Annotated in this window: 99 protein-coding genes, 2 tRNA genes and 1 riboswitch (2 of these 102 running past the window's edge); of the genes, 62 read left to right on the top strand and 39 right to left on the bottom strand. The window is 72.4% G+C overall.

From position 1 onward, the window contains the following. A protein-coding gene (locus ACZ53K_RS17345; protein ID WP_468836838.1) for a sodium:solute symporter family protein crosses the window boundary here: on the bottom strand, positions 1–1377 show its 5' portion. Its footprint begins 294 nt before the window's first position; only the first 1377 of its 1671 coding nucleotides appear in the window; it begins with the start codon at positions 1375–1377; its stop codon lies off the left edge, out of view. 235 nt (positions 1378–1612) lie between these two features. On the opposite strand from ACZ53K_RS17345, the gene galT reads away from it, so the two are divergent. The 4 genes from galT (at position 1613) to ACZ53K_RS17325 (ending at position 6070) form a co-directional block, all read left to right on the top strand. Then, positions 1613–2659, top strand: coding sequence for a galactose-1-phosphate uridylyltransferase (galT, locus tag ACZ53K_RS17340; RefSeq protein WP_468836836.1), 1047 nt, complete (start codon positions 1613–1615; stop codon positions 2657–2659). After that, on the top strand, positions 2656–3627 hold the full coding sequence (gene galE / locus ACZ53K_RS17335) for a UDP-glucose 4-epimerase GalE (RefSeq protein ID WP_468836834.1): 972 nt from the start codon (positions 2656–2658) through the stop codon (positions 3625–3627). The genes galT and galE overlap by 4 nt, the downstream gene beginning before the upstream one ends. Beyond that, complete coding sequence (galK, locus tag ACZ53K_RS17330; protein ID WP_468836832.1) at positions 3624–4904, top strand: galactokinase; 1281 nt, start codon at positions 3624–3626, stop codon at positions 4902–4904. The genes galE and galK overlap by 4 nt, the downstream gene beginning before the upstream one ends. Before the next feature lie 386 nt (positions 4905–5290). Continuing rightward, positions 5291–6070: a LuxR C-terminal-related transcriptional regulator gene (locus ACZ53K_RS17325; protein WP_468836830.1), complete on the top strand. Its 780-nt coding sequence runs from the start codon at positions 5291–5293 to the stop codon at positions 6068–6070. 51 nt (positions 6071–6121) lie between these two features. Here the strand turns inward: ACZ53K_RS17325 and ACZ53K_RS17320 are convergent, their stop codons facing one another. The 3 genes from ACZ53K_RS17320 to ACZ53K_RS17310 form a co-directional block, all read right to left on the bottom strand. Further along, positions 6122–8242 (bottom strand): beta-galactosidase, encoded by a 2121-nt coding sequence (locus ACZ53K_RS17320; RefSeq protein WP_468836828.1) that lies wholly within the window; start codon positions 8240–8242, stop codon positions 6122–6124. A gap of 163 nt (positions 8243–8405) precedes the next feature. After that, positions 8406–9311 carry an SDR family NAD(P)-dependent oxidoreductase gene (locus tag ACZ53K_RS17315; RefSeq protein WP_468836826.1) on the bottom strand — a complete coding sequence of 302 codons (906 nt, stop codon included), beginning with the start codon at positions 9309–9311 and terminating at the stop codon, positions 8406–8408. Between the two features lie 81 nt (positions 9312–9392). Further along, positions 9393–9890 carry a MarR family winged helix-turn-helix transcriptional regulator gene (locus tag ACZ53K_RS17310; protein ID WP_003984378.1) on the bottom strand — a complete coding sequence of 166 codons (498 nt, stop codon included), beginning with the start codon at positions 9888–9890 and terminating at the stop codon, positions 9393–9395. 159 nt (positions 9891–10049) lie between these two features. Between ACZ53K_RS17310 and ACZ53K_RS17305 the strand changes: the two genes are divergently transcribed. Both ACZ53K_RS17305 and ACZ53K_RS17300 read left to right on the top strand, forming a co-directional pair. Further along, positions 10050–10868: a trans-aconitate 2-methyltransferase gene (locus ACZ53K_RS17305; RefSeq protein WP_468836824.1), complete on the top strand. Its 819-nt coding sequence runs from the start codon at positions 10050–10052 to the stop codon at positions 10866–10868. A 19-nt stretch (positions 10869–10887) separates the two neighbouring features. Then, on the top strand, positions 10888–11244 hold the full coding sequence (locus ACZ53K_RS17300) for a VOC family protein (protein WP_468836822.1): 357 nt from the start codon (positions 10888–10890) through the stop codon (positions 11242–11244). Positions 11245–11253: 9 nt separating this feature from the next. Here ACZ53K_RS17300 and ACZ53K_RS17295 read toward each other — a convergent pair whose 3' ends face one another. From ACZ53K_RS17295 to ACZ53K_RS17270, 6 genes are all read right to left on the bottom strand, one after another. After that, positions 11254–11886 carry a hypothetical protein gene (locus tag ACZ53K_RS17295; RefSeq protein ID WP_468836820.1) on the bottom strand — a complete coding sequence of 211 codons (633 nt, stop codon included), beginning with the start codon at positions 11884–11886 and terminating at the stop codon, positions 11254–11256. A 63-nt stretch (positions 11887–11949) separates the two neighbouring features. Next, positions 11950–13062: a hypothetical protein gene (locus ACZ53K_RS17290; protein WP_468836818.1), complete on the bottom strand. Its 1113-nt coding sequence runs from the start codon at positions 13060–13062 to the stop codon at positions 11950–11952. Positions 13063–13107: 45 nt separating this feature from the next. Continuing rightward, positions 13108–14358 carry a WXG100 family type VII secretion target gene (locus ACZ53K_RS17285; protein WP_468836816.1) on the bottom strand — a complete coding sequence of 417 codons (1251 nt, stop codon included), beginning with the start codon at positions 14356–14358 and terminating at the stop codon, positions 13108–13110. 50 nt (positions 14359–14408) lie between these two features. Next, on the bottom strand, positions 14409–14702 hold the full coding sequence (locus ACZ53K_RS17280) for a WXG100 family type VII secretion target (protein ID WP_468836814.1): 294 nt from the start codon (positions 14700–14702) through the stop codon (positions 14409–14411). Between the two features lie 401 nt (positions 14703–15103). Then, positions 15104–15790 carry a TetR/AcrR family transcriptional regulator gene (locus tag ACZ53K_RS17275; protein WP_468836812.1) on the bottom strand — a complete coding sequence of 229 codons (687 nt, stop codon included), beginning with the start codon at positions 15788–15790 and terminating at the stop codon, positions 15104–15106. A 25-nt stretch (positions 15791–15815) separates the two neighbouring features. Further along, a complete protein-coding gene (locus tag ACZ53K_RS17270; protein ID WP_468836810.1) occupies positions 15816–16805 on the bottom strand; it encodes an acyl-CoA desaturase in 990 nt (329 codons plus the stop codon). A 384-nt stretch (positions 16806–17189) separates the two neighbouring features. On the opposite strand from ACZ53K_RS17270, the gene ppc reads away from it, so the two are divergent. Together ppc and ACZ53K_RS17260 are read left to right on the top strand one after the other, a co-directional pair. Further along, positions 17190–19982 carry a phosphoenolpyruvate carboxylase gene (gene ppc / locus ACZ53K_RS17265; protein ID WP_468836808.1) on the top strand — a complete coding sequence of 931 codons (2793 nt, stop codon included), beginning with the start codon at positions 17190–17192 and terminating at the stop codon, positions 19980–19982. Positions 19983–20040: 58 nt separating this feature from the next. After that, positions 20041–20637, top strand: a complete 597-nt coding sequence (locus ACZ53K_RS17260) for a hypothetical protein (RefSeq protein WP_468836806.1) — start codon at positions 20041–20043, stop codon at positions 20635–20637. A 44-nt stretch (positions 20638–20681) separates the two neighbouring features. On the opposite strand, the gene ACZ53K_RS17255 is transcribed toward ACZ53K_RS17260, so the two are convergent. From ACZ53K_RS17255 to ACZ53K_RS17225, 7 genes are all read right to left on the bottom strand, one after another. Beyond that, entirely contained in the window at positions 20682–21215 is a 534-nt protein-coding gene (locus ACZ53K_RS17255; RefSeq protein WP_468836804.1) for a hypothetical protein, read from the bottom strand. A gap of 55 nt (positions 21216–21270) precedes the next feature. Then, positions 21271–21864, bottom strand: a complete 594-nt coding sequence (gene pth, locus ACZ53K_RS17250) for an aminoacyl-tRNA hydrolase (RefSeq protein WP_468836802.1) — start codon at positions 21862–21864, stop codon at positions 21271–21273. A 100-nt stretch (positions 21865–21964) separates the two neighbouring features. Continuing rightward, positions 21965–22546 carry a 50S ribosomal protein L25/general stress protein Ctc gene (locus ACZ53K_RS17245; RefSeq protein WP_468836800.1) on the bottom strand — a complete coding sequence of 194 codons (582 nt, stop codon included), beginning with the start codon at positions 22544–22546 and terminating at the stop codon, positions 21965–21967. A gap of 221 nt (positions 22547–22767) precedes the next feature. After that, entirely contained in the window at positions 22768–23742 is a 975-nt protein-coding gene (locus ACZ53K_RS17240; RefSeq protein WP_468836798.1) for a ribose-phosphate diphosphokinase, read from the bottom strand. Between the two features lie 70 nt (positions 23743–23812). Further along, a complete protein-coding gene (gene glmU / locus ACZ53K_RS17235) occupies positions 23813–25270 on the bottom strand; it encodes a bifunctional UDP-N-acetylglucosamine diphosphorylase/glucosamine-1-phosphate N-acetyltransferase GlmU (protein WP_468836796.1) in 1458 nt (485 codons plus the stop codon). A gap of 112 nt (positions 25271–25382) precedes the next feature. Beyond that, positions 25383–25454, bottom strand: a tRNA-Gln gene (locus ACZ53K_RS17230). Between the two features lie 27 nt (positions 25455–25481). Next, entirely contained in the window at positions 25482–26327 is an 846-nt protein-coding gene (locus ACZ53K_RS17225) for a hypothetical protein (RefSeq protein WP_468836794.1), read from the bottom strand. A gap of 156 nt (positions 26328–26483) precedes the next feature. Here ACZ53K_RS17225 and ACZ53K_RS17220 point away from each other — a divergent pair, with 156 nt between their 5' ends. Next, on the top strand, positions 26484–27950 hold the full coding sequence (locus ACZ53K_RS17220) for a histidine kinase (RefSeq protein ID WP_468836792.1): 1467 nt from the start codon (positions 26484–26486) through the stop codon (positions 27948–27950). A 49-nt stretch (positions 27951–27999) separates the two neighbouring features. Here ACZ53K_RS17220 and ACZ53K_RS17215 read toward each other — a convergent pair whose 3' ends face one another. Both ACZ53K_RS17215 and ACZ53K_RS17210 read right to left on the bottom strand, forming a co-directional pair. Then, positions 28000–28578 carry an SUKH-3 domain-containing protein gene (locus ACZ53K_RS17215; RefSeq protein ID WP_468836790.1) on the bottom strand — a complete coding sequence of 193 codons (579 nt, stop codon included), beginning with the start codon at positions 28576–28578 and terminating at the stop codon, positions 28000–28002. A gap of 8 nt (positions 28579–28586) precedes the next feature. Further along, complete coding sequence (locus ACZ53K_RS17210; protein ID WP_468836788.1) at positions 28587–29099, bottom strand: YwqJ-related putative deaminase; 513 nt, start codon at positions 29097–29099, stop codon at positions 28587–28589. Between the two features lie 319 nt (positions 29100–29418). Between ACZ53K_RS17210 and ACZ53K_RS17205 the strand changes: the two genes are divergently transcribed. From ACZ53K_RS17205 to ACZ53K_RS17190, 4 genes are all read left to right on the top strand, one after another. Beyond that, positions 29419–30426, top strand: a complete 1008-nt coding sequence (locus ACZ53K_RS17205; RefSeq protein ID WP_468836786.1) for an SMI1/KNR4 family protein — start codon at positions 29419–29421, stop codon at positions 30424–30426. 6 nt (positions 30427–30432) lie between these two features. Then, complete coding sequence (locus ACZ53K_RS17200; RefSeq protein ID WP_468836784.1) at positions 30433–33213, top strand: SUKH-4 family immunity protein; 2781 nt, start codon at positions 30433–30435, stop codon at positions 33211–33213. 92 nt (positions 33214–33305) lie between these two features. Continuing rightward, positions 33306–34376 carry an LCP family protein gene (locus ACZ53K_RS17195; protein WP_468836782.1) on the top strand — a complete coding sequence of 357 codons (1071 nt, stop codon included), beginning with the start codon at positions 33306–33308 and terminating at the stop codon, positions 34374–34376. Between the two features lie 109 nt (positions 34377–34485). Beyond that, positions 34486–35760, top strand: coding sequence for a cellulose-binding protein (locus ACZ53K_RS17190; protein ID WP_468836780.1), 1275 nt, complete (start codon positions 34486–34488; stop codon positions 35758–35760). A 109-nt stretch (positions 35761–35869) separates the two neighbouring features. Here ACZ53K_RS17190 and ACZ53K_RS17185 read toward each other — a convergent pair whose 3' ends face one another. Beyond that, positions 35870–37468 carry an MFS transporter gene (locus ACZ53K_RS17185; RefSeq protein WP_468837053.1) on the bottom strand — a complete coding sequence of 533 codons (1599 nt, stop codon included), beginning with the start codon at positions 37466–37468 and terminating at the stop codon, positions 35870–35872. A 347-nt stretch (positions 37469–37815) separates the two neighbouring features. Here ACZ53K_RS17185 and mfd point away from each other — a divergent pair, with 347 nt between their 5' ends. Both mfd and ACZ53K_RS17175 read left to right on the top strand, forming a co-directional pair. Continuing rightward, on the top strand, positions 37816–41355 hold the full coding sequence (gene mfd, locus ACZ53K_RS17180; RefSeq protein WP_468836778.1) for a transcription-repair coupling factor: 3540 nt from the start codon (positions 37816–37818) through the stop codon (positions 41353–41355). 142 nt (positions 41356–41497) lie between these two features. Next, positions 41498–42010, top strand: a complete 513-nt coding sequence (locus ACZ53K_RS17175; protein WP_468836776.1) for a hypothetical protein — start codon at positions 41498–41500, stop codon at positions 42008–42010. Positions 42011–42037: 27 nt separating this feature from the next. Here the strand turns inward: ACZ53K_RS17175 and cpt are convergent, their stop codons facing one another. After that, positions 42038–42607, bottom strand: coding sequence for a chloramphenicol phosphotransferase CPT (cpt, locus tag ACZ53K_RS17170; RefSeq protein ID WP_468836774.1), 570 nt, complete (start codon positions 42605–42607; stop codon positions 42038–42040). Positions 42608–42624: 17 nt separating this feature from the next. Continuing rightward, positions 42625–44088, bottom strand: coding sequence for a DUF2079 domain-containing protein (locus ACZ53K_RS17165; protein WP_468836772.1), 1464 nt, complete (start codon positions 44086–44088; stop codon positions 42625–42627). An 80-nt stretch (positions 44089–44168) separates the two neighbouring features. Between ACZ53K_RS17165 and ACZ53K_RS17160 the strand changes: the two genes are divergently transcribed. After that, the gene (locus ACZ53K_RS17160) at positions 44169–44963 is read left to right on the top strand and encodes an HNH endonuclease family protein (protein WP_468836770.1); all 795 of its coding nucleotides are present in this window, start codon (positions 44169–44171) and stop codon (positions 44961–44963) included. A gap of 143 nt (positions 44964–45106) precedes the next feature. On the opposite strand, the gene ACZ53K_RS17155 is transcribed toward ACZ53K_RS17160, so the two are convergent. Further along, positions 45107–45877, bottom strand: a complete 771-nt coding sequence (locus tag ACZ53K_RS17155; protein ID WP_468836768.1) for a DUF4190 domain-containing protein — start codon at positions 45875–45877, stop codon at positions 45107–45109. 254 nt (positions 45878–46131) lie between these two features. Here ACZ53K_RS17155 and ACZ53K_RS17150 point away from each other — a divergent pair, with 254 nt between their 5' ends. The 5 genes from ACZ53K_RS17150 to ACZ53K_RS17130 all read left to right on the top strand — a co-directional run bounded on the left by ACZ53K_RS17150 (position 46132) and on the right by ACZ53K_RS17130 (position 52819). Continuing rightward, entirely contained in the window at positions 46132–48243 is a 2112-nt protein-coding gene (locus ACZ53K_RS17150; RefSeq protein WP_468836766.1) for an N-6 DNA methylase, read from the top strand. A gap of 120 nt (positions 48244–48363) precedes the next feature. Then, positions 48364–49215 (top strand): hypothetical protein, encoded by an 852-nt coding sequence (locus ACZ53K_RS17145; RefSeq protein ID WP_468836764.1) that lies wholly within the window; start codon positions 48364–48366, stop codon positions 49213–49215. Next, positions 49212–50885, top strand: a complete 1674-nt coding sequence (locus tag ACZ53K_RS17140) for a protein kinase domain-containing protein (RefSeq protein ID WP_468836762.1) — start codon at positions 49212–49214, stop codon at positions 50883–50885. The genes ACZ53K_RS17145 and ACZ53K_RS17140 overlap by 4 nt, the downstream gene beginning before the upstream one ends. A 181-nt stretch (positions 50886–51066) precedes the next feature. Further along, complete coding sequence (locus ACZ53K_RS17135; RefSeq protein WP_468836760.1) at positions 51067–51708, top strand: SurA N-terminal domain-containing protein; 642 nt, start codon at positions 51067–51069, stop codon at positions 51706–51708. A 100-nt stretch (positions 51709–51808) separates the two neighbouring features. After that, positions 51809–52819, top strand: coding sequence for a nucleoside triphosphate pyrophosphohydrolase (locus tag ACZ53K_RS17130; protein ID WP_468836758.1), 1011 nt, complete (start codon positions 51809–51811; stop codon positions 52817–52819). Here the strand turns inward: ACZ53K_RS17130 and ACZ53K_RS17125 are convergent. Then, positions 52765–54024 (bottom strand): MFS transporter, encoded by a 1260-nt coding sequence (locus ACZ53K_RS17125; protein WP_468836756.1) that lies wholly within the window; start codon positions 54022–54024, stop codon positions 52765–52767. The two genes, ACZ53K_RS17130 and ACZ53K_RS17125, sit on opposite strands and share 55 nt — an antisense overlap. A 154-nt stretch (positions 54025–54178) precedes the next feature. On the opposite strand from ACZ53K_RS17125, the gene ACZ53K_RS17120 reads away from it, so the two are divergent. The 11 genes from ACZ53K_RS17120 (at position 54179) to ACZ53K_RS17070 (ending at position 66493) form a co-directional block, all read left to right on the top strand. Continuing rightward, entirely contained in the window at positions 54179–55087 is a 909-nt protein-coding gene (locus ACZ53K_RS17120) for a LysR family transcriptional regulator (protein ID WP_468836754.1), read from the top strand. A gap of 107 nt (positions 55088–55194) precedes the next feature. After that, positions 55195–55593: a DUF6479 family protein gene (locus tag ACZ53K_RS17115; protein ID WP_468836752.1), complete on the top strand. Its 399-nt coding sequence runs from the start codon at positions 55195–55197 to the stop codon at positions 55591–55593. 81 nt (positions 55594–55674) lie between these two features. Further along, positions 55675–56946 (top strand): cytochrome P450 family protein, encoded by a 1272-nt coding sequence (locus ACZ53K_RS17110; RefSeq protein WP_468837051.1) that lies wholly within the window; start codon positions 55675–55677, stop codon positions 56944–56946. 180 nt (positions 56947–57126) lie between these two features. Beyond that, positions 57127–58140: a transglycosylase family protein gene (locus tag ACZ53K_RS17105; RefSeq protein ID WP_468836750.1), complete on the top strand. Its 1014-nt coding sequence runs from the start codon at positions 57127–57129 to the stop codon at positions 58138–58140. A gap of 260 nt (positions 58141–58400) precedes the next feature. Continuing rightward, a riboswitch (cyclic di-AMP (ydaO/yuaA leader) is annotated at positions 58401–58571 on the top strand. 1 nt (position 58572) lies between these two features. Further along, entirely contained in the window at positions 58573–59274 is a 702-nt protein-coding gene (locus ACZ53K_RS17100; RefSeq protein ID WP_468836748.1) for a transglycosylase family protein, read from the top strand. A 375-nt stretch (positions 59275–59649) separates the two neighbouring features. Beyond that, entirely contained in the window at positions 59650–60936 is a 1287-nt protein-coding gene (eno, locus tag ACZ53K_RS17095) for a phosphopyruvate hydratase (RefSeq protein WP_468836746.1), read from the top strand. Positions 60937–61089: 153 nt separating this feature from the next. Further along, positions 61090–61539: an FtsB family cell division protein gene (locus ACZ53K_RS17090; RefSeq protein ID WP_468836744.1), complete on the top strand. Its 450-nt coding sequence runs from the start codon at positions 61090–61092 to the stop codon at positions 61537–61539. 103 nt (positions 61540–61642) lie between these two features. Then, positions 61643–62215 (top strand): DUF501 domain-containing protein, encoded by a 573-nt coding sequence (locus tag ACZ53K_RS17085; protein ID WP_468836742.1) that lies wholly within the window; start codon positions 61643–61645, stop codon positions 62213–62215. Then, entirely contained in the window at positions 62212–63153 is a 942-nt protein-coding gene (locus tag ACZ53K_RS17080) for a Ppx/GppA phosphatase family protein (RefSeq protein ID WP_468836740.1), read from the top strand. Before ACZ53K_RS17085 ends, ACZ53K_RS17080 begins: the two co-directional genes overlap by 4 nt. A gap of 398 nt (positions 63154–63551) precedes the next feature. Further along, positions 63552–64958 carry an NAD(P)/FAD-dependent oxidoreductase gene (locus ACZ53K_RS17075; protein ID WP_468836738.1) on the top strand — a complete coding sequence of 469 codons (1407 nt, stop codon included), beginning with the start codon at positions 63552–63554 and terminating at the stop codon, positions 64956–64958. 224 nt (positions 64959–65182) lie between these two features. Then, positions 65183–66493 (top strand): class I SAM-dependent methyltransferase, encoded by a 1311-nt coding sequence (locus ACZ53K_RS17070; protein WP_468836736.1) that lies wholly within the window; start codon positions 65183–65185, stop codon positions 66491–66493. 74 nt (positions 66494–66567) lie between these two features. On the opposite strand, the gene ACZ53K_RS17065 is transcribed toward ACZ53K_RS17070, so the two are convergent. Continuing rightward, on the bottom strand, positions 66568–69108 hold the full coding sequence (locus ACZ53K_RS17065; protein WP_468836734.1) for an ABC transporter permease: 2541 nt from the start codon (positions 69106–69108) through the stop codon (positions 66568–66570). Positions 69109–69154: 46 nt separating this feature from the next. Beyond that, positions 69155–69934 carry an ABC transporter ATP-binding protein gene (locus tag ACZ53K_RS17060; protein WP_468836732.1) on the bottom strand — a complete coding sequence of 260 codons (780 nt, stop codon included), beginning with the start codon at positions 69932–69934 and terminating at the stop codon, positions 69155–69157. Between the two features lie 427 nt (positions 69935–70361). Here ACZ53K_RS17060 and ACZ53K_RS17055 point away from each other — a divergent pair. Continuing rightward, positions 70362–70443 (top strand) — tRNA-Leu (locus ACZ53K_RS17055). Between the two features lie 108 nt (positions 70444–70551). On the opposite strand, the gene ACZ53K_RS17050 is transcribed toward ACZ53K_RS17055, so the two are convergent. Continuing rightward, on the bottom strand, positions 70552–71088 hold the full coding sequence (locus tag ACZ53K_RS17050) for an STAS domain-containing protein (protein ID WP_468836730.1): 537 nt from the start codon (positions 71086–71088) through the stop codon (positions 70552–70554). A 363-nt stretch (positions 71089–71451) separates the two neighbouring features. On the opposite strand from ACZ53K_RS17050, the gene ACZ53K_RS17045 reads away from it, so the two are divergent. The 7 genes from ACZ53K_RS17045 (at position 71452) to ACZ53K_RS17015 (ending at position 76087) form a co-directional block, all read left to right on the top strand. Continuing rightward, complete coding sequence (locus tag ACZ53K_RS17045; protein WP_468836728.1) at positions 71452–71742, top strand: hypothetical protein; 291 nt, start codon at positions 71452–71454, stop codon at positions 71740–71742. Positions 71743–72091: 349 nt separating this feature from the next. Continuing rightward, positions 72092–72493 carry a rodlin gene (locus ACZ53K_RS17040; RefSeq protein WP_468836726.1) on the top strand — a complete coding sequence of 134 codons (402 nt, stop codon included), beginning with the start codon at positions 72092–72094 and terminating at the stop codon, positions 72491–72493. A gap of 285 nt (positions 72494–72778) precedes the next feature. Next, positions 72779–73012, top strand: coding sequence for a chaplin (locus ACZ53K_RS17035; RefSeq protein WP_468836724.1), 234 nt, complete (start codon positions 72779–72781; stop codon positions 73010–73012). A gap of 236 nt (positions 73013–73248) precedes the next feature. Then, positions 73249–73557 carry a hypothetical protein gene (locus ACZ53K_RS17030; protein ID WP_468836722.1) on the top strand — a complete coding sequence of 103 codons (309 nt, stop codon included), beginning with the start codon at positions 73249–73251 and terminating at the stop codon, positions 73555–73557. A 223-nt stretch (positions 73558–73780) separates the two neighbouring features. After that, the gene (locus ACZ53K_RS17025; RefSeq protein WP_468836720.1) at positions 73781–74182 is read left to right on the top strand and encodes a rodlin; all 402 of its coding nucleotides are present in this window, start codon (positions 73781–73783) and stop codon (positions 74180–74182) included. A 389-nt stretch (positions 74183–74571) separates the two neighbouring features. Then, entirely contained in the window at positions 74572–74970 is a 399-nt protein-coding gene (locus ACZ53K_RS17020) for a rodlin (RefSeq protein WP_468836718.1), read from the top strand. Positions 74971–75226: 256 nt separating this feature from the next. Then, entirely contained in the window at positions 75227–76087 is an 861-nt protein-coding gene (locus ACZ53K_RS17015) for a Bax inhibitor-1/YccA family protein (protein ID WP_468836715.1), read from the top strand. Between the two features lie 105 nt (positions 76088–76192). Here the strand turns inward: ACZ53K_RS17015 and ACZ53K_RS17010 are convergent, their stop codons facing one another. Then, complete coding sequence (locus ACZ53K_RS17010) at positions 76193–76420, bottom strand: DUF4287 domain-containing protein (RefSeq protein WP_003984087.1); 228 nt, start codon at positions 76418–76420, stop codon at positions 76193–76195. 98 nt (positions 76421–76518) lie between these two features. Here ACZ53K_RS17010 and ACZ53K_RS17005 point away from each other — a divergent pair, with 98 nt between their 5' ends. Continuing rightward, positions 76519–76833: a hypothetical protein gene (locus ACZ53K_RS17005; protein WP_468836711.1), complete on the top strand. Its 315-nt coding sequence runs from the start codon at positions 76519–76521 to the stop codon at positions 76831–76833. 127 nt (positions 76834–76960) lie between these two features. On the opposite strand, the gene ACZ53K_RS17000 is transcribed toward ACZ53K_RS17005, so the two are convergent. The 3 genes from ACZ53K_RS17000 to ACZ53K_RS16990 all read right to left on the bottom strand — a co-directional run bounded on the left by ACZ53K_RS17000 (position 76961) and on the right by ACZ53K_RS16990 (position 80760). Beyond that, positions 76961–77893: a hypothetical protein gene (locus tag ACZ53K_RS17000; protein WP_468836708.1), complete on the bottom strand. Its 933-nt coding sequence runs from the start codon at positions 77891–77893 to the stop codon at positions 76961–76963. A 377-nt stretch (positions 77894–78270) separates the two neighbouring features. Continuing rightward, entirely contained in the window at positions 78271–79491 is a 1221-nt protein-coding gene (locus ACZ53K_RS16995) for an acetyl-CoA C-acetyltransferase (protein ID WP_468836705.1), read from the bottom strand. A 255-nt stretch (positions 79492–79746) separates the two neighbouring features. Next, on the bottom strand, positions 79747–80760 hold the full coding sequence (locus ACZ53K_RS16990; RefSeq protein ID WP_468836703.1) for an SGNH/GDSL hydrolase family protein: 1014 nt from the start codon (positions 80758–80760) through the stop codon (positions 79747–79749). Positions 80761–81039: 279 nt separating this feature from the next. On the opposite strand from ACZ53K_RS16990, the gene ACZ53K_RS16985 reads away from it, so the two are divergent. Continuing rightward, positions 81040–82431 (top strand): cystathionine beta-synthase, encoded by a 1392-nt coding sequence (locus tag ACZ53K_RS16985; RefSeq protein WP_468836700.1) that lies wholly within the window; start codon positions 81040–81042, stop codon positions 82429–82431. A gap of 408 nt (positions 82432–82839) precedes the next feature. Here the strand turns inward: ACZ53K_RS16985 and ACZ53K_RS16980 are convergent, their stop codons facing one another. The 4 genes from ACZ53K_RS16980 to ACZ53K_RS16965 form a co-directional block, all read right to left on the bottom strand. Next, on the bottom strand, positions 82840–83256 hold the full coding sequence (locus ACZ53K_RS16980) for a hypothetical protein (RefSeq protein ID WP_468836698.1): 417 nt from the start codon (positions 83254–83256) through the stop codon (positions 82840–82842). A gap of 10 nt (positions 83257–83266) precedes the next feature. After that, complete coding sequence (locus tag ACZ53K_RS16975) at positions 83267–84709, bottom strand: purine-cytosine permease family protein (RefSeq protein ID WP_468836696.1); 1443 nt, start codon at positions 84707–84709, stop codon at positions 83267–83269. Between the two features lie 65 nt (positions 84710–84774). Continuing rightward, on the bottom strand, positions 84775–85392 hold the full coding sequence (locus tag ACZ53K_RS16970) for a cysteine dioxygenase (protein WP_468836693.1): 618 nt from the start codon (positions 85390–85392) through the stop codon (positions 84775–84777). After that, positions 85389–86324, bottom strand: coding sequence for an amidohydrolase family protein (locus tag ACZ53K_RS16965; protein WP_468836691.1), 936 nt, complete (start codon positions 86322–86324; stop codon positions 85389–85391). The genes ACZ53K_RS16970 and ACZ53K_RS16965 overlap by 4 nt, the downstream gene beginning before the upstream one ends. Before the next feature lie 168 nt (positions 86325–86492). Between ACZ53K_RS16965 and ACZ53K_RS16960 the strand changes: the two genes are divergently transcribed. Continuing rightward, complete coding sequence (locus ACZ53K_RS16960; protein WP_468836688.1) at positions 86493–87512, top strand: LacI family DNA-binding transcriptional regulator; 1020 nt, start codon at positions 86493–86495, stop codon at positions 87510–87512. A gap of 3 nt (positions 87513–87515) precedes the next feature. Here ACZ53K_RS16960 and ACZ53K_RS16955 read toward each other — a convergent pair whose 3' ends face one another. After that, complete coding sequence (locus ACZ53K_RS16955; protein ID WP_468836687.1) at positions 87516–89054, bottom strand: alpha/beta hydrolase; 1539 nt, start codon at positions 89052–89054, stop codon at positions 87516–87518. A 192-nt stretch (positions 89055–89246) separates the two neighbouring features. On the opposite strand from ACZ53K_RS16955, the gene ACZ53K_RS16950 reads away from it, so the two are divergent. The 3 genes from ACZ53K_RS16950 to ACZ53K_RS16940 all read left to right on the top strand — a co-directional run bounded on the left by ACZ53K_RS16950 (position 89247) and on the right by ACZ53K_RS16940 (position 92575). Continuing rightward, entirely contained in the window at positions 89247–90815 is a 1569-nt protein-coding gene (locus ACZ53K_RS16950; protein WP_468836685.1) for an aromatic amino acid ammonia-lyase, read from the top strand. Positions 90816–90957: 142 nt separating this feature from the next. Then, positions 90958–91866 (top strand): MurR/RpiR family transcriptional regulator, encoded by a 909-nt coding sequence (locus ACZ53K_RS16945; protein WP_468836683.1) that lies wholly within the window; start codon positions 90958–90960, stop codon positions 91864–91866. Positions 91867–91984: 118 nt separating this feature from the next. After that, the gene (locus ACZ53K_RS16940; protein ID WP_468836680.1) at positions 91985–92575 is read left to right on the top strand and encodes a hypothetical protein; all 591 of its coding nucleotides are present in this window, start codon (positions 91985–91987) and stop codon (positions 92573–92575) included. A gap of 31 nt (positions 92576–92606) precedes the next feature. Here the strand turns inward: ACZ53K_RS16940 and ACZ53K_RS16935 are convergent, their stop codons facing one another. Both ACZ53K_RS16935 and ACZ53K_RS16930 read right to left on the bottom strand, forming a co-directional pair. Continuing rightward, positions 92607–93959, bottom strand: a complete 1353-nt coding sequence (locus tag ACZ53K_RS16935; RefSeq protein WP_468836677.1) for an APC family permease — start codon at positions 93957–93959, stop codon at positions 92607–92609. A gap of 29 nt (positions 93960–93988) precedes the next feature. Then, on the bottom strand, positions 93989–95386 hold the full coding sequence (locus tag ACZ53K_RS16930) for a type III PLP-dependent enzyme domain-containing protein (RefSeq protein ID WP_468836676.1): 1398 nt from the start codon (positions 95384–95386) through the stop codon (positions 93989–93991). Positions 95387–95522: 136 nt separating this feature from the next. Between ACZ53K_RS16930 and ACZ53K_RS16925 the strand changes: the two genes are divergently transcribed. From ACZ53K_RS16925 to ACZ53K_RS16880, 10 genes are all read left to right on the top strand, one after another. Then, complete coding sequence (locus ACZ53K_RS16925) at positions 95523–96785, top strand: NAD(P)/FAD-dependent oxidoreductase (protein ID WP_468836674.1); 1263 nt, start codon at positions 95523–95525, stop codon at positions 96783–96785. Further along, positions 96773–98575 (top strand): FAD-dependent oxidoreductase, encoded by a 1803-nt coding sequence (locus ACZ53K_RS16920; protein ID WP_468836672.1) that lies wholly within the window; start codon positions 96773–96775, stop codon positions 98573–98575. Before ACZ53K_RS16925 ends, ACZ53K_RS16920 begins: the two co-directional genes overlap by 13 nt. Beyond that, positions 98572–99570, top strand: a complete 999-nt coding sequence (locus ACZ53K_RS16915; RefSeq protein WP_468836670.1) for a dihydrodipicolinate synthase family protein — start codon at positions 98572–98574, stop codon at positions 99568–99570. The genes ACZ53K_RS16920 and ACZ53K_RS16915 overlap by 4 nt, the downstream gene beginning before the upstream one ends. Beyond that, positions 99570–100604, top strand: coding sequence for a proline racemase family protein (locus tag ACZ53K_RS16910; RefSeq protein WP_468836669.1), 1035 nt, complete (start codon positions 99570–99572; stop codon positions 100602–100604). The genes ACZ53K_RS16915 and ACZ53K_RS16910 overlap by 1 nt, the downstream gene beginning before the upstream one ends. A gap of 90 nt (positions 100605–100694) precedes the next feature. Then, on the top strand, positions 100695–101282 hold the full coding sequence (locus tag ACZ53K_RS16905) for a hypothetical protein (RefSeq protein ID WP_468836666.1): 588 nt from the start codon (positions 100695–100697) through the stop codon (positions 101280–101282). A 162-nt stretch (positions 101283–101444) separates the two neighbouring features. Beyond that, positions 101445–103103: a urocanate hydratase gene (gene hutU, locus ACZ53K_RS16900; protein WP_468836664.1), complete on the top strand. Its 1659-nt coding sequence runs from the start codon at positions 101445–101447 to the stop codon at positions 103101–103103. Between the two features lie 242 nt (positions 103104–103345). After that, positions 103346–104581 carry an allantoate amidohydrolase gene (locus tag ACZ53K_RS16895; RefSeq protein ID WP_468837050.1) on the top strand — a complete coding sequence of 412 codons (1236 nt, stop codon included), beginning with the start codon at positions 103346–103348 and terminating at the stop codon, positions 104579–104581. Continuing rightward, positions 104572–105978, top strand: a complete 1407-nt coding sequence (locus ACZ53K_RS16890; protein ID WP_468836661.1) for a formimidoylglutamate deiminase — start codon at positions 104572–104574, stop codon at positions 105976–105978. Before ACZ53K_RS16895 ends, ACZ53K_RS16890 begins: the two co-directional genes overlap by 10 nt. Positions 105979–106007: 29 nt before the next feature. Continuing rightward, positions 106008–107213, top strand: a complete 1206-nt coding sequence (gene hutI, locus ACZ53K_RS16885) for an imidazolonepropionase (RefSeq protein WP_468836658.1) — start codon at positions 106008–106010, stop codon at positions 107211–107213. Between the two features lie 171 nt (positions 107214–107384). Further along, the gene (locus ACZ53K_RS16880; RefSeq protein WP_468836655.1) at positions 107385–107819 is read left to right on the top strand and encodes a hypothetical protein; all 435 of its coding nucleotides are present in this window, start codon (positions 107385–107387) and stop codon (positions 107817–107819) included. Positions 107820–107978: 159 nt separating this feature from the next. Here the strand turns inward: ACZ53K_RS16880 and ACZ53K_RS16875 are convergent, their stop codons facing one another. Then, positions 107979–108998, bottom strand: coding sequence for an RNA polymerase sigma factor SigF (locus ACZ53K_RS16875; RefSeq protein ID WP_468836653.1), 1020 nt, complete (start codon positions 108996–108998; stop codon positions 107979–107981). Positions 108999–109247: 249 nt separating this feature from the next. Here ACZ53K_RS16875 and ACZ53K_RS16870 point away from each other — a divergent pair, with 249 nt between their 5' ends. The 6 genes from ACZ53K_RS16870 to ACZ53K_RS16845 all read left to right on the top strand — a co-directional run. After that, positions 109248–109616 (top strand): STAS domain-containing protein, encoded by a 369-nt coding sequence (locus ACZ53K_RS16870; RefSeq protein WP_031009365.1) that lies wholly within the window; start codon positions 109248–109250, stop codon positions 109614–109616. Between the two features lie 181 nt (positions 109617–109797). Then, positions 109798–110295, top strand: a complete 498-nt coding sequence (locus ACZ53K_RS16865) for an ATP-binding protein (protein WP_365843991.1) — start codon at positions 109798–109800, stop codon at positions 110293–110295. A gap of 420 nt (positions 110296–110715) precedes the next feature. Continuing rightward, complete coding sequence (locus ACZ53K_RS16860; protein ID WP_468836649.1) at positions 110716–111531, top strand: LPXTG cell wall anchor domain-containing protein; 816 nt, start codon at positions 110716–110718, stop codon at positions 111529–111531. A 99-nt stretch (positions 111532–111630) separates the two neighbouring features. Continuing rightward, positions 111631–112578, top strand: coding sequence for a COG1470 family protein (locus tag ACZ53K_RS16855; protein ID WP_468836647.1), 948 nt, complete (start codon positions 111631–111633; stop codon positions 112576–112578). A gap of 17 nt (positions 112579–112595) precedes the next feature. Continuing rightward, positions 112596–113735 carry a hypothetical protein gene (locus ACZ53K_RS16850; protein ID WP_468836645.1) on the top strand — a complete coding sequence of 380 codons (1140 nt, stop codon included), beginning with the start codon at positions 112596–112598 and terminating at the stop codon, positions 113733–113735. After that, positions 113735–115011, top strand: the 5' portion of a protein-coding gene (locus tag ACZ53K_RS16845; RefSeq protein WP_468836643.1) for a hypothetical protein. It continues 133 nt past the right edge of the window; only the first 1277 of its 1410 coding nucleotides appear in the window; the start codon lies at positions 113735–113737; the stop codon falls past the right edge of the window. Before ACZ53K_RS16850 ends, ACZ53K_RS16845 begins: the two co-directional genes overlap by 1 nt.

Here is a 115011-nt window from a genome sequence, read left to right as displayed (position 1 = left end):
GACCATCGCGGCGGTGGTGCCCGCGACCAGCCCCCACACACCGGACTTCATGGACGCCCGCTTCCAGAACATGCCGATGATGAACACCACGAACATCGGCACGTTGAAGAACGAGAACAGCGTCTGGAGGTAGCCCATGATGTTGTTGAAGCTGGCGGCCAGGAAGGCCGTACCGATGCTGCACAGCACGCCGACGGCGGTCACCAGGCGGCCGAACCGCAGGTAGTAGCGGTCCTCGCGGCCGGGCCGCACGTACTTCGCCCAGATGTCGGAGGTGAAGACGGTGTTGAACGAGGAGACGTTGGCGGCCATGCCCGCCATGAACGCGGCCAGCAGGCCGGTGACCGCGATGCCCAGGACGCCGTTCGGCAGCAGGTCCCGCATCAGCAGCGGAATCGCGTCGTTGTAGGTCAGGCCGGAGCCCTCCTGGCCGATGCCGGGGATGGCGACCGCGGCGACCAGGCCGGGGATCATCACCAGGAACGCGATGAACATCTTCGGGTACGCGGCGATCAGCGGGGTGCGCTGCGCGGCGGAGAGGTTCTTGGCGGACAGGGCGCGCTGCACCTCGGCGAAGTTGGTGGTCCAGTAGCCGAAGGAGAGCACGAAGCCCAGACCGAGGATGATCGTCAGCCAGTTGGCGCCGAGCGCGTTGGGCTCGCCGATGCCGGTGCCGTCCCAGGCCGTCAGGAAGCTGTGCCCGTGGCTCTTCTCCAGCGACGAGGACAGCCCGTCCCAGCCGCCGACCCGCTTGAGGCCGATGACGCAGATCGGGATGAGCGCGGCCAGGATGACGAAGAACTGCAGGACCTCGTTGTAGATCGCCGAGGACAGGCCGCCCACGGTGATGTACGCGAGGACGAACACGCCGGCGACGACGATGGCGACCCACTGCGGCCAGCCCAGCAGCGCCTCGACGACGATCGACAGGGCGTAGAGGTTGACGCCCGCGATGAGGATCGCGGCGAAGGCGAACAGCACCGAGCTGAGCAGGTGCGCCGACTTGTCGAAGCGCTGGAGCAGGTACTCCGGTACGGAACGGACCCGCGAGCCGTAGTAGAAGGGCATCATCACCAGGCCGAGGAACACCATGGCGGGGATGGCGCCGATCCAGTACCAGTGCACGACGGCCACGCCGTACTGCGCGCCGGTGGCGGCCATGCCGAGGATCTCGGTGGCGCCGAGGTTGGCGGCGACGAAGGCGAGGCCGGTGACCCAGGCGGGCAGCGACCGCCCGGACAGGAAGAAGTCCAGGCTGGTCTTCACGCTGCGCCGGGCGGCGAAGCCGATGCCGAGGACGACGGCGAAGTAGATGGCCAGAATCGCGTAATCGAGTCCGTTGGTGGGCAGCCGTAGCCCTGCGGCCAAGGTGATCATGGGGGCACTCACTTCTCTGTGCGTGATGAACGCACAGGAAACTACGCGCGGTCCTTCAGAAACTGAAGACTTTTGTTCGTTCTCGTGGTGCGATCGTGATTGAAGTGGGCGCTTTGCGCGGGAATCTCCGGGTGTCGGTCCCGCCGTGCCCCGGCGTTGACGGGGTTGTTTAGTTGTGCTTCATTGTGTGTGTTTGTGTTTGGTGGGTGTGACGGTGTGCCCGAGGAGTGCTCCAGTGAAGAAGACGATGACCCGGCTCGCCGACGGCCGGGAGCTCATCTACTACGACCTGCGCGACGACGTGGTGCGCGACGACACCGACCGCCGCCCCCTGGACCCGGTCTCCACCGCCTCCGAGATCCGCCACGACCGGCTGCTCGGCGACGCGGTCACCGTCGCCTCGCACCGCCAGGGCCGTACGTACCACCCGCCGGCCGACGCCTGCCCGCTGTGCCCCTCCCGCGACGGCCACGGCACCGAGATCCCCGCCGCGGATTACGACGTCGCCGTCTTCGAGAACCGTTTCCCCTCGCTGGCCGGCGACAACGGGCGCTGCGAGGTGGTCTGCTTCACCTCCGACCACGACGCCTCCTTCGCCGACCTCACCGAGGAACAGGCCGCGCTCGTCCTGGAGGCGTGGACCGACCGCACCGCCGAACTCTCCCAGCACCCCGGCGTCCGCCAGGTCTTCTGCTTCGAGAACCGCGGCGCGGAGATCGGCGTGACCCTCGGCCACCCGCACGGCCAGATCTACGCCTACCCCTTCACCACCCCGCGCACCGAGCGGATGCTCGACCGGCTCGCCGCCCACCGCGAGGCGACCGGCGGCCGCAACCTCTTCGACGACGTCCTCGCCGACGAACGCGCCGACGGCCGCCGCATCGTCCTGGACGCCGAGCACTGGACCGCCTTCGTCCCGTACGCCGCCCACTGGCCGTACGAGGTCCACCTCTACCCCAAGCGCCGCGTCCCCGACCTGCTCGCCCTCGGCGACGACGCGCGCACAGAGTTCCCACAGGTCTACCTGGAAGTCTTGCGGCGCTTCGACCGGATCTTCGGCCCCGGTGAGCCGCCGACCCCGTACATCTCCGCCTGGCACCAGGCGCCGCTGTACGCGGCCGACCGCGGGGACTTCGCCCTCCATCTGGAGCTTTTCACCGTCCGACGCACTTCCGGCAAGCTGAAGTTCCTCGCGGGTTCCGAATCCGGCATGAACGTGTTCATCAACGACGTGCCGCCGGAGGCTGCGGCCGAGCGACTGCGAGAGGTAGCGAGCGAGTGAGCAACAAGTACCTGGTCACCGGCGGTGCGGGATACGTGGGCAGCGTCGTGGCGGCCCACCTGGTCGAGGCCGGGCACACCGTCACGGTCCTCGACGACCTGTCCACCGGACACCGCGAAGGCGTCCCGGCCGGCCCCCGCTTCATCGAGGGCCGCGTCCAGGACGCCGCCCGCCACCTGGACGCCTCCTACGACGCGGTGCTGCACTTCGCCGCCTTCTCCCAGGTCGGCGAGTCCGTCACGGACCCCGAGAAGTACTGGCGCAACAACGTCGGCGGCACCATGGACCTGCTCGCCGCGATGCGCGGCGCCGGCGTGCGCACCCTGGTCTTCTCCTCCACCGCCGCGACGTACGGCGAGCCCGAGACCACCCCGATCACCGAGTCCGCGCCCACCGCGCCCACCAGCCCGTACGGCGCCTCCAAGCTCGCCGTCGACCACATGATCGCGGGCGAGTGTGCCGCGCACGGCCTGGCCGCCGTCTCGCTGCGCTACTTCAACGTCGCGGGCGCATACGGGGACTGCGGCGAGCGCCACGACCCCGAATCGCACCTGATCCCGCTCGTCCTCCAGGTCGCCCAGGGCAAGCGGGAGGCCATCTCCGTCTACGGAGACGACTATCCGACGCCCGACGGCACCTGCGTACGCGACTACATCCACGTCGCCGACCTGGCGGAGGCCCACCTGCTGGCACTGGACGCCGCGGCCCCCGGCGAACACCTCATCTGCAACCTCGGCAACGGCAACGGCTTCTCCGTCCGCGAGGTCATCGAAACCGTCCGCAAGGTCACCGGCCACCCCGTCCCCGAGATCACCGCGGACCGCCGCGGCGGCGACCCCGCCGTCCTGGTCGCCTCCGCACGGACCGCCATCGACCGGCTCGGCTGGCGCCCCAGCCGTACGGACCTGGCCGGCATCGTCGCCGACGCCTGGGAGTTCACCCGGCGCAGGGAGGCCGGCACCCCATGACGGACACCAGCTGGCTGACGGCGGACCAGGAAGAACGCGCCCAGCAGACCGCCGCGCGCTTCCACGAGGTGTACGGCGCCGCCCCCACCGGAGTGTGGGCGGCACCCGGCCGCGTCAACCTGATCGGCGAACACACCGACTACAACGACGGCTTCGTGATGCCGCTGGCCCTGCCGCACACCACTCTCGCCGCCGCCGCACCCCGCACCGACGGCGTCCTGCGGGTGCATTCCGGCGACAGCAGCGGCAACGGCCAGATCGCCGAACTCCGTCTGGACGCCCTGCGCCCGGCCTCCGACGGCGGCTGGGCGGGCTACCCGGCGGGCATCGTCTGGGCCATGCGCGAGGCGGGACTGCCCGTCGGCGGCGCCGACCTGCACTACGACAGCACCGTCCCGGTCGGCGCCGGACTCTCCTCGTCGGCCGCCCTGGAGGTCGTCACCGCGCTCGCCCTCGACGACCTGTACGGGCTCGGGCTCGCCCGGCAGCGCCTGGCGCGGCTCGCGCAGCGCGCCGAGAACGCCTTCGTGGGCGTGCCCTGCGGCATCATGGACCAGACTGCGGCGGCCTGTTGCACGGACGGCCATGCGCTGTTCCTGGACACCCGCGACCTCTCCCAGCGGCAAATTCCGTTCGATTTGGCGGCCGAGGGGCTGCGGCTCCTGGTGGTCGACACCCGGGTGAAACACGAGCTGGGGGACGGCGCGTACGCACAGCGGCGCGCCATGTGCGAGCGCGGTGCGCGGGCGCTCGGCGTACACACGCTGCGCGATGTGCGGTACGCGCAACTGCCCGAGGCACTGGACAGACTGGCGGCGGAGGACGGCGAACCGGTCGACGGGACGGGTGTCGGACCGGCGGGCGGGACGGCGGACGGGGCAGGGCGCGGACCGGGCGACGGCGGTCCCGGCGTCCGGGCCGTCGTACGGCACGTCGTCACCGAGAACCGGCGGGTCGAGGAGGTCATCGCCCGCCTGGACGCCGGGGAGACCCGCGCCATAGCCCCGCTGCTGACCGCCGGACACGCCTCGCTGCGCGACGACTTCAGGGTCTCCTGCGCCGAACTGGACCTCGCCGTCGAGGCGGCGGGCGCCGCGGGTGCGCTCGGGGCGCGGATGACGGGCGGCGGGTTCGGCGGTTCGGCCGTCGTCCTCGTCGAGGAGGCGGCCGCGGACGCCGTCGCCGCGCGGGTCAGCGAGGCGTTCGCGGCGGCCGGACACGCGGCGCCACGGATCTTTCCGGCCGTTCCGAGTGCGGGGGCGCGGCGGCTGGTGTGAGGCGCGGCGCCGGGGCGGGCCGGGGGAGGAGCCCTGGGCGGACCCGGGAAGGGCCCGCCGGGCCGCGGTTCCGGATCTGCGCGGGCCCGCCCGCCGGCCGATCGTATTCGGACGAACCTTGTCGACTTGTGTCCCTCGACGGCTGCTGGGCCCCACCCTGAACACTCGGGCCGGGCAGTTTTGCGATTAGCCTTCCGTTGCCGCACCCCGTCCGTACTCTGAGTCCCAGCACCGGTGGGGGCCGGTGCTGATCAGGGGGCGAGACAGTCGGGTACGACGCCCGGGGTGGGGTGGCCAAGGCGGCACGGCGGCGGCCGTGCGGCTGCGTCGGCCGTTGTCCCGGGCGCCGTGCCCACTTGGTCCGTTCCCCGAGACAGGGGGTCTCAGTGCAACGCATCCGGGTTCTGGTGGTCGACGACCACCGCATCTTTGCCGAGTCCCTGGCGGCCGCACTCGCGGCCGAACAGGACGTGGACGTGGCCGCGGCCGGCAGCGGGCCGGCGGCTCTGCGCAGCCTGGAGCGGGCGGCCACCGACGGCCGGCGCTTCGACGTGATGCTCATCGACGCCGACCTCGGCACCGTCGCAGCGCCGCTGGCAGCCGTACCGTCCCAGCCCGTGCAGGGCCGCGACGGCGCCTCGGACGGCGGGCCGCTGGACGGCATCTCGCTGGTCGCGGGCGTCCGTACGGCGTACCCGTACGTCCGTACCGTCGTGCTTGCCGAGAAGGACGACCCGCGCCGGGCCGCCTTCGCCCTGCAGGCGGGGGCCGGCGGCTGGGTCGCCAAGGACTGCTCGCTCTCCCGCCTGCTCGCCGTCATCCGCGGCGTGCTGCGCGACGAGACGCATCTGCCGCCCGCGCTGCTGACCGGCGTCCTGCGGGAGCTGACGGCGGCACGCAAGCACCGTACGGAAAGCGAGCGGCTGGTGGAGTCGCTGACGCCGCGCGAGCGCGAGGTACTGCGCTGCATGGTGGCGGGGCTCGGGCGCAAGGCGGTCGCCGAGCGGCTGTTCCTGTCCCCGCACACGGTCCGTACGCACATGCAGAACGTGCTCGGCAAGCTGGGCGTCCACTCGACGCTCGCCGCCGTGGCACTGGCGCGGCGGGCCGGTGTCGGCCCGGTGGAGCTCGAACCGGCCACGGCCGCGGCCTCCGCGCTGACCTGAGGCGCGGCGCGGGGCCCGCCCGCGCCGCTCCCGGCACCGGCCGGTCCCCGGTCAGCTCTCCCTGGGCACCGCTTTGTGCAGGTCCTTGAGCACGGCCACACCGCGGGCCGGCAGCGCTATCCGGTACGTATGGTCCGCCCGCTCCCCGCGCGTCCCGGCGAGCGCGTCGGCCATCGGGCAGGGCAGCGCGATGTCGGCTGCCCGTACCCCGTGGTTGAGCAGGAACAGGAAGCGCCCGCCGGCGCCCTCCCGGACGGTGGCCTGTACGCCCTCGGGCAGCCCGGCCAGCACCGGCCGTACGCCCGCCGCCGCCCGCACGCCGTCCATCAGCGCGCGCATCAGCGCCGGTTCGAGCCGGGTGCCGAGGTAGGTCACCGTGCCCGCGCCGTAACCGTGCCGGGTGACCGCCGGACCGCCCGCCAGGTCGCCGTCCGCGAACTCCGCGACGGGCTCGGCGCCTTCGAGGCGGATGGCCTCCGACCACAGGTCCGCCGTACCGGCGGGCAGCTCCCAGGCGCCCGGCGCCGCTCCCGGGCGCGCCCGACCGCTGCCGGAACCGCTCCTGCCCCGCCCCCGGACGCCCGCGGTGCCCGGTCCGCCCGCGAAGCCCCGTACGCCCACCGTCGCGCCCTCGTCCAGCGGCCAGAACTCCTCCACCCGCAGGCCCAGCAGCGACCGCAGCGGCCCCGGACAGCCGCCGGGGTGCACCCGGTCGCAGCCGTCCACGACCCCCGAGAAGAACGACACCAGCAGCTGTCCGCCGCCCCGCACATAGGAAGCCAGCCGATGCGCGCCGTCCTCGCTCAGCAGATACAGGTTCGGCACGACGACCAGCCGGTAGCCGGACAGGTCGCGGTCCGGCGGCACGACGTCACACGCGACGCCCGCCTCGAACAGCGGCCGGTAGTGCCCCAGCGCCAGGTCCGGCAGGCGCAGTGCCGTGGACGGGTGCGAGTCCAGCTCCAGCGCCCGCCAGCTGTCCCAGTCCGTCACCAGCGCCGCCGTCGGCCGCACCGCCCGCGTCCCCGCGATCTCCGGTACGGACGCCAGCTCCCGCCCCAGGTCGCACACTTCGCGGAAGATCCGGGTGTCCGTACCGGCGTGCGGCACCATCGCCGAGTGGAACTTCTCCGCACCGCCGCGCGACTGCCGCCACTGGAAATACAGCACGGCGTCCGCGCCCTGCGCGATGGCCTGCCAGCTCCACAGACGCATCGCGCCCGGCGGCTTGGGGCCGTTGCGGGCCCGCCAGTTGACCGCGCCGGGGGCCTGCTCCAGCAGCAGCCAGGGCTGCCCGCCGCGCGCCGAACGCATCAGGTCGAAGGTGTACGCGGCCTTCAGATGCGTCTCCGGGTCGAAAGGGTCCTGGTAGAAATCCAGCGCCATCGCGTCCATGTCCCGCGACCACGCGAAGGCGTCCACCGGCTTGTGGAACGGCATCAGATTCGTGGTCACCGGCACCCCGGGGCTCGTACGCTCCAGCACCTCCTTCTCCGCGAGGTAGCAGCGGCGCAGCGCGTCGTCGCTGAACCGCAGATAGTCCAGCTGCTGGGCGGGGTTGGGAAAGGTGGGCGCGGTACGCGGCGGCAGCACCTCGTCGAAATCCGTGTACGCCTGCGACCAGAAGGCCGTGGACCAGGCGTCGTTGAGGTGCGCCACGCTCCCGTACCGTTCGCGCAGCCAGCGCCGGAAGTCCGCTGCGGACACGTCGCAGAAGCACTGGCGGGTGTGGCAGCCGTACTCGTTGCCGATGTGCCACATGGCCAGCGCCGGATGCCCGGCATAGCGGGCGGCCAGCCGCTCGACGAGGCGGACCGCGTGCTCGCGGTAGACCGGGCTGGACGGGCAGTAGTGCTGCCGTCCGCCGGGCCAGCGGCGCCGGCCGTCCGGGTCCTGCGGCAGGACCTCCGGATGTGCGCGGGTCAGCCAGGGCGGCGGGGAGGCGGTCATGGTGGCCAGGCACACGCGGACGCCCGCGCCGCCGAGGCCGTCCATGACCTGGTCGAACCAGTCGAAGTCGTACGCGCCGGGCCGGGGCTCGGCCTTCGCCCACGAGAAGATCCCGGCGGTCACCATGGTGACGTGGGCCCGCTTCATCAGGCTCAGGTCCTCTTCCCACACCTCCTCGGGCCACTGCTCGGGGTTGTAGTCCGCACCGAAATGGATGCCCATCGGGCCCCCTTGGTCGCGAGGTGTACCGGCACGAGCCGCGGGCGGCGCGGCCGACGGGTGCGGGGCGGCCGCCCGTACCCCCCATGATTCCCGCGGACGGCCGCCACACCGCGCACATCCGGCCTTCGGCCGGTGCGCCGTGCCCCGCCCTTTCGTCCTCCGGTCAGGACGACGTCTTCCGTACGCTCCAGCCGCCGTCCACGACCAGGTCCGTCCCCGTCACGAACGACGCGTCGTCGGAGAGCAGGAAAGCGACGGCCGCCGCCACCTCCTCCGGGCGCCCCAGCCGCCCCGCCGCGGTCGCCTCGGCACTGGCGCGCCGGTCCGCCTCGCCGACGGCCTCCCAGGCGTCCGTCAGCACCGGCCCCGGCAGCACACTGTTCACCCGTACCTCCGGCCCGTACTCGACGGCCAGCTGGCGCGCCAGCCCGGTCAGCCCCGCCTTGGACGCGGCGTACGCGGGACGGCCCGGCAGCCCGAAGTACGCCTGCACCGACGAGGTCAGCACCACCGCGCCGCACCGCTCCCGCAGATCCGCCAGTACGGCCCGCACGCCCAGGAAGGCCCCGGTCAGGTTCACCGTGAGCTGCCGCTCCCAGTCCGCCCGCGCGGCCACGTCGGCGGGCGCGTGCGGCCCTTGCAGGGCGGCGTTGCTGACCAGCGCGTCCACCGGCCCGTACCGCTGCCGGGCGGCGTGCGCGGCACGCTGCCAGTGGTCCTCGCGCGCCACGTCGCAGTGCTCGTATGAGGCCCGGCCGCCCAGAGCGCGGATACGGCGGGCGGTGCGCTCGCCGCGCTCGTCGTCGATGTCCAGGAGCAGTACCTGCGCGCCCTCGGCCGCCAGCCGGTCGGCGGTCGCGGCGCCGATCCCGGCGGCGGCGCCGGACACCAGGACCGTACGGCCCGTGAACCGCGAGCCGTCCGGCGCTCCCGAAGGCCGCCGGTGCCCGGACCGCTCGTACGCACCCTGCTGCCGGGGGCGGCCCTGCTGCCCGTACCGGCCGTACCGGTCCCCGTAGCCCTGCTCGCCTTCATGCCCCTGCTGACCCCGCGGGCCGTGCTGGCTCATGGTCGCGATCCAAGCCCAACGGGCGGGGGCACGGCAAGGGGACGCGGCGGGCGGTGCCACGCCGCGGTCCGCGTACGGCCGTCAGCCCGGCGTGTTGTCGAAAGGTGCCGTCAACTGGCGCAGCAGCCGGGCCAGTTCGCCGCGCTGCTGGTGGGACAGCTCGGCCAGGATCGCGCGCTCCTGCGTGAGCAGCCCGGCCAGCGACTCGTCGGCCGCCTCGCGCCCCTCCGGGGTCAGCCGGACCAGTACGCCACGCCGGTCGCTGGGGTCGGGCAGCCGTTCGACCAGGCCTTTCTTCGCCAGCCGGTCGATGCGGTTGGTCATCGTGCCGGAGGTGACCAGGGTCTGCGTCAGCAGCGCGCCCGGGGAAAGTTGGTACGGGGCCCCCGCGCGGCGCAGCGCGGTCAGCACGTCGAACTCCCAGGGCTCCAGACCGACCTCGGAGAAGGCGAGGCGGCGCGCGCGGTCGAGGTGTCTGGCCAGCCTGCTGATGCGGCTGAGGACCTCAAGCGGTTCCACGTCGAGGTCCGGGCGCTCCCGGCGCCATGCTGCGACCAGTCGGTCGACCTCGTCCTCCATGCCGATCAGTGTAGTTGGTCTGTCGACATGAAGTCTCTTGATGCCAAGTCTCTTGACGCCAAGATATATTTCCGTGGACTATTGGGCATCGTCGGCGATGGGCTCACGCTGCGCTCGCGTGGCCTGTACCAACCCTGTATCAGCCGAAGGGGTTCGAACATGCACGTCGCACCAACCTGGGATCCGCAGCAGTACCTGCGCCACGCCGGACACCGTACGCGCCCGTTCCACGACCTGCTCGCCCGCATACCCGAGCTGCCCCACCGCAACCGCCCCGCCCGCATCGCCGACCTCGGCTGCGGCCCCGGCAACGTCACCGTCCAGCTCGCCGACCGCTGGCCCGACGCGCACATCACCGGCCTGGACAGCTCCCCGGACATGCTCAAGGAAGCCGACCTGTACGCCGGACCCACCCCCGGCGGCGGCTACCTCGACTTCGGCCCCGCCGACGCCACGGACTGGCGCCCCGCGGAACCGTTCGACCTGATCGTCTCCAACGCGGCGCTCCAGTGGGTCCCGAACCACCCCGAATCCCTCCCGGCCTGGATCGACGGCCTCACCCCCGGCGGCACCCTCGCCTTCCAGGTCCCCGGAAACTTCACCTCGCCCAGCCACGCACTGCTCGGCGAGCTCTGCGACGAACCCCAATGGCGCGACCGCCTCGCCGGCCACGGCCGCGGCTTCGTCCACATCCTCCACCCCACCGCCTACCTGGAACGCCTCACCGCGCTCGGCTGCGCGGTGGACGCCTGGGAGACGACCTACGTCCAGCTCCTCCAAGGCGAGGACCCGGTCCTCGACTGGGTCAAGGGCACGGCCCTGCGCCCCGTACTGACCGCCCTCGAACACGACCCGGCGGCCCGCGACGAATTCCTCTCCCAGTACCGCGACCTGCTGCGCAAGTCCTACCCACCCGGCCCGCACGGCACGGTCTTCCCGTTCCGCCGCATCTTCGTGGTGGCCCGCAAAGAACACTGACCCCCGATGAGGTGAACCCATGATCACCGGCCTCGACCACGTCCAGCTCGCCGCACCACCCGGCAGCGAAACCACCCTGCGCGCGTTCTACGGGGACGTCCTCGGACTTCGGGAGATTCCCAAGCCGGCTGCGCCGGCCGCGCGCGGGGGGTGTTGGTTCGAGGCCGGCCCGACCAGCCAGCTCCACCTGGGCATCGCGCCCGACTTCCACCCGGCCCGCAAGGCCCACCCGGCCTTCCGCGTCACCGACATTCGTGCTTACGCGGCCCGTCTCACCGGCCACGGCGTCCCGGTCGGCTGGGACGACAATCTTCCGGGGCACGACCGCTTCCATGCGTACGATCCGGCCGGCAACGGGCTGGAATTCCTGGAATGAGGCGCAGTGCTACGGAATCGGATCCTTGTGGCCGAGCGTCCCCGGGAAATGCCTGATGAAATCCCCCGCGTCGGAGACGAACAGCGTTCCCCAGGACCCGTCGGAGAATCCGAACTGGATCTCATTCTTCGGCTCGTGACGCCGAGTCCACACCAGAGCGTCGTGGGGGAAGGAAGCCCCCAGCTCGACAGCCTCGCCCAGACCGCCCCGGACACGCCGGTACTGTACGTAGACGAAGCGCATACAGACATCGGTGACGGCCACGATGGCGGCCGCCCCGGTCTTGGACCGCGGCTGTCCGGCGATCAGGAATCGCCCGGCCAAACTGTCCCAGCCGCCGAAGAACGACTCCTTGTGCTTCCGGCGTTTGCCTCGCAGCGAAGGCTCCTCGATGGAGGTGCCGCGCTGCTGGGCCGGCACATCGGTGGTGAACATACGAAAGACCCGGGAAAGGAAACGAGCCCAGCCGTCCCCGTCCTTCTCCTGCCCCACCAGCACCTTGGGCCGCCGCGAGTCCGGAGCGCTGCTGCTCCCGCCCTGACTCCGGCTGGACGCCAGCGAACGCGAGACCGCGAAGCCCGCCAGGAGCTTCTCGCCCGGCGGCAGGGCGGAAAGAACCTTCTGTTCAAGCTCGGGTGTCACGACGGGGAACTCCTTGGTCGGTCGGGAAACGCGACGGCGATCGGCGGGGGCGAGACTGCTTCATCAGCCGAATACCGAATCCGCTGCGGTCGCGGTGCGCTCGCACGGCGAGGTGACTTCGGCGGAGAACACGCCGGCCGTGGCGTCCACGGAGACAGTGAACCCGAAGCCCGCGGACCGCGCCACCGCCTCCCCCGCCTGTGCCCGCACGCCCTCACCGCTGTCCGGCGGTGCCAGCTGCCAGCCTTGGGAAGAGAAGGCGGATACGACACGGGAGAGCGCGGCCGTGAGGTCGGCAGCCGGCGCGCCTTCGAGGCGCCAGCCGTGCTTCGCCGAACAGGCGGAACGCAGCCCCTTGCTCCAGCACGCCGCACAGGTGACCGAGTCGGCCCGGTCGCCGCCGGTCATGCGGGCACGCAGTGCGGCGGCGTCCAGCAGCCGGCTGGAGTGCCAGAACAATTCCTGCTGAACCGCCGCGTCCGGCTCGGCCGCCGCCACCGGCGCGCTCTGCCGCATGGCCCGGTAGTCCTCGATCTCCTGGTCGGATCCCCAGTCGACGGTTTTGAGGATCTCGGCGAAGAGCTCGGAATGCAGGTCCCAGGCCTCCGGGGACGGGCAGTCGAGGGTGAAGATGAGCATGTCCTGAGTGCCGGGCAGGGGGATGTACACCTGAATCTGCGACTGCCGTACCGGCAGAGGCCGGCCGGTGGGCGACCACTCGGCGGCGAGGTGGAAGACGGCGGAGCCGATACGGGTCAGAGCGGGCCCGCACGGCAGCTCCACGGTCCGGTACTCGTCGTCCGGGTTCTTGCGCTCCAGCAGCTCCCGAGTGACACGCAGCAGTTCCTCGTCGTCGGCACTGTCGTGCTCGACCTGGCTGACCATGATGGTGGAGGCCGTGGGGTGCTCGTCCACTTCCAGGAAGCACAGCCCGGCATAGATGACGTCAGCCTCGATCATTGCTTCCAGCTGGGCACCGATGCCCAGCGCGAAGCGGAACCGGTCCTCCACCGAATGCTCCGGCATCAGTTCGGTGGCCAGCGCGTGCAGCCGTTCGGCCGCGGCTTCCGCGTCCGGAGCGTCGACCGGTATCTCGCGGATGAACGGCGGCATGATCCAGCCGATGTGCAGCCGTGACCGCGGCCGGGCCGCAGCCGGCGCCGGCTGGTCACTCACATTTTCGAGCGGTGCCTGGGACATGGGAAGAAGACCCTCTCGTTATCAGGCCGCGAGGGTCTGATGGAACGCGGCTCCGGAAGCCGCTTGCTCCTGCCCGGACGCATGCTGCATCTGCCCGTGGAGGAACGAACCGCCCTTGATCCCGAACTGGATGCCGTGAATGGCGCCGTCGGAAAGCTGTGCGCCGCCGAACGCCTTGCCCAGTCCGCCGTTGATCATCTTCATGCTGAAGGGCTTCGTCAGACCGTCGCGGATGCCTCCGGGAGTTTCCCGCAGGACGTTCTTGACGTTGCCCAGCCCCTTGACGGCGCCACCCACCTTCGCGCCCAGCTTGGCCCCGACAGCAGCTTCCTTGAATCCCGCGGTAGCGACCTTGATTGCGCCACCGAACCCGGGGAGCACACCGAGCGCGTCCAGGCCGACTTTCCAGCCCGGAGTGCCGTTGCCGCGGGCGTTGCCCATCCAGTGGCCCGCCATCGCGCCGGCCGCGCACACCGCCGAGGCACCGCCCAGAAGGGCGGATCCCACCTGGCCGACCACGGGAATGACATTGACCGCCAGCGCAGCGGCTGCCAGGCCCGCGGAGATGTTGGACAGCAGATCCGCATGCTCCACCAGCCAGTCCTTGAACCCCCGCCAAGCGCTCTTCAGGCCGTCGACGGCGCGGTTCCACCAGTGGATGTCCGGCGGGTGGTTCTCCGAGGCCTTGAGAATGGCGCGTTCGGCCTCGCCGGCGCGGTCCTTCCACTGGGCGTGGATGCGCTCGGCCTCGCGGACCAGGTCGTCGAGTTTGTCCTTGGAGGTGTCGGCCTTGTCGCGGGCCGTCTCCAGCAAGTCGTTGATCTTCTTGGCGTCCGCGGCTTCCATCGGCTGGCCGAAGTACGGCTGGTACTTGCTGTACAGGGCGTCGAAGTGGTCGCGGTCGGCGTCCGCCTGCTTGCGGGCCGGGGCGGCCTCCGCCTCGATCTTCCCGGCCTTGTCCTGGAAGGTCTGCAGGTGGGTGTGCCAGCCGCGCAGCGCCTTCGCGCAGTCGTGCATGGACTCGCTGCCCTGCTTGAGGTACTTGGGCAGCTCGCCGAGCTTTTTCGCGAAGGCCTGCGCCGCCTCGCCCTCCCATGCGCCGTCGCTCTTGCCGACGGACTTGAGCAGCTGGTCGAGTTCATCGAGCTCGTCGCCGACGGATTTGACGTCGGACGAGAGTGCCTGAATCGCGTGCAGGTCGCCCTTTGCCGGGTTGAATCCGACGCCGGGCCAGGCCGCGTCGTCCTCGATGAACATGCTCCGCCAGGACATACGTCTCCCCCTGGTGAGAAAAGAATGGTTACGGGCGTGCGGGCGTTCGGTTACTTCTTGCCGCTGAGCATCTTGCGGTTCTCTTCTTCGCCCGCCTTGTAGGCGTCCAGCGTGGCCTTGAGGCGATCGTTGATGTCCTTGGCGGCGTCCGCGATGCGCTTGATGCCGTCGCCCCACTGGTCCTGGAACTCGTCGCAGGCGTCGTCGAGGCCGTCGGTGCCCAGGGCCTTCGGGCCCACCTTGTTCAGGCGCTTCTGGGCGTCCCGCATGCGGTCGTCGGCGTCCGAGAGCTTGGTGAGCATCTTCTGTACGCGCTCGACGTCGATACGGAAATCATTCGCCATGTCGCAGTTCTCCCCCGTGAGAGTGAAGCCTTCGCAGCCGGAGCATTCACATAAAGCGGAATGCCGTGCGGGAGAGGTTACGGCGTCGGTCTCGCGGTGATCGAGCCGGGGGAACGGTAACCACCGGACGGGATGCGGGGCGAGTGTATCGCGGGGTGTTTTTGGTTCAGGCGATGAAAAAGTAAAGGGTGTGGAAATGATGGCGTCGGGCGGGAATTGATGCGATGAATTTGTGGTGTGTGTCGGGTGGAAAGGGGGATGGGGAGGTATGGGTGGGGAAAGCGGGTGTATCGGGCATATCCGGTTAGCGGGAGATATGGGGGAGCGGAGGTGCGCGAGGGCGCGGCAAGAGGCCGCGGGCCCCCTGGACGGGCCGCGCGGTGCGGGAGGAGTGGCGCGGGTCAGGCGCGGCGGTGGCCTATCAGGCGGGGCTTGGGCTCCAGGCCGTCCAGGCCGTGCCAGGCGAGGTTCACCAGGTGGGCGGCGACCTCGGCCTTCTTCGGCTTGCGGACGTCCAGCCACCACTGGCCGGTCAGGGCGACCATGCCGACCAGGGCCTGGGCGTACAGGGGGGCCAGCTTGGGCTCGAAGCCGCGGGCCTTGAACTCCAGGCCGAGGATGTCTTCCACCTGGGTGGCGATGTCGCTGATCAGTGACGCGAAGGTGCCGGTGGACTGGGCCACGGGGGAGTCGCGGACCAGGATGCGGAAGCCGTCGGTGTACGTCTCGATGTAGTCGAGGAGGGCGAAGGCGGCCTGTTCGAGGAGTTCCCGCGGGTGGCCGGCGGTGAGCGCGCCGGTGACCATGTCCAGCAGCTGGCGCATCTCGCGGTCCACCACGACCGCGTACAGCCCTTCCTTGCCGCCGAAGTGCTCGTACACGACGGGCTTGGAAACACCGGCCTTCGCCGCGATCTCCTCGACCGAGGTGCCCTCGAAGCCGCGCTCGGCGAAGAGGGCACGACCGATGTCGAGCAGCTGCTCACGGCGCTGGGCGCCCGTCATGCGCACCCTGCGGGTGCGCCGGGTGCCCGCGCCTGAGGGGGCCTTGCCCTGATTGTCGTTCACGCTGCTGCCGTCGATCGCCACCCGTCAATCATGCCTTCCCCGGCTATCACCGCCCGGTACCCCCGGGTACGGCCCCGTCCAGGCGCTTCGCGTCGAGGCGGGAGGCGTTCGGCCAGCGCACGTCGTAGGCCCAGCCGGCCTTCTCGAACCAGCGGATGAGACGGGCGCTGGAGTCGAGCTGCCCCTTCATGACGCCGTGCCGCGCGCACGTCGGGTCGGCGTGGTGCAGGTTGTGCCAGGACTCGCCGCAGGAGAGCACCGCCAGCCACCAGACGTTGCCGGAGCGGTCGCGGGACTTGAAGGGGCGCTTGCCCACCGCGTGGCAGATCGAGTTGATCGACCAGGTGACGTGGTGCAGCAGGCCGACGCGGACCAGGGAGCCCCAGAAGAAGGCGGTGGCCGCGCCCTGCCAGGACAGCGTGACCAGGCCGCCGACCAGGGGCGGGACGAGGAGGGAGACGACGGTCCACAGGACGAACTGGCGGGAGACCCGGCGGATCGCGTCGTCCTTGATCAGGTCGGGCGCGTACTTGTGCTGCGGCGTCTGCTCCTCGTCGAACATCCAGCCGATGTGGGCCCACCACAGGCCCTTCATCAGCGCCGGCACCGTCTCGCCGAACCGCCAGGGGGAGTGCGGGTCGCCCTCGGCGTCGGAGAACTTGTGGTGCTTGCGGTGGTCGGCCACCCAGCGCACCAGCGGTCCCTCGACCGCCAGCGAGCCCATGATCGCCAGCGCGATCCGCAGCGGGCGTTTGGCCTTGAAGGCGCCGTGGGTGAAGTAGCGGTGGAAGCCGATGGTGATGCCGTGGCAGCCGATGAAGTACATCGCCGCCATCAGCGCCAGGTCGAGCCAGCTCACGCCCCAGCCCCAGGCCAGCGGCACGGCGGCCACCAGCGCCACGAAGGGCAGGGTGATGAACAGCAGCAGGGTGATCTGTTCGGCCGAGCGTTTGCTGTCGCTGCCGAGTGTCGCGGACGGCAGCGGCGTTCCGGCGGTTTTGGGGGTCTCTTCGATGACTTCGGGGCTAGCGGTCATGTGGTGTCCCTCGTCGGGGGCTCGGGGGCGCGATTACGGCTACGGGACCGTAACCTACGGTCTCGTAAGTATGGCAGCGCGGCCAGTGCGGGCAAGGGTCCGACAGGTCGGTAACGGGTGACCGAATTGCGGCAAAAACTGCACCAAGCAAGGTGCGGGAACAGTGCAAGTTCCGTCACACATGAACAACGTCCAGGTGTGAGCAGCACCCCGAACAGGTAGGTGCCCACCAAACGGACAGGGTGATCCGCCGACGCCGCGGAGACCTATCCTGGGAAACGTCGGACAGCGCGGTCCGCGACCCGCCCCCGGCACCGCCGGGAGCACCCCTGCCAGCGCCCGGACGTGCTCAGATCACGAAGATCACTGCAAGGAGCCGCACCTGTGAGCAGTGCCGACATCACCCCCGCCGCGAACGACGAGCGCACCGGCGCCACCGGTGCCACCGACACCTCTGCCGCCGCCGACGCCGCACGCGACAACGGCCCCCTGCGCGCCGACATCCGCCGCCTCGGCGACCTCCTCGGCGAGACCCTCGTCCGCCAGGAAGGCCAGGACCTCCTCGACCTCGTCGAACAGGTCCGCGCCCTGACCCGCTCCGACGGCGAGGCCGCCGCCCGGCTCCTCGGCGAGACCGACCTGCCCACCGCCGCCAAGCTGGTCCGCGCCTTCTCCACCTACTTCCACCTCGCCAACGTCACCGAGCAGGTCCACCGCGGCCGCGAACTGCGCGCCCGGCGCGCCGCCGAAGGCGGCATCCTCGCCCGCACCGCCGACATGCTCAAGGACGCCGACCCCGAGCACCTGCGCGCCACCGCCGCCAACCTCGGCGTACGGCCCGTCTTCACCGCACACCCCACCGAAGCCGCCCGCCGCTCGGTCCTCACCAAGCTCCGCAAGGTCGCCGAACTCCTCGACCGCACGGACACCACCGAACGCCGCCGCGCCGACCTGCGCCTCGCCGAGAACATCGACCTCATCTGGCAGACCGACGAGCTGCGCGTGGCCCGCCCCGAGCCCACCGACGAGGCCCGCAACGCGATCTACTACCTCGACGAGCTGGGCCGCGGCGCCGTCGGCGACGTCCTCGAAGACCTCGCCGCCGAACTGGAACGGGCCGGCGCCGAGCTCCCGCCCGGCACCCGCCCCCTCACCTTCGGCACCTGGATCGGCGGAGACCGCGACGGCAACCCCAACGTCACCCCCCAGGTCACCTGGGACGTCCTGATCCTCCAGCACGAACACGGCATCACCGACGCCCTCGAACACATCGACGAGCTGCGCGGCGCCCTGTCCAACTCCATCCGCAACTGCGGCGCCACCGACGAACTCCTCGCCTCCCTCCAGCAGGACCTCGACGCGCTCCCCGAGATCAGCCCCCGCTACAAGCGGCTGAACGCCGAAGAGCCGTACCGCCTCAAGGCCACCTGCATCCGCCAGAAGCTCGTCAACACCCGCGAACGCCTCGCCGCCGACACCCCCCACGTCCCCGGCCGCGACTACCTCGGCACCGCCGGACTCGTCGACGACCTCACCCTCATCCAGACCTCACTGCGCGAGCACCGCGGCGGCCTCGTCGCCGACGGCCGCCTGGAACGCACGATCCGCACCATCGCGGCCTTCGGCCTCCAGCTCGCCACCATGGACGTCCGCGAACACGCCGACGCCCACCACCACGCCCTCGGCCAGCTCTTCGACCGCCTCGGCGAGGAATCCTGGCGCTACACCGACATGCCGCGCGACTACCGCCGCAAGCTCCTCGCCAAGGAACTGCGCTCGCGCCGCCCCCTCGCCCCCAGCCCCGCCCCCCTCGACGAGGCCGGCGCCAAGACCCTCGGCGTCTTCCGCACCGTCCTCAAGGCCAAGAAGACCTTCGGCCCCGAGGTCGTCGAGTCGTACATCATCTCCATGTGCCAGGGCTCCGACGACGTCTTCGCCGCCACCGTCCTGGCCCGCGAAGCCGGCCTGATCGACCTGCACGCCGGCTGGGCCAAGATCGGCATCGTGCCGCTCCTGGAGACCACCGACGAGCTGAAGATCGCCGACCAGCTGCTGGACGAAATGCTCGCCGACCCCTCCTACCGGCGCCTGGTCGCCCTGCGCGGCGACGTCCAGGAGGTCATGCTCGGCTACTCCGACTCCTCCAAGTTCGGCGGCATCACCACCAGCCAGTGGGAGATCCACCGCGCCCAGCGCCTGCTGCGCGACGTCGCCCACCGGCACGGCGTACGCCTGCGCCTCTTCCACGGCCGCGGCGGCACCGTCGGCCGCGGCGGCGGCCCCTCCCACGACGCGATCCTCGCCCAGCCCTACGGCACCCTCGAAGGCGAGATCAAGGTCACCGAACAGGGCGAGGTCATCTCCGACAAGTACCTGGTCCCCTCCCTCGCCCGGGAGAACCTGGAACTGACCGTCGCCGCCACCCTCCAGGCCTCCGCCCTGCACACCGCGCCGCGCCAGTCCGACGAGGCGCTCGCCCGCTGGGACGCCGCCATGGAGACCGTCTCCGACGCCGCACACGGCGCGTACCGGCGGCTCGTCGAGGACCCCGACCTGCCCGCGTACTTCTTCGCGTCCACCCCGGTCGACCAGCTCGCCGAACTGCACCTCGGCTCCCGGCCCTCCCGCCGGCCCGACTCCGGCGCCGGACTCGACGGCCTGCGCGCCATCCCGTGGGTCTTCGGCTGGACCCAGTCCCGGCAGATCGTCCCCGGCTGGTTCGGCGTCGGTACGGGCCTCAAGGCCGCCCGCGAGGCCGGACTCGACGTCGTCCTCGACGAGATGCACGAGCACTGGCACTTCTTCCGCAACTTCCTGTCCAACGTCGAGATGACGCTGGCCAAGACCGACCTGCGGATCGCCCGGCACTACGTCGACACCCTCGTACCCGACGAGCTCAAGCACGTCTTCGACACGATCAAGGCCGAGCACGAGCTGACCGTGCAGGAAGTCCTGCGCGTCACGGGAGAGAGCGAACTGCTCGAATCCAACCCGGTGCTCAAGCAGACGTTCCACATCCGGGACGCCTACCTCGACCCGATCTCCTACCTCCAGGTCACCCTGCTGCACCGGCAGCGGGCCGCGGCCGAACGCGGCGAGGAAGCCGACCCGGTGCTGGCACGGGCCCTGCTGCTGACCGTCAACGGAGTGGCGGCGGGTCTGCGCAACACGGGGTGAATCCCGGGGCCGGCCGGGGCACCCGCCCCGGCCGGCCCTCATCCATGAAGGGGCGGGCATGGACGAAGAAGCCTGGCTGGCGACACAGCGGCCGTCACGCATACGGGAAGTCCAGGCGGGACGGCTGTCCTGGACCTCCGTGGACCTGCTGGACATGGAAGGGGGAAACGGACGGCCGCTGCGGGACGCCCTGGAGAGCTTCGGCGTGCAGGTGAACCACCTGCCCATCGGACAGCCCCGGCACTTCGTGGCCGCTCTCGACGGCAGCCGCACCGTCGCGCCGTACGTGATCCTGTCCTGCCACGGCGACGAAGGCCGCATCCTCCTGGACGACCTCGCCCCGGAAATCGCCGCTTTCCAGCCCTTCAACGAATCCGCCGGCCCCGAGGAAGTACGGGCACACCTCCGCCTGCCGGGCAGCGTCGTCATCAACAACGGCTGCGACACCGGCGACCCCACACTGGCCGACGCCTTCCTCGACGCCGGAGCGCGCGCCTACATCGCACCGCGCGGCGCCCCCTTCGGCTACGCCAGCGTCTTCGCCCCGCTGTTCCTGTTCTACGAACTCACCGAGCAGCGCACTCTGGAAGAAGCCGTCGCCAGGCTCCGCGCCCACGACGGGGAACTCGGCATGTGGGAGCTGCACCAGCGCTGAAGTCCCGTACCCGCGTCCGCACGCACGGCATCCGCACGTACGCTCTACAGTGCCGCGAACGTGGCCCCCAGCAGCACGGCACCCAAAGCCCCCATCACCCACGCCGTCCGCCGCAGCTTCATACCGCCCGCCACCACCAGCGCCGCCAGCAGCAGCGAACCCGCGAACGGCACCCACGCATGCAGAATGCCGCCCGCACCCGTACGCACAGCGTTGTGCGTACCCGGCTTGACCGTCACCTCGACCTGCTTGCCCTTGTCCGGAGCGGCCGCGGCGGCTATCGACACCTGAACCCGGCGCCGACCGCCCTCCAAAGGCAGATACGGGCCCGTACACCGGTCATCGTGACACTCCGCCACCATCATCGTGCCGCGCTCCCGCCCCTCCACGAGCATCGCGTACTGAGCGGTGTTCCACGACGTCCACACACCCGCCACCAGCAGCAGCAGCGCCAGCGCACCCATCAGCCCTGTACGGGCGACGAGCAGCAGCCCGTAGGCGCTCTCCCCCATCCGGCGGGAGCGGCTGCGTTTGACCGGACGGCTGCGCTTCTTGGTACTCGGGCTGCTCTTGGGCATGGCGGCGATCCTTGGCCATATGACTGCGCGCGGTCAACCTGGGACGCCGGCCCGTTCAGGAGTTGTACGTGCTCTGCGCCCGCTCCAGACCGTCCACCACGAGCCCCTCCACCGCGTCCGCCGCACGGTCCACGAAGTAGTCCAGCTCCTTGCGCTCCGCACCGGAGAAGTCCTTCAGCACGAAGTCCGCCACCTGCATACGGCCAGGAGGACGGCCGATACCGAAACGCACCCGGTGGTACTCCGCCCCCAGCGACTTCGTGATCGACTTCAGACCGTTGTGCCCGTTGTCGCCACCGCCCAGCTTCAGCCGCAGCGCACCGTAATCGATGTCCAGCTCGTCGTGCACCGCGATGATGTTCGCCACCGGAACCTTGTAGAAGTCCCGCAGCGCCGTCACCGGACCACCCGACAGATTCATGAACGTCATCGGCTTGGCGATCACCACCCGCCGGCCGCCGGGACCCGGCGGACCGAACCGGCCCTCCACGACCTGCGCCCGCGCCTTGTGCGCCTTGAACCGCGCACGCATCCGCTCCGCGAGCAGATCCGCCACCATGAACCCCACGTTGTGGCGGTTGGCCGCGTACTCCGGTCCCGGATTGCCCAGCCCCGCGACCAGCCAGGGGCCCTCGGCGTCCGTCGTCATCCTTATGTCTCCTTGCAGCAGCAGACCGCGTGAAACGGCTCAACCGCCGCCCGCGCACACGGCGCGGAGCGGCGGTTGAAACAACGCGCTACGAAAGCGATCAGCCCTCGGCGGACTCGTCACCCTCGGCCGCCGGCGCCTCGGCCTGCGCCGCGACGACCTGGAGCACCACGGCGTCCTCGTCGGTGGCCAGCGTCGAACCGGTCGGCAGCTTGATGTCCTTGGCCTGCACCGAGTCACCGGCGTCCAGGCCCGCCACGGAGACGGTCACCGACTCCGGGATGTGGGTGGCCTCGGCCTCCAGCGACAGGGTGTTCAGCAGGTGCTCCAGCAGGTTGGCACCCGGCGCCAGGTCGCCCTCGACGTGGATCGGCACCTCGACGGTGACCTTCTCGCCCTTGCGCACGGCCAGGAAGTCCACGTGGACCAGGAAGCCACGGATGGCCTCACGCTGCACGGCCTTGGGGATGACCAGCATGTTCTCGCCGTCCATCTCCAGACGGATCAGCGCGTTCGGGGTCTTCAGGGCCATCATCAGCGCGTGGTTGTGGATGGCGATGTGCTTCGGCTCGTCACCGTGGCCGTAGATCACGGCGGGGACCATGTCCTCGCGGCGGGAACGGCGGGCGGCACCCTTACCGAAATCGGTACGGATCTTGGCGTCGAGCTTGACCTCGGCCATGGGGCACTCCTCGTAGTCGGCGCGGTCGACGGACGACCGGACGGATCTGTGGGGCGTCACCCGGCCCACGACAGACCTGCTACGAAGAGCGCGTCGATAACGGACCGCCGCACCACAGAAAAGTGCGGCCTCCCTCGCCGAGCAACTCCATGAGTCTACCCGGCGGAGAGGCCGCCCCCAAAGTCGATCTCCGTGCGCCCTCAGCGGCTACGGAATCCGGCTCACTGCTCCTCGAAGAGGCTGGTCACCGAACCGTCCTCGAACACCTCACGGATCGCCCGGGCGACCGTCGGCGCCATCGACAGCACCGTGATCTTGTCCAGCTCCAGCTCGGACGGCGTGGGCAGGGTGTTCGTGAAGACGAACTCGCTCACCTTGGAGTTCTTCAGACGGTCCGCCGCCGGGCCCGACAGGATGCCGTGCGTCGCCGTCACGATGACGTCCGCCGCGCCGTTGGCGAACAGCGCGTCCGCCGCGGCGCAGATCGTGCCACCGGTGTCGATCATGTCGTCGACCAGGACACAGACCCGGTCCTTCACATCGCCGACGACCTCGTGGACGGTGACCTGGTTCGCCACGTCCTTGTCCCGGCGCTTGTGCACGATCGCCAGCGGCGCGTCCAGCCGGTCGCACCAGCGGTCCGCGACCCGCACCCGGCCCGCGTCCGGCGAGACCACCGTCAGCTTCTCGCGGTCCACCTTGGCGCCCACGTAGTCCGCCAGCACCGGCAGCGCGAACAGGTGGTCCACCGGGCCGTCGAAGAAGCCCTGGATCTGGTCGGTGTGCAGGTCGACCGTGACGATCCGGTCGGCGCCCGCGCACTTCAGCAGATCCGCGATCAGCCGTGCCGAGATCGGCTCGCGGCCGCGGTGCTTCTTGTCCTGGCGGGCGTACCCGTACGACGGGATGACCACGGTGATGCTGCGGGCCGAGGCCCGCTTCAGCGCATCAATCATGATCAACTGCTCCATGATCCACTTGTTGATGGGAGCCGTGTGGCTCTGCATCAAGAAGCAGTCCGCACCACGCGCCGACTCCTGGTAACGGACATAGATCTCTCCGTTGGCGAAGTCGAACGCCTTGGTCGGGACCAGCCCGACACCCAGCTGGTGGGCGACCTCCTCAGCCAGCTCGGGGTGGGCGCGGCCGGAGAAGAGCATCAGCTTCTTCTCGCCGGTCGTCTTGATCCCGGTCACAGCAAATCTCCTCAGATCCTGTTTGCGTGCGCTTATCACGGTACGCCCCGCACGGCGCACCCGAGCACGATCACTGCTCGCCGTCGGACTCCTGGCCAGCAGCAGACGCAGCCTGCGCGGCGGCGCTTCCGGGACGCTTACGCGCGACCCAACCCTCGATATTCCGCTGCTGGCCGCGCGCGACCGCCAGCGAACCCGGGGGCACATCCTTGGTGATGACCGAGCCGGCAGCGGTGTACGCGCCGTCCCCGACCGTGACAGGAGCCACAAACATGTTGTCCGAACCGGTCTTGCAGTGCGACCCGACCGTCGTGTGGTGCTTCGCCTCGCCGTCGTAGTTCACGAACACGCTCGCCGCACCGATGTTGCTGAACTCACCGATCGTCGCGTCACCCACGTACGACAGATGCGGCACCTTCGTGCCCTCACCGATCGTCGCGTTCTTCATCTCCACGTACGTACCGGCCTTCGACTTCGGCCCCAGATCCGTACCCGGACGCAGATACGCGTACGGACCCACACTCGCGCCCGGACCGACCTTCGCACCGTCCGCGACCGTGAACAGCACCGTCGCACCCTCACCGACCGACGTGTCCTTCAGTCGCGAGTCCGGACCCACCGCCGCGTGCGCCGCGACATGCGTACCGCCCAGCAGCTGCGTACCCGGGTGCACCGTCGCGTCCGCCTCGAACGTCACCGACACATCCACCCACGTCGTCGCCGGATCCACGACCGTCACACCGGCCAGCATCGCGCGGTGCAGCAGACGCTCGTTCAGCAGCCGGCGCGCCTCGGCGAGCTGCACCCGGTTGTTGATCCCCAGGATCTCCCGGTGGTCGTCCGCCACCGCGGCACCCACCCGGTGCCCGGCCTCGCGCAGAATCCCCAGCACATCGGTGAGGTACTCCTCACCCTGGCTGTTGTCCGTACGCACCTTGCCCAGCGCGTCGGTCAGCAGCTGCGCGTCGAACGCGAACACCCCGGAGTTGATCTCCCGGATCGCGCGCTGCGCGTCCGTGGCGTCCTTGTGCTCGACGATCTCGGTGACCGCGCCGGTGTTCTCGTCGCGCACGATCCGGCCGTACCCGGTCGAGTCCGGGACCTCGGCCGACAGCACGGTGACGGCGTTGCCGTCCGCCGCGTGGGTGTCACCGAGCTTCTTGAGGGTCTCGCCGGTCAGCAGCGGGGTGTCCCCGCACACGACGATCACCGTGCCGTCGAGGGTGACGCCGCCGTTGCCCAGCTCCTCCAGGCCCATGCGGACGGCGTGACCGGTGCCGTTCTGCTCGTGCTGGACGGCGGTGCGCACGTCCGGGTCGATCTCGGCGAGATGCCCGCCGACCTGCTCACGGGCGTGACCCACGACCACCACGAGGTGCTCGGGGTCCAGCTCACGGGAGGCGGCGACGACGTGCCCCACGAGGGAGCGGCCGCAGATCGCGTGCAGGACCTTCGGGGTCGACGACTTCATGCGGGTGCCCTCACCCGCTGCGAGAACGACGACGGCGGCCGGGCGGTTGGCGCTCACGGGGATGCCCTTCGGCTTCTTCGGGTGGTGGACACCCGAAGGATACCGGTGCGGTTTGCGGCCGAAACGCGGGCGGGTCCCGACCGGAGGTCGGGACCCGAACTTGGCTTTGCTCCCCCGTCAGGACTCGAACCCGAACAGATGGCACCAAAAGCCACAGTGCTGCCAATTACACCACGGGGGATCATTCCGGTCTAAACCGGACATTGCGTCAGGCTGTCGACCGGGCTCCCAACACTATGCCGTACCACCAGCCTTCAATGCGACGGTACAGCTCCGTGCCTTGCAGAACGCGCACGACCAGGCAGCCGTGGTAGTCCTCGCCGACATTCTTCCGGACGGTCTTCGGGTTGTGTTTCTTCAGCGTCGTCTTGCCGAACGCCGCGACATCGACGCACACCAGATCCGCCCAGTAGCGTTCGGACGCCGCCACGTCGGCGGATTCGTGGATCAGTACGCGAAACCTCAGCCGCTCGGGCCCGACGGCCAGCAGATCCAGCCAGGCCAGATAGGTCTCGATCATGCCGGGGTCGCTGTTGATGAATGTGACCGACTCGTCCGTGCGGTGCGCTTTGCTCTTCGAGCCCTCTGCCCAGTACAGGCCGACGCCGATGAGGAACAGTTCCCGCTCGGTGAGGGTGCCGATCTCGCGGGCCGCGTCCTCTTTCGTCTGCTTACGGGCTTCGGCCACTGCCGTGCGGTGCGGTCCCCAGCGGGCCTCCCGCATCCGGTGCATGCGTTCCGGCGAGGCCACCGGTTTGGGCATGTCCCGTACCCAGAGCGAGACCGAGCTCTTGGAGACGCTCAGCTCGGCCACGATCTCGTCGTACGTCATCCCCTGCCCCCGCAGCTCCCGCGCCCTCGCCCGCACGTCGTCCTTCGCGTTCGGGCGGCGGGTCCAGTCCGGGGGCGGTTCGCCTTCCAGGAGGCGGTTGAGGATGTCGTTGTTGTGGAGGTGTAAGCGGTCGCGGATCTGGCGGCGGCTCAGGCCGGCGCGGCGGAGGGTGACGGCCTGGTCGCGCAGGGACTTGAAGTCCGGTCGTGTGTGGTGGTGCATGAGGTCAGGTTCGGCCCGGTCGGTGTGCGAAGGGGTCGAAAATATGGACGATTCAATAGTTCGAGGGAAAAGGGGGAGTACCGGCCCGTAACGGTGTACTCGCGTGCAGGAGCGAGGGACGGAAAAACGGTCGCGAGCGCCCGTAGGCTGGTTGGTATGACCGCAACGGGGGCAATCGAAGCAACGGGTGCGAGGGACGCGCCCGCCGGACCGTGGTGGTGGCCGCGGCGGCGGAGCGCCGTGCTGGATGTGTCGCTGGCCGTCGCCTCGACGCTGGAGACCGCGTTCGAAGGGATGGCCTTCGCCGAGGACGCGGGGCTGCCGTCGTGGGCCGGGCTGCTGCTCGGGCTGGTCGTGGGGCCGGTGCTGCTGCTGCGGCGCCGTTGGCCGGTGGCCGTGGTGCTGGTGTCGATCGCGGTGTCGCCGACGCAGATGGGCGCGCTGCTGAGCATGGTCGGTCTGTATTCGCTGGCGGTCTCGGACGCGCCGCGCCGGGTGACCGGGCTGCTGGCCGGGATGGCGATGGCGGCGACGCTGGTGGCCAGCTTCTTCACCATCCGGCAGGACGTGGGTGGTGAGCCCGATTTCAATCCGCCGACGTGGTTCGTGCTGGTGATGGCGGTGACGGCGGCGTTGGTGCTGACGGCGCCGCCGGTGTTGTGGGGGTTGTACGTCGCTGCCCGGCGCCGGCTGGTGGAGAGCTTGCGGGAGCGGGCGGACGGGCTGGAGCGGGAGCTGTCGCTGCTGGCCGACCGGGCGGAGGAGCGGGCGGAGTGGGCCCGTAACGAGGAGCGGACCCGGATCGCGCGGGAGATGCACGACGTGGTGGCGCACCGGGTGAGTCTGATGGTGGTGCATGCTGCGGCGTTGCAGGCGGTGGCGTTGAAGGATCCGGAGAAGGCGTCGCGGAACGCGGCGCTGGTGGGGGACATGGGCCGGCAGGCGTTGACGGAGCTGCGGGAGATGCTGGGGGTGCTGCGTACGGCGGAGGGGGCGTCGGGCCGGTCGTCGGGGCCGGTGTCGGACGAGCCGGAGCGGCTGGTGGCGGTGGCGTCGAAGGTGAAGTCGAGGGCGGCGGGGGAGTCGGCGGGGTCTGGTGGGGCCGGTGGTGCCGGGGTGCGGTCGGAGGTGTCCGTGGGGGTGGCGGAGGCCGGGCCGGAGTCCGGTGGTGCGGTGCGTGGTGGTGCCGTGGTGGTGGCGGTGGAGTCGGAGGGTGAGGGGCCTTCGCTGGCCGAGCTGGGGGATCTGGTGGGGCAGTCGCGGGCGGCGGGGATGGCGGTGGAGCTGTCGGTGGACGGGTCGGTGGGGGAGGGCGGTTATCCGTCGGGTGTGGAGCAGACGGTGTACCGGGTGGTGCAGGAGGCGCTGACGAATGTGCACAAGCATGCGCCGGGTGCGGAGGCCCGGGTGCGGCTGGCGCATCGTGAGGCGGAGGTGGCGGTGCAGGTGGAGAACGGTCCGTCGGAGCGGGGTGCGGCGGATGTGGGGTTGCCGAGTGGGGGCAATGGCCTGGTCGGTATGCGGGAGCGGGTGACCGGGCTGGGTGGGGTGTTCGTGTCGGGGCCCACGGAGGCGGGTGGTTTCCGGGTGTCGGCGGTGCTGCCGGGGCGGCAGGGGGAGTAGGGAAAGCAGGGAGCCCCGGGGGTTTGCCGGGGCTGCCCGTGGCTTTCGTTCAGCCCTGTTCCGTGCCTGCCGGGCTGAGGCGGGTGGGGCGGAGGCCGAGGACGAGGGTGTTGAGGGCCTGGTCGAGGTCGGCGCCGAGGTACCAGTCGCCGGTGTGGTCGAGGCTGTAGACGCGGCCTTCGGTGTCGATGGCGAGGACGGCCTGACCGCCGGCTTCCTGGCCGAGGGGGGCGACGTCGGTTTCCAGTGCGCGGCCGAGGTCGCCGAGGGTGCGGGCGAGGTGGAGGCCGTGCAGGGGGTCGAGGGTGAAGGGGGTGGGGGCGATGTGGCGTCCGGGGCCGGTGGGGGCGATGTCCAGGCCGCCGAATTCCGCCCAGGCCTCGACGGCGGCGGGGAAGACGGTGTGGCGGTGTCCGGCGGGGGAGGCGTGGGCGCGCAGGGCGTCGGCCCAGTGTTCGGCCTGCTGTATGTCCCAGCGTCCGGTGCGCCAGCCGGCGTCCTGGAGGGCGGCGTCGACGGCGACGGGGAAGCGGGTGGCCGAGGTCCGGTCGTAGGAGTCGTAGACCGGGGCGACGGGCGCGGCGGTGGCCGTGGCGGTGGAGTCCGCGGACGGTGCGGTGGGGGGCATGGTGCGGGTCAGCTCCCTGCGTGCGTACCGATGGGCATGACGCCGAAGAAGGCGAGGAGGGCGTCGCAGGAGCGACAGGGGGGAGCGTAGCTGCCGTGCAGGGGGTCGCCGTCCTCACGGATGTGCCGGGCGGTGATTTTGGAGTGTTTGAGGGAGCGGCGGGCCTCGCCGTTGGTGAGGGGTTTGCGGGAGGCGCGTTTGCCGCGGTTGGCCTCGACGGCGGTGAGGTGCCGGCTGAGCAGGACGGCTTCGGGGCAGCGGCCGGTGAAGCGTTCGCGCTGGGCGGTGGCGAGGGTGTCGAGGAAGTCCTGGACGAGGTGGTGGAGCGCGGGGGGCTGTTCGGCTTTGCTGGCGGTGCAGGTGAGGGTGCGGCCGCGTACGGACAGGGCGGCGCCGACGGTGGGGAGGATGCCGTCGCGGCGGTGGCGGAGGGCAGGCGGACGGTCGTCGGCGGCGGTGCCGCTCCAGCCGACGCGGGGGTCGCCCGCGGTGGCGGTGTTGTGGTGTGCCGTGGTGCGCATGGTCAGTGCTTTTCCCTCCCCGAATCCCCGGGACGCCGGAGGTCCCCCGCAAGGGTAGGGGGAGGGTCAGCCTGCCAAATGCCCCGGGTGTTGGGGAAGTCGGGTGTGCTGTCGGTGATGTCACGGTTGTGTCCGTGTCCGGTACCGGTCCGGCGGGGGGTGGTGGATGGGTGTGCGGTGGGGGCGTGCGGTGAAGTGGTCGTGTGCTGGCGGTTGTTGGGGTGTGGGGGGTGGTGGGGTGGTTGACGTGCGCGGGAGAGCCGGTTGCGGCACGGCATAGGCTGTGCCCAGTAGCCGGATTCAGCCAGGGAGCACCGCCATGACGTCAGGTCGGCACGGGCTGGGGGCACCTCCCGGCCCTCAGGCCGCGGGCCACGCCGCGCCACCGAACACGGCCTATGCCGGACAGGTCGTGCATTTCCCGGACCCGGTGCGTGCCGCGCGGTATCCGAGAGGGGTGCCGGTGGACGGGCGCGGGTTCCCGGATTTCTCGTCGTACGCGCGGGCGGCCGCGGAGATCGCGGAGCCGCCGGAGGGTTTCGGCGTGGACGAGTTGCGGCTGACGGACTATGTGTCGGCGAATGTGGCGCTGCACGCGCAGGGGCACGAGCTGTGGGAGGACGTGCCGTCGGTGGCGACGCCGCACGGCTGGACGTGGCATCACGTGGCGGGGACGCGGCGGATGGAGCTGGTGCCGGTCGAGGTGAAGGCGCTGTTGCGGCATCACGGCGGGCTGGCGACGGCGGCGGTGGATCACGGCAAGCGGGGGACGCGGCCGTTGCAGGACACCCGGCCGGTGCATTTCGGGCTGCCGCATCGTGAGCTGTCGGTGCCGGAGGAGCAGGTGCGGCAGGCGGAGGAGGCGCTGGGGTACCGGCTGCCGGGTGCCTACCGTTCGTTCCTGAAGGCCGCGGGCGGGTGTGCGCCGGTGGGGGTGGGGCTGCACGCGGATCTGGGGCTGCTGGTGGACCAGCCGTTCTTCACGGTGCGGGACGAGGCCGCGATGAACGATCTGGTGTACGTCAACAAGTGTCTGCGCGACCACTTCACCAAGGATTATCTGGGGGTGGGGTTCGTGCAGGGTGGTGTGCTGGCGGTGCAGGTGCGTGGTGCGGCGCCGGGGTCGGTGTGGTTCTGCGCGTACGACGATGCCCGGGACCGGGACGGTTGGCCGGTGCAGGAGCGGGTGGAGCAGTTGCTGTTGCCGTGCGGTGCGGATTTCGACGATTTCCTGCAGCAGCTGGCGGGGAGTCCGCCGGAGCTGGAGACGGTGGCGGGTCTGATGGTGGACGGCGGCTTCGCGCGTGTCGTTCCGGTGGAGGGGTGAGGCGCGGTGGTGACGTTCGCGCAGGCGCAGGAGCGTGCGGAGCGCTGGGTCAACGGTGAGGTGCCGGGGCCGTTCCAGCGTGAGGTGCTGGTGCGGGAGTTCGACCTGGGGTTCGTGGCCTGGGCGGAGGACCGTGAGGGGGGCCCGACGACGGATGGTGGTCGGGGCCGGTTGGTGATCGCGCGGGACAGCGGGGAGACGACGTTGTGGCCGGGGCTGCCGGTGGGTGAGGTGATCCGGCGGTACGAGGAGGAGTACGGCGCGGTGGCGGAGGCCGCCGTGGCGGAGGCCCCGCCGCAGCGGATCGACCTGGAGGCGACGTCGTTCCTGCTGACGCCGCCGGAGTGGCTGCAGGAGGCGGCGGACCAGATCGGGCTGGGGGGCCGGGGGACGTCGGGTGCGGGGGTGGCGGTCGCTTCGGCTGCGGAGGAGCGGGCGCCGTCCGTGCAGGATCGGGTTCCGTCCGTACCGGATCAGTCCCTTTCCGTGCCGGACGAGTCCGCTTCCGTACCGGACCCGTCCCCTTCCGTACGCGACGAGCCGGCCGATGCCACACCGTGGGCCGGTACGGACATCCGGGCGGACGAGGACGCCGACGACCGTTCGGTGGGGCTGCCGGAGACCGTTTTCGCGCCGCCGCTCGCCGGGTTCGGTGATGCGGACACGCCGCCGCCGGGCGCGCGGGCGGAGGCCAGGACGGAACTGATCGCGGGTGGCAGTCAGTTGCCGCGGACGATGATGGCGCCGGCGGTCGAGGAGCCGGAAGCGGGCGGGCCGGTGGCGCCGCCGATGCCGTCGTCGCCGCCGCAGGGGCCGCCCGCCGGGGCCGTGCCGTACGGCGGTCCGGTGCCGTCCGTGGACGAGGCCGGGCCGGGTGCGGCGGGGGCGGGGCTGTCGGAGCTGCCGCCGCCGTCCGGGCCGCCGATCGCCGATGTGCCGCCGCCTCCCTCGTACGCGGTGGGCTCCGGCGGCGGGTCCGGCGCTGCCGAGGGGCCGTCCGCGCCGCCTCCGCCGCCGTCCGGACCGCCCTCGGGCGGTCCGGGTGGTGGTGTGCATGCCGCGGCGACGATGCTGGCGGACGGTTCGGCGCTGCCGGGGAACGCGGGCGGTCCGCCGCCGCCTCCCGGTGTGCCGGGCGCGCGTGGCAATGACCGTACGGGTACGGATGCGCCGGACGGTGGCGCGGACGAAGCCGTGCAGCCGCCCGCCGCTGAGCAGTCTGCCGCCACGCCGCCCGGGGCCGCTCCGGCCGGCGGGTACATCCCGACGCAGCTCGTCTCGCAGCTCGACGCGGACCAGCTGGATCTGAGTGCGGTGGACGGTCCGGACGCGGCCGCGCCGGAAGCGGGCCAGGGCCCGCCCGCGCCGCCTGCCGCCGGTCCCGGCGGTGGTGTGCACGCGGCCGCGACGATGCTGGCCGGCGGTGCCGCGCTGCCGTCCGACGCGTCCGGTTCCGGTGGTCCGGGTGCCGGTCGCGGGCCCGGTGTGCCGCCGCCCGCCGCGCCTCCGGCGGCGCCGCCCGGCCCGCCCGGTGCCCCGAAGGCTCCCGGTGTGCCCGGCAAGCCGGCCGCGTCCGGTGACGCGGGCGGCCCGCCGCCTCCGGTCGCTCCGCCGTCCGCGCCGCCTTCGGGCGGGCCCGGTGGTGGTGTGCATGCCGCGGCGACGATGCTGGCCGACGGTGCGGGCGGCCCGGCCGTGCCGGGTCCGGGGATGCCGCCGCCCGGTGTGCCGCAGGCCGCCGCGCCGCCGGCCGCCGGCTCGTACGGCTATCCGCAGGCGGCGCCGTCCGGGCAGCCGACCGTCGGTCCCGGTTACATGGCCGTGCTGAGCTACCGGGCTCCGGACGGTTCGGAGCAGAAGATCGTGCGGCGGTCCGCGCCGGGCACCCCGCATCCGGAGTGGCAGCTGCTGCACGAGCTGCGCGGCATGAACATTCCGCCGCAGCAGGTGCTGGAGCTGCACACGGAGCTGGAGTCGTGCGACCTGCCGGGCGGGTACTGCGCGCGGATGATCCGTGAGACGTGGCCGCAGGTGCGCATCAGCCACACGGCCGCGTACGGGACGGAGCATGCCTCGCGGCAGCAGGGTGTGCGTCATCTCGTGGAGCATCAGGGCGAGTTGCACCAGGTGGCGGACGGTCCGGCGCGGCCCGCGCCGGTGCGGGTGCCGCTGCCGCACCCGTCCCAGGTGCAGCCGGTGCAGCCGGTGCCGCCGCAGGTGTTCGGGCAGGAGCTGGAGCAGTCCTTCGGTCCGCAGGGCGTCTTCCGCTTCGATCAGCGGGCGGTGTCCCGGCACGGGGTGCCGGAGGTGGTGGCGCAGACGCTGGTGTGGGCCGGGCTGCCGGTGGACTTCGGGCCGTTCTTCTGGGCGCAGGCGCAGCCGGGCCGTCCGGTGCCGACGCTGGCGGAGCTGGCGGCGGAGCGCGGGGTGCGGCCGGCGCCCGACGCGGGGTCGTACCTGGTCATGGGCAACGACTTCGGGCGTCAGCTGTGTGTGCAGTACGGGACGGCGCACATCGTGGCGGTGCCGTTGGACGGTGCCGCGCAGGGGCCCGGCGGGCATCCGGCGGTGCCGCAGTTCGTGAACAGCGGGCTGCCGGAGTTCGTGCGCTGCCTGGCGATGCTGGGGCGGATGTGGCGGTTGCGGTACGGGCTGACGCCGGAGCAGGCGGGCCGCTGGACGGTGGACTTCCAGGCGCAGCTGGTGGCGTTGGACGCGCCGGCGCTGGGGTCGCCGGAGACGTGGTGGTCGGTACTGCTCGAACAGATGTGGGACGGGCTGCTGTAGGACGAGGTGTGGGGCGGCGCGCCGGGTGACGGTGTGCCGCCTGTGGCGGCGCTCGACCTGCGGGACGGGCGGGGCACCATGATCCTTCGTATATGGGTCAGCCGTCGTGGTCGTCGCAGTCTCCGTCGCCGCAGGGCACGTCGACGCTGTACCGGTCCGGGCGTGGGGGCCGCTGGGGCCGCCGGCCGGGCGGGCGGCGCCGGGTGTCCTGGCCGAAGCGGATCGCGCTGGTGCTGCTGGTTCTGGTGGTGCTGGCGGTGGCGGGCGGGGTGGCGCTGTACGTCTGGGCGGGCGGCCAGGTGCGCCGTACCGACGCCGTCGCGGAGTACGAGGGCAGGCCGTCGCCGGGCAAGGGCACGAACTGGCTGCTGGTCGGTTCGGACAGTCGCGAGAGTCTGACGCCGGAGCAGCGCGAGCGGCTGCACGTCGGCAACGACCAGGGGCTGAACACCGACACGATCATGGTGTTGCACCGGGGTGACAGCGGTCCGTATCTGGTGAGTCTGCCGCGGGACAGCTACGTGGCGGTGCCCGGGCACGGCCGGAACAAGGTGAACGTGGCGTTCGCCGAGGGCGGACCGAAGCTGCTGACCCGTACCGTGGAGCAGGCGACGGGCCTGCGGATCGAACGCTACGCCGAGGTGGATTTCCTCGGCTTCGTGAAGGTGGTGGACGCGCTCGGCGGGGTACGGATGTGCCTGGACAAACCGCTCAAGGATGAGAAGTCGGGTGCCGACTTCCGGGCGGGTTGCCAGGAGATGGACGGAGTGCGGGCACTTGCGTACGTACGGGCGCGTTATACGGACCCGGAAGGCGACCTGGGCCGGGTCAGGCGGCAACGGCAGCTGATCGGCGCGCTCGGCGACAAGATGCTCGGGGCCGGTGTGCTGCTCAACCCGTTCGCGCTGGTCCCGGCGCTGGACGCGGCCCTGTCGGCGCTGACCGTGGACCGGGAGGCGGGCGTGCCGGACCTGGTGCGCCTGGGCTGGTCGATGAAGAAGATCGCGGACGGGGCGGGTGCGGCGACCACCGTTCCGGTGGCGAACCCCGGGGTGAACCTGGGCGGTCTCGGTGATGTGGTGGAGTGGGACGGGCAGGGAGCGCGGCGGCTCTTCCAGGCTCTCCGCGAAGATGTCCCGATTCCGACTTCTGGCAACAATTGACGCATCCTTGGACGATGGAAAGGGGCGGAGTGTCGCGTAACGGTCGCTTCGAATCGATCCAGAAAGATGTGCGCGGAATCGCGCCGCACATCGGAGAGGGGCTTGAGGGATGAGTGCATCGGTTTCGCCTCATGGGTTCGAGATCGTACGAGGACGTGGCTACCGTCCCGAGGACGTCGACCGCCGGGTCGAAGGGCTCTCGGTCGACCGCGACTCCTGCTGGGAGCGCGCCGCGCGGCTGACGGTCCTCGCCAACGAGATGACGGCCGAGCTGGCCGAGCTGCAGGAGTACGTCCGGCAGCTGCCGCCGCAGACGTACGAGTCGCTGGGCGACCAGGCACGGCTGATCCTGACGACGGCGGAGGCCGAGGCGGCGCGGCTGCGGAAGGAAGCCGAGGAGGCGGCCGAGCGGGCGCGCGAGGAGGCCGAGGCGTACGCGCGGCAGGTCCAGGAGGCCGCCGACCGGGCGGCGCAGGAGCTGCGGGACGAGACCGAGGACCGGGCGCGCCGCACGGTCGAGACGGCCTGGGCCGAGGCGGACGGCATCGAGTCCGCGGCCGCCAAGGACGCCGGGCAGTGGCGGGCCGCCGCCCAGGACGCGCTGCACGAGATGGAGCGGCGCACCGCGGAGCTGCTGCGGGAGCAGGAGCAGGAGCACACCGAGGAGTGGGAGGCGGCCGGCCGCGACCTCGCCGCGCAGGAGGCCGACCTCGAACTGCGGGTGGCGGAGCTGGAGGAGCTGGGCCGCGCCAAGGTGGCCGAGGCGGAGCGCCTCCTGGCGGAGGCCGAGGAGGCGGCGCGGCACCGCGACGAGGACGCCGAGGCGCGTGCCGCCGACCTGCTGGCGCAGGCCGGGGTCGAGGTCGAACGGATCGAGCGGGCCACCGACCGGATACTGCGGGAGCACACGGAACGGCGCGAGAAGGTGCGTGAGCACATGACGCACGTCCGCAACACCCTGGCCGCGCTGACCGGCAAGGCCCCGGACGAGGACGGGGACGAGCCGGCGGACGGCGCGGCGGCCGAGGGCGCCGGGGAGGCCGGGGCCGCGGGGGCCACGACGAGTGTGGACGGCGGCACGGTGCTGCTGGAGAAGGCCGATGGCGTGGCGGGGGATGTGGAGGAGGACGTCGAGGAGGGCCTGGCGGGTGCCGGGGTCCGGGAGACTGCTGTGGCTGCGGAGGCCGCTGTAGAGGGTCCTGTGTCTCCTGTCACTCCTGCCACTCCTGTGGCTGATGAGGCCGATGAGAGCCGGGGTGCCGCGGGGGCCGGTCCGGATACGGGTGCTGCCGGGGCGCCGGCCGATACGCGGGCGCCGGTGGACCCCGACAACGAGGACACGCTGGAGACGGAGCTGCCCCGGCTGCACGGGAAACAGCAGTGATACGGGCCGCGAACCCGGCGGGGAAGGCGGCGGGCGCCGAGCGGCGGCCGCCCTTTCCCCGGCGGGCGCCCTGACCGTCAGGTGCCGTGGCCGCCAGGCACCGTAACCGTCAGGCGTTGCCGCGGGAGGGCCCGGCGGCAGGCGGCCCGGCGGCAGGGCCCTTGACGGCCGTACCCGGCCCCTTCGTGGTCCCCGCCCCGTTCTCCTCTCCGCTCTCCTCCCCAGGCTCCCCGCCCGGCCCGCCCTCCGGGTCCCCGTGGACCGGGAAGCGGCGCGGCGCGAGGAGCAGCAGGAGCAGGAAGGCGAGGCCGGCGGCGGCCGCGGCGCCGATGTAGACGTGTTCGACGGTGGCGTCCACGGCGCGCCGCAGATAGTCGGCGGCGCGGTCGGTGAGGGCGCCGGGGCTGGCCAGGGCGTGCGAGACGGAGTCCAGGCCGCCGGGCAGGCCCGGCCGGATGTCGGCGGGTGCGGTGGCCAGGCGGCCGTTGAGGGTGGCGTTGGCGACGGCGCCGAAGAGGGCGGCGCCGACGCTCTGGCCGACCTGGCGGCAGAAGAGGATCGAGGCGGTCGCGGTGCCGCGCTCCTCGAAGCCGACCGACGACTGCACGCCGATGATCAGCGGCAGCTGGAAGATCCCGAGGGCGGCGCCGAGCGCGAACATGACCAGCGCGGGCTGCCAGGCGGCGCCGGGGTAGGGGAGCAGCGGAAAGGCGAGCAGCACCAGTGCGGCGGCGCCGATGCCGGTCATGGCGCAGGTGCGGATGCCGACGCGGTTGTAGACATGGCTGCTCAGGGCGGCGGACACCGGCCAGCTCAGGGTCATGGCGGAGAGCACGAAGCCGGCGGCGATCGGGCCGAGGCCCAGGACGGCCTGGGCGTAGGTGGGCAGGAAGACGGTCGGCGCGACCATGAGCAGGCCGACGGCGCCGAGTGCGAGGTTGACGGCCGAGATCGTACGGCGGCGCCAGACCCAGCCCGGGATGATCGGTTCGGCGGCGCGGCGTTCGATCAGGACGGTGGCGGCGCCGCAGAGCGCGCTGCCCGCGAAGAACAGCAGTGAGGGGACGGAGAGCCAGGGCCAGGCGACGCCGCCTTGGACGAGGGCGGTCAGCAGCAGCCCGCCGCAGGCGAAGATCGCGAGCGCGCCCGGCCAGTCGACGCGGGGGCGCCGGGTGCGCTCGCGGGCGGGCAGCGCTTCGTGGAAGTGCCGTATGACGAGCCAGAGGGCGAGGGCGCCCACCGGCAGGTTGACCAGGAAGATCCAGCGCCAGTCGGCGTACGCGGCGAGCAGGCCGCCGAGGGCGGGCCCGGCGACGGAGGAGGTGGCCCAGACGGTGGACAGCCTGGCCTGGATCTTGGGGCGTTCCTTCATCGGGTAGAGGTCGGCGGCGACGGTCTGGATGGTGCCTTGGAGGGCGCCGCCGCCGAGTCCTTGGAGGACGCGGAAGGCGATGAGAGAGGCCATGTTCCAGGCGGCCGCGCACAGCAGTGACCCGGCGAGGAAGATGATCACGCCGGTGACGAGGACGGGCTTGCGGCCGAAGGTGTCGGAGAGCTTGCCGTAGACGGGCAGCGTGACGGTGACGGCGAGCAGATAGCCCGAGAACAGCCAGGAGAAGACGGCGAAGCCGCCGAGGTCACCGACGATCTGCGGGACGGCGGTGGCGATGATGGTGGCGTCGAGGGCGGCGAGCGCCATACAGAGCATCAGGGCGGCCACGACGCGGCCACGCCTGGCGGGGGGACGCGTCACCGCCGCGCCCGGCCCGGCCTCCGCCTTTCCTCCCGCCCGGCCGCTCGCATCGCACCCGCTCGTGTCGTGCCCGCTCGTGCTGTTCCGGCTCACGTACTGCCCCCTCGGCTTTTGCGTGTACGCAACACCCTTCCATGGGGGCGCCGTGACCGGAACGGGGCTTCGCGCCCGGGTGACCCCGGTTGCTGGGGCGAGTGGAACGCGGGTGTCAGCAGGGAGTCGTACTCTTGTTGAAACCCGGCCCGTCGCACGTGCCGGGCTGCTCGCGTTGTTCGCCTCACCGGGACGGAAAAGCCATACTCATGAGCCTGACTGGTCTGCTCGACGCCGTCGTCCGGGACCCGGCGCTCGCCGAAGCCGTGCGGGCCGCCGCCGACGGCAACCGTCCCCATGTGGACCTGGTTGGCCCGCCCGCCGCCCGTCCGTTCGCCATCGCCGCCCTCGCGCGCCGCAGCTCCCGTACGGTCCTGGCGGTGACCGCCACCGGCCGGGAGGCCGAGGACCTGGCCGCGGCGCTGCGCTCGCTGATGCCGGCCGGCGAGGAGAACGCGGTGGTGGAGTACCCGTCCTGGGAGACGCTGCCGCACGAACGGCTCTCGCCGCGTTCGGACACGGTCGGCCGGCGGCTGGCCGTGCTGCGCCGTCTGGCCCATCCCAGCCCGGACGACGCCACCGCCGGGCCCGTCTCGGTGGTCGTAGCGCCGGTGCGTTCCGTGCTCCAGCCGCAGGTCAAGGGCCTGGGCGAGCTGGATCCTGTGGCGCTGCGCACGGGGCAGACGGCGGACCTGGAAGAGATCGTGGACGGGCTGGCGGCGGCCGCGTACGCGCGGGTCGAACTGGTCGAGAAGCGCGGCGAGTTCGCGGTGCGCGGCGGCATCCTGGACGTGTTCCCGCCGACCGAGGAACACCCGCTGCGGATCGAGTTCTGGGGCGACGACGTCGAGGAGATCCGTTACTTCAAGGTCGCCGACCAGCGGTCCCTGGAGGTGGCGGAGCACGGTCTGTGGGCGCCGCCGTGCCGTGAGCTGCTGCTGACCGCCCAGGTGCGGGCGCGCGCCGCGGACCTCGCGGAGCAGCACCCGGAGCTGGGCGAACTGCTGGGCAAGATCGCCGAGGGGATCGCCGTCGAGGGCATGGAGTCGCTGGCTCCGGTGCTGGTCGACGACATGGAGCTGCTGCTGGACGTGCTGCCGGAGGGCAGCATGACGGTGGTGTGCGACCCGGAGCGGGTGCGTACGCGCGCGGCGGACCTGGTGGCCACCTCGCAGGAGTTCCTCCAGGCGTCGTGGGCGGCCAGTGCTGGTGGTGGGAAGGCCCCCATCGATGTCGGCGCGGCCTCCCTCTGGGGCATCGCGGACGTCCGGGACCGGGCGCGCGAGCTGGGCATGATGTGGTGGACGGTGAGCCCGTTCGCCGCCGACGAGGAGCTGGACGAGGACACCCTCAAGCTGGGCATGCACGCCCCGGAGACGTACCGCGGCGACACCCAGCGGGCGCTGGCCGACACCAAGCGCTGGATCGCGGACGGCTGGCGGTCGGTGTTCATCACCGAGGGGCACGGCCCGGCCGCCCGTACGGTCGAGGTGCTGGGCGACGAGGGCATCGCGGCCCGCCTGGATCCGGAGCTGGGCGAACTGTCGCCGTCGGTCGTGCACGTCTCGTGCGGGTGTCTCGACAACGGGTTCATCGACCCGGGCCTGAAGCTGGCGGTGCTGACCGAGACGGACCTGACCGGCCAGAAGTCGGCGAGCAAGGAACTGGGCCGGATGCCGGCCCGCCGCCGTAAGACCATCGACCCGCTGACCCTCCAGGCGGGCGACTTCATCGTCCACGAGCAGCACGGCGTGGGCCGCTACATCGAGATGGTGCAGCGCACGGTCCAGGGCGCCACCCGCGAGTATCTGCTGGTGGAGTACGCGCCGGCCAAGCGCGGCCAGCCCGGCGACCGCCTGTACATCCCCACCGACCAGCTGGAGCAGGTCACCAAGTACGTCGGCGGCGAGGCGCCGACGCTGCACCGCCTCGGCGGCGCCGACTGGACGAAGACCAAGGCGCGCGCCAAGAAGGCCGTCAAGGAGATCGCCGCCGACCTGATCAAGCTGTACTCGGCGCGGATGGCGGCGCCCGGCCACACCTTCGGCCCGGACACCCCCTGGCAGCGCGAGCTGGAGGACGCCTTCCCGTACGCGGAGACGCCGGACCAGCTCACGACGATCGCCGAGGTCAAGGAGGACATGCAGAAGTCCGTCCCGATGGACCGGCTGATCTGCGGCGACGTCGGTTACGGCAAGACCGAGATCGCGGTGCGCGCGGCGTTCAAGGCCATCCAGGACGGCAAGCAGGTCGCGGTGCTGGTGCCGACGACGCTGCTGGTGCAGCAGCACTTCGGTACGTTCTCCGAGCGGTACGGCCAGTTCCCGGTCGTCGTCAAGGCGCTCAGCCGCTTCCAGACGGACACCGAGGCCAAGGCCACCCTCGAAGGCCTCAAGGACGGCTCGGTCGACCTGGTCATCGGCACCCACCGGCTGTTCTCCTCCGAGACCAAGTTCAAGGACCTGGGCCTGGTCATCGTCGACGAGGAGCAGCGCTTCGGCGTCGAGCACAAGGAGCAGCTGAAGAAGCTGCGCGCCAACGTGGACGTGCTCACGATGTCCGCCACGCCCATTCCCCGTACGCTCGAAATGGCGGTGACCGGCATCCGCGAGATGTCGACGATCACCACCCCGCCGGAGGAGCGGCACCCGGTCCTGACGTTCGTCGGGCCGTACGAGCAGAAGCAGATCGGCGCCGCCGTCCGGCGTGAACTGCTGCGCGAGGGGCAGGTCTTCTACATCCACAACCGGGTCGAGTCCATCGACCGGGCCGCGGCCCGGCTGCGCGAGATCGTGCCGGAGGCCCGCATCCAGACCGCGCACGGCCAGATGGGCGAGGCGCAGCTCGAACAGGTCGTGGTCGACTTCTGGGAGAAGAAGTTCGACGTGCTGGTCTCCACGACCATCGTCGAGTCCGGTATCGACATCTCCAACGCCAACACCCTCATCGTCGAGCGCGGCGACAACTTCGGCCTGTCCCAGCTGCACCAGCTGCGCGGCCGGGTCGGCCGTGGCCGCGAGCGCGGTTACGCGTACTTCCTCTACCCGCCCGAGAAGCCCCTGACGGAGACCGCGCACGAACGCCTCGCCACCATCGCCCAGCACACGGAGATGGGGGCGGGCATGTACGTCGCGATGAAGGACCTGGAGATCCGCGGTGCGGGCAACCTCCTCGGCGGTGAGCAGTCCGGGCACATCGCCGGCGTCGGCTTCGACCTCTACGTCCGCATGGTCGGCGAGGCCGTCGCCGATTACCGGGCGTCCCTGGAGGGCGGCGTGGAGGAGGAGCCGCCACTGGAGGTCAAGATCGAACTGCCGGTGGACGCGCACGTCCCGCACGACTACGCCCCCGGCGAGCGACTGCGCCTCCAGGCGTACCGGGCGATCGCCGCGGCGTCCTCGGAGGAGGACATCACGGCCGTCCGCGAGGAGCTGACCGACCGCTACGGCAAGCTCCCCGAACCGGTCGAAAACCTCCTCCTGGTCGCCGGCCTGCGGATGCTGGCCCGCTCCTGCGGCGTCTCGGACATCACCCTCCAGGGCTCCAACGTCCGCTTCGGCCCGGTGGAGTTGCGCGAGTCGCAGGAGCTGCGCCTCAAGCGCCTGTATCCGCGTACGGTCCTCAAGCCCGCCACCCGCCAGATCCTGGTACCCCGCCCATCAACGGGCAAGATCGGCGGCAAGCCGCTGGTCGGACGGGACCTGCTGGCGTGGGTGGGGGAGTTCCTGACGTCGATTCTGGGGTCGTAGGACCTGGCGTAACGGCGTTTGTGCCGTCTTCTGCCCTATTCAGGCACCTTGCCGGTGACCGGAGGGAGATATCGCTCTATGGTCGGGCTGCCTCGTGGGTCTCACGAGGTCTCCCGGCCATCGAGAACTGGATGTTCCCACCGTGCTAAGACCCCGCCGCGCCGCCCTGTCCGCTGCCGCCCTGATGACCGCGGCCCTGGTCGCCCTCTCCGGCTGCACGCCGGACGGGGGTGCGGACAAGGGCGGTGCGGCGAGCCCGTCCGCGACGGCTTCCGCCTCGGCCTCCGCCACGCCTTCGCCGTCCGCGTCGCCGACCGAGAGCCCGAGCCCCAGCGCCACGCCGTCGTCCGCCGCGCCCACACCCACGCCCGAGGCTGCCGAACCGCCCGCGCCGACGCGTAAGACGCACCGGACCGGCGGGGGCTCGGACTCCGGTTCCGGCGGCTCGTCGTCCGGCGGTTCCGGTTCCGGTTCCGGTTCCGGCTCCGGCGGTTCCGGTGGTGACGCCTCCGGCGGCGTGCTCCTCGCGCCGTCCGGCAACCACTACCGCCGCGGCCAGTTCTGCAAGAAGGCCCACCTCGGCCAGACCACGAAGGACTCCCACGGCGCGACGCTGACCTGCGAGATGCAGAGCGGGCGTCCGCACTGGCAGTGAGTGGGTGCGGGCGGCGGGGGCGGCGGTTCAGGCGACGTGTGCGGCGATCTGCCGTGCGCAGGTGAGGGGGTCGGTGTCGGTGGTGTCGACCTCGATGTCGTAACTGACGCCCCGGTGGACCAGTTCGGCCTGTGACTCGGCCATGCCGGTGACCCGGTCGCCGCGCGCGGCCTCGCGGGCGGCGGCCGTCTCCGGGGCGCAGCGCACGCCGACCCACAGCACCGACAGGCCCTTCAGCGTGCGGCGCCAGCGTTCCTGGCCCTCGGCACCGCCGAGGAAGACCTCGTCCAGGAGGACGCCGGTGCCCGTGCGGGCCACGGCGGCGACGCCTTCCTGCCAGTCGGTCTGGAGGGCGCGGAAGACCGGGCCGACGGTGATGCTGCCGTCGGGGGCGAGGCCGAGGCCCGGTGCGGTCTCGGACGCCTCCGGTATGACGAGCGACGGCGGCAGGGACTCGATGAAGGAGTCGACTCCGAACGTCAGCCAGGGCCGGGGCAGGATGTCCTGGAGTTGCCGGATCACGGTGGAAGTGCCGGAGCTGGAGCCGCCGTTCAGGATGACGACGTCGGTGCGGGTGCGGAACGGGCCGGTGGTCATCGGGCCACCGTACGGAGTCAGAGCCGGCCTGTCCGCTGCATTACCGCCACGTCGCCGGCGGCGCCGACGAGGCCGTACACGGCCTTGGGGTGGCGTTTGCGTGTGTCGTCCAGGGCCTGTTCGGGCTTGCCGCCGTCGTGCAGTTCCACGGCGACGTAATCAGGGTCGATGCCCTGGGTGTCCCCTATCCAGAAGACCCGGGTGCGGTCGGTCAGCCGGGAGATGGGTTTTATGTCGGCCTCGACCGTGGCGCCGTTGGGGATACGTTCCAGCAGGCGTTCGGCGGCCGTCGCGGACGGCGGTTTGCGGTAGGTGCCGGCCTCGGTGAGGCGGGCGAGCGGCAGCGTGGTGGTCAGGGCCAGCGCGGCGGCCAGGACGGCGGCGGGCAGGTGGTGGGCGTAGGCGCGGAGCCAGGAGCGCGTGGAGACCAGCGTCCGCGGCAGGGCGTCGGCCAGGGCCAGGAAGACCACCGGCATCAGGACGGCGTTGTAGTGCCAGTCGATGCCCCAGTAGTGCGGCTCGTGGGAGACGAACCGCCAGCCGAGGGTGGGCAGTGCGGCCAGCAGCAGGGGGGAGCGCAGCGCGAGCAGGCCGGTGGTGGGCAGCAGGAGCCAGAGCACGGTGCGTACGGCGGTGTCCAGCGGGATGCGGGGGGCCGGGCCGCCGTCGCCGCTGAGTTTGTTCCAGTAGTCGTACGAGCCGGAGCCGTTGAAGCCGGGGATGATCACGCCGAGGGTGATGGCGGTGGCGGCGAGGCCGAAGACGACCAGCCCGACGGCGAGCGGCACGGCGCGCCGTGCGCGCACCAGGACCAGCGCGCCGATGACGGCGGCGGTCACCCCCAAATCCTCCTTGACCAGGACGAGCGGCGCCGCCCAGCACACGGCCGCGGTCCAGCGCCCGCGCAGTAGCGCTTCGAGTGCGAAGGCGATCAGCGGTACGGCGAAGGCGATCTCGTGGAAGTCGAAGTCGACGGCCTTCTGCAGTCCCCAGGACAGTCCGTACGCGACGCCGACGGCCAGGCCCCGGCCCTGTCCCAGGAACCGGACGGCGGTCCGGGTCACCGGTACGGCGGAGATCGCGAAGAGGAAGGCCTGGGCGAACAGGAGGGTCAGGGCGGTGGGGAAGACGCGGTAGAGCGGGGCGAGCAGGACCAGTACGGGGCTGAAGTGGTCGCCGAGGATGTTGGTGCCCGGGCCCTTGAGGTCGGCGACGGGGGCCCGTAGATGCGCGTAGGCCCGTACGGCCTGCTCGAATATGCCGAGGTCCCAGGAGGACGTCGACATCGAGCGGAAGCGCAGCACGGAGATCGTGGCGAAGAGGACGAAGAAGGCCGCGGCGGTCCAGTAGGGGAGCAGACGCGGGCCGAGCAGGTCGGCGGTCCGGGTGCGGAGGCGGCCGGGGGCCGGGGCGCGGTCGTCCCCGGTGACGGGCACGGGCGACGTCCTGCCGCTGGTCGCGGTTGCTGCGGCCGTGTCCATGGGCGTCCTTACTCTCAACTTCCGAAAAGATATCCGAGGCCGTTGAACCGGCCGGTATTGTTCACCTGTTTTGAGATGGGATGTCCCTCTTGCTCCGGATACGGACCGCGTCATCGCCCCGCGTCAGGACCCTTCCCGGCACCCGCCGCGGCGGCACCGTCGCCGCGGCCGGCCTGGCCGCGCTGCTCGCCCTCACCGGCTGCACACCCGGCGGCAGGGGCGGCGGTACGGAAGAAGACGGTGGCGCGGCGCCGAACGTTCCGGCCACCGCCGGCACCGCGCTGCACGCCGTCGGGACGCTCACCGTCAAGGGCCGCGCCCCCAAGACCGGATACGCCCGCGACCGCTTCGGCACGGCCTGGGCCGACACGGACGGCAACCACTGCGGAACGCGCGACGACATCCTCAAGCGGGACCTGACGTCGGTGCGGTTCACCGACGGGCACTGCAAGGTCGCCTCCGGGACGCTGACGAAGGACCCGTACACCGGCCAGGCGGTCCAGTACGAGCGCGGGCGCAGCAAGGTGGACATAGACCACCTCGTGGCACTGTCGGACGCGTGGCAGAAGGGCGCGCAGCAGTGGCCGGGGCGCAAGCGGGTCGCGCTCGCCAACGACCCGCTGAACCTGATCGCCGCCGACTCCTCCGCCAACCGGCAGAAGGGGGACGGGGACGCGGCGACGTGGCTGCCGGCCAACAAGGCGTACCGCTGTGACTACGTGGCGCACCAGGTGGCCGTGAAGAAGAAGTACGGGCTGTGGGTGACGCAGGCCGAGAAGGACGCGATGGGCGAGGTGCTCGGCGGGTGCCCGAAGCTGAAGCTGCCGTCGGGGGGCGGCCCGACGGAGGCGCCGGAACGGTTCGCCGCGAAGTAGCCGGGGTTTCGCGGCGAAGCGGCCGGGGTGGTGACACAGGCTCCAAGACAGGCCGCCGGCCCGGTTCCGCGTAGTGCGGTTCCGGGCCGGCGGCCTGTCGGTGTGTGGGGGCCCCACTCGGGGTGCCGGGTGGTGTCGGGCCGTCAGAGGCCGAGCTGCCAGTGGGTGGCCTTGTGGTCGAAGCCCGGCTGGACCTCCACGTCCAGGGTCTTCGCGCCGGGCGGCACGTCGAAGGCGAAGTCGGCGGTGGCGTTCTTGCCGGCCGTCAGGGTGCCGCTGAAGCCGGTGCCGACCTTGCTGTCGTAGATCCGCTCGGCGGTCTTGCCGTCCTTGCCGGCCCGCGCCTCGACGAGCACCAGGTCCGCGGCCACGTCCTTGCTGCCCTTGTTCTCCAGGCGCACGGTGACCTTGTAGGACTTGTTGCCCTGCTCGTGGCCCGCGGAGGCCTCCTCGGCGGTGTAGGGGCTCGGCTTGGAGACGGTCACGTTCAGGCCGGTGCCGTAGACGGCGGTGGCGCCGCCCTTGTAGTCCTTCGCGGACGTGCCGCCGCCGTCCTTGGGCTTGGCCTCCGCGTCCTGCAGCGACTTGTTGACCTCCTTCACCGCGCTGTCGACCACGGACACCGTGATCACCAGGCCGACCACCGACGCGATCAGCGCGAGGACACCGAAGACCGTGCCGGTGACGGCCACGCCCTTGTTGGTGGCCTGCCCGCGCCTGGCCCTGCCGAGCCCCACCAGGCCGAAGATCAGGGCCAGCAGGCCGAGGATGCCGGCCAGCCAGAAGAGCAGCGGGATCAGACCGCTGAGCGTGCCGATGATGCCGAGGACGAGGGCGGCGATGCCCAGTCCGTTGCGTGCCTGCTGCGGTGCCATGCCCTGCGGGGCCTGCGGGTGGTGCATCTGGTGCGACATGGAGATACGGCCCCTTCCGGGCGTGGATCGGGAGTGCGGCGGTTCGGCGCGCGGCGGCGCACCGCGCGCCGGAGTGAACCGGCTCCGCCGTGTGAACCGGTAGTGCGGTGGGTCAATAACAACATCAGCTGTGAACCGAGTCAACAGGTATACATCCTTCAAAGGAATTCACGCCGTGAAGGGGGTGATGCGACATCCCTGGGTATGCTCGGCGACACACGCAGGTGAGGGGCGATCGGACGGGAGCCAGCCAGGTGCCGGAGAGAGCAGCAGCGACGGAGAAAGGGCCGGCCGACGGCGCCGCGGCCGGCCATGCGACGGAGGTCACCGCCGCCGGCATCGCCCGGCTGGCCGGTGTCGGCCGGGCCGCCGTCAGCAACTGGCGCCGCCGGCACGCCGGTTTCCCCAAGCCGGTCGGCGGCACGGAGACCAGCCCCACCTTCGCCCTCGCAGACGTCGAGCAGTGGCTGCGCGCGCAGGGCAAACTCGCCGAGGTGCCGCTGCGCGAACGGGTCTGGCAGCAGCTCGTCTCGCACCCGGCCGGCGCCGCCACCGCCCTGCGGCACGCCGGCGCCGTCCTGCTGTTCGTCCGCGACCGGCCCTCCGCCTGGCGGCAGCTGAACGAGGCCGCCGACGACACCGAACTGGCCGGGATGCTGCCCGCCATCCTCGAATCGGTGCTCGCCGCCCACCTGGGCCGCCACCACCCCGTACACGGCCTGACCCGCGACGCGCTCCTGCCGTCCGCCGCCCTGGTGCGGGCCACCGCGGAACTCGCCGCCGGCGAGGACGGCGCCGTACCGGCCTTCGAGTTCCTGCTGGGCCGTCACCTGGACGCCAACCCCCGGCAGTACACCCTCACCCCGCCCGGCCCGGCCGGGCTGATGGCCGCGCTGGCCGGTCCGGCCCGTACCGTCCTGGACCCGGCGAGCGGCACCGGCAGCCTCCTCGACGCCGCCGGGGACGCCGAGGAGCTGTACGGGCAGGAGGCCGACCCGGACCTGGCCGCGCTCACCGCGCTGCGCCTGGCCCTGCACGCCCCCGGCGCACAGGTGCGCGTACACGCCGCCGACACCCTGCGCGCCGACGCCTTCCCGCAGCTCGCCGCCGACGCCGTCCTCGCCCACCCGCCGTTCAACGAACGCAACTGGGGCCACGACGAACTGGCCTACGACCCGCGCTGGGAGTACGGCTTCCCGGCCCGTACGGAATCCGAACTGGCGTGGGTGCAGCACGCGCTGGCCCGGCTGCGGGAGGGCGGCACCGCCATCCTGCTGATGCCGCCCGCCGCCGCCTCCCGCCGCTCCGGCCGCCGCATCCGCGCCGACCTGCTGCGCCGCGGTGCCCTGCGCGCCGTCATCGCCCTGCCCGCCGGGGCGGCACCGCCGTACGGCATCCCGCTGCACCTGTGGGTGCTGCGCCGGCCGGGCGCCGCCGCCCCGCTCTCGCCGCACCTCCTCGTCGTCGACACCGCCTCCCTCACCGCGGGCGGCGCCCCCGGCCGGGACAAGCCGGACTGGCAGGCCGTGCGGACCACCGCGCTGGAGGCCTGGGAAGCGTTCGACCGGGACGGCGGGGTCGCGGAACAGCCCGGCGTACGGCGCTCGCTGGCCGCCATCGACCTGCTCGGTGACGATGTGGACCTCGCCCCGGCCCGCCACCTGCCGCCCCCGTCGGCCGCCGGCGGCCTCGCCGAACTGGCCGGCGTCCGCGAACGGCTGGTTACCACCCTGTCCCGTACGGCCGAACTGACCCCGGACACGGCGGGCGGCCCCGACGCCGCGCCCGCCCGCTGGCCGCTGACCACCATCGGTGAACTCGCCCGCGCCGGCGCCCTCGTGCTGCGCGCCGGCGGCCCCGGCACCGCGACCGCGGACACCGCGCCCGCCGTCCTCACCGAGCACGACGTCATCGGCGGTACGGCGCCCAGCGGCGCACTGCCCGAGAGCGCCGGGCCCGCCGAGGAGCCCGTGCTCGTGGCGGCCGGGGACGTCGTCGTACCCGTCCTGGGCGGCGGCGCCGTCGCCCGCGTCATCGACGCGGCCACGGCGGGCGCGGCTCTCGGCCGCAACCTCTTCCTCCTGCGGCCCGACCCGGCCGCGCTGGACCCGTGGTTCCTCGCCGGATTCCTGCGCGGCACCGCCAACACCCGGCAGGCCAGCAGCTACGCGTCCACCGCCACCCGCCTGGACGTCCGCCGCCTCCAGCTCCCGCGGCTGCCGCTGGCCGACCAGCTCCGCTACGGACGGCGCTTTCGCGAACTGGCCGCCTTCGAGGAGAACCTGCGGCTCGCCGCCCGGCTGGGCGAGCAGCTCGTCCAGGGGCTCCACGACGGCCTGACGGACGGTTCGGTGACGCCCGGCTGATTTCCTACAACCCCGGCGGCCCCAGCGGTGTCGTATATACGCTCGATCACACGCATCCGAGCCTGACCCGGCACCGCACTCCACCGCACCGCGCCGGGCGTTGATCCGTCAGGAGCAGTAATGCACGGCCCCGCCCCGGCACCACCGCCGCACCGTCCCGCGGCGCACCGCCCCGCGCCGCACCGGACGGTCGTCCTGCTGCGGGTGGCCTTCGTGGCGCTGGCCGTGCTCAGCCTCGGCTTCCTGGCCTGGGGGACGATGCTGCGCGCCGCGCTCGTGCAGCGCCGGCCGCTGGGCTGGTGGCTGTTCGGCGCCGACCTGGCCCTCGTCTTCACCGCGATCATGGTCGGCGGCGGCCAGGAAGAGGACTCCTGGCAGTCGAACCTCTGCGTGGCGCTGATCCTCCTCCAGATGGCCGGCGCCGTCGTGTACTTCCTCCTCGTCGACGGGCGCGCCCAGCGCGTCGCGCCCGCCCGGCCGACGTACGGGACGGCCGGGGCCGGGTACGGCGCGGGGGCCGAATACGGCGCGACGGGGGCGGGGTACGGCTATCCGGGACCGGATGGCGCTGGGTACGGCTATCCGGGGACGGACGGTGCGGGGTACGGCTACCCCGGGCCGGCCGGTCCGGGGTACGGCCATCCCGGTGCGGACAGCGCCGGATACGGCTATCCCGGGCCGGCCCGGTTCCAGGCGCCTGCCCCCGCAGCGGCAGCCATGCCGCCCGCCCCGAACCCGTACGCCGGAGCGCAGCCGCCGGCGCAGGGCCCTGAACCGCTGCCCCAGGACTGGCCCTACGCCCAGACCCACACACAGGGCGCCTTCCAGCCTCAGCCCCAGCCCCCGGCACAGCCCACACCGCCCCGCCCGCAGCCCGCCGCCCCTTACGCGGCCCAGCCCCAGCGCATCGACCGGGTGCGCGCCGAACTGGACGAGCTGAGCGACTACCTCCGCAAGGAGGAGGGGCGTTGAACGGACGCGTCGTCGCCGAGCGCTACGAACTCTCCGCGCTGCTCGGCCAGGGCGGCATGGGCCAGGTCTGGATCGCCTACGACCGCCGCCTCGACCGCCGCGTCGGCGTCAAACTGCTGCGCCCCGACCGGGTCTCCGGCACACCCGACGCGGAGGAGATGCGCCGCCGCTTCGTCCGCGAGTGCCGCGTCACCGCGCAGGTCGACCACCCCGGCCTGGTCACCGTCCACGACGCGGGCAGCGACGGCGACGACCTCTACCTGGTCATGCAGTACGTCGAGGGCGCCGACCTCGCCGACCACCTGGCCGAGCACGACCCGTACCCCTGGCCGTGGGCGGTCAGTGTCGCGGCGCAGCTGTGCGCCGTGCTGGCGTCCGTGCACGCCGTGCCGATCATCCACCGCGACCTGAAGCCGCGGAACGTGATGGTCAAGCCGGACGGCACCCTCACCGTCCTGGACCTCGGCATCGCCGCCGCCCTGGACACCGACACCACCCGTCTGACCAGCACCGGATCGCCCATCGGCAGCCCCGCCTACATGGCGCCGGAGCAGGCGATGGGCGGCACGGTCGGCCCGTACACGGACCTGTACGCGCTCGGTGTGCTGCTGCACGAGCTGCTCAGCGGTGAGGTGCCGTTCGCCGGTTCCACCGCCCTGGGCGTGCTCCACCGCCACCTGTACGAGCCGCCCGTCCCGGTGCGCCGCCTGCGGGCCGACGTCCCCGAGCAGCTGGAGGCGCTCGTCCTGCGGCTGCTCGGCAAGGACCCGCAGGAGCGGCCCGCCGACGCGCAGGAGGTCTACCAGGCGCTGGTGCCGCTGCTGCCCACCGCGTCCCAGGGCCGGGCCGGTACGGGCGCGCCGATGGACCCGACCCGGCCGTTCCTGCACCCGCATGCGCCGTGGCCGGACCGCGCGGCGGCGCCCGCGGCCCCGCGACCGGCCGCGGCCGTGCCCGCCGCGGCGCAGCAGCCTTCCGTGCCGCAGCCGGCCGCCGCGGCACCCGCGGCCGCCTTCGCCCCGCCGCCCCCGTTCCCGCCCCCGGGCGCCGACCCGCGGCTGTCCGCCGGAGCCGCCGGGGCCGTGGACCCCCGGTCCTCGGGCACCGGCGGCCCCGATGTCGCCGCGGCCGTGGACGAGGTCAAACGCCTCCTGGACCAGGGCCGCATCACCCACGCCGTGGACATCCTCGGCGGCATCCTGCCGGCCGCCGCGGCCCGGCACGGCGCCCACTCACCGGTCGTACGGACCCTGCGCAAGCAGTACGCGGCCACCCTCATGGACGACGGCCAGTACCGCCGGGCCCTTCCGGAACTGCGTGCCCTGGCGGCGGAATTCGCGCAGGACACCGGCCCGGGTGCGGCCCGGCAGGCGCTCCAGTTCCACTACGAGGCCGCGCAGTGCCTGGAGCAACTGGGCGAGGTGACGCAGGCGCTGGACGAGTACCGGGCCCTGCTGCCGCGCTTCGAGCGCTATCCGGACGACCCCATGCGGCCCCTGGAGATCCGGCGGTCCATCGGCCATCTGCTGCTCGCCCTCGGGGAGCGCGGCGCCGCCCACGAGGCGCTGTCCCGCCTCCTGCACGACGCGGAACGGCTGCACGGCCCGCACGCCGCCTTCCCGGCGGAGGTCCGCCGCACCCTGTACTGGCTCGGGCAGGTACGCGGCTGACCCGGGGAAGGGGACCGGGGACGCCGGGGAAGGAAGCCGGAAGAGAAACCGCCTTCCGGGCAACTCGTTGGTCGAATCAGTGGCCCGGATCACGCGGACTCTTTAGCATCGGCATCGATCAACGCCAGGTTGGAAGAGCCGCACGTCGCCGCACCGTTCGTCGCACCCGCCAGGAGGCTTGATGTTCCGCCGTAGGACCGCGCTTCCCGTTTCCGCCGCTGCCGCTCTGCTGGCCGCACCCCTGCTCACCGCCTGCGGCACGGACGCGCGTCCGGGTGCCGCGGCCGTCGTGGACGGGCAGCGGATCACCGTCTCGCAGCTCCAGTCGCGGGTACGGGACGTACGCACCGCCCAGGAGAAGTCCCCGCAGGCCGCCCAACTGGTCGAGAACACCGGGAAACTGGGGCCCGCCACCCTCAACGGAATGATCTTCGACCGGGTCCTGGAGCGCGGCGCGAAGGACGCCGGGGTCACCGTCTCCCGGCGCGATGTGCAGCAGTGGCGCGCGGCGGCCGAGCGCAGCGCGGGCGGCGCCGGCCGGCTCAGGGAGATGTGGCTCCAGCAGGCCATCGCGCCGGGCGAGATCGACGCCGTGGTCCGCAACCAGCTCCTGCTGGACGGTGTCGCCAAGAGCATCGGAGCCGACCGCGGGCAGCCGCAGGGCCAGCAGCGGCTCGCCGACGCGCTCGCCAAGACGTCCCGGAAGATGAGCATCGACGTCAATCCGCGCTACGGGAAGTGGGACGACGGGCAGGTCGTCCTCGGCGGGACGAAGGAGCCGTGGGTCCGGGACGCGACGAAGGCGGGGCAGCAGCAGACCTGAGCCGGACCGGGGGCGGGGCGCGTACGGCTCGTACGCGCACCCCTCGTCATGGCCCCGGCCGGGCGGCCGTCCTGTCGGTGCCGTGCGTTACGTTCGTCGGGTGAACGCTGACGCCACCGACGCCCCCGGCACACCGCAGGCCCCCGCCCCCGGCCGGCTGGTCCTGCTCACGACCAGCCACCGGGTCGCGCCCGGCCTGCTGTCCTGGCCCGCGTGGCGGACGCTGCGCGCCGCCGGCCGCGTGCTGTGCGCCGACGACGCCCATCCGCAGCTCCCGTATCTGCGCGAGGCGGGCGTCGCGGTCGAGGCAGCCGTGCCCGACGCCCGTGAGCTGGTGGAGTTCTGCCGGTCCGGGGACCGTACGGCCGTCGTGATCACCTCCGCCGACGGCGACTCGGAGCTGACCGACGGCCTGGCCCGGATGGCCGGCTCCGGCCGGGAGACCATGCCGGACCTGGAGCTGCTGCCCGGCTCGTACGACCTGCCCGGCGCCCGGCTGCTCGACCTCGTCCAGATCATGGACCGGATCCGCCGCGCATGCCCGTGGAGCGGGGTGCGCACCCACGAGGACCTGGCGAAGTACGGCATCGAGGAGATGTACGAGCTGGTCGAGGCCATCGAGGAGGGCGACCGGGAGACGCTGCGCGAGGAGCTGGGCGACGTACTCCTCCAGGTCGTCTTCCACGCCCGGATCGCCCAGGACGACCCGGACGAGCCGTTCTCCGTCGACGACGTGGCGGGCACGATCGTGGAGAAGCTGATCAACCGCCACCCGCACATCTTCGGCGAGGACGAGGCCGACACCGCGGAGGACGTGAAGGCCCACTGGCTGCGCCGGAAGGCGGACGAGAAGCGCCGTTCGTCCGTCACCGAAGGCATCCCGCTCGGCCAGCCCGCCCTGGCGCTCGCCGGGAAGCTGGCCTCCCGGGCGCGGACGGCGGGCATCGACGCGCTCCCGGCGGGCGACGGCTTCGGATACGAACTCCTCGCCCTCGCCGTACAGGCCGAAGCCTCCGGCACGGACCCGGAGACCGCGCTGCGCGCCGCCGCCCGCACCTACCGGGACGCGATCCGGTCCGCCGAGGAGGCCGCCTCCGGCGCCGCGGACTGAGCGCGGGACCCGCGGGCGCGCAGCCGTTCGGCCGTCCAGACGGCGGCCACGGCCGCGCCCAGCGCCGCGCCCACGGCGCACACCCCACCCCAGCCGGCCGCGCCCCACACCGCCGAGGTGAGCGCCGAGCCGGCCGCGCCGCCGACGAAGTAGCTCGTCATATAGGCGGAGTTGAGGCGGTTACGGGCTTCGGGGCGCACCGCGTAGACCAGGTTCTGGTTGCTGATGTGCACCGCCTGCACCGCCGCGTCCAGTACGACCACCCCGGCCAGCAGGGCCGCCAGCGACCAGGCGCCGCCCGCGCCGCCTGCGGCCAGCAGCGCCCACGAGCCGAGCAGCAGGAATCCGCCCGCACCGGTGACCCGGTGGGCCAGCCCCCGGTCGGCGAGCCGCCCGGCGGCCGAGGCAGACAGTGAACCGGCCGCGCCCACCAGGCCCAGCAGCCCGATCGCCGATTCCGACCACCCGTAGGAGGGGCCGGACATCAGGAAGGCCATCGCCGTCCACAGCACACTGAACGCGGCGAAGGACAGTGCGCCCAGCGCGGCCCGCCAGCGCAGCACCGGCTCCTGGACGAAGAGGGCGAGCGTGGAGCGGATCAGCGCGGGGTAGCGCAGCCCGGTGCCGGTGTGCAGGGCGGGCAGCCGGAGCCGCAGCAGGACGGCCATCAGCAGCATCAGGGCGGCGTTGACCCAGTAGACGGTGCGCCAGCCGCCGAGGTCGGCCAGCAGCCCGGCCGCCGTACGGGCCAGCAGGATGCCCAGCAGCAGCCCGGTCATGACGGTGCCGACCGTACGCCCGCGCTCGGCGGGCGGCGCGAGGGACGCCGCGTACGGGACGACGACCTGGGCGGCGACGGAGGTCAGACCGGTGAGGGCGGTGCCGATCAGCAGCACCGTGCCGTTGGGGGCGCTCGCCGTCACGGTCAGGAAGGCGGCGGTGGCGGCGGTCAGGCCCACCGCCAGCCGCCGCCGGTTCACCAGGTCACCGAGGGGGACGAGGAACAGCAGCCCGAGGCCGTAACCGACCTGCGCGACGGTCACCACCAGCGCCGCGGTGGCGGCGCCAAGGTGCAGGTCGCTGCCGATGACGTCCAGCAGCGGCTGGGCGAAGTAGTTGCCCGCGACCGACAGGCCGGTCGCCACGGACATCAGCAGCAGCGTGCCGCGCCCCAGCCCCCGCTGCCCCTCTTCCTGGGAAGCCATCAGATCCCTTTCCGTACGACGCGCCACCCCGTTGGTGTTGCTCTGTCCCTCAGCTTCCGCCGCCGTCCGTTGATGAGTCCAACACATAGTTGTCATGGCATTCATCGCGGAACGCGATCGACCGGTGGCGCCGGCCGCTGGCTACGCTCGCCGCATGGAGCTGCAACAGATGCGGTACGTGGTCGCGGTCGCCGAAACGGGCGGCTTCACCCGCGCCGCCGAGCGCTGCCACGTCGTGCAGTCCGCGCTCAGCCACCAGATCGCCCGCCTGGAGAAGGAGCTGGGCGCCCGGCTCTTCGACCGTACGAGCCGCAGCGTGCGGCTGACCACCGCGGGGGAGGCGTTCGTGCCGGTCGCCCGGCAGGCGCTGGAGGCGGCCGAGCGGGCCCGCGCCGAGGTGGAGGCGGCGGTCGGCGAGGTGCGCGGCCGCCTCGCCGTGGGCGCGATCTCCACCGTCGCGGCCGTCGACCTGGCGCGCGAGCTGGGCGCCTACCGCGCCCGCCACCCGAAGGTCCGGATCAGCCTGCGCATGGAGATGAGCGAGCAGCTGATCGAGCAGGTCCGGCAGGGCACGCTGGACGTCGCCTTCGTCGGCCTGGTGCCCGGCGCCCGCAGTCAGGGCGTCCGGGAGCGGGCACTGGCCCACGGCGAGCTGGTCGCCGTCGTGGCGCCGGACCATCCGCTGGCGGGCCGGGAGTGGACGGACCTGCGGCGGCTGGCCCAGGAGACCTTCGTGGACTTCACGGCCGGTTCGGCGGCGCGCCGCCAGCGGGAGGAGGCGTTCCGCGCGGCGGGCCTGACGAGCGAGGTGGCCTTCGAGGTGACCACGGTGGAGTTCCTGGCCAAGCTGGTACGGGCCGGGCTGGGCATCGGCATGGTGCCGCAGGCGTTCGCCGCGGAGCTGACCGGCCTGAGCGTGGTGCGGGTGCGCAACGCGCCCGTCCGGGTCGAGCGCGTCGTCTGGAACCGGCTCGGCCCGTCCCCGGCGGCCGCCGCCTTCCTGGACGCGCTGGGCGTGGACCCCGCCGAGCCGGACCCGGGGCCCGCCGTCCGGGGGACATGAGCCGTACGCCACGCCGCTGACCTGCGCTTACGTCTCCATACCGGTTCCGTGGGCGGGTGCCGCGGCGGCCCGCGCATCGTCCCCGCCCGCCCGGGTACCCGGGTCGAATGACAGCAACGACCGCTTCGACCACACCGGCCCTGGACGGCACGTCCGTCCAGCAGGCCGTGGATTTCACGCGGGACATGGTCGTCGGCACCGGCCCGCTGATCGTCGGAATCGTCATCGTCGTGGGCCTGATCCTCGCCGTGGTCTACGGCCGGCGCCGCCGGGACCGCGAGCCCGACCCGCCCGAGCCGGAGACCCAGCCGACCCCGCCCAAGAACCCGACCGGGTACGAGAGCGAGCTGCGCGACCCGAACGAGGTGCCGCGCGACGGCGACCACCGGCTGACCCCGCACGAACTGCCCGATTACGGCAACGCCCCCACCCGGCACGGCGACGACCAGGACCGGGAGCGCAAGCGCTGGCAGGACGGGCACAGCGGGTCCTTCGGCAGCGGTTAACGTCGAGGGGTGCGCCCGCAGACACCCTTCCCCTCCGACGAGCGGCCCGCTGACCCTTCCGGGGCCGAGGCCGCCTGCCCCGTGACCGGTCGCGGCCCGGCGGCCGCTCCGCCCTGTCCCGAGCTGTTCACGTGGGAGTTCGCCTCCGACCCGTACCCGGCGTACGCCTGGCTGCGCGAGCACGCGCCGGTGCACCGTACGCGGCTGCCCAGCGGCGTCGAGGCCTGGCTGGTGACCCGCTACGCGGACGCCCGGCAGGCGCTCGCCGACACCCGGCTGTCGAAGAACCCGGTGCACCACAGCGCGGCCGCGCACGGCAAGGGCAAGGTCGGCATCCCCGGTGAGCGCGGCGCGAACCTGATGACGCACCTGCTCAACATCGACCCGCCGGACCACACCCGGCTGCGCCGGCTGGTCTCCAAGGCGTTTACCCCGCGCCGCATCGCCCGGTTCGCGCCCCGCGTACAGGAACTGACCGACGCGTTCATCGACTCCTTCGCGGAGCGCGGCGAGGCCGACCTCATCCACGAGTTCGCCTTCCCGCTGCCCATCTACGCCATCTGCGACCTGCTCGGCGTCCCGCGCGAGGACCAGGACGACTTCCGGGACTGGGCCGGGATGATGATCCGGCACGGCCAGGGGCCGCGCGGCGGCGTCGCCCGGTCGGTGAAGAAGATGCGCGGCTACCTCGCCGAGCTGATCCACCGCAAGCGCGAGACCCTCGGCGACGAGGGCGACGACGACCTCATCTCCGGCCTGATCCGGGCCTCCGACCACGGCGAGCACCTGACCGAGAACGAGGCCGCCGCGATGGCCTTCATCCTGCTCTTCGCCGGCTTCGAGACCACCGTCAACCTCATCGGCAACGGCGTGTACCAGCTGCTGCGCCACCCCGCCCAGCGCGAACTCCTCCAGAAGGCCGCCCAGGCGGGCGACGACGGGCTGCTCGCCACCGGCGTGGAGGAGCTGCTGCGCTACGACGGCCCGGTCGAGCTGGCCACCTGGCGCTTCGCCACCCGGGACCTCACCATCGGCGGGCAGCGGATCGCCGAGGGCGACCCGGTCCTGGTCGTCCTGGCCGCCGCCGACCGGGACCCGGAGCGCTTCGCCGGGCCCGACGTCCTGGACCTGTCCCGCCGCGACAACCAGCACCTCGGATACGGCCACGGCATCCACTACTGCCTGGGCGCGCCGCTGGCCCGCCTCGAAGGCCAGACCGCGATGGCCACCCTGCTGACCCGGCTGCCGGACCTGCGGCTCGGCGCGGAGCCGGACGAGCTGCGCTGGCGCGGCGGGCTGATCATGCGGGGGCTGCGGGCCCTGCCGGTGGAGTTCACGCCCGTACGGAAGTGACGTCACGTCAGGCCGTGACCTGGGCGTGATCTCCGCTACACCGGCTTGTGACGAGCGGGCGGCCCCGCTACCTTCATCCGTTTGAAAGGCCGGGGCGGGCGGCGCGGCAGCGCACGGGCCACACCGCCGACGCTCCCGGCCCTTCGACGACAACTCAACCGCCGCTCGAAAGGCAACCGCATGCGCTCCGGGAACGGCCGTCACCGACGCCCCCGTCAGGCTCCGGCCATCTTCGTCACGGCGGGAGTCGCCGGCGGCGCCCTCGCCATGCCGCTGCTCGCCGCGAGCAGCGCCAACGCCGCCGACGCGGCCACCTGGGACCGCGTCGCGCAGTGCGAGAGCAGCGGGGTGTGGAGCGCCAACGCCGGCAACGGCTTCTACGGCGGGCTCCAGCTGACCCAGGAGATGTGGGACCGCTACGGCGGCTCGGCGTACGCCTCGCGGCCGGACCTGGCCAGCCGCTCGCAGCAGATAGCCGTCGCCGAGTCGATCCTCGCCGCGCGCGGCCCCGACACGTGGCCGAGCTGCGCGGTGAACGCGGGACTCAAGCAGGGCGGCAGCGGGCCGGACGTCGACCCGGGCAGCACGGCCACGCCGACTCCGCGGCCGGAGCCCTCGTCCCCGTCCCCGTCCTCCCCCGCCACCCCGCCGCCCTCCTCCGGGCCGTCCGGGACGCCGCAGCCCGGCCACGGCACGCCGGAGCCGAAGCCGTCGCCCACCGGTCCGTCCGGGACCCCGGGCCCGTCCCGTACGCCGGACCCGTCCGGTACGGGCCGTACGGAGGACCCGGCGCGGCCCGCCGACCCGGCCGCCCCGGGCGACGGCGCCTCCACGAGCCCCACCGCGCCTCCGTCGCAGGGCAAGCACCGCGGCGAGCCCGGCGAGGACGAGAAGCCCGGCACGGGCGCGGACGCGGGTACGGGTACGGACGCGGGCAAGGGCGCGGGCTCCGGTGGCGCGGGCGACGCGGACCGCTCCGGCGGGGGACGTCCCTCGCGGGGCGGGGACGCGCACCGTACGGACCCGGGTGTGCCGGGCGGCTACACCGTGCAGCCTGGTGACAACCTGTCAGTCATCGCCGAGGACCGCGGGGTCCCGGGCGGCTGGCCGGCGCTCTACGAGGCCAACAAAGGTGCCATCGGGGGCGATCCGGACCTTATCCACCCTGGTCAGCGCCTCGATCTCGGCCACTGACGGGGTAATTCGTAGACATTCGCCCGCTTTGGCGAAAGTGAGACATGGATCTCGTTGCGGGGGCCGGTGACCGTCCCGTCCGTTGTTTCCAAACCTGCGACGACCTGCGGAAATGTGATGATCCTGTGATGTCTGGGGGCCAACTGGCCTCAGATGTAGGGGTTTGAACCCACGGGGTGTTCCTGTTTACCGTCTTCATCGCTCGCCAAAGCGGGCCCTTCGATCACACGCCGAATCCTGCCGGTGGTCGGAGGTCACTCGACGCGAGAGCGCCGAAGGCAGGAGCGGGGGACCCAAGGTAAGCGCCGGCCCCACCCGCGAAAGCGGGTCCAACCGGCTTGGGGTGAAGCCATGTGTGAAGCACACACGGCCGGGCAACTCACATGGCCCGAACCCGACAGCTCACCTCGCAGGCGTCGGTGAGGAACAACCATGCTGAACTCCAAGGGCAAGCACCGTCGTCCCTCCAAGGCCGTCCGCGTCGCCACCCTGGCGGGCGTCGCCGGTGCCGCTGTGGCCGTCCCGCTGATGGGCGCCACCTCCGCCTCCGCCGCGGGCAACAACTGGGACGCCGTCGCCCAGTGCGAGTCCGGTGGCAACTGGTCGATCAACACCGGCAACGGCTACTACGGTGGCCTGCAGTTCACCAACTCCAGCTGGGCCGCCGCCGGCGGTACCAAGTACGCCCCGCGTGCCGACCAGGCCAGCAAGAGCCAGCAGATCGCCGCGGCCGAGCGCCTGCTCGCCATCCAGGGCCCGGGTGCCTGGACCTGCGCCGGCGGCCACCTCGGCAAGGGCAACGCGAACGCCAAGGCCGACGGCGGCTCCTCGCAGGGCAGCAGCTCGCACAAGTCGCACAAGTCGTACAAGTCCGAGCGCTCCGCCTCGCAGGGCGCCTCCCGCTCCGAGGCCCGCAAGCAGGGCGAGGAGCTGGCCCGCAAGACCCCGGCCCCGCAGAAGAAGTCGACGCCGAAGTCGAACCCCGAGGGCAACTACACCGTCAAGTCCGGTGACACCCTCGCCAAGATCGCCGCTTCCCACGGCAAGAACTGGAAGTCGGTCTACGAGAACAACAAGTCCGTCATCGGCGGCAACCCCAACCTGATCTTCCCGGGTCAGAAGCTGGCCGTCTGAGCCCGCTGACCCCTGACGGACCCCGGGTGACCGTGACACCCCGTACGTACGGCGGTACGTACGGACGGCACGGCTCCCCAGGGCCCGCCCGTCCCGGGAATCCGCTCTTCCCGTGAGACCGCCCCGCCACGGCGCCTGTCCCCCGCACGCGCCGCGGCGGGGCTTCTCCATTTCCCTCCGGGCCCGGCCCGGCCCCTCCGGCCCGCCCCCGCCCGTCCGCCGACTTCTCCGTTCAGCGAACATTGCGCCCATACATCCCGTGAACAGGGGCTTTGCGGGTGTATTCGTCCCACGGACCGGGCTGGCGGCGAGCGGAACCCCCGGAGGCCGTTAGGCTCGTGCTGCAGAACTCCAGACACCCACGAAGGAGACAACGTGCCGTCCATCGACGTCGTCGTAGCTCGCGAGATCCTCGACTCGCGAGGCAACCCCACGGTCGAGGTCGAGGTCGGCCTCGACGACGGCAGCACCGGCCGTGCCGCCGTCCCGTCCGGCGCCTCGACCGGCGCCTTCGAGGCCATCGAGCTGCGCGACGGTGACCCGGCCCGCTACCTGGGCAAGGGCGTGGAGAAGGCCGTCCTCGCGGTCATCGAGCAGATCGGCCCGGAGCTGGTCGGCTACGACGCCACCGAGCAGCGCCTGATCGACCAGGCCATGTTCGACCTGGACGCCACCGACAACAAGGGCTCGCTCGGCGCCAACGCCATCCTCGGCGTCTCCCTGGCCGTCGCGCACGCCGCCTCCGAGGCCAGCGACCTCCCGCTGTTCCGCTACCTCGGCGGCCCGAACGCCCACGTGCTGCCGGTCCCGATGATGAACATCCTGAACGGCGGCTCGCACGCCGACTCCAACGTGGACATCCAGGAATTCATGATCGCCCCGATCGGCGCGGAGTCCTTCTCCGAGGCCCTGCGCTGGGGCGCCGAGGTCTACCACACCCTCAAGAAGGTCCTGAAGAGCAAGGGCCTGGCCACCGGACTGGGCGACGAGGGCGGCTTCGCCCCGAACCTGGGCTCCAACCGCGAGGCCCTGGACCTGATCCTCGAAGCGATCAAGGAAGCCGGTTACACCCCCGGCCAGGACATCGCGCTCGCGCTCGACGTCGCCGCCTCCGAGTTCTACAAGGACGGCGTCTACGAGTTCGAGGGCCAGCAGCGCACCGCCGAGCAGATGACCTCGTACTACGAGGAGCTCGTCGACGCCTACCCGCTGGTCTCCATCGAGGACCCGCTGTTCGAGGACGACTGGGCCGGCTGGAACGGCATCACCGAGCGCCTGGGCGCCAAGGTGCAGCTGGTCGGCGACGACCTGTTCGTCACCAACCCGGAGCGCCTGGCCCGCGGCATCGAGGAGAACTCGGCCAACGCCCTGCTGGTCAAGGTCAACCAGATCGGCTCGCTGACCGAGACCCTGGACGCCGTCGAGCTGGCCCAGCGCAACGGCTTCAAGTGCATGATGTCGCACCGCTCCGGCGAGACCGAGGACGTCACCATCGCCGACCTGGCCGTCGCCACCAACTGCGGCCAGATCAAGACCGGCGCCCCGGCCCGCTCCGAGCGCGTCGCCAAGTACAACCAGCTGCTGCGCATCGAGGAGATCCTCGACGACGCGGCGGTCTACGCGGGCCGCTCCGCCTTCCCGCGGTTCCGCACCGCGGACTGACCGGCTCCGCACGGGCTGAGCATCCCCGCGGGCCGCGAACGGCCCCGGCAGCTGTGAATACCTACGTCCCCGGCGGCGGTCCCGTACCGTTGCCGGGGACGTACGTGCTGCGGGCCGCGCCGGCCCGGGCCCGGTGACTGAAGGGGAGACGACGTGTCCGCGGAACGGTTCTCCACCGCGACCCGGCTCAAGGCGCTCGGCGAACAGGCCGCCGCCCGCGTCCAGCGCGCCCGCCCGCCCCGCCGGGGCCGCCTCACCGGCCGGGCGGCACTGCTCGCACTGGTGCTGTGCTCCCTGGTCGTCGCCCTGGCCTACCCCACCCGGCAGTACATCTCGCAGCGCTCCGAGATCGCCGACCAGCGCCGCCAGGCCGCCGAGGCCCAGCTGCGCGCCGACGAACTGCGCGACGAGAAGGCCCGCTGGCAGGACCCGGAGTACGTACGGCAGCAGGCCCGGCTGCACCTGCACTACGTCCGGCCCGGCGAGACCGGCTTCATCGTCCAGGACGGCTCCGGCACCGGGCAGCGGCGCACGGGCCGGACCGCCGCGGAACGCCCCTGGTACGACAACATGTGGCACGGCCTGGACGCCGCCGACAAGTAGCCTGTCCGGGGCGTGCCCGGGCCCGCCCGTCGAGCGGCACCTCCGCCGGCCCCCTCCACCACCGCCACGACCGAAAGCACCCACGTCCGTGTCAGAACACCTCATGCCCCCGCCGCAGACCGAGCGCACCGAGCCCACCGACGCGGACATCGCGGCCTTCAAGGAACAGCTCGGCCGCCCGCCCCGCGGCCTGCGCGCCATCGCGCACCGCTGCCCCTGCGGCCAGCCGGACGTCGTCGAGACGGCCCCGCGCCTGGAGGACGGCACCCCCTTCCCCACGCTGTACTACCTCACCTGCCCGCGCGCGGCCTCCGCGATCGGCACGCTGGAGGCCAACGGCGTGATGAAGGAGATGACCGAGCGGCTGGGCCGGGACCCGGAGCTGGCCGACAAGTACCGGGCCGCCCACGAAGACTACATCCGGCGCCGGGACGCCATCGACGTCCTGCAGGGCTTCCCGAGCGCGGGCGGCATGCCGGACCGCGTCAAGTGCCTGCACGTGCTGGTCGGCCACTCGCTCGCGGCCGGCCCCGGCGTCAACCCGCTCGGCGACGAAGCGCTGGCGATGCTGCCGCAGTGGTGGCGCAAGGGGCCCTGCGTGACCCCGTGCGCGGACGCCGCCGAGGGCACCTGCGCCGGCACCACCGCCGAGAACGAGGGGGAGCCGACCGCATGAAGCGCGTAGCGGCCATCGACTGCGGTACGAACTCCATCCGCCTGCTCGTCGCCGACCTCGACCCGGCGACCGGCGAGCTGAAGGACCTGGACCGCCGGATGCAGATCGTGCGCCTGGGCCAGGGCGTGGACCGTACGGGCCGGCTCGCCCCCGAGGCCCTGGAGCGCACCTTCGCGGCCTGCCGCGAGTACGCCGCGGTCATCCGGGAGCTGGGCGCGGAGACCGTCCGCTTCGTCGCCACCTCCGCCTCCCGCGACGCGGAGAACCGGGACGACTTCGTGCGCGGGGTGCTGGACATCCTGGGCGTCGAGCCCGAGGTGATCACCGGCGACCAGGAGGCGGAGTTCTCCTTCACCGGCGCCACCAAGGAGCTGACCGGCCGCACCGACCTCGCCACGCCCTTCCTGGTCGTCGACATCGGCGGCGGCTCCACCGAGTTCGTCCTCGGCACGGACGGCGTGCGCGCCGCCCGCTCCGTGGACATCGGCTGCGTACGGATGACCGAGCGGCACCTCGTACGGGACGGCGGGATCATCGACCCGCCCGGCGACGCGCAGCTCGACGCCGTCAAGGCGGACATCGGCCGCGCCCTGGACGAGGCGGCCGGGACCGTGCCCCTCGACGAGACCGCCACCCTGGTCGGCCTGGCCGGCTCGGTGACCACGGTCGCCGCCATCGCCCTGGGCCTGCACGCATACGACTCCGCCGCCATCCACCACGCGCGCATCCCGCTGTCCCGGGTCCGCGAGATCACCGACCGCCTGCTGACCGCCACCCACGAGCAGCGGGCGGCCATCCCGGCCATGCACCCGGGCCGGGTGGACGTCATCGGCGCGGGCGCCCTGGTCCTTCTGTCGATCATGGAGCGGGTGGGCGCGGAGGAGGTCGTCGTCTCGGAGCACGACATCCTGGACGGCATCGCCTGGAGCTGCGCGTAGCGCTCCGCGGGGCAGTGGCAAGGGCCGGAAGGGTCCCCTCCAGGGGCCTCTCGGGTCCCGCCGCGGAGAAAGTTCGTGAAACTCTTCACATGAAAAAAGGGCTCGTTGACCGCACAAACCGGTCAGCGGGCCCTACTTCTTGGGCCGTAGGCCCCCGGCACCGCAAGAATGTGCGGTTTTCAGGGGTGTTAAGGAAAGGCTTACGTGCGGCGTGGTCCAGCCGCCCCGGAGGGCACAATCCCTGATCAACGGGGGTTTCCAACGCTCCGGACGACACCTTGGTTCCCTTGTTGGGCTATGGCGTCGATCACGGGGCGGCGGAGTGTAGCAGACCCCTCCCACAACCTTGTGAAGGGGCTCACGAGGGGTGCTCCGAGTGGGGGTGGATACTCGATTGCATGAGCACCACGGAGCGTCCCAGGATCCTCGTTGTAGGCGGTGGGTACGTAGGTTTGTACGCGGCACGCCGCATCCTCAAGAAGATGCGGTACGGCGAGGCGACGGTCACGGTCGTCGACCCGCGCTCGTACATGACGTACCAGCCCTTCCTCCCTGAAGCTGCTGCCGGCAGCATCTCTCCCCGCCACGTCGTGGTGCCGCTGCGACGCGTGCTCCCGAAGGCGGAGGTCCTCACCGGCCGCGTCACCACCATCGACCAGGACCGCAAGGTCGCCACGATCTCGCCGCTGGTCGGCGAGGCGTACGAGCTGCCCTTCGACTACCTGGTCATCGCGATGGGCGCCGTCTCCCGCACCTTCCCGATCCCCGGCCTCGCCGAGAACGGCATCGGCATGAAGGGCATCGAGGAGGCCATCGGCCTGCGCAACCACGTCCTGGAGCAGCTGGACAAGGCCGACTCCACGACCGATGAGGAGGTCCGCCGCAAGGCGCTGACCTTCGTCTTCGTCGGCGGCGGCTTCGCCGGCGCGGAGACCATCGGCGAGGTCGAGGACATGGCCCGCGACGCCGCGAAGTACTACAACAACGTCAAGCGCGAAGACATGCGCTTCCTGCTGGTCGACGTCGCCGACAAGATCCTCCCCGAGGTCGGCCCCAAGCTCGGCGCCTACGGCAAGGAGCACCTGGAGAGCCGCGGGGTCGAGGTCTACCTCGGCACCAGCACCAAGTCCTGCGTCGACGGCCACGTGGTGCTGAGCAACGACCTGGAGGTCGACTCCAACACCATCGTGTGGACCGCCGGCGTCAAGCCGAACCCGGTGCTCGCGCGCTTCGGCCTCCCGCTGGGCCCGCGCGGTCACGTGGACACCCAGGCCACCCTCCAGGTGCAGGGCACCGACTACATCTGGGCCGCCGGCGACAACGCCCAGGTCCCGGACCTGGTCGGCCGCAAGGCGGGCAACGAGAACGCCTGGTGCCCGCCGAACGCCCAGCACGCGCTGCGCCAGTCCAAGGTGCTCGCCGACAACGTGATCTCCGGCATGCGGGGCTTCCCGCAGAAGGAGTACAGCCACGCCAACAAGGGCGCGGTCGCGGGTCTGGGTCTGCACAAGGGCGTCGCGATGATCGTCCTGGGCAAGACCAAGATCAAGCTGAAGGGCCGGCTGGCCTGGTACATGCACCGCGCGTACCACGGCATGGCGATGCCGACCTTCAACCGCAAGATCCGCGTCTTCGCCGACTGGACCCTCGGCATGTTCCTCAAGCGTGAGATCACCTCGCTCGGCGCGATGGAGAACCCGCGCGAGGAGTTCTACGAGGCCGCCAAGCCGGCCCCGGCGCCCGCCGCCGCGGCCGACGACAAGGCGAAGGCCGACGACAAGGCGAAGGCCAAGGCTTCTTCCTGACCTTCTCCCGGGAGTGACGTCCGGCAGCGGACGTCACCCGCACACCACCGCCGAAGGGGCGGCCGCCATCCGTGGTGCGGCCGTCCCTTCGGCGTATTCGTTGTGGCGGAGCACCGCCGTTTTGCTGTTCCCTTACGAACGAACGGGACTACCGGGTGCTCGCACGGCGTTTAGGTGGTGGGTGAAACTTCTTCGCCCTTCTCGTCAACACGGAGGTGTGCGACATGGCCGACGCCGCTGGACGGCTCTCCAAGCTCGCCGAGGAGGTGCTGGGAGCCCCGCTCCCGGTCCGGATCCGCGCCTGGGACCGCAGCGAGTACGGCCCGCCGGGCGCCCCCACCCTCGTCATCCGCAACCGCCGCGCCCTGCGCCGCCTCATGTTCAAGCCGGGCGAACTGGGCCTCGCGCGCGCCTGGGTGGCCGGCGACATCGACGTCGAGGGCGACCTGTACGAGGCGCTGGACCTGCTGTCCGGGCTGATCTGGGAGCGCGGCACGGCGGCCGAGAAGCCGCAGCGCGCCGCCGTCCTGCGCGCCCTGGCCAAGCCGGAGATCCGCGCCGCCGCCCGCGAACTGGTGACGCTGGCGGGCGTCCCCGTACCGCCCAAGCCGCCCGCCGAGGAGGCCCCCAAGAGCCACGGCGCGCTGCACACGCTGCGCCGTGACAAGGAAGCCATCAGCCACCACTACGACGTCGGCAACGACTTCTACGAGCTGGTGCTCGGCCCGTCCATGGTCTATTCGTGCGCCTACTGGGAGAGCCCCGACGCCACCCTGGAAGAGGCCCAGCGCGACAAGCTGGACCTGATCTGCCGCAAGCTCGGCCTGAAGGAGGGCGAGCGGCTGCTGGACGTCGGCTGCGGCTGGGGCTCGATGGCCCTGCACGCCGCCCGCGAGTACGGCGTACGGGTCGTCGGAATCACCCTCTCCGAGGAACAGGCCACCTACGGCCGCAAGCGCGTCGCCGAGGCGGGCCTCGCCGACCGTGTCGAGATCCGCGTCCAGGACTACCGCGAGGTCCACGACGAGCCGTTCGACGCGATCTCCTCGATCGGCATGGCCGAACACGTCGGCCGCGCCCGCTACGCCGAGTACGCCGCCGACCTGTACGCGCTCCTCAAGCCCGGCGGACGCCTCCTCAACCACCAGATCGCCCGCCGCCCGCTGGCCGACGAGGACGCCTACCACGTCGACGAGTTCATCGACCGGTACGTCTTCCCGGACGGCGAGCTGTCCCCGGTCGGCCGCACCGCCGGACAGCTGGAGGACGCCGGGTTCGAGGTGCGGGACGTGGAGGCCATCCGCGAGCACTACGCGCTGACGCTGCGCGCCTGGGTCGACAACCTGGAGGCGCACTGGAAGGAGGCGGTGCGGCTGACGACGCCGGGCCGGGCCCGGGTGTGGCGGCTGTACATGGCCGCCTCCGCGCTGTCCTTCGAACGCAACCGCATAGGCGTCAACCAGGTGCTGGCGGTCCGCACGCCGGAATCCGGCGCCTCCGGGCTGCCGCTGCGCGCCCGGGAGTGGCGCGGCTGACGTACGGCAAGGGCCCCGGCGTCCGGGCCGCTGCGCGCGGTCCGGGCACCGGGGCCTCGTCGTGACGGCGTCCGCTACTCGGCCTTGATCGCCGCCAGCATGTTCAGCTTCGCGGCCCGGCGGGCCGGCCACAGCGCGGCCAGCATCCCGACCACCGCGGCGAGCGCCAGGAAGAGGCCCATCCGGCCCCACGGCAGCACCAGCTCGTACGTGGGCAGCGAGGCGCCGAGCAGCTCACCGGCCGCCCAGCCGAAGAAGACGCCCAGGCCGATGCCGAGGACCCCGCCGAACAGCGCGATGACCAGCGACTCCAGCCGCACCATCCGCTTGATGCCGACCCGGTCCAGGCCGATCGCCCGCAGCATGCCGATCTCCTGCGACCGCTCGAACACCGACATCGCCAGGGTGTTGACGACGCCGAGCACCGCGACGACCACGGCCATGGCGAGCAGCCCGTAGAGCATGTTCAGCAGCAGGGTGATCCCCCTCGCGATGGCCTCGGACACGTCGTCCTTGTCCTGGACGGTGATCGCCGGGTTCTTGCCGAGCGTCTCGACCAGGGACTCCTTGGCGGCCTCGGACGCGCCACCCTTCGTCTTGACCATCACCCGCGTGTCGGTGGGGTCCTTCTGGTGCGAAGCCAGCACGGAGGTGTCGAGCACGATGCCCTGCAGCATGTCGCTGCCCTCGAAGACACCGGAGACGGTGAGCCGGCCCTTCTTGCCGTCCTCGAAGGTCGTCTCGAAGGACGAGCCGACCTGCCAGCCGTGCTGCTTGGCGGTCTCGCTGTCGACGACCGCCCGGTTCGCCTTCGGCGTGCCGAGCCCGTCGAAGGAGCCCGCGGCGAACTCCGGGTCCGCCAGCTCGCCGATCGCCTTGCCGTCCACCCCGGTCAGGGACTCCCGCTCGCCGTCGATGCGGACAGGGGCGTTGCGCTGCGGGCTGGAGGCGGTGACCTTCGGGTCGGCGGCCAGCGTCTTCGCCACGTCCGGGGAGAGCGCGCCGTGGTTGGCCATGCTGACGACGTAGTCCGCCTTCATGGCGTCGACCGCCATCTTGTCGACGGCCTTCTGGACACTGCCCGCGATCACGGTCAGGCCGGTGACCAGGGCGAGCCCGATCATCAGGGCGGAGGCCGTGGCGGCCGTACGGCGCGGGTTGCGCACCGCGTTCTGCCGGGCCAGCTTGCCCGATATGCCGAAGGCACGCAGGACGGGCGCGGCGGCCGCGACCATCGGGCGCGACAGCAGCGGGGTCAGCACGAAGACGCCGATCAGCAGCAGCCCGGCGCCCAGGCCCAGCAGCGGCTTGCCGTCGGAGCCGATGGCGATGGCGCCCAGCACACAGGCGATGCCCGCAGCGGCGAACACCGCGCCGATGGCGTTGCGTACGACCAGGGACCGGGTGGTCGCCGCCGCGTGCACGCTGTTCATCGCGGCGACCGGCGGGATCTTCGCGGCGCGGCGGCCCGGCAGCCAGGCGGCGAGCACCGTGACCACGGTGCCGACCAGCAGCGAGGTGATGACGGTCGAGGGGGCGACGACCAGCGGGCCGTCCGGGATGGTGCCGAGGGCGCCGGTGAGCGCGCGCAGCCCGGCGCCGATGCCGATACCGGCCAGCAGGCCGGTGACGGCGGCGACCGCGCCGACCACGAACGCCTCGATGAGCACCGAGCGGGTGACCTGGCGGCGGCTCGCGCCGACCGCCCGCATCAGGGCCAGTTCCTTGGTGCGCTGGGCGACCAGCATGGTGAAGGTGTTGGCGATGATGAAGATGCCGACGAAGAGCGCGATGCCCGCGAAGCCCAGCAGGGCGGTCTTCATGCTGTCCATGCTCTCGGCGATCATCTTGGCCTGGTCGTCGGCGAGCTTCTTGCCGGTGACGGCCTCGGCGGTGTCCGGCAGCACCTTGTCGACCGCCGACTTCAGCGCGTCCTGGGACGTACCGGGCTTGGCCTTGACGTTGATCTCGCTGAACTCGCCGGGCGCGGCGAACAGCTTCTGCGCCGTCGCGGTGTCGAACAGCGCGAGGCTGCCGCCGGTGGAGACCGCGCCGTCGTCGGTGGTGAAGATGCCGGAGACCTTCGCCTCGCGGACCGGTCCGTCCACGGACAGCCGTACGGTGTCGCCGACCTTGTAGCCGGTCTTGCCGGCGGTCCCGGAGTCCAGGGCGACCTGGTCCGGCCCCCTGGGCGCGGCCCCGGACGTCATCGGGAAGCGGTCGTCCTTGCCGTCCGGGCCGGGGTAGTAGTTGCGGCCCTCGGAGCTGGTGCCGTTGCCGGCGAGCTTGCCGCTCTTGTCGGCGATGGCGGTGAAGCCCCCGACGGTGCCGGTGGCGCCGGCCGCGCCGGGGACCTTGCCGGCCTTGTCGAGGAGCGCCTGGCTCAGCCCGGGGGCCTTGCCGGGCCTGGCGTCGGCGGCATCCGAGCGGTGCGGCTGGACGGCCACGTCGACGCCGTCGAAGCCCTTCTGCGAGCTCTTCTGCGTGGCGTCGGAGAGGGTGGAGGTGAAGACCAGGGTGCCGGAGACGAAGGCCACGCCGAGCATGACGGCGAGGACGGTCATCAGCAGCCGGGCCTTGTGCGCGAGCACGTTGCGCAAGGCGGTACGGAACATTATCGGTCCTGGGGGAGTGGGACGGTGCGGGGGCTGCTGGTGCCGGTCAGCTGACCCGGCCCCGGGCGTCGAAGCCCTTCATCCGCTCCAGCACCCGGTCGGCGGTCGGGTCGGCCATGTCGTCGACGATCCGGCCGTCGGCGAGGAAGATCACCCGGTCCGCGTAGGCCGCCGCCACCGGGTCGTGGGTCACCATCACCACGGTCTGGCCCAGTTCCCGTACGGAGTTGCGCAGGAAGCCCAGGACCTCGGCGCCGGAGCGGGAGTCGAGGTTTCCGGTGGGCTCGTCGGCGAAGATGATCTCCGGCCGGGAGGCCAGGGCGCGGGCCACGGCGACGCGCTGCTGCTGGCCGCCGGAGAGCTGCGCGGGCCGGTGCTTGAGCCGCCCCGAGAGGCCGACGGTCTCCACGACGCGGTCGAGCCACTGCCGGTCGGGCTTGCGGCCCGCGATGTCCATGGGCAGCGTGATGTTCTCCAGCGCGGTGAGCGTGGGGAGCAGGTTGAATGCCTGGAAGATGAAGCCGATCTTGTCGCGGCGCAGCCGGGTCAGATGCTTGTCCTTCAGGCCGTTCAGCTCGGTGTCGCCGATCAGGGCCGAGCCGCGGGATATGGCGTCCAGGCCGGCCATGCAGTGCATGAGCGTGGACTTGCCGGAGCCGGAGGGGCCCATGATCGCGGTGAACTCGGCCTGCCGGAACTCCACGGACACGGCGTCCAGGGCGACCACCTGGGTCTCGCCCTGTCCGTAGACCTTGGTGAGATCCGTGGCGCGTGCGGCCACCGTGGCGCGGGTGGCGGTGGGAACGCCGGTGTGGGTGGTGGTCACGGGAAAAGGACTCCTGTCGAACGTCGGTACCGTCAGGGCCGGGTAAAGGCGGCCCTTTCCATCGTGGGGGAGGCGCCGGTACGGCAACGTCAGCCCTTGAGGCGGTCCTGGGGGAGCCCTGCGGCGTAGCGCCGGTCCGGCCGGTCATCCCTGGGTATGACGGAGACCCTGAGGCGGCAGGGGGGCGGAAGGGCGCTCGCGGGGGCGCACGCACGGCATCGAGTTTCCGTCAATCCGGACACGGTGTGCGGCAGGCGCCGGAGCGGCAGGGGTGGGCCGCAGGCATGTGCCGACGGCCCGTACCAGCCGCTGATGACCCCTCAGTTGCCAATAAAATAAGACAACCTCGGGAAGACGGACCCCTGTTCAGACGGTACTGCGGGCTAGGCTCGTGCTGCCCCCTTTGAGGTGGCATGGGGGATCCCAGGCCCGGATGGTGGAATGCAGACACGGCGAGCTTAAACCTCGCTGGCCTTCGGGCCGTGCCGGTTCAAGTCCGGCTCCGGGCACAGCACTTGAACGCCGGTCCGGCGTCCGGACGGCCCGGCGCGCGGGGGCTCGCGGCGCCCCTGGGGCCCGCTCGGACGCTCACGGAGCGGACCGGCCCCGGCTTCCCGTCATGGCAGCTGTGGCCGCTCCCGATCGTAGGACCGGTACGCGTCCACGTCACGGGTCTTGACGCCGTCACCGTCACTGCCGTCACGTCCGGCGCTGCTGTCAGCACCGTCATGGCCGGCACTGCCGTTGCCGTCGGCGGACACCCTACCGCCGGGCGGCCAGGCGGGACGGAACTCCTCGGGAACCGCGGCCAGCGCGTGACTGACCGTGGGGAAGCAGGCCAGCGCGTCCACGGCCCGGGTGACCAGGAGGACGTGCAGGACGCGTACGCCCAGGGAGGCGAGCAGCAGCCGCCCGTTCATCCGCCGGCACAGCCACTCCAGGGCCAGCAGGCAGTTCAGGCCGCGGGAGTCGCAGAACCGCAGCGCGGTCAGGTCCAGCACCAGAAACCGGTGCCCCGCCGCGATCACGGCCCCGGACTCGTCCAGGAACTGCCGCTCCGCGTGCACGTCCAGTTCCCCGGCCACCCGGAGCACCGCGCACTCCTCGGCGTCGACGACCGTGGTGATCGTCAGGTGCCGCCTGCCTTGGGACATCGCTCCTCCACGTGTGCGCCCGGACTCGGCCGGACCCCCGGGGTGCCTCCCCGCTCCCGTCCAGTGTGCCGGGCGGCGCGTCCTTCCCGGGCGCCCGCTCGCACCGGCGCGGGGCGTCTCCCGCCGCGCGGTGCCGGCGCCGGGCGGGGTGCCGTGCCCCGCCGCAGGTCAGCGCCGCATTCGGCGCACCGTGCGCATGCGTGAGGCCGTGGATAGCGCAAGCATTTCCACGGGGGAAACGCTGGTGCTGCAAATGGTCGCACTTCGGACCCGAACAGATATATCACATGGCACCACGTGTTCGACCGATCACGGGCGCGGTAGACATCCCGTGTCACATTTCTGCGCACGAGGAGAGAAAGCATGCGCAAGTTCATCGGTCGTACCGCGGGCTCGTTCGCCATCGCCGCCCTTGCCATCGTCCCGCTCTCGGGCATGGCCTCCGCCGCGTCCTGGGACGACGCGCCGCGCCTGAGCGCCGGCAACAACTGCGGCGCCAAGTACGGCAAGTTCCACTGTGACCGGGTGCACAAGGAGCACAACGAGTACAACGACAACAAGGCGTACACGTACAACGACAACGACACGTACAAGTTCAAGTACAAGAAGAACGTCACCAAGGTCGGCCTGGCGATCGGCAACGTCGAGCAGTGAGCCGGCTTCCGCGGGACGGGCGGCTTCCCGGGCCGCCGACCCGCTGAGACCACAGGAAAGGCCCCGCGCATCGCGGGGCCTTTCTCTGTGCGGCGGGATTATGTCAGCCTGCCCGGGGAAAGGCACGGGGAGCGGAGCCGGAAGCGGTTTCGCTCATTTTCGCGATTCGCGCCGGACGGCAGAGCGTCCCGCGAGTTCCGCTTGTGTGCGCACGGCCGGCGACCCGGCGTTGCGGTGATATGTGTCTACGGTTTCGTGGCATTCGGGTGAACCGGCGAAACTGAACTGGCGGCCACGAGTTGTCCAGGACGCTCCGGAAACGGGCACTCCGCTTCGAGAAGGGTGAATCGTGATCAAGAAGTTCCTGGCCACGACGGCCGTAGCTGCGTCCATCGTCGGCGTGTCGGCCATGGCGGCTCCGCAGGCCATGGCGGTCGGTGACGGTCGCGGCACGTCGACAGCCAACGGCAACGGTGCGGGGCAGGCGTTCGGCAACTCCAGCACCGAGGGCGACATGGCCCCGCAGCTGAGCCTGATCGAAGGCACGCTCAACAAGCCCTGCATCGGCATTCCGATCACGAACGTGCAGAACATCGTGGCCCTGGTCAACATCGGCGTACAGGACATCCTGTCCTCGGACCAGAACCAGCAGTGTGTCGAGAACTCGACCGAGGTCCAGGGTGACCAGCCGCTGTCGCACATCATCGACAAGCTGCCGCTGCTGTCCGAGAACGGCGTCAACAACAGCTGAACCGGACTGCCGTAAAAGGCCCGGGGCGTCGGTTCTCTCCTCCTGAACGACTCGGGCCTTTGCGCTTAACGAAAAGCGCGCGCAGTCCCCGCATTTCCCCACTCTTCTATCCTGCCCGCGCTGAACCATCTGGGCGATTCCTCGTGAAAATCGACTTCGCAGGAGTTTCGTCGGCGCGGACGAATCGTTACGAATATTGGTAGCGGTGTTACGGGCGATCTAGAGGGCGCCCGTGCGGCACGAAGGACGTGACCGTTTCAGACTCCGCTGCGGAAAGGGCTGAAAGTGAAGTACGCGAAGGTTGCCGCAGTCGCTGCTGGAACGCTCATGGCGGTCGGGGCCGCCACCCCGGCGTTCGCCGACGCGGGCACCTCGGGCGCCGCGCAGAACTCCCCCGGCGTTCTCTCCGGCAACGTCCTCCAGATTCCGATCCACATCCCGGTGAACGTCTGCGGGAACTCGATCGACATCATCGGTCTGCTGAACCCGGCGTTCGGCAACACCTGCCTCAACGACTGACGTACCGCGTCGGACGGGTAGCAGCGGATGGAGCGAAGGGCCCCGGCGCGCCAGCCATGCGTGCCGGGGCCGCTCGCCGTCCGAGAGCCGGGAACCGCGGAAATCCGTCGGAGCTTCCGCTCCCGGCCGGAAACTTCAATCACTGGACAGCGGTGAACCGGACAGTGCCGGGAATGCGCACGCGGCGTGTGCCGCCGAGGCCGTGGGCAGCACCGCTCAGGAAAGGACAGCTGAAAGTGAAGTACGCAAAGACCGCCGGGATTCTGGCCGGTTCCGTCATGGCCCTGGCTGCGGCGTCTCCCGCTTTCGCAGTCTCCCCGGGGAAGGTGCCGAGTTTCAGCCTGAACGGTGGCCTTGCGGACGCCCTGACCAACAAGCAATTGGACGGCCGGCAGCTGGATCCGGTGGTCAAGACCGTCGAGGGCACCACTTCCGGTCTGCAGAATTCCCAAGCGACCAAGAAGCTGCTGAACACCGTCGGGGATGTCACCCAGAAGACGCCGGCGCTGCGGGGTGTCGAAGTGGCCAAGCCGTCCGGCGCGTAAAGCCGGGCCACGCGGTTCGCCGCATTCACGGCGGCGGCCGGGAAGCGGCCGGTTTACCGGGGTGTCGGGGCGGGAGCGGACGGCCGGTGCGGCCGCCGGCAGCGCAGTCTCCCGCTCAGTTGTACCCGAAATCATTTGAGTGATGGAGCAAAACCAAGCTCGTCACACCGAGTTGTTCAGTCTGCCCCGGGTAAAGGGCATCCCGAAACGCGGAGGATCAAAAATGATCAAGAAGGCGCTGGCGACAGCGGCCACGGCTGCTTCCTTTGTGGGAATCGCGGCCGCCGTCGCCCCGCAGGCGGCAGCCGTCGGAGACGGCCGGAAAGTCACCACGGTCAACGGCAACGGCGCGGCCCAGACGTACGGCAACTTCTCCACGATGGGGGACATGAGCCCGCAGTTCGCGCTCATCCAGGGCTCCTTCAACAAGCCCTGCATCGCGCTGCCGGTCTCGGACGTGCAGAACATCGTCGGCCTGGTCAACGTCGGCGTGCAGGACATCCTGTCCTCGGACCAGACGCAGCAGTGTGTCGAGAACTCGTCCCAGGTCCAGGGCGACGGGCCGCTGTCGCACCTCATCGACAAGCTGCCGGTCCTCTCCCTCAACGGCACCAACAACGAGTGACAGGCATCGTCGCTGCGTGACCGGGACCAGGGCCCGCAATGCCGCCGGCCGGCAGGGCGGGCCCTTTCCCTCCGGTACCGGTGAATCCATCGGTACCGGTCGGCATCGTCGCCGCGGCACACCGCGTCGGCGATTTCCTCTTTCTCGTGCATCGCGGCCACGAGGGGGGCGATCATGCGGGCAGTTTTGCCCTTTCGCTGTTCGGCGGGCCGGGAGAATCATCCCCGGAACGTGCTGCCGAAAGCCCACACGGAAGAGTGGGACGGTGGGGCGGGGAACTGGAATGTCGATCTGTTCGGGTGATGATGCGCAACTTTCCCGGCCCTGCCGGGTTGTTTCTTACAGGGCTCCCTTCGTCATGGGAGTTCATTTCCTGAAGGGGTTTCGAGATGAACAAGATGATGGCGAGCGTGGCGGTTGCCGCGTCTCTGGTCGGTATCTCCGCGGCCGCGGCTCCGCAGGCCATGGCGGTGGGGGACGACCGCAGTACGGGTACGGCTAACGGCAACCACTCGGCCCAGGCGTTCGGCAACGGCGGCACCGAGGGGGACATGAGCCCGGACGCCACCCTCGTCGGCGACTCGCTGAACAAGCTGTGCATCGGTATCCCGATCACCAACGTGCAGAACATCGTGGCCCTGGTCAACATCGGCGTACAGGACATCCTGTCCTCGGACCAGAACCAGCAGTGTGTCGAGAACTCGACCGAGAGCCAGGAGGACCAGGCGCTGTCGCACCTCATCGACAAGCTGCCGCTGCTCTCCCAGAACGGCGTCAACAACGAGTGACCCGTCGGCGGCCGGTCACCGGCCGCCGAAACCCGTTGAGGGACCGTACGCCACCCGCGTACGGTCCCTCGACGGCGTCCGGGCACCTTCCCGGCCTCCCGTACGTCCTACAGACGTGATCCACCGGGGTAATCGTCCCGGTGCGGGATTGATCACCCGAAGTTGCGGTGAAGATCCTGCTCAAGAACTAGAACGTGCTTTTGCCAAGCCATTACCCTGGTGGGAAGGCCGCGCAGGGCGGCCATGGAGGAGTGAGATGAGGAGTAGCAACCCGGTCTTCTCGCGACGGGGGTTCAGCCGCGACAACAACGGCTACGCGGGCTTCGACGCGCCGCCGCAGGCCGGGGGCCCCGCAGCGAACCCTTACGCCGGAACGAACCCGTACGCCCAGGGCGGCAACCCGTACGCCCAGGATGCCGCGCAGGGCACCCAGGCGCCGCAGTACGCGCCGCAGACCCGCCGCATGACGATGGACGACGTCGTCCTGCGTACCGGCATGACGCTCGGCACCGTGATCGCCGGTGCGGCCGTCGGCTGGATCTTCCTGACCAAGAGCCTCGGCTTCGCCGTCGGCGCCGGGCTGATCGCGATGGTGCTGGCCTTCGTCCAGTCCTTCAAGCGCAAGCCCTCGCCGGCGCTGATCCTGACCTACGCGGCGTTCGAGGGCCTGTTCCTCGGCGCGCTCAGCGGCGCGATCAACGACATCCCGAAGTTCAGCGGCGCGCCCATGCAGGCGGTGATGGGCACCATGGCGGTCTTCGTCGCCATGCTCGTCGCCTACAAGACCCGCATCGTGCGGGTCACCGCCCGCTTCACGCGCTACCTGATGATCGCGCTGCTCGGTTTCGTGCTGCTGTCGTTCGTCAACGTGCTGTTCATGGCCTTCGGCGGCGGTGACGGCCTCGGCTTCCGCAGCGGCGGCCTGGGCATCCTGTTCGGCGTCGTCGGCGTCGTGCTCGGCGCGCTGTGCCTGGCGATGGACTTCAAGCAGGTCGAGGACGGCATCGCGTACGGCGCTCCGCGCGAGGAGTCCTGGCTGGCCGCGTTCGGCCTGACCGTGACGCTGGCGTGGATCTACATGGAGCTGCTGCGGCTGATCTCGATTCTCAGGGACTGAGCCGCGGCGCCCTGGCGGCCGACGCCCGGCGCGGTGACATGCCGAAGGGCCCGTGGGCAGTTCCCACGGGCCCTTCGGCGTTCCGCGTTCTGTGCGGCGGCACGGCTACAGTTTGCGCGCGGCGCGCCTGAGGTCGTACTCGTGGACGATTGCCTTGGCGTGCCCGTAAGCGAGGTTGTGCTCGCCGCGGAGCCAGCTGACCTTCTCCTCGAAGCGGAAGAGAGCGGGGCCTTCATCTACCGTGCGAAGCCAGTCGGAGACTTCACGGCCGGTGCAGTGGGGGATGCGGGAGAGCAGGTTCCGGTGGGTCTCTTCGGAGAAGAGTTGAGACATCGGCGCCTCCGGACGCGTTCGATGCTGGTCCTTCAGCCCACCGTGCCTGACCGTTGGGGTGTTGGCAACCACCCGGGAGTGGCGCATAAGCTCGGCCTGTGCTTGACGTAACGCCTTTGCAGACTGCCGTGGACAGCCTCGCCGACCGCCTGCGGGCGCTGCCGCAGAGCGCCCTGGCGCGCGGTTCGGCGGCCGAAGCGCTCACCCTGGCCCGCGAGTTGGCGGCCCGGGCGCAGCGCATCGAGGAGCCGCGGCGGGATCCGCGGGAGATCCCGGACGCCGGGATGTTCGCCGTCGGTGACCAAGTGGCGGTGGCCGGACATGACTTGGTGGAGGCGGTGCGCTCGTCCGGCGACGAGCGCGGGCTGACCGCGGCGGTGGAGCTGGTACGGGAGGCCGCGGCGCGCTGCTGAGGGCCAGGGGAGGGCCCGAGGGGGGCCGGAGAGGCCCCGGGGGAACGGCTGCTTCCGGCCGGATTCGCGGAGGGAACGGGATGATTCTCAGAGGGGCGCGATGTCTCTCGGAGAGCCGCGGCGCCGCTCAGAGGGACGCGATGACGCGGTCCGCGAGGATGTAGACACTGTCAGCGGTGGCGGGGCCCCAGGAGAACGTCAGGGCGTAGGCGCCGGAGATGCCGGAGCCGCCCAGGAGGACGGGGGAGCTGCCCGCGCGCAGGGCCGCGGCGACGCGCTCGGCGGTCTCGCGGTGGCCCGGCGTCATGCAGATCGTGGTGCCGTCGCTGAAGACGTACACGTCCAGGGTGCCGAGCGGACCGGGGCGGACGTCCGCGAGCGGGGTGCGGTCGCGGGCCAGCTCCTCCAGGCGGTTAACGGTGCGCTCGTGGTCCCCGATGGCGGGGGACGGGGTGAAGTCCGGGTGCGAGGGGTGCCGCCGGCGCGCGGCGGCCAGCTCGGCGGACTCGGCCTCCTCGGCCGGCTCGCTCTCCAGCGCCTCCAGCGCCTCCACCGGCTCCAGCGCGCCCGGCCCCTCGGCGGCGTGCGGCGCGTCCGGGCCGAGCAGCGGCTCCAGCCCGGCCAGGTCCGCCTGCCGGGGCAGGAAGTACGGGTCGTCGAGGCGGTCGAGCGGGTCGAGGTGGTCGGCGCCGCCGTCCAGCGGGCCCAGCAGGGACGGGGCGTCGGCGGCGTCCCGGGCCTCCTGGGCGGCCCAGAAGGCGCGGGCCTCGGCCAGTTCGCGCTCCCGCTCCTCGGCCAGTGCGTCGGCGACGGCGGCCCGTATGTCGGCGAGCGCGTACGCGTTGTCCGGGGTGGTGCGGGCGGCGGGGATGCTCACGGCGGCGGACCGCGCATGCGCCTCGGTACGCGCCTCGGCCCTGGCCTCGGCGTGTGCGGCGAGGAGCTCGGCGCGCAGCCCGGCGACCTGACGGCGCAGCGCGTGGGCGGTGTACAGGGCGGCCGCTCCCAGGGCCACGGCGACCGCCGCGGCCAGCAGCAGGGCAAGGGTGATGGCGCTCACTGACGTACTCCCATTAGCAGAATGTCCCCCGACTTCCTACATCAGGCTGCCGGTCGTCGGCGACCGGTCCCAGTGCCCCAGGTCCTTGAATGGACAGGGATTTGGACCTCGTGCGTTCGGGTGACGCCGCGCTGACCTGCGGGGACGTGGTCCCGCGAGGGGTTTGGTCACAATCGTGGGGGAGATTTGATCGCGATCTCGTCAACCGGTGACCCAGCTCACCGACGGTCGCTCTGTGTACGTCAGTTGGGACGCAGGGTGCGGGTGTGGCACCTCTGGGGGACGTGCGGGCTGCTACCGACACGTACGGTCGCGGGTTCGCGCCGACACCCGCCGGGCGGGCGCCGTCCACCGGACGGCGCCCTGCCCTGCCGGGATCAGCTCAGGCGCTCGATGACCATGGCCATGCCCTGGCCGCCGCCCACGCACATCGTCTCCAGGCCGAACTGCTTGTCGTGCCACTGGAGCGAGTTGATCAGGGTGGTGGTGATGCGGGCACCGGTCATCCCGAAGGGGTGGCCGACGGCGATCGCGCCGCCGTTGACGTTCAGCCGGTCCAGGTCGATGCCGAGGTCGCGGTACGAGGGGATCACCTGGGCGGCGAACGCCTCGTTGATCTCGACCAGGTCGATGTCGGAGATGCCCAGGCCGGCACGCCGAAGGGCCTGCTTGGACGCCTCGACCGGGCCGTAACCCATGATCTCCGGCGACAGTCCGCTGACGCCGGTGGACACGATCCGGGCGAGCGGCGTCAGGCCCAGCTCGCGGGCCTTGGTGTCGGACATGATCACGAGGGCCGCGGCACCGTCGTTGAGCGGGCAGCAGTTGCCGGCCGTCACCAGGCCGTCGGGGCGGAAGACCGGCTTCAGGCCCTGCACGCCCTCCAGGGTGACGCCCGCGCGCGGCCCGTCGTCCTTGCTGACGACCGTGCCGTCCGGGGTGGTCACCGGCGTGATCTCGCGCTCCCAGAAGCCGTTCTTGATCGCCTGCTCGGCGAGGTTCTGGGACCGTACGCCGAACTCGTCCATGTCCTGACGGGTCACGCCCTTGGCGCGCGCCAGGTTCTCGGCGGTCTGCCCCATCGCGATGTACGGGTCGGGCAGCAGGCCGTCCTCGCGCGGGTCGCGCCAGTCGGCGCCCTCCTGCTCGGCGCGGGCGGCGGTACGCGCCTCCGCGTCCGCGAACAGCGGGTTGTGGGTCTCGGGCATGCCGTCCGAGGAGCCCTTCACGGAGCGCGAGACGGTCTCGACACCGGCCGAGATGAAGACGTCGCCCTCGCCCGCCTTGATGGCGTGCAGCGCCATCCGGGACGTCTGGAGGGACGACGAGCAGTAGCGGGTGACCGTACAGCCGGGCAGGTGGTCCATGCCCATCTGTACGGCGACGATCCGGCCCAGGTTGTGGCCCTGCTCACCGCCGGGCAGGCCGCAGCCCAGCATCAGGTCGTCGATGTCCTTCGGGTCCAGCGCGGGGACCTTGGCCAGCGCGGCCTGGATGATCCCGGCGGTCAGGTCGTCCGGGCGCACATCCTTCAGAGAGCCCTTGAAGGCGCGGCCGATCGGGGTGCGGGCGGCGGAAACGATCACGGCTTCGGGCATCACGGCTCCAGAGGGTGACGGGCGGACGGGCAGGACTGTGGGGGAAGTTACCCGGCCGTAGGGCGGAGGTCACGCAGTGGGGGTTGTGATGCGGGACTCTTTTCTAAGCGATTGCTTAGGCCTCGCGGGGGCGGGTGGGGGGACGGCGGGGTGCGGGGGTGGGCGCCCGCGGGTGCGTTGCGCCTGCGGCGGGCGTCCTCAAGCTCTCCCGGCTACCGCTGGGAGGTGCCCCCAGACGGGCCCGTATCGCCTCACTCAATCGCCCGACCGGCTTGCCCGGGCCCCCGCTTCCGTCGGTTCCGGGGTGGGGATCTGGCGCCTCCGCCGGTGTTTGAGGAGGGCCCAGGGGGCGCGGGTGGCGGTGACCTCGGTGCCGCCCTCGTCGGCGGCCTGGGCGGCCGCCTCGGCGACCGGGAGGATGCCTTCGCGGCGGTACGGCTCGGGGTGCTCTTCTTCGGGCCACAGGCCGAGTGCGGCGCAGAGGGTGGGCAGTACGGCCATGGCGGCGGTGGCGTAGCCCTCGGCGGAGGGGTGGTAATTGTCGGGGCCGAACAGTTCGCGGGGGTGGGCCTCGAACTCGGGGCCCAGCAGGTCGCCCAGGGAGACCGTACGGCCGCCGTGCGCCACGACCCCTATGGTCTGCGCGGCGGCGAGCTGCCGGGACAGGCGGCGGGCGACCCAGCGCAGCGGCTGGTAGACCGGTTCGATGGTGCCCAGGTCGGGGCAGGTGCCGACGACCACGGCGCAGCCGGCCTCGCGCAGCCTGCGGACGGCGTCGGACAGCAGGCGGACCGAGCGGGCCGGGGGCATCCGGTGGGTGACGTCATTGGCGCCGATCATGATGACGGCGACGTCGGGCCCGGGCCCCGGCCCGTCCAGGGCGAGGGTGACCTGCCGGTCGAGGTCGTCGGACTGGGCGCCGGGCAGCGCGACGTTGTGCAGGTCGACCGGCAGCTCGGCGACGGCGGCGAGGCCGGAGGCGAGCAGTGCGCCCGGTGTCTGGCGGGGGCGGTGGACGCCCTGGCCGGCGGCGGTGGAGTCGCCGAGGAAGATCAGCCGCAGTGGTGGCCGGTCGGTGCGGTGGGCGAAGGCGGAGCCGTAGCGGCCGTCCGCGCTGGGCGGTACGGCGCTGGTGCCGCCGACCGTACGGCGGGCGAGGCGGACCTCGGTCAGCAGCAGGCCGACACCGGCCACGCCGAGCAGACCGATCCCGCCGCCGCCCACCGCGGCGGCGGCGGCGATCCGCCGTGCCACCCTCGCCCTGGACATCGTCATCGGCATAGGCCGGGCACCTCCCCGTGCAGTGCGTGCGAAATGTGGTGCGACATGTGGTGTGGAGTGGCTGGAGGAGTGGCTGGTGGGTGGAGTCGGTGGCGCAAGCGGGTCGCGGGCGCCGGACGGGACGTCGTGGCGGCGGCCATGAGAAGCGCCACACCAAGGTGGTGCCCCGTCGGGCGGGCCGCGCAACGCGCGGCGACTCCATGAGGGCCGGGCAATAGGCTGGTCGGATGGGCGCAGGACAGCGCGCCCCCGACAGCGGAGACCACCGTGCAGTTTTACGAATCCATGATCGAGCTCGTCGGCAACACCCCGCTGGTGAAGCTCAGGAACGTCACCCGAGGGATCCAGGCCACCGTCCTGGTGAAGGTCGAGTACTTCAACCCGGGCGGGTCTGTGAAGGACCGGATCGCCGTACGGATGATCGAGGCCGCCGAGAAGTCCGGTGAGTTGAAGCCGGGTGGCACGATCGTCGAGCCGACCTCGGGGAACACCGGGGTGGGCCTGGCGATCGTGGCCCAGCAGAAGGGCTACAAGTGCATCTTCGTCTGCCCGGACAAGGTGTCGACCGACAAGATCAACGTGCTGCGGGCGTACGGCGCCGAGGTCGTGGTCTGCCCGACGGCGGTGGACCCGGAGCACCCGGACTCGTACTACAACGTCTCGGACCGGCTGGTCCGTGAGACGCCGGGCGCCTGGAAGCCGGACCAGTACAGCAACCCGAACAACCCGCGTTCGCACTACGAGACGACCGGTCCCGAGCTGTGGGAACAGACCGAGGGAAGAATCACTCACTTCGTCGCGGGCGTGGGCACCGGCGGCACCATCAGCGGCACCGGCCGGTACCTGAAGGAGGCGAGCGAGGGCCGGGTCAAGGTCGTCGGCGCCGACCCGGAGGGCTCGGTCTACAGCGGCGGCTCGGGCCGCCCGTACCTGATCGAGGGCGTCGGTGAGGACTTCTGGCCGAGCGCCTACGACCGTACGGTCGCGGACGAGATCGTGGCGGTCTCGGACAAGGACGCCTTCCAGATGACCCGGCGGCTGGCCAAGGAGGAGGGCCTGCTGGTCGGCGGCTCCTGCGGCATGGCGGTCGTGGCGGGCCTGGAGGTCGCCGAGCGGCTCGGCCCGGACGACGTGGTGGTCGTGCTGCTGCCGGACAGCGGCCGCGGCTACCTCAGCAAGATCTTCAACGACGAGTGGATGGCGGACTACGGCTTCCTGGCGGACGCGGGTCCCGCGGCCCGCGTCGGCGATGTGCTGCGGCACAAGGAGGGCGCCCTGCCCTCGCTGGTCCACATGCACCCGGAGGAGACGGTCGGCGAGGCCATCGACGTCCTGCGCGAGTACGGCGTCTCGCAGATGCCGATCGTCAAGCCGGGCGCCGGGCACCCCGACGTGATGGCGGCGGAGGTCGTCGGCTCGGTCGTGGAGCGGGAGCTGCTGGACGCGCTGTTCGCGCAGCGCGCGTCGCTCGGCGACCCGCTGGAGAAGCACATGTGCCCGCCGCTGCCGCAGGTCGGCTCGGGCGAGCCGGTCGGTGACCTGATGACCGTCCTGGAGAAGGCGGACGCGGCGATCGTGCTCGTCGAAGGCAAGCCGAAGGGCGTGGTGAGCCGGCAGGACCTGCTCGCCTTCCTGGCCCGCGAGGCCAAGCAGGCGTAGGGGCCGCCGTACCCGTACCCGTACCCGTATGAGGCGGGGGTTTGTTTCCGGGAGGCTCCGTTTCCGTGGTTGCTTCTGCGCCGAGGACAGCCGGCGTCAAGTGGCCGTCAGGAAACGGGCGGTCGCCGCAAGGTGTACGTATGCGTCACGTCCCTGCAGCACGGGCTTAACACTGGCCCGGCACAGTGGTGACGGTGGCGATACGGACTTCCGGAGCGGCTCCCGGACCTTCCGCGCATCGCCCGGACGCGATGACCGGCCCTGACCCGGTCCGCGTCCCCCGCGGGGACCGCCGTCGTCCCGCCCCCGGCCCCGGCCGGGGTGCGGCGGTCCCCGCGCGACCGGCCCCCGCGCGTGCCCGCACCGGCTCACTCCCGCCCGGGCCCGCTCACTCCCGCCCGGGCCGGCTCACTCCCAGCCGTCCGTCTCCCGCTTGCGCTCCCCGGGTATCAGTTTGAAGAAGCCGGAGGTGTGCAGCGCGTTCACGCCGACGATCCCGGCCCAGCTGACGAGCAGGCCGATCAGGCCCGCGTGGGCCGCGCCGATCGCGGACAGCGGTATCGCCAGGACCAGGGAGACGGTGGCGAAGCCGAAGCGCTCGGCATAGCCGCTGCCGGGCCCGGACCGCGGACGGGGCGGCTGCGCGCCGCGCGCGACCTGCATCTGCTGCTCGGCGAACTGCCGGCGCACCCGCTGGTCGACCGTCGTGTCGAGCTTCTCCAGGAAGGCGTCGACCAGCTCGGACTCGTACTCCGGCCCCAGCTCCTTGCGGGTCTGCAGGGTCGCGTCGAGTTCTTTCCTCAACTCGGGGTCGTGGGTTGCCATGCTGCTGAGATTACGGGCGGGAAGCGGGCCGCGCGGTAGGGCTGTCCCCCGTATCCGTGGGGGTGCGGACCGGTTCTCCCGCCGCGGCGGGCGGGATGCGGCCGGTGTCGCGGCGGGTGACGGTCCAGTACAGGGCGGCGGGTACGGCCAGCCCGACGAGCCAGGAGAGGTCGGCGCCGCCGAGCGGGGAGACCAGCGGGCCGGTGTAGAAGTGGGTGGCGAGGAACGGGAACTGGGCCAGCACCCCGACCGCGTACACCGTCAGCGCCCTGCCGTTCCAGGCACCGTAGCGGCCGGCCGGGTCGCTGAGCGCCGGGATGTCGTACCGCTCCTTGGAGATCAGGTAGTAATCGACGAGGTTGATCGCCGACCACGGGGTGAAGAACGTCAGCAGGAACAGCAGGAAGTCCTTGAACGAGGTGAGGAAGGAGTCCTTGCCGAGCAGGGCGACGGCGGTGCCCGCGAGCATGATGCCGGTGATGTGGGCGGCCCGGCCGCGGGGCGACAGGGTGCTGCGGCCCCGGAAGCCGCTGACGCTGGTGACCAGCGACATGAAGCCGCCGTAGGTGTTCAGGACGTTGATGGTGAGCTTGCCGAGGGCGATGACGAAGTACAGCGCCGAGGCGATCAGGCCGGTGCCGCCCAGGGAGACGACGTAGGAGACCTCGTGGCCGACGAACGCGGCGGGGGCCGCGGCGGCGGCGAGCGCGCCGAAGGTCATCGACCACTGCGACCCGAGGACCGAGCCGGACAGGGTCCACCAGAAGGTGGCGCGGGTGGAGGTGTGCCGGGGGAGGTAGCGGGAGTAGTCCGCGACGTACGGGCCGAAGGCGAGCTGCCAGGAGGCGGACAGCGAGACGGCGAGCAGGAAGAGCGGGAAGGAGAAGGACCGGTCGTGCAGGAGGACGGCCAGGTCGACCCGCTCCAGCAGGCGGGCCCCGAGGTAGAGGAAGGCCAGCGCGCACACGACGCTGGCGACCCGGCCCAGTACGTGGATGAGCCGGTAGCCGACGGCGGCGGCGACGGCGGTGACCACGGCGAAGACGATGATGCCCGGGGTGGCGCCCAGGTGCGTCAGCTCGCCGACCGCCTGCCCGGCCAGCACCGTTCCGCTGGCGAAGAAGCCGATGTACATGACGATGACCAGCGCCAGCGGCACCACCGCGCCGCGCACCCCGAACTGGGCCCGTGAGGAGATCATCTGCGGCAGGCCGAGGCGCGGCCCCTGGGCGGAGTGCAGGGCCATGACCATGCCGCCGAGGAGGTTGCCGAGCAGCAGGCCGGTCAGTGACCAGAAGGCGTTGGCGCCGAAGACGACCGCCAGGGCGCCGGTGACCACGGCGGTGATCTGCAGGTTGGCGCCGAGCCACAGGGTGAACTGGCTGACGGGCGTGCCGTGGCGTTCGTCGTCCGGGACGACGTCGATCGAGCGCTGTTCCACCACTGCCGCCATCGGCTGCCTCTTCCGCGCATCGGCTGTATGAGTTCATGCAGGATCGATGCGGGTGAATGGAAAAATCAATACCCGGGACCGGAAAAAGGAGCGGCGGCCTCCAGGGGGCGCAGCTCGTCCGCGTACGAGACGGAGAGCCGGCGCATCAGCCCGTCCTCGGTGATGGCGTACTGCCCGAGCCGCCACAGCGGCGGCGAGTAGGCGTGCAGCGAGACCGCGTCGTCACTCGCGCCGGTGAGGCGGTGGATGTGGTCCGGGCCGAAGCAGAAGGAGGCCCCGGCACGGACGGCGGTGGCCAGGTGCGCGCCGCCGATGCGCGGGTTGGACTCGGTCAGCGCGCCCTGGACGACGCGTACCGCACCGGACGAGAGGTCGTGGTCGTGCCAGCCGGTGTCGTTCTGCCGGGTCCAGCACAGCAGCCAGATGTCCACGTACGTGTCGCGGTGCAGGGAGGCGTAGTGCCGCTCGGCGTCCGAGAAGGCGACCTCGCCGTGCCAGAGTCCGGGCGCTTCGGCCAGCCGGTCGACGAGGGTGCGCAGTTCGCGTTTGGCGAGGTTGCGGGCGGGGAGGGCGGCCAAGAATCCGGGGGTGTCGGGCGGCGCGGGCGGCGGTGGGGCTGAGGGGTCCGGTGGTGCCGGTGGTGTGGATGGGTTCGGTGGTGCCGTGGGGGTCTCGGAGGTCATGTGCGGGCTCCTTGCGCCGGGCCGAGGAGGCGGGCGGGGTTGGTGGTACGCAGGGCGTGTACGGCCGCGGCGCCCAGGTCGGGCAATTCCGGTGCGGCGTACGGGCGGTCGCTGCCGCTGACGACGGCGTCGATGCCGACGGCGCGGACGACCGCGTCCACGGCGTGGGTGCCGTAGGAGGAGGTCTCGTAGAAGACACCGGGATCGACGCGGCCGCGCTCCCCTCCGCCGCGCGCGGCCAGCCGTTCCCCGTGCAGCGGGGCGAGGCCCGCGAGGGCGGCGAAGCAGACGCGCAGGCGCGGGTGGCGGGGGCGGCCGAAGGCGCGGAAGGCGAACCAGGCGGCATGCAGCTGCTGGAGGTACGGGACCAGGGCGGGCCACCACGGAGGGCCGCCGGGCGGTGCCGGGGGAGCGGCCCCGGGGTGGACGAACAGGGGTTTGTCCAGGGCTTCCGCGGCGCCGATGAGCGGGGCGCAGCGCGCCCAGCCGACGGCGTCGAGCAGGGCGGTGGCGGGAAGTTGGAGACCGGCGCAGCCGCGGCGCAGCAGGCGTAGGACGGGCCCGGGATCGGAAGCGGGGTCGGGAACGGGGGCGGGAGCGAGGGCCGACAGGCAAGGAGAGGCCCAGACGCCGAAGGGCGCGGGGAGGGCGAGCGCGCCCTCGTGGAAGGCGTCGAGCAGCGGGCCTGCCTCGGCGGGTGGCAGGTGTTCGATGCCGAGCGGGCTGGAGAGGGAGATCAGGGCCCGGTCGAGTCCGTCGGCGCGGGCCAGTTCCGTCCGGGCGGTGCGGTCGTGGTCGGCGGGGTCGACGGCGTACGGGGGTTCGCCGGGCAGGTGCAGGGTCCAGCCGTCCAGCCGGGGCGGCGCGTCGCGGGCGCGCAGCAGGTCGGTGAACTGCGGTGGCCACCAGTGCTGGTGGAGGTCGGCGGGCACGGGATTCCTCCCGTGGGTGGAGGCGGTTAACCGCTTCAGTGATGCGATTAAGTGAAGCGATTAACCGGAACGGCTGTCAAGGGAACGGCAGGGGCGTCCGCGCGCACCCGGCGGCGGACGCGCCGTCCAACGCGCGGGGGGCGCCGGTGCCTTGGGTAGGCTTCCGGCATGGCCAGGCCCCGTAAGCGCACGACTCTCCGCGAGGTGGCCGAGGCCACCGGGCTCTCCACCGCCGCCGTCTCCTACGCCCTGCGCGGCACGCACGTCTCCAAGGAGACCGAGGAACGGGTGCGCAGGGCCGCCGCCGAACTCGGTTACGAGGCGGACCCCATCGCCCGCGCCCTGGCCAGCGGCCGTACGAGCATGGTCGGGGTGCTGGCCGGCGACCTCCAGGACCTCTGGCAGCAGCAGCTGATGGCGGCGATAGGACGGGAACTGCTCGCGGGCGACCGCTACGCCCTCATCCTCGACGCCGGCGGCGACCCGCAGCGCGAACTCGCCCTGGCCAAACAGCTGCGCGACCAGCGCGTGGACGGCCTGCTGGTGTCCCCGGTCGACCCGTCGGCGGCAGGCTGGGCGCCGATCGCCGAGGCGGTACCGGTGGTGTCCATCGGCGACTCGCTGTGCCGCGCCCGTACGGCGGGCGAGGTGCTGTTCGACAACCGCGCCGGGATCGACGCCGTACTGGAGTACCTGACCGGACTGGGCCACCGCCGGGTCACGGTCCTGACCCCGACCGGCCCGTCCACCCCCGACCGGCCCGCCGACGTCTACGTGCGGGAAGCCGCCGGCCGGCTCGGCATCACCGCCGAAGTGCTGCCGTGCGCCCAGGAACTGGGCGAGGCGACGGCGGTCGCGCGGCGCGTGCTGCGCGCGGGCGAGACGGCCGGCGCGCCCCGCCCGACGGCGGTGTTCTGCTTCTCCGACTCGATCGCGTACGGGGTGTACGCGGCGGCGGCCGAGGCATCGCTGACGGTAGGCCGCGACGTCTCGGTCGTCGGCTTCGACGACCACCCCGTCTCCCAGGTCCTCACCCCGCCCCTGACCACCCTCGACTGGGGACTCGCCGACATCGCCAAGGAGGCAGCACGGCTGGCCGTCGCGGCGATCGAGGGACGGCGCGTACGGCGCAAGCGGATGCTGTGCGCGCCGCGGCTGAGCGAGCGGGGGTCGGCGGTACGGGTCTGAAGCCTAGCCGCCGACCGGGCAGGTGATGTCGGTCTCCGGGCGTTCTCCGGTGAGCAGGAACGTGGTGGTCCGGCGGTCGGCGCAGGTGTGGTCGTCGCCCTTGTAGGCGCCGTGGCCGCCGGCCTCGACGGTGATCATCCGGGCGCGGTCGCCGAAGGCGCGGCGCATCGCGCGGGCGCCGACGAGCGGGGTGGCAGGGTCCCGGCGGTTCTGGACGAGCAGGACGTTGGACGGGCCGTGGGAGGTGATGCGTACGGGCTGCTCGGCGGGGGACGTCGGCCAGAAGGAGCAGGGTGTGACGTTGACCGGCATTCCGGCGGTCAGCGGGTGGCGGGCGCGGTCGGCGGCCACGTCCCGGGCGTACGCACCGGTCGAGCGCGGCCAGGCCACGTCGTTGCAGAGGGTGGCGAGCGAGGCGGCGGCGGTCTGCTGCTGGGACGCGAGGTCGGTGGGGGACGGCGTCGGCTGCGCGGGCAGGTCCGGGGCGTCCGGGTCGTCCAGCTTGGCGCGGGCGGCGCGCATCAGGGCGATCAGGCCGTCGAACCGGCTGTCGGAGAAGAGGCTGGTGAGCATGGTCTGGCGCAGGACGTTGCCGTTCAGCTCGGCGGGGTTGGCGTTCGGCCAGGGCAGTGGGGTGCGGTCGAGGCGAGCGGCCAGGCCGAGGAAGAGCGGGCGGATCTGCTCCGGCCGGTCGGCGAGCCGGTCCGGCCGGGCCGGCTCGGCGGCCCGTGCGGCGAAGTCGGGGAAGCGGTCTTCGGCGCCGGCGGCGGAGTTCGCCAGCCAGCCGCGTTCCACGCGGCGCGGGTCGGGGTCGCCGTTGCTGTCCAGCGCCCAGTGGGCGGTGCGGCCGGGGAAGAGCTGGGCGTACACCGCGCCGACGTACGACCCGTAGGAGACGCTCAGGCCGGACAGGGTTCGCTCGCCCAGCGCCTGCCGGATGCGGTCGATGTCGCGGGCCTCGTTGGCGCTGCTGATGCTGCGCAGTACCGGCCCGCCGTGACGGGCGCAGGCGTCGGCGGCCCGGCGGGCGGCGGAGATGTTCCCGTCGACCGAGCCGTCGGGCGCGGGCCATGAGCGCAGGGTGGTCATGGACAGGTCGGCGTACGGGAGTTCGCAGCTGACGGGTGAGCTGCGGCCCACGCCGCGCGGGTCGAAGCCGATGATGTCGTAGGCGTCGCGCAGGCGGTCCGAGAGCTTCGCGGTGGTGGGGCGGTCCAGCCCGGGACTGCCGGGGCCGCCGGGGATCAGCAGCAGCGCGCCGCGGCGCGCGGACGGCTTCTTCGCGGGGATGCGGGAGACGGCCAGGCTCAGCTGTCTGCCGTCCGGGTGCTTGTGGTCGAGAGGGACTTTCAGCGTCGCGCACTGCTGGTCCGGGCCGGCGGCCTGCGTATGGCAGGGCTGCCAGTCGAGCGATGCCCGGGGGAGGGCCGGGGACGCCAGGGCGGTGTCGGCCGGGGCGAGGAGCGGCAGGGTGACGGCGAGGGCGGCGGCAGCGGCCAGGACGGTGGGGCCAAGGGGGCGGTGGCGTTTGGTGGTTCGCATGGTGCCAGCCTGGCCGGGAGGGCGGCCGGGGCCCAGCAGGGCAGCACCCGGACCGGGGGTGGGGAGCGCCCTACCAGGGCCGTACCTCGGGTGGCCCGGAGAGCCGCGGCCTCGCCTCTTGCTTGACTGTATATCGTCATGCAGAGTCATCGGTGAGTGAATAGAGGCTGTCGGGGAAGGGAGCCGCGCACCATGCCGTCCCGGACTCTGGATCAGGACCGGCGGCCCGGACGTACGCCCGAGGACGCCGGCGCCGCCCGCGCGCCGAGCCGTACGCCCGCCGCCTCCGCCGCCCGGCCCGCCCCCACGGTCCCGCTCGACGGGCGCAGCCTCGGCGTGACCGGGATCGCCGCCCTCGCGGACGGAACGGCCCGCCCCGCAGCCCTCCACCCCGAGGACTTCACGTACGCCGAGCAGTCCTGGGAGACCGCCCGCCGCCTCGCCGCCACCGGCCGGGTCTACGGCCGCAGTACCGGTGTCGGCGCCAACCGCACCGAGGACGTGACCGCCGCCGACGACGGGCACGGTCTGCGCCTGCTGCGCAGCCACGCCGGGGCGATCGGTGATCCGCTGCCCGCCCGCGAGGTGCGCGCCATGCTCGCCGTGCGTGCCAACCAGCTGCTGGCGGGCGGTGCGGGACTGCGCCCCGAGGTGATCACCGCGCTGGTCCGGGCGCTGGAGACCGGCGTGTACCCGGTCGTCAACGAGTACGGGGCGGTCGGCACCGGCGATCTCGCCGCGCTCGCGCAGACCGGGCTGGCGCTGGCGGGTGAGCACCCCTGGATGACGCCGGGCGACGGCCGGGCGCCCGCACCCCTCGCCCTGGACGGCAACGACGCGCTCGCCTTCATCAGCAGCAACGCCCTCACCCTCGGGCAGGCCGCGCTCGCCCTGGACGGGCTGCGGCGCCTGCTGGCCGCGGCGCTGCCGGTCGCCGCGCTCTCGCTGCTCGCGGTCGGCGGCTCGTTCGAGCCGTTCGCCGAGCCGGTCGTGCAGGCCCGCCCGCACCCCGGGTCGGCCGCCGTCGCCGCCCGGATGCGGGAGCTGACCGGCGCCCCGGCCCGGCCCGCGCCACCGCTGGGCCGCATCCAGGACCCGTACGGCTTCCGCTGCATCCCGCAGATCCACGGCCCGGCGCTGGACGCCGCCGACGCCCTCGACCGGGTGCTGGCCGTCGAGGTCAACGCGGCGGCCGAGAATCCGCTCATCAGCGTGGCGGACCAGGCGGCCTACCACCACGGCAACTTCTACGCCGCCCACCCGGCCCTCGCGCTGGACGGCTTCCGGCTCGCCGTGCTCCAGACCGCGCTGCTGTCCACGGCCCGCCTCGCCGCGCTCTCCGAACCGGACTTCACCCGGCTGCGGCCGTTCCTCGGGGACCACGCACCGGCCAGCTCCGGCGTGATGATCCTCGAATACGCGGCCGGGGCGGCCCTCGGCGAGCTGCGGGCCGCCTCGCAGCCCGCGTCCCTCGGGCACGCGGTCCTGTCCCGCGGTGTCGAGGAGCAGGCCAGCTTCGCGTCGCTGGGCGCCCGCCAGACGCTGCGCGCCTGCGGTACGTACCGGCGGGTGCTGGCGTGCGAACTGGTCGCTGCGGTACGGGCATTGCGGATGCGCTCGCTGGAGCCCGAGCCGGGCGTACCGGCGGCGCGCGCCTTCGCCCTGGCCGCCGGGGCGCTGGACGCGCGGATGGCGGACCGGCCGCTGACGGAGGACGTGGCGGTGGCCGAGGGGCTGCTGGACGGGCTGGCCGCGCTGTGAAGCGGGCAGAAAGGGACGGGGAGCGCGTCCCGATTACGTACAGTCGGGCGGCGGGACGGGATCCGCGCGGTACGCCGCCCCGCACGGGCAGGAACGACACGAAGGCCGGGAGCACGGCCGCGAACACGGCCGGGAGGCAGCGATGAACGGGGACGGTGGCACGGACCGTGGTGGCACGGCGGACGCGGACGCGGGGGAGGCTGTCGGTCCCGGCGCCGCCACCGGCACGGCGGCGCGCCTCCAGAAGCTCTTCGAAGGACACCGCCTCACCCCGACCCAGCGGCGCATCGCGCACTGCATGGTGCGCCGGGCCGCCGACGCGCCGTTCCTCTCCAGCGTCGAACTGGCCGAACTGGCCGGGGTCAGCCAGCCGTCCGTGACCCGCTTCGCGGTCGCGCTCGGCTTCGACGGCTACCCGGCGCTGCGCAAGCACCTGCGCGAGGTCACGCCCGCCACGACGGCGCGCGGCAGCGAGCCGTACAACGAGTACCAGCAGGCCGTGCAGGCGGAGATCGACAACCTGCGGCACCTCGCGGCGGTCCTGGCCGACCCGGGCCCGGTGGTCCGCGCGGGCCGGCTCTTCGCGGCCTCCCGGCCGCTGCCGGTGCTCGGTCTGCGCGCCGCGACCGCGCAGGCCGCGGGCTTCGCGTACTTCGCCCGCAAGGTCCACCCGGACGTCCGGCTGCTCGACGAGGGCGGCACGATGCTCACCGACCGTATCGACGCGGCGGTGCAGGCGGGCGCGAGCACCCTGCTGTGCTTCGCGCTGCCGCGCCACCCGCGCGAGGTCGTGGACGCGCTGGAGTACGCGCGCGCCGCCGGTCTGACCGTCGTGACCGTCGCGGACAGCGCCTTCGCGCCGGTCGCCCGGCACACGGACCTGCTGCTGCCCGCCGCCGTCGGCACCGGCCTCGCCTTCGACACGGCCTGTGCGCCGATGCTGCTCGGCCGGGTGCTGCTGGAGGCGATGTGCGACGCGCTGCCGGACGCGCAGGCGCGGCTGGAGGAGTTCGACGCGAAGGCGGCCGAGCGGGGGCTGTTCGTGGAGTGAGCCGCCGGCTCCCGACCGGGGCCCTCCGGCCGGCTTCACGGAATTCTCAGACGGGCTGGTTACCATTCCGCCGCCGTGACGTGGATCCGTAGCCGGATCGTGGAGCGAGGAGGTTGTCGTGGGTCGCGGGGCTGTTGCGCTGGCGCGGGTGGCGGTGCTGGTACGGGCGCCGGCCGGGTGGCTGTGGTGGCCGGGGGTGCTGGCCGCCGGAACCGGTGTGCTGGTGCCGGGGCTGACCGGGCGGCGGATCGGGGTGTTCGCCGGGGCGGCGCTGTTCATCGTCGCGGCGTACGCGGTCTTCGCGGTGCGGCGCAAGCGGTACGCGCGGCTGGCGGGGGCGGCGTCCCGGGCCGGGAAGTCCGCGATCCTCCAGGACCGCGCCGTGACGCTGCGGGTCTGGCGGCGGGCCCACCGCTGGTGGCTGCTCCTGGCCTTCCTGGCCGCGGTCGGCTCCTCGTTCGCGCTGCCGGCGGCCGGCGGGATGCTGCTGGCCGGGGCGGGCCTCGGGCTGTGGGCCAAGGCACTGTGGCTGGGCCGCTGGGAGCGGGAGCACGACGCGCTGCTGTGGGTCCGTACGGAGGCGGCGGTACGCGGCGGGCCCGCGGGCCGGGACGTACGCGGCCACCTGACGACCGGCGTGGCGGCCAAGGACGCCCGTCCGGGAGGGGCGAAGGCGGCCCGGCCGAAGGCGAAGGCGGCAGGAGCCTGAGGCCGCTTCCGGGCGGCATCCGGGGCGGGCCTCACTCGCCCCGGGTGCGCAGGACCAGCTGGTTCACGCCCCACAGGGCGATGCCGATCGCCATCAGCACGGCGGCCCGTACATACACCTCCACCGGCCGGTCGGCGAGCGGACTGGCCAGGACGAGGGCCCCGGCGGCTCCGAGCACCGGGAAGACGGTGGGGGTACGGAAGTGGCGGTGCGGCACCCGGTCGCGGCGCAGCACCAGCACCGCCACGTTGACGATCGCGAAGACGCACAGCAGCAGGAACGCCGTCGTGTCGCCCAGGCCCTCGATCTCGCCGGTCAGGACCAGGCCCAGTGCCAGCAGGGTGGTCAGGGCGATGCCGACGACGGGGGTGCGCCGGCCGGGCAGGACGCGGGCCACGGCGCGCGGCAGGATGCGCTCGTTGGCCATTCCGTAGCAGAGCCGGGAGGCCATCATCATGTTGATGAGCGCGGAGTTGGTGACCGCGCACAGCGCCATCAGCGCGAACACCGTCGGCGGGAACGTCACGCCGCCGGCCCGCACCACCTCCAGCAGCGGCGCCGACGACCCCTGGAGCCGCCGGTGGTCGACCAGCAGTGACGAGACCAGGGCGACCAGGACGTAGACGGTGCCGGTGATGCCCACCCCGAGGAAGATCGCGCGGGGGAAGTCGCGGCCGGGGTGTTCGGTCTCCTCCGCCATGTTCACCGAGTCCTCGAACCCGACGAAGGCGAAGAAGGCGAGGCCGGTGGCGCCCAGCACGCCGGTCAGCACCGCGAAACCGGTACCGCCGGTGTCGAGTTCGGCCAGCCGCGCCGGTTCCCCGCCGCCGGTCACCACCGCGTACACCCCGAGCCCGATGATGATCAGCAGGCCGGAGACCTCGACCAGGGTCAGCACCACGTTCGCCTTGACCGACTCCGCCACGCCGCGCAGGTTCAGCGCGGCCAGTGCCAGCACGAACACCACCGCCACCAGGGTCGGCGGCAGGTCGGCGAAGGTGCGCAGGTAGTCGCCGCTGAACGCGCGGGCCGCGGCGCTCGCCGAGGACAGGCCCGAGCACAGCACCATGAAGGCGACGAGGAACGTCAGGAACGGCACGCGGAACGCTTTTTGGGTGTAGAGCGCGGCGCCCGCCGCCTTCGGGTACTTGCCGACCAGTTCCACGTACGAGGCGGCGGTCAGCGCGGCGATGCCGAAGCCGATCACGAAGGGCAGCCACAGGGCGCCGCCGACCTTGCCCGCGACCTTGCCGGTGACGGCGTACACGCCGGTGCCGAGGATGTCCCCGACCACCAGCAGGACCAGCAGTCCGGGGCCGATGGCGCGGCGCAGCGGGGTGTCCGGGCCGGCCGGGTCGGTGGTGTCCGTGGAGGGGGTCCGCATGAGCCCGGCATGCCCGCTGCGGAAGATTTTTAGAGCTGGGTGAGCGCGTCCCCGTACGCGCCGCCGCTCTCGGCGACCAGTTCGTCCACGCGCTGTGCGGCGCGCACGGTCGCCCAGCGCAGGGCGCCGTCCGGGCCCGGCGCGTACCCGTGCACGCCGGGGCGCGGGAGCGAGTTGTAGGCGAAGTGGGTGGAGAAGTAGTACGCGCCGGTGTCCAGGAGGGCGATGTGGTCGCCCGGCTCCAGGAGCGGCAGCGGCCGGTCCCGCGCGACCAGGTCGCCCGCGAAGCAGCACGGCCCGGCCACGTCCTGGGCGACGTGCGGGCCGGTCCTGGGGCGGCCCTGCGCGTCGTACGCGGCCACCCGTACCGGCCAGGCGTCCGGCGCGAAGACCGTACGGGTGGCGGTCTGCGCGCCCGCGTGGGTGACGGCGATGCGCCGGCCGCCGGCGGTCTTGGCGTACTCGACGCGGGCCAGGACCGTGCCGTGCTTGGCGAGCAGCGAGCGGCCGAACTCGGTGACCAGCCCATAGCGGCCGTCGAAGAGCCCCGGCACGGTGCGGCGCAGCAGCCGGGCGTACTCCCGGTACGTCGGCGTCACCGTGTCCGACGCGAAGTTCACCGGCAGGCCGCCGCCGATGTCCAGGGTGGTGACCCGGTCCCGCCCGGCCTTCCCGTTGATCTCCTCGGCCAGCTCGTACAGGACCCGCGCGCCGTCCGCCATCAGCCCGAGCGGCATTCCCTGCGACCCGACGTGGGCGTGCAGACGGGTCAGCCACGGGCGGTCCAGGAAGGCCCGTACGACCCGTTCGCGGGCGTCCTCGTCGCGCAGCGCCACCCCGAACTTCGACGTGCCGGTCGCGGTGCTCATCGCGTCGATGCTGCCGCCGCCGAGCTGCGGATTGACCCGCAGGCCCAGTGGTGACGCGGTCGGCGCGGCGGCGGTCAGGGCGTCCAGGCGGTCCAGTTCGCCGAAGCTGTCGGCGTTGACGGCGATGCCGAGGGCGAGCGCCTCGCGCAGCTCGGCGGGGGTCTTGGCGGGCGAGTCCAGCACCGTACGGGACGGCGGCACACCGGCCGCGCGGGCCAGCGCCAGCTCGCCGGGGCTGGCGACCTCGCACCCCAGCCCTTCCTGCGCGAGCAGCCGCAGTACGGGGACGAGTGAGGCGGCCTTGACGGCGAAGGCGTGCAGGACGGGAGCGCCGGGGGCCGCGAACTCGTCGAAAGCGGCGCGCAGTTCGGCGGCGGACCGGCGGATTCCGGCGATGTCCAGCAGACCCGCCACGGGGTCGGCGGCGCTGACCAGCCCCTGGGCGACGGCTGCCGCGACGGCACGGTCCCGCAGGGCGGGGGCGCCACCCGAGGGGAACACGGAGGGGGAGGCGGGGGAGTCGGGGGGAGGCGAGGGCGGGGGCGTCGCGGGGCTCATGCCACCACTCCACCACCTGCCCGCCGTGGCTGCCATCGACCGGCACCCGCGCACGCGGTGTTGACCTCTCCGGCACGCGGCAATAACGTCACGGCGCTCTCACGAGGGCCCCTTTCCCGGAACGGTGGTGCGCTCCATGCGATACCGGCACGTCCAGGCGAGACCGGCGGCGCGGCGGGATTTCGCGCGGCCGCCCCGGCCCCCGTACCCCGATGTGATCGTGGTCGGCAGCGGCATCATCGGCGCGGCCTGCGCCGAAGCGCTCACCCGGCGCGGCGTACGGGTCGCCGTCGTGGACCGCGCGCCGCTCGCCTCCGGTACGACGGCACACGGCGAGGGCAACCTCCTCGTCTCCGACAAGCCGCCGGGGCCCGAACTGACACTGGCGCTCGCTTCGTCGGCGCGCTGGCCCGGGCTGCTCACGGAGCTGGACACGGCGGAAGGGATGCGCGGCGGGCTCGCCGAGCGGTGCGAGTACGAGGCGAAGGGCGGCCTGGTCGTCGCCCTCGGGGAGGCGGGTGCGCGGGCACTGGCCGGATTCGCCGGTGCGCAGCGGGCCGCCGGTGTCACCGCCCACGAGGTCGGCCCGGACGACGTCCACACCTACGAACCGCACCTCGCCCCGGGCGTCCGGGCCGCCGTCCACTACCCGCAGGACGCCCAGATCCAGCCGGTCGCGGCGGCCACCGCGCTGCTCGGTGCCGTACGGCGGCGCGGCGGCACACTGCGCGCCGGCGTGCGGGCCCTCGGTGTCGAGCGCGGCGCGGACGGGCGGGTGACGGCGCTGCGCACCTCGGCCGGGACGCTGCCGTGCGGCGCGGTCGTCAACGCCTGCGGGCCGTGGGCCGGCGGGTTCGCGCGGGAGGCGGGCGCGCCGCTGCCCGTCCAGCCGCGCCGGGGCCTGGTGCTGGTCACCGCGCCGCTGCCGCCGGGCACGGTCCGGCACAAGGTGTACGACGCGGACTACGTGGGCGCCGTCGGCAGCGGTGACGCGGACCTGCGGACCTCGGCGGTCGTCGAGGCGACACGGGGCGGCACGGTGCTCATCGGGTCCAGCCGGGAGCGGGCCGGTTTCCAGGAACGTTTCCGCACCGCCGTGCTGCGCGAACTCGCCCGCAAGGCCGTGACCTTGTTCCCGGTCCTGGGCCTGGTCCCGGTGATCCGCGCGTACGGCGGCTTCCGCCCGTACACCCCCGACCACCTCCCGGTCATCGGCCCGGACCCCCGCCTGCCGGGCCTGTGGCACGCGACCGGACACGAGGGCGCCGGCATCGGACTGGCACCCGCGACCGGCGAACTCCTCGCACAGCTGTACGCGGGCGAACGCCCGCTCCTCGACCCGGAGCCGTACCGGGTGGCCCGGCCGGGACTGGCGGAGGAGGCGCGGTGTTCCGCGTGACGGTGGACGGCGCCGAACGGTGGGCGCGGACCGGCCAGACGGCCGCCTCGGTCCTGCTCGACGCCGGGCGCGCCTCCTGGCGGACCACCCGCGGCGGCCGCCCGCGCGGCATCTTCTGCGGGATCGGCGTCTGCCACGACTGTCTGGTGGCCGTCAACGGCGTACCGGACGTACGGGCCTGCCGGCGGGAGGTCCGGGCGGGCGACCGCATCGAGACGCAGGAGGGCGCGCGGCTGCCGTGTCCTCCTCCGGAGACGGGAACGGGCGCGGCTCCGGGGACGGCGCGTGAGGCGGCGGTGCCGGTGGTCGTCGTGGGCGCCGGGCCCGCGGGCCTGGCGGCGGCGCTGGCGGCGGCGGAGACCGGGGCACGGGTGGTGCTGGTGGACGACGCGGAGCGGCCGGGCGGACAGTTCCACCGGCAGGCGGCGGACGGCCCGGCCCGGGACCCTGCGGTCCGCGCCGTACAGGAACACCCGCGCGTCACATGGCTGCCGGGGAGCACGGTCTGGGCGCTGGAGCCCGGCGATGGCCCGCCTTCAAGCGCCGACGCGGGCTGGACCGTCCACGTCCTCCAAGGCCCCGCCGACGCCCCCTCCCGCACGGCCCACACCCTGCGCGCCGCCGCGCTCGTCCTGTGCACCGGCGCGTACGACCGGGCCCTGCCGTTCCCCGGCTGGGACCTGCCGGGCGCCGTCACGGCGGGCGCGGCCCAGGCCCTCGCCAAGGGGCAGCGGACGGCGATCGGCCGCCGTGTGGTGGTCTCCGGCACCGGGCCGTTCCTGCTGCCGGTCGCGTCGTCGCTGCTCACCGTGGGCGCGCGGGTCCTCGGGGTGTACGAGGCGGGCTCGCCCGCAGCCTGGCTGCGCACGCCCGTCGCCGCGATCCGCGACGGACACACCAAACTGCCCGAACTCCTCACGTACGCCGCCGGGCTGGCGCGGCACCGCGTCCCCTACCGGACCCGCCGGGCGGTCGTGGCCGCGCACGGACGGGACCGCGTCGAGGCGGTCACGGTGGCCCGCCTCGCTCCGGACTGGCGCGTCGTGCCCGGCACCGAACACCGCGTCGAGGACGTCGACGCGGTCTGCGTCGGCTACGGCTTCACCCCGCAACTGGAACTCGCCCTCGCCGCCGGCTGCGCACTGCGCGACGCCACCTGGGTCGCGGTCGGCGCCCGGCAGCAGACCTCCGTACCCGGCGTGTACGCGGCGGGCGAGCCCACCGGCATCGGCGGCGCGGCACTCGCCGCGGCGGAAGGCGAACTGGCGGGGTTGGCGGCGGCCCACTGGGCGGCGCACCACGGTGACGCGGCCGGGTGGGCCCCGGCCGACGTGGCGGCGCGCGGCTCGGCCGCCCGGCGGCGGGTCCTCGCGGGCCGCCGCTTCGCCCGGCTGCTCGCCGCCGCCCACCCCGTACGCGACGGCTGGCACACCTGGCTCGGCGAGGACACGCTCGTCTGCCGCTGCGAGGAGGTCCCGTACCGGGTGCTCCGTACGGCGGCGGGGCAGCCGGACGCGGACGACGCGCAGGGACCGCACGGACCGGCGGCGGACGGCATGTGCACGTTCAAGCTCGCCACCCGCGTCGGCCTGGGCCCCTGCCAGGGCCGGATCTGCGCCCGCAACGCGGCCGGACTCTGCGGCCCGGACACCCTCCCCGACCCCCAGACGGCCGACCGGCGCCCGATCGCCCAGCCGGTCCGCCTCGCCGACCTGGCCGCACCCGGCCCCGAGCCCCGGGACCCCGGCGCTCCCGACCCCGCCGCACCGTACCGAGAGGACCCGTCATGACGGATCACGCGACGCCGCAGTCCCGTACGCCCCACCCGTCCCCCACGTCCCGTACGTCCGGCACCGCCGCCTCCCGTACGTCCCTGACCGGCGTCATCGTCGCCACCACCCTCCCGTACGCCGAGGACCGGACCGCCCCCGCCGGGCTCCGGCCCGACCTCGACCGGTACGCCGACCACTGCCGCTGGCTCGTCGACAGCGGCTGTCACGGGGTCGGGCCGAACGGATCGCTCGGCGAGTACTCCTCGCTCACCGACGACGAACGGCGCGCCGTGGCCCGCACCGCCGTCGCGGCCGTGGGACGGGACGCGCTGGTCGTCGTGGGCGTGCACGGCGTCGGCTCGCACCAGGCGCGGCACTGGGCGGAACAGGCGGGCGAGGACGGGGCGCACGGCGTGCTGTGCCTGCCGCCCACCCTCTACCGGGCCAACACCGGGGAGGTCGTGCGGCACTTCGAGGAGGTCGCGGCCGCCGGACTGCCGGTGATGGTCTACAACAACCCGCTCGACACCAAGGTCGACCTGACGCCGGAGATGCTGCGCGAGGTCGCCGCGATCGACGGGGTGGTGGCCGTCAAGGAGTTCTCGGGCGACATCCGCCGGGTGCTGCACATCAAGGAGCAGGCGCCCGGCCTGGACGTGGTGGCGGGCGCCGACGACCTGGTGCTGGAGGCGCTGCTGATGGGCGCCACCGGCTGGTTCGCCGGCTTCCCCAACGTCTTCCCCGCCGAGTCCGTACGCCTCTACGAGCTGGCCCGGGCCGGGCGCGTGGCCGAGGCGCGGGAGCTGTACGAACCGCTGGTCGCCGCGTTCCGGTGGGACTCGCGCACCGAGTTCGTACAGGCCGTCAAGCGGGCGATGGACCTCGTCGGCCGGTACGGCGGACCCTGCCGGCCGCCGCGCGGCCCGCTGCTGCCCGAGCACCGGCGGCAGCTGGACGCGGACATGCGCGGCGCCGTCCAGGCGCTGGAGATCTGGGCGAAAGCGGCCGGGTGATGGCGGCGGAGGCACCGTTCGCCGCCCGCGCCGCGCACACCTTCAGCGCCGTGGACTCGCACACGGAGGGCATGCCGACGCGCGTCATCACGGACGGCGTCGGCACCATCCCCGGCGCGACCATGGCCGACCGCCGCCGCCACTTCATGGAACACCTCGACCACATCCGCCAGTTGCTGGTCAACGAGCCGCGCGGGCACGCCGCGATGAGCGGGGCCATCCTGCAGCCGCCCACCTGTCCCGACGCCGACTGGGGCGTCCTCTACATCGAGGTCTCCGGATGCCTGCCGATGTGCGGGCACGGAACGATCGGCGTCGCCACGGTCCTGGTCGAGACGGGCCTGGTGGAGGTCACCGAGCCCGTCACGACCGTACGGCTGGACACCCCGGCCGGGCTGGTGGCGGCCCGGGTCGCGGTGCGCGACGGCCGCGCCGAACACGTCACGCTGCACAACGTCCCCTCGTACGCGCACGAACTGGACGCCGTGGTGAAGGTGCCCGGCTTCGGCGAGGTCCGCTACGACCTGGCGTACGGCGGCAACTTCTACGCGATTACCCCGCTCGCCGCACTGGGCATCCCGTTCGCCGCCTCCCACCTGGACGACATCCTCGCCGCCGGCCTGGCCGTCATGGCCGCGGTCGACGAACGCGACCGGCCCGTGCACCCCGCCGACCCGGCCATCTCCGGCTGCCGCCACGTGCAGTTCACGGCCCCCGGCACACCGGGGCCGGACGGCTCGGACTCCCGTAACGCCATGGTCGTGCACCCCGGCTGGCTCGACCGCTCGCCCTGCGGCACCGGCACGAGCGCCCGCATGGCCCAGCTGCACGCGCGCGGCGCGCTCCCGCTGCACCGGCCCTTCGTCAACGAGTCCCTGATCGGCACCCGCTTCACGGGCCGGCTGGTGGACACCGGACAGGTCGGCGGACGGCCCGCGGTGGTGCCGACGGTCACCGGGCGGGCCTGGATCACGGGCACGGCCCGGTACGTCCTCGACCCGGCCGACCCGTTTCCCCGCGGATTCGTGCTGTAGCGGAGGCCGCGCCGGGGCTCGGGTGTGTCGGCTGCGAAGGTGAGCTGTCGTGCGCGGCCGCCGCGTACGCGTGAAGAGGAAGCGGAGTACATGCTCACCAAGGAGATACCGGGCCGGGCGCACGCGCGGCGAGGGGCCTGCGCGCTCGCCGCGGCGGTCACGGCCGTCGCGGCGCTGGCGTTGCAGACCGGAACGGCGGCAGCCGTCACCGCACCGGGCGGGAACACGGTCACGGCCCCGGCTGCCATCCCCGCCCCGGCCGTACGGATCACCGAAGGCCAGGTCCGGGAGGCGGGCCCCGGCGGCGCGCTGCTCTACCCGAGTGTGACCAGCTGCCTGACCGTGACGGTGCGCCTCGCGGGCGGCGGCCTGGTGGGCGCGCACGCCAGCCTGTTCCAGGTGCCGGGGGAGTACCGCTCGGACCGCATCCTCGCCGCCCTGCGGGACCGGGTGGGCGGCCGTGAGGTGACCGCGGTGGAGGTCAGGGGCGCGGTCGGCGCCTGGCTGCCCGGCTACTTCAGCAAGGCGGTGGAGAGCTACGGGGACGGGGAGGCCGTGCCGTATCCGACGGAGCCCGACCCCGGGGGCCTGGCGGCGGCGGTGGCGGACGGCCTGGGGCAGCCGCGCGCGAAGGTGACGGTGGCGGACGTGCCGGACGGGGACCAGACGGTGCGCTGAGGTCGCGGCCGGAAACGGGCCGGGGCGGCGCGCGGCCCGCCCCGACCTGTTGACTAGCCATATTCAACGCTCCAAGATGTGAATGGCTCGATCCAGATGCCGTGCGTGACCTTCGCGCGCATCGCTCGATCCACTCGCATCGACATCAGGGAGGCACGGCCCATGTCAGGACCGCGACCCGTGCGGGCACCGCGCGGTACGGAACTGAGCGCCCGGGGATGGCAGCAGGAAGCCGCGCTGCGCATGCTGCAGAACAACCTCGACCCGGAGGTCGCCGAGCACCCGGACAAGCTCGTCGTCTACGGCGGCACCGGCAAGGCCGCCCGCGACTGGCGCTCCTTCGACGCGATGGTGCGCACCCTGACCACGCTCAAGCAGGACGAGACGATGCTCGTCCAGTCCGGCCGGCCGGTCGGCGTCATGCAGACGCACGAGTGGGCGCCGCGGGTCCTGATCGCCAACTCCAACCTGGTGGGCGACTGGGCCAACTGGGAGGAGTTCCGGCGCCTGGAGGCCCTCGGCCTGACCATGTACGGGCAGATGACCGCCGGTTCGTGGATCTACATCGGCACCCAGGGCATCCTCCAGGGCACGTACGAGACGTTCGCCGCCGTCGCCGCGAAGAAGTTCAACGGCACGCTCGCCGGGACGATCACCCTCACCGCCGGACTCGGCGGCATGGGCGGCGCCCAGCCGCTCGCCGTCACGATGAACGACGGCGTCGCCATCTGTATCGACTGCGACCCGCGCGCCATCGAGCGGCGCATCGAACACCGCTACCTGGACGTGCAGGCGGACAGCCTGCAGCACGCCCTCCAGCTCGCCGTCGAAGCCCGTGACCAGCGCAAACCTCTCTCCATCGGCCTGCTCGGCAACGCCGCGGACCTGCTGCCGCAGCTGCTCGCCGACGGCGCGCCCATCGATATCGTCACCGACCAGACCTCCGCCCACGACCCCCTCGCCTACCTCCCCACCGGCGTGGACTTCGCGGACATGGCCGCCTACGCGGCCGAACAGCCCGCCGACTTCACCCGCCGCGCCCGCGAGTCGATGGCCAGGCACGTGGAGGCCATGGTCGGCTTCATGGACGCCGGCGCCGAGGTCTTCGACTACGGCAACTCCATCCGCGGCGAGGCCGAACTCGCCGGATACAAGCGCGCCTTCGCCTTCCCCGGCTTCGTGCCCGCCTACATCCGGCCGCTGTTCGCCGAGGGCAAGGGCCCGTTCCGCTGGGCCGCGCTGTCCGGCGACCCCAAGGACATCGCCGCCACCGACCGGGCGATCCTGGACCTCTTCCCGGAGAACGAGTCGCTCGCCCGGTGGATCAAGCTGGCCGGCGAGCGGGTGCACTTCCAGGGCCTGCCCGCCCGTATCTGCTGGCTCGGTTACGGCGAGCGCGACAAGGCGGGCGAGCGCTTCAACGACATGGTCGCCGACGGCACCCTCCAGGCGCCGCTGGCCATCGGCCGCGACCACCTGGACTGCGGCTCGGTGGCCTCCCCGTACCGGGAGACCGAGGCGATGCTCGACGGCTCCGACGCCATCGCCGACTGGCCGCTGCTCAACGCCATGGTCAACGTCGCCTCCGGCGCCTCCTGGGTCTCCCTGCACCACGGCGGCGGCGTCGGCATGGGCCGCTCGATCCACGCCGGGCAGGTCACGGTCGCCGACGGCACGCCGCTGGCCGGCGAGAAGATCCGCCGGGTGCTGACCAACGACCCGGGCATGGGCGTCATCCGCCACGTCGACGCCGGATACGACCGCGCCGACGAGGTCGCGGCCGAGCGCGGCGTGCGCATCCCGATGCGGGAGGGCGAGTGACCCCGCCGTACGACGGCCCGGCGGCAGACGGCACCGGGCCGTCGGGGAGCCCGGCGGGCGCCTCCGCGCGGCCCGGCAGCCCGGCGGACCGGGACGCTCCGGCCGTGACGGGGGCGACCGGGGCCGGGCCGACCGCGACCGGACCCGACACCGCCGGCCCGGACACCGCCAGGCCGGACACCGCCGGTACGGGGCCCACCAGTGCGAACACCGCCGGTTCGAGCGCGCCCTCCTTCCACGACATGTGGCGGGACCTCGCGCCCCTCGGGCGCCACAGCGGCACCGGCGGCTACCGCCGCTTCGCCTGGACCGGTGCGGACGCCGACTGCCGGGCCTGGTTCGAGGCCCAGGCCCGCGCCCGCGGACTCGCCTACGAGCAGGACCGCAACGGCAACCAGTGGGCCTGGCTGGGCGCCGCGTCCGCCGCGGACGTGGCCCCCGGCGAGGCCGTCGTCACCGGCTCCCACCTGGACTCCGTCCCGGACGGCGGCGCCTTCGACGGCCCGCTCGGCGTGGTGTCCTCCTTCGCCGCGCTCGACGAACTCCGCCGCCGCGGCGCCACGCCCGCCAAGCCGCTGGCGATCGTCAACTTCGGCGACGAGGAAGGCGCCCGCTTCGGCCTGGCCTGCGTCGGCTCCCGGCTCAGCGCCGGTCAGCTCACCGTCGAGGCGGCCCACCGGCTGCGGGATGCCGACGGCGTGACGCTGCCGCAGGCCATGGAACGGGCCGGCCACGACCCCGACGCCATCGGCGCCGACCCCGACCGGCTGTCCCGGATCGGCGCGTTCGTCGAACTCCACGTCGAACAGGGCCGCGCCCTCGACCTGACCGGCGACCCCGTGGGCATCGCCTCAGCCATCTGGCCGCACGGCCGCTGGCGGTTCGACTTCCACGGCGAGGCCAACCACGCCGGCACCACCCGCCTGGCGGACCGGCGCGACCCGATGCTCACCTACGCGGCGACCGTGCTCGCCGCCCGCCAGAGTGCCGAACTGGCCGGCGCGCTGGCCACCTTCGGCAAGATCAGTGTCGAGCCGAACGGCGTCAACGCCATCCCGTCACTGGTCCGCGGCTGGCTGGACTCCCGCGCCGCCGACCAGGCGACACTGGACACCGTCGTCGCCGCCGTCGAGCGGGCGGCCGCCGAGCGCGGCGAGCGCGACGGCGTCGACGTCCGCGTCACCCGGGAATCCTTCACCCCCGTCATCGAGTTCGGGCACGCGCTGCGGGACGAGCTGGCCAAGATCCTCACCCATGCGGCGGACGGCCGTCCGGGCGGCGCCCGCGAGGTGCCCGTTCTGGGCACCGGCGCCGGACACGACGCGGGTATCCTGTCCGCCTCCGTCCCCACCGCCATGCTGTTCGTACGCAACCCCACCGGCGTCTCGCACTCACCCGCCGAACGCGCGGCCGAGGACGACTGCATCGCCGGGGTGACCGCACTCGCCGACGTTCTGGAGGGCCTGGCGTGCAGGTGACGCCGCAGGAAGCCGAACCCACCCCGCGACCCGGCGACGGGCCCGGACCGGCCGCCCCGAAGACGTACTGGCTGGAACACGCCTGGCTCGGCACGCACGTCGAGCCGGGCGTGGCCGTGGACGTGGACCCGGCCGACGGCCGCATCAGCGCCGTACGGACCGAGGTCCCCGCACCGCCGCCCGGCGCCGTCCCGCTGCGCGGCCTGACGCTGCCCGGCCTCGCCAACGCCCACTCGCACGCCTTCCACCGGGCCCTGCGCGGCACCGTCCAGGTCGGCTCCGGCACCTTCTGGACCTGGCGCGAAGTCATGTACCAGGTCGCCTCCCGGCTCACCCCCGACTCCTATCACGCCCTCGCGCGGGCCGTGTACGCGGAGATGGCGCTGGCGGGCATCACCTGCGTCGGCGAATTCCACTACCTCCACCACGGGCCCGGCGGCACCCGCTACGCCGACCCCAACGCGATGGGCGAAGCCCTGATCGCCGCCGCCGACGAGGCGGGCATCCGCATCACCCTGCTGGACACCGCCTACCTCTCGTCCGGCTTCGGCGCCGCGCCCGACCACCACCAGCTGCGCTTCTCCGACGGCACCGCCGAAGCCTGGGCCGAGCGCGCCGCGGCCCTGAAGGACGGCCGCCCGCACGCCCGTATCGGCGCCGCCGTGCACTCCGTACGCGCCGTCCCCGCCGGCCAGCTGAGCACCGTCGCGGAGTGGGCCGGGCACCGGCAGGCACCGCTGCACGTCCACCTCTCCGAGCAGACCGCCGAGAACGACGCCTGCCGCGAGGCGCACGGCCGTACCCCCACCGAACTGCTCGCCGAGCACGGTGTCCTGGGCCGCCGCACCACCGCCGTGCACGCCACCCACCTCACCGACGAGGACATCCGGCTGCTGGGCGCCGCCACCACCGGCGTGTGCATGTGCCCCACCACCGAACGCGACCTCGCCGACGGCATCGGCCCCGCAGTCCGGCTCCAGGCCGCCGGCAGCCCCCTGTCGCTCGGCAGCGACAGCCACGCCGTCATCGACCTCTTCGAAGAGGCCCGGGCGATGGAGCTGGACGAACGGCTGCGCACCCGCACCCGCGGCCACTGGACCGCCAACGCCCTGCTGCGCGCCGCGACCGCCGACGGCCATGCCGCGCTGGGCTGGGACGAGGCGGGCACCATCGAACGCGGTGCGCTCGCCGACCTCACGACGATCGCGCTGGACTCCGTACGCACCGCGGGTCCGCTGCCCCGGCTGGGCGCCGAGACGGCCGTATTCGCCGCCTCCGGAGCGGACGTGCGCCATACGGTCGTCGGTGGCCGTCAGGTCGTACGCGACGGAGTCCACGCGCTCGTGCCCGACGTCCCCACCGCACTGGCCGAGGCCATCGCGGCCGTACACGGCTGAACCCGCGGCCGAAGGAGAGCACCCCCACGATGAACCCCAGCACCCCGGCCGCGGAGCGCGCCGCGAACGGTCGCACCACCGCCATCACCAACATCGCCAGCCTCGTCACCAACGACCCCTCCCTCGGCGAAGGCCCCCTCGGTCTGATCCAGGACGCGGCCGTCGTCTTCGACGGCGACCGCGTCGCCTGGATCGGTACGACAAGCAAAGCACCCGCCACTGACAGTCATGTCGACGCCGAGGGCCGCGCAGGCATCCCCGGCTTTGTCGACTCCCACTCCCACCTGGTCTTCGGCGGCGACCGCACCGCGGAATTCCACGCCCGGATGTCCGGACGCGCCTACTCCGCGGGCGGCATCCGCACCACCGTCGCCGCCACCCGGGCCGCCACCGACGAGGAACTGCACGCCAACGTCGCCAAGTACCTCGCCGAAGCGCTCCGCCAGGGCACCACGACCCTGGAGACCAAGTCCGGCTACGGCCTGACCGTCGAGGACGAGGCCCGCGCCCTGCGCATCGCCGCCGCCCACACCGACGAAGTCACCTTCCTCGGCGCGCACATCGTCTCCCCGGACTACGCCGACGACCCCGCCGGTTACGTCGACCTCGTCACCGGCCCCATGCTGGACGCCTGCGCCCCGCACGCCCGCTGGATCGACGTCTTCTGCGAACAGGGCGCCTTCGACGGCGACCAGGCCCGCGCGATCCTGACCGCGGGCAAGGCCAAGGGCCTGCTCCCGCGCGTGCACGCCAACCAGCTGCACCACGGCCCCGGCGTCCAGCTCGCCGTCGAACTGGACGCCGCCTCCGCCGACCACTGCACCCACCTGGACGCCGCCGACATCGACGCCCTCGCCAACAGCGCGACCGTCGCCACGCTGCTGCCCGGCGCCGAGTTCTCCACCCGCGCCCAATGGCCCGACGCCCGCCCCCTGCTCGACGCGGGCGCCACCGTCGCCCTGTCCACCGACTGCAACCCCGGCTCGTCCTTCACCAGCTCGATGCCCTTCTGCATCGCCCTGGCCGTACGGGACATGAAGATGACCCCCGACGAGGCCGTCTGGTCCGCCACGGCGGGCGGCGCGGCCGCCCTGCGCCGCACCGACATCGGCCGCCTCGCCCCCGGAGCCCGCGCCGACCTGGCCCTCCTGGACGCGCCCTCCCACGTCCACCTCGCCTACCGCCCGGGCGTCCCCCTCGTCTCCCGGGTCTGGCACCGGGGCGAATACGTCTGAGGCGGACGAACACGCCCGAGACGGGAGCGACTTCAGGGAATGCGGGTACCGGACATCACGGGAATCACGTAAGGTCCGGTACTCGACACGAACAACTGTCGCAGTCACCCGCGTAGCAGGAGAAAACTCCGGTACGTGACAAAGGTGACAGCGCAAGGGGGAAGGAATCTCATGAAGTCGACCCGTCTCAAGACCCGTATCGCCGGCACGGCGGCCACCGTCGCCATCCTCGGCGGCGCCGCCCTGGCCACGGCCCCGAGCGCCGCGGCGAAGGCCAACGTCATCTCGATCGAGCGGGCGCAGCTGCGCGGCGGCGCGCTGTCCGTGACCGTCAAGTACTCCTGCGACACCGGCCTCGCGTGGAACCTGGTCAGCAAGATGACCAAGGTGGACCAGAAGGAGGACCCCACGTCGGTGGCGAACGGCGCCGTCGCGTCCGACAAGATCATCTGTGACTACCAGACCCGCGTCCTCAAGGTGAAGCTCCAGCCGGCGAAGGGCTCGCACTTCGTGAAGGGCGACGAGGTGAAGGTGTCCGCCGACTATGTGAAGCCGGGCGAGCAGCAGAGCGGCGACCCCATCGCGCAGTTCTCCACGGTGCTGTAAGGCACACAAAGGCGCGCACAGCACGAAGAAGCACGGAAAAGCACGAAACCGCGCCGGACCGCAGAGGAGGGCCCGTCCCGAATTTCGGGGCAGGCCCTCTTCCACGCGGGCGGTTGCCGGCCCGTCAGGCCGGCAGCGACCGCGGAGTGTCCGCCGGACTCACTCCTCGACCATCAGCCCCTTGCGGAGCTTGACGAGCGTGCGCGACAGCAGCCGCGACACGTGCATCTGGGAGATGTTCAGCTCCTCGCCGATCTCCGACTGCGTCATGTTGGCGACGAAGCGGAGCGAGAGGATCTTGCGGTCACGCGGGGGCAGCTCGGCGATCAGCGGCTTGAGCGACTCCACGTACTCGATGCCTTCGAGGCCGTGGTCCTCGTAGCCGATCCGGTCGGCCAGCGCGCCCTCGTTGTCGTCCTCCTCCGGCTGGGCGTCCAGCGAGCTGGCCGTGTAGGCGTTGCTCGCGGCCATGCCCTCGACGACCTCGTCGTTGGTGATGCCGAGGCGTTCGGCGAGCTCGCTCACCGTCGGGGAACGGTCCAGCTTCTGCGCCAGTTCGTCGCCGGCCTTCGCCAGGTCCAGACGCAGTTCCTGCAGGCGCCTGGGCACCCGTACGGACCAGCTGGTGTCACGGAAGAAGCGCTTGATCTCGCCGACGATGGTCGGCATCGCGAACGTCGGGAACTCCACGCCGCGGCTGAGCTCGAAGCGGTCTATCGCCTTGATCAGGCCGATGGTGCCGACCTGGACGATGTCCTCCATGGGCTCACTGCGGGAGCGGAACCGGGAGGCCGCGAACTTCACCAGTGCCAGGTTGAGTTCGACCAGGGTGTTGCGGACGTACGCGAATTCGTGGGTGCCTTCCTCCAGCGACTCCAGGCGCTCGAAGAGGGTCTTGGACAGGGCCCGTGCGTCCACCGGCCCCACCTCGTCGTACGGGGGGATCTCGGGCAGTCCGTCGAGCTCGGGGATTGCCGTCACATCGGGTTCGGACGGTTCAGATGTGATCTGCGGGGAACGAGACGTTCGGGACCGGTCGGACAGGGCGGCCTCGGACAGGACGGCCTCCGTGAGGGCGTCCTCCGCGAGGGTGGTCTCTGACAAGGGAGTCGACGACGCGGTCTCCGTGGTGTCTTCGGTGCGCAATTCGTCGAGCCGGGGTGACATGTTGTCCTCCATCGTTCTCGGCATATGGCTGCCGATGCCTCTACGCGAAGCTGCGGTGTGCGGCGCCTCCAAAGCCGGCCGTGTCGAATGTGTCCTTACTACGCCTACCTGGGTTTGCCGGAAGATGGCAAGTGCGTGTTGTCCGAGTTTGCTGGGAATTACGTATTGTTCGGCTACCAGTCGCGTGTATCGAAGGCGTAGTGTTCGGTCTGCGCAGTCGTAAGCAATCGGACGCCGAGACAGCAAGAGGGGTGCACGCGCATGGACCGCGGGACGGTCGGCAGTGCCAGTCGGGGACGGCTCAATGTCGCGATCCGGCATCAGGGTGCCAGCGCGATCGTGACCGTCGCGGGTGAGCTGGACCACCACACCGCGGACCTGTTGCGGGAATCACTTGAAGGGTGCGTCGCGGACGGCTTCGCGCGACTGGTCGTCGACTGCTCGCAACTGGAGTTCATGGACTCCACCGGCTTGAACGTACTGCTCGGCGCCCGCCTGAAGGCGGAGGCCGGGGGAGGCGGGGTACATCTGGCCGGGATGCAGCCGGTGGTGGCGCGGGTCTTCGAGATCACTGGCGCGGACGCGGTGTTCACCGTGCACGACTCCCTCGACAAGGCTCTCGCCGACTGACGGCGGTGGCGCGAACGGTGCACTACGGGGGGTTCCTCCCGTATGCGTTGCCCGCGTCACAACTTCCGTACCCAAGAAGTGGGTGTTCTCACGGTCCCGTCGGGCAGGAGACATCTGAATCTGTTGAATCTGTCAGGTAACCGCTATCCGTGAAATGGCGAATCGGTGAGGTGAAGCGCTGATGAGCACCACCCGGCCGTACCCGCCGGGCGACCTCGGCCCGGAGCCGGGCAACGCCGGCGCTCCCTCCGCCTCCCCGGCCGTCCCGGCCGGCCAGATCCGCAGGCTGCGCCTGGCGGGTGTGCAGGGAGCCGTTGCGCGGGCCCGTGACTTCGCCCGGCAGGCCCTCCACGACTGGGGCTGGCTGCCGGCCGCCGGCGCCGACCAGCGGGCGGCCGCCGAGGACGTACTGCTCGTGGTATCCGAGCTGGTCACCAACGCCTGCCTGCACGCGGAGGGGCCCGAGGAACTGCGGCTGCGCAGCAACGCCAAGGTGCTGCGCCTCGAAGTGACCGACCTCGGCGCGGGCTCGCCCGCGCCCCGCACCCCCCACCGGGCGGGACGGCCCGGCGGCCACGGCATGTTCATCGTGCAGCGCCTGTGCCTGGACTGGGGAGTCGTACGCAACCCCGACGGCACGGGCAAGACCGTCTGGGCGGAGCTGGCGGCTCCGTCCTAGGGTCCCGGCGGGGGCCCTCCTGTGCGCCGCGGGATGGCGGTGCGCGACGCGCCGCGGGACGGGACGGCACGGCTCCGTGGCCGTACGTGAGTGGGCTGCGACGCGCCGTGGCGGATCTGTCGCGGCGGACGGCCTCGCCTGCCGGGGAGCGGCCGGTTTTTTCCGTACGGGCGACTCCGGGATACGCCTGTCCTCCCGCGGCCAAAGCCCCGGACGCACCCCTCCTGCGTCCCACGTGCCCCTCGCACCCCTCCCTCCCCGGCTTTCGCTCTCCCCGGCTTCCCCTGGCGCCCCGCGCCGCACGGATCAGGCCTGTTCTGTGACTTCCCTCGACAAGGTCCCCGGCGTACCTTGAGCCACCCATCTGATGTGCCGTCAGTAACATCGGGCGGCGCTCAACCGCGAGAAGGGGAACTCAAGGTGGCCCGCTTCTACGAACAGCACGCCGCGCGTCCCCGCCGCCGCGCGGCCGGCCTGGCCGCGGCCGTGGCGCTGACGGCGGGATCCACGGTCCTGCTCGCCGCGCCGGCCGCGCACGCCGACGTCGTGGACGTCAATTACCAGTGCAAGACGCCGATCGGGAACAAGAGCGCGGTGTCGCCCATCGACATCAGGAGCACGCGGAGCGGCAGCGCGTACAAGCTCGTGATGTCCTTCCAGAAGGGCGTCTCCTCCAGCCCCGTCGAACTGGGCGCGGGCGCCATGAAACCGAGCGCGCTGATCCGGCTGGGCGGCGCGGAGAGCGGCACCGTGCCGGTGTCCGGGCCGCCCAACGACAAGGCGATCCCCGCCAACACACCCATCAAGATCAGCGACCTGAGCGGGACCTACACGCCCAAGGCGAGCGGCAAAGTCACCTTCACCGCCGCCACCCTCACCATCAAGGCCCTCGGTACGACCACCACCTGCACCCCCGCCAACAACCCGAAGCCGTCGCTCACCCTGGACGTCAAGGGCTCGGGCGGAACGGGTGGTTCCGGCAGTTCGGGCGGCAGCGGCAGCGGCAGCGGCAATGGCGGTACGGGCGGCAGCGGCTCCGACAGCTCCACCGGCGGAACCACCGGCGGCTCCGGGAGCGGCAGCGGGGGAGCGACGGGCACCTCGGGCGGCGGCGAACTGCCGCAGACCGGCCCGGCCGACTCCGCCGTCGCCCTCGGCACCCTCGGCGGCACGGTGCTCCTCGCCGGCGCGGCGGGTGCCCTCTGGCTGACACGGCGCAGTCAGAAGCGCGCTTAGGGCGTACGAGCACAGCTCCAGCCAAGTACCTGCACCAGCCGAGCGCCTGCACCTGTACCAGCCGAGCGCCTGCACCTGCATCAGCCCCAGGAGCCGCCGATGCCGTCCCGTACCCGCTCGGTGGCCCCGGGCGCAGTCCTCGCGTTCGCCGTCGCGCTGCTGAGCCCGGCCGGGGCGTACGCCGCGCCCGCCCCCGGCCCGTCCGCCCCGACCCCGGGCGGCGGGCCGTGGACCGCCGCGCCCGCCTCCGGCGGCGCCCGGCCGAGTGTCCAGGACCGCCCGTACTTCTACCTGGAAGGCGCGCCCGGCACGGTCCTGAAGGACCGGCTCTCGCTCACCAACCCCGGCGGCAGCGCGGTGACGCTCCGGCTGCGCGGCGGGCCGGCCCCGGCCGGCGGCTGGATCGCGACGGCGGGCAAGGACGTACGGGTGCCGCCGCGTACCCGGGCGGACGTGCCCTTCACCGTGACCGTCCCCAGGGACGCGGCGCCGGGCGACCACCCGGCCGCGCTCGTCGCCGAAGGGGGCGGCCGGACGGCCACGGTCCCGGTGCGCCTGCGGGTGACCGGGCCCGCGCTCGCCGCGCTGAGCGTCGAGGACGTGGTGGTGGAGCGCCGGGGGAGCGCGGCGGTCATCCGGTACGTGCTGGTCAACCGCGGTAACACCATGCTCACGCCACGACTCGCGGTGCACGCCGACGGGCTCTTCGGCCCGGCCCTGCGCCGCGCCGCGCGCACCCTGCCCGGCGCACTGCCACCGGGCCACCGGGTCCCGATGACCGAGCCATGGCCCGATCCGCCCGCGCTGGACTCGTTGGACGTACGGCTGACCGTGACGGCGGCGGGCGGCGCACGCGGGACGGCCGTGGCGTCCTACACGGCGGTGCCGTGGGGTGCCGCCGCCCTGCCGCCCGCGGGGCTGCTGGCGGGCGCGGTCCTGTGGCGTGTACGGCGCTGGAGGCGGGCGGAGCCGTCGGGGTCGGATCCGTCCGGGTCGGAGCCGTATGCGGGCGCTGCGGCTGCCTTCAGGGCGAGGGCGGACGCGTGACCGGCGGCGGTGGACGCGTGACCGGCGCTGGAGGCGCGCGCGCCGGAGCGCGTGGAGCGCGCCACCGGGCCGCAGCCGTGCTCGGCCGGGCCGCCTCGGCGTTCCTGATCCCCCTCTGCCTCTTCCTGCTCCCCGGGCCGACCGCGACCGCGGCCCCGGCCGCCCCCACCCCCCGCATCCAGCTCTCCGCGCAGGAAGCGGGCCAGGGCGGCACCGTCACCGTGACCGGCCGCGGCTGGCGCCCCGGGACGCTGCTCACCCTGCTCATCTGCGGACAGAACATGATCGGCGGTACCAACGCCTGCGCCAACGGCGACGGCCGGGCCGTGAGCACCGGCTCGGACGGCTCCTTCCGCAAGGACCTCCCGGTTGCCGAGCCGCCCAAGCCCTGCCCGTGCGTCGTGCACGCCGCCACCGTGACCGGCCCGCGCGCGACCGACGACGCTCCCTTCACCGTGGCCGGGCACCCGGTCGCACCGCTGCCGAAGGAGGACGCGGGCGGGCGGCTGAGCGTCCTGGCGCCGCCTCGGCTGGAAGGCTCCAGCGGCCTGCTGACCTGGTTCGGCGCGCCGCCGCAGCGGCGGCTCGTGGTCACCGTGGGCAACCTCGGTACCGCCCCCGCCAAGGACCCGGTCTTCGAGGTCGGCACCTCGCACGGCGTGTACGCCCCGCAGTGGGAGGAGCAGCAGTGGCGGGGGACCGTGCCCGCCGGGCGGAAGCAGCGGATCGAACTGCCGGTGGAACTGCCCTCCGGGGCACACGGTGACTACCTCGTGTCGCTGAAGTACGGCGGCAAGGTGCTCGCCGAGCAGCCGTGGGGCGTCGGGCGGCCGTGGGGCGTGACGCTGTTCTGGGTCCTGCTGTGCGTCGTCGTGCCGGCCGCCGTCTTCCGTATCGGCATGGCGGTCGTCGACCGGGTTCGCCCGCGCCCGGGAGCCGCTCGTACGCGGGGGCGTGCAACCCCGCGAAAGCCCCGGCGTGCGGCAGCCGCCGGACGCCACCGCGGCCCCCGCACCCCCGCGCCCGGCGCGGCGGAGCCCGCCCCGACGGCGGACGCCGACGCCGCCGCCTCCTTGCCGTGGTTCACCCCGGACACCGCACCGTCCGCCACCACGGGACCACCCACCGACCCGCCGACGTCGAAAGGTTCCACGTGATGAGGCAACGCAGGAGAGCGGGCGCGGGCGGCTGCGCCCTGCTGCTCGCCGGTGCGGGCATGCTGGCGGCCGCCGGGCCGGCCGGGGCCGCGGAGACCGCGTACCCGACCGAGTGCGTACCGCCGCCGATCTCGGGGCTGCCCGCGGTCCAGGGCACCACCAGGGTGGAGGTGACCGCGCCCGCGACGGCGAAGGTCGGCGACGAGGTCGAGGTGGTGTGGCGGACGGTCGAGGCGGCGTCCAAGAACCCCGACGTCCTCGACCTGGGCAAGGACACCGTGCAGCCCAGCGGCAAGATCGGGGTGGGCGGCGCGCAGAGTGGCGAGCTGAACGTCCGGGGGCCGCGGCAGAACCCGCCGATCCCCAAGAACAGCCCGATGAAGCTCCCGGACATGAAGGGCACCCTGAAGCTGGAGAAGCCCGGCGAGGTCACCCTCGCGCCCGGCTTCTACAACATCAACGTCAACAAGCCGATCTCCACGGACACGAAGTGCACTCCGAAGGGTGAGGTGAAGCCCGCCGCCACCATCAAGGTGACGGAGGGCGGCGACCCCGGCGGCACGACCGGCGGCTCCACGGCGGGCGGCGGCACGACCGGCAGTACGGGCGGCAGCACGGGCGGCTCGGACACCGGAGGTACGAGCGGCACCGGTGGCACGACCGGCGGCACCACCGGCGGAGGCGGTACGGCCGGCTCCTCCGGCGGCGGAGGCGACCCCGACGGCACCGCGTACGAAGGCAAGCAGGTCCAGGTCCCGTACGCCTGCAAGACCCCCATCGGCGACAAGAAGGCCACGTCCCCGGTGCAGATCAACGCCACCAAGAAGGGCGGTGCCTACGACCTGACCGTGAAGTTCGCGAAATCGGTGATGGACAGCCCGGCGGACATCCCGGCCGGTGCGGTGAAACCGTCCATGCAGGTACGGGTCGGCGGTGCGGACAAGGGGACGGTCCGGACGGAGGGCCCGGCGAACAAGGAGCCCGTCAAGTCCGGACAGCCGATTGCGATCCCCGACCTGAAGGGCACCTACACCCCGGGCGCCACCGGCCAGGCGACCCTGACGCCGGGCGTGCTGACCGTCAACGCCCTGGGGACGACCACGACCTGCACCCCGGAGAAGGCCCCGGGCGTCTCCCTCGCCCTGGACACCACGGCCCAGCAGGGCGGTACCGGCGGCAGCTCCGGAGCGTCCGGCGGCTCCGGCAGCTCCGGTGGCTCAGGCGGGGACACGGCCGGCGGCACCGCGGCGGGCCCGGCGAGCGCGGGCGGCACCTC

The sequence above is a fragment of the Streptomyces sp. NPDC033221 genome (genome assembly GCF_055577005.1).
This window is presented reverse-complemented; position numbering and strand designations above follow the sequence as displayed.

What these genes read in the sequence shown, in the direction of transcription:
- galK (WP_468836832.1), top strand. Translation starts at nt 3,624, where the DNA reads ATGACGGACACCAGCTGGCTGACGGCGGACCAGGAAGAACGCGCCCAG.
- ACZ53K_RS17320 (WP_468836828.1), bottom strand. Translation starts at nt 8,242, where the DNA reads ATGGGCATCCATTTCGGTGCGGACTACAACCCCGAGCAGTGGCCCGAG.
- ACZ53K_RS17315 (WP_468836826.1), bottom strand. Translation starts at nt 9,311, where the DNA reads ATGAGCCAGCACGGCCCGCGGGGTCAGCAGGGGCATGAAGGCGAGCAG.
- ACZ53K_RS17310 (WP_003984378.1), bottom strand. Translation starts at nt 9,890, where the DNA reads ATGGAGGACGAGGTCGACCGACTGGTCGCAGCATGGCGCCGGGAGCGC.
- ACZ53K_RS17305 (WP_468836824.1), top strand. Translation starts at nt 10,050, where the DNA reads ATGCACGTCGCACCAACCTGGGATCCGCAGCAGTACCTGCGCCACGCC.
- ACZ53K_RS17300 (WP_468836822.1), top strand. Translation starts at nt 10,888, where the DNA reads ATGATCACCGGCCTCGACCACGTCCAGCTCGCCGCACCACCCGGCAGC.
- ACZ53K_RS17285 (WP_468836816.1), bottom strand. Translation starts at nt 14,358, where the DNA reads ATGTCCTGGCGGAGCATGTTCATCGAGGACGACGCGGCCTGGCCCGGC.
- ACZ53K_RS17280 (WP_468836814.1), bottom strand. Translation starts at nt 14,702, where the DNA reads ATGGCGAATGATTTCCGTATCGACGTCGAGCGCGTACAGAAGATGCTC.
- ACZ53K_RS17270 (WP_468836810.1), bottom strand. Translation starts at nt 16,805, where the DNA reads ATGACCGCTAGCCCCGAAGTCATCGAAGAGACCCCCAAAACCGCCGGA.
- ACZ53K_RS17260 (WP_468836806.1), top strand. Translation starts at nt 20,041, where the DNA reads ATGGACGAAGAAGCCTGGCTGGCGACACAGCGGCCGTCACGCATACGG.
- ACZ53K_RS17255 (WP_468836804.1), bottom strand. Translation starts at nt 21,215, where the DNA reads ATGCCCAAGAGCAGCCCGAGTACCAAGAAGCGCAGCCGTCCGGTCAAA.
- pth (WP_468836802.1), bottom strand. Translation starts at nt 21,864, where the DNA reads ATGACGACGGACGCCGAGGGCCCCTGGCTGGTCGCGGGGCTGGGCAAT.
- ACZ53K_RS17245 (WP_468836800.1), bottom strand. Translation starts at nt 22,546, where the DNA reads ATGGCCGAGGTCAAGCTCGACGCCAAGATCCGTACCGATTTCGGTAAG.
- ACZ53K_RS17225 (WP_468836794.1), bottom strand. Translation starts at nt 26,327, where the DNA reads ATGCACCACCACACACGACCGGACTTCAAGTCCCTGCGCGACCAGGCC.
- ACZ53K_RS17220 (WP_468836792.1), top strand. Translation starts at nt 26,484, where the DNA reads ATGACCGCAACGGGGGCAATCGAAGCAACGGGTGCGAGGGACGCGCCC.
- ACZ53K_RS17215 (WP_468836790.1), bottom strand. Translation starts at nt 28,578, where the DNA reads ATGCCCCCCACCGCACCGTCCGCGGACTCCACCGCCACGGCCACCGCC.
- ACZ53K_RS17210 (WP_468836788.1), bottom strand. Translation starts at nt 29,099, where the DNA reads ATGCGCACCACGGCACACCACAACACCGCCACCGCGGGCGACCCCCGC.
- ACZ53K_RS17205 (WP_468836786.1), top strand. Translation starts at nt 29,419, where the DNA reads ATGACGTCAGGTCGGCACGGGCTGGGGGCACCTCCCGGCCCTCAGGCC.
- ACZ53K_RS17195 (WP_468836782.1), top strand. Translation starts at nt 33,306, where the DNA reads ATGGGTCAGCCGTCGTGGTCGTCGCAGTCTCCGTCGCCGCAGGGCACG.
- ACZ53K_RS17190 (WP_468836780.1), top strand. Translation starts at nt 34,486, where the DNA reads ATGAGTGCATCGGTTTCGCCTCATGGGTTCGAGATCGTACGAGGACGT.
- ACZ53K_RS17185 (WP_468837053.1), bottom strand. Translation starts at nt 37,468, where the DNA reads ATGCTCTGTATGGCGCTCGCCGCCCTCGACGCCACCATCATCGCCACC.
- mfd (WP_468836778.1), top strand. Translation starts at nt 37,816, where the DNA reads ATGAGCCTGACTGGTCTGCTCGACGCCGTCGTCCGGGACCCGGCGCTC.
- cpt (WP_468836774.1), bottom strand. Translation starts at nt 42,607, where the DNA reads ATGACCACCGGCCCGTTCCGCACCCGCACCGACGTCGTCATCCTGAAC.
- ACZ53K_RS17165 (WP_468836772.1), bottom strand. Translation starts at nt 44,088, where the DNA reads ATGGACACGGCCGCAGCAACCGCGACCAGCGGCAGGACGTCGCCCGTG.
- ACZ53K_RS17160 (WP_468836770.1), top strand. Translation starts at nt 44,169, where the DNA reads ATGTCCCTCTTGCTCCGGATACGGACCGCGTCATCGCCCCGCGTCAGG.
- ACZ53K_RS17155 (WP_468836768.1), bottom strand. Translation starts at nt 45,877, where the DNA reads ATGTCGCACCAGATGCACCACCCGCAGGCCCCGCAGGGCATGGCACCG.
- ACZ53K_RS17145 (WP_468836764.1), top strand. Translation starts at nt 48,364, where the DNA reads ATGCACGGCCCCGCCCCGGCACCACCGCCGCACCGTCCCGCGGCGCAC.
- ACZ53K_RS17135 (WP_468836760.1), top strand. Translation starts at nt 51,067, where the DNA reads ATGTTCCGCCGTAGGACCGCGCTTCCCGTTTCCGCCGCTGCCGCTCTG.
- ACZ53K_RS17125 (WP_468836756.1), bottom strand. Translation starts at nt 54,024, where the DNA reads ATGGCTTCCCAGGAAGAGGGGCAGCGGGGGCTGGGGCGCGGCACGCTG.
- ACZ53K_RS17120 (WP_468836754.1), top strand. Translation starts at nt 54,179, where the DNA reads ATGGAGCTGCAACAGATGCGGTACGTGGTCGCGGTCGCCGAAACGGGC.
- ACZ53K_RS17115 (WP_468836752.1), top strand. Translation starts at nt 55,195, where the DNA reads ATGACAGCAACGACCGCTTCGACCACACCGGCCCTGGACGGCACGTCC.
- ACZ53K_RS17105 (WP_468836750.1), top strand. Translation starts at nt 57,127, where the DNA reads ATGCGCTCCGGGAACGGCCGTCACCGACGCCCCCGTCAGGCTCCGGCC.
- ACZ53K_RS17100 (WP_468836748.1), top strand. Translation starts at nt 58,573, where the DNA reads ATGCTGAACTCCAAGGGCAAGCACCGTCGTCCCTCCAAGGCCGTCCGC.
- ACZ53K_RS17085 (WP_468836742.1), top strand. Translation starts at nt 61,643, where the DNA reads ATGCCCCCGCCGCAGACCGAGCGCACCGAGCCCACCGACGCGGACATC.
- ACZ53K_RS17080 (WP_468836740.1), top strand. Translation starts at nt 62,212, where the DNA reads ATGAAGCGCGTAGCGGCCATCGACTGCGGTACGAACTCCATCCGCCTG.
- ACZ53K_RS17075 (WP_468836738.1), top strand. Translation starts at nt 63,552, where the DNA reads ATGAGCACCACGGAGCGTCCCAGGATCCTCGTTGTAGGCGGTGGGTAC.
- ACZ53K_RS17070 (WP_468836736.1), top strand. Translation starts at nt 65,183, where the DNA reads ATGGCCGACGCCGCTGGACGGCTCTCCAAGCTCGCCGAGGAGGTGCTG.
- ACZ53K_RS17065 (WP_468836734.1), bottom strand. Translation starts at nt 69,108, where the DNA reads ATGTTCCGTACCGCCTTGCGCAACGTGCTCGCGCACAAGGCCCGGCTG.
- ACZ53K_RS17050 (WP_468836730.1), bottom strand. Translation starts at nt 71,088, where the DNA reads ATGTCCCAAGGCAGGCGGCACCTGACGATCACCACGGTCGTCGACGCC.
- ACZ53K_RS17045 (WP_468836728.1), top strand. Translation starts at nt 71,452, where the DNA reads ATGCGCAAGTTCATCGGTCGTACCGCGGGCTCGTTCGCCATCGCCGCC.
- ACZ53K_RS17025 (WP_468836720.1), top strand. Translation starts at nt 73,781, where the DNA reads ATGATCAAGAAGGCGCTGGCGACAGCGGCCACGGCTGCTTCCTTTGTG.
- ACZ53K_RS17020 (WP_468836718.1), top strand. Translation starts at nt 74,572, where the DNA reads ATGAACAAGATGATGGCGAGCGTGGCGGTTGCCGCGTCTCTGGTCGGT.
- ACZ53K_RS17015 (WP_468836715.1), top strand. Translation starts at nt 75,227, where the DNA reads ATGAGGAGTAGCAACCCGGTCTTCTCGCGACGGGGGTTCAGCCGCGAC.
- ACZ53K_RS17010 (WP_003984087.1), bottom strand. Translation starts at nt 76,420, where the DNA reads ATGTCTCAACTCTTCTCCGAAGAGACCCACCGGAACCTGCTCTCCCGC.
- ACZ53K_RS16995 (WP_468836705.1), bottom strand. Translation starts at nt 79,491, where the DNA reads ATGCCCGAAGCCGTGATCGTTTCCGCCGCCCGCACCCCGATCGGCCGC.
- ACZ53K_RS16990 (WP_468836703.1), bottom strand. Translation starts at nt 80,760, where the DNA reads ATGTCCAGGGCGAGGGTGGCACGGCGGATCGCCGCCGCCGCCGCGGTG.
- ACZ53K_RS16980 (WP_468836698.1), bottom strand. Translation starts at nt 83,256, where the DNA reads ATGGCAACCCACGACCCCGAGTTGAGGAAAGAACTCGACGCGACCCTG.
- ACZ53K_RS16975 (WP_468836696.1), bottom strand. Translation starts at nt 84,709, where the DNA reads ATGGCGGCAGTGGTGGAACAGCGCTCGATCGACGTCGTCCCGGACGAC.
- ACZ53K_RS16970 (WP_468836693.1), bottom strand. Translation starts at nt 85,392, where the DNA reads ATGACCTCCGAGACCCCCACGGCACCACCGAACCCATCCACACCACCG.
- ACZ53K_RS16960 (WP_468836688.1), top strand. Translation starts at nt 86,493, where the DNA reads ATGGCCAGGCCCCGTAAGCGCACGACTCTCCGCGAGGTGGCCGAGGCC.
- ACZ53K_RS16955 (WP_468836687.1), bottom strand. Translation starts at nt 89,054, where the DNA reads ATGCGAACCACCAAACGCCACCGCCCCCTTGGCCCCACCGTCCTGGCC.
- ACZ53K_RS16950 (WP_468836685.1), top strand. Translation starts at nt 89,247, where the DNA reads ATGCCGTCCCGGACTCTGGATCAGGACCGGCGGCCCGGACGTACGCCC.
- ACZ53K_RS16945 (WP_468836683.1), top strand. Translation starts at nt 90,958, where the DNA reads ATGAACGGGGACGGTGGCACGGACCGTGGTGGCACGGCGGACGCGGAC.
- ACZ53K_RS16935 (WP_468836677.1), bottom strand. Translation starts at nt 93,959, where the DNA reads ATGCGGACCCCCTCCACGGACACCACCGACCCGGCCGGCCCGGACACC.
- ACZ53K_RS16930 (WP_468836676.1), bottom strand. Translation starts at nt 95,386, where the DNA reads ATGAGCCCCGCGACGCCCCCGCCCTCGCCTCCCCCCGACTCCCCCGCC.
- ACZ53K_RS16925 (WP_468836674.1), top strand. Translation starts at nt 95,523, where the DNA reads ATGCGATACCGGCACGTCCAGGCGAGACCGGCGGCGCGGCGGGATTTC.
- ACZ53K_RS16915 (WP_468836670.1), top strand. Translation starts at nt 98,572, where the DNA reads ATGACGGATCACGCGACGCCGCAGTCCCGTACGCCCCACCCGTCCCCC.
- ACZ53K_RS16910 (WP_468836669.1), top strand. Translation starts at nt 99,570, where the DNA reads ATGGCGGCGGAGGCACCGTTCGCCGCCCGCGCCGCGCACACCTTCAGC.
- ACZ53K_RS16905 (WP_468836666.1), top strand. Translation starts at nt 100,695, where the DNA reads ATGCTCACCAAGGAGATACCGGGCCGGGCGCACGCGCGGCGAGGGGCC.
- hutU (WP_468836664.1), top strand. Translation starts at nt 101,445, where the DNA reads ATGTCAGGACCGCGACCCGTGCGGGCACCGCGCGGTACGGAACTGAGC.
- ACZ53K_RS16895 (WP_468837050.1), top strand. Translation starts at nt 103,346, where the DNA reads ATGTGGCGGGACCTCGCGCCCCTCGGGCGCCACAGCGGCACCGGCGGC.
- hutI (WP_468836658.1), top strand. Translation starts at nt 106,008, where the DNA reads ATGAACCCCAGCACCCCGGCCGCGGAGCGCGCCGCGAACGGTCGCACC.
- ACZ53K_RS16880 (WP_468836655.1), top strand. Translation starts at nt 107,385, where the DNA reads ATGAAGTCGACCCGTCTCAAGACCCGTATCGCCGGCACGGCGGCCACC.
- ACZ53K_RS16875 (WP_468836653.1), bottom strand. Translation starts at nt 108,998, where the DNA reads ATGGAGGACAACATGTCACCCCGGCTCGACGAATTGCGCACCGAAGAC.
- ACZ53K_RS16870 (WP_031009365.1), top strand. Translation starts at nt 109,248, where the DNA reads ATGGACCGCGGGACGGTCGGCAGTGCCAGTCGGGGACGGCTCAATGTC.
- ACZ53K_RS16865 (WP_365843991.1), top strand. Translation starts at nt 109,798, where the DNA reads ATGAGCACCACCCGGCCGTACCCGCCGGGCGACCTCGGCCCGGAGCCG.
- ACZ53K_RS16855 (WP_468836647.1), top strand. Translation starts at nt 111,631, where the DNA reads ATGCCGTCCCGTACCCGCTCGGTGGCCCCGGGCGCAGTCCTCGCGTTC.